This window comes from Lactiplantibacillus sp. ME-2 (assembly GCF_022549155.1).
GTDB lineage: Bacteria > Bacillota > Bacilli > Lactobacillales > Lactobacillaceae > Lactiplantibacillus > Lactiplantibacillus plantarum.
In genome coordinates this window covers 1-92909 of the sequence record NZ_JAKZEQ010000009.1, presented here as the reverse complement: position 1 = coordinate 92909, position 92909 = coordinate 1, and the positions used below count along the sequence as shown (strand labels likewise).

The window sequence follows — 92909 nt, the reverse complement described above, 5'->3', positions numbered from 1 at the left end:
CAAAATTCGAGGTGATGGCTCAATTAATTTTGCCGGTCTGTTATTGGGTGCTTACATTAAAGCGGACCTAGTGACTTGTAATCGTCGCCGGGTTCGCCTTTTATTAACGGGTATGAAATTGCGGGTGCAACATTCGGGGATGACCATGGTCAGTACCCTTGTACTGCAATAGCCAATAAGCGTTTTGCGGTAAAGCGCTACGGGCAATGACGTGAGCAACCGTGTAGCGAATTGTGTCAGCATTAGCGTCAGTCCATAAGCGCCAAGTTGGTAACTTAGCTGCTTGAACCGGTTCCCAATCGCCCAATTCTTGCTCACTAATAGTTAGTGTGGTGAGTAAATCAGGCCGTTCGGAACCAGTCAGTTCAATGTAGTAGCAATACGCGTGCGAATGCAGGCTGTTGGGCTGGCTCATGATGAGATTGCTCCTTTGGATGGCTTTAACAAGTTATCGTTGACTTAAATAACCTTATCATCAATTATAGTACAACCGTTTGACTAAATTGACTAGCTTTTTCACTTACTGTTATTAAAATGTAATATTTAAACTTGCAATTAAAAATAATTAAGTGTCGTCCTTTGACCTGGAACGCGTTTCAGCACGTATATTAAGTGGTGAAAATAATGAGGGGGTGCAGCACGAATGGAAACGGGAATTTTAAAACAGATTGATTTAACAACGACAACGGAACGGTATTTCTTCGTGCAAGTACAACGACTGGCCGACTATGTCTGGATTCGCTCAGTACAAAACTTTAAGCCTTTAGAATTAACGGTTCGGGTGAGTGATTTACAGGTGAACAAGCACCAGGCCGTTGCTGACCGGGGGAATATCAAATATGAGTTCAACGACGATACCGGGGGACTGGTGACGCAACTTGCTGGCTGGGTGCACTAAGACGGTGACAGACAAGCAGTAACTGTGATACTTTAGGCAATCAGCAACCAATAATACTAATGGCAGCAATCAATTTTAACTAGGCTAGGACTAAATCAGGCGCGCCACTGAAGGCTATAATGCTTCAGTGGCACGCCTGATTATCATTAAAAGATCACTTGGTATTATCACTGTAAGTGATTTTATCTAAACCTTGGGTGTCATAATTGAGATTGGTTTTGCCGTCATACACGGTATTCTTGGCATTTAGCTTGGTTTCCATATTGGTAAGGGTCTCAGTACTGAGCCCCAGTTGGGTCCGAAGGCGGTCCGACGTTTGTTGCAAGGTCTTCGTACTTAAAATCTGATAGGAACTCGTATTAATCCAAGCGGGTGAGCCAATGACTTGAGTCGACTGGATGTGTTTCATATTGGCACGATCATGCGTCGCTAACCCAACAAGGTCGTTAAAGCTAAGGTCAGTTTGTAAATTACCCTTCAGTGAAGTGAGTAATTGATTGTAGCGACTATAGGTCTTAGTCTCGGCGAGTTTGGCGAGAACCGCCCGCATGACTTGTTGTTGCCGTAATTGACGGCCGTAGTCGCCCCGGGGGTCCTGATAACGCATCCGTGTATAAGATAGCGCCTGTTTACCATTGAGATGGTGTTTGCCCTTGGTTACTGTGATGTGGTCGAATGAAACGTTGAGTGGACTAGTGATCGTCACGCCTCCAACGGCATCCACGATTTGTTTGAGACCGCCCATATTGATAGTTGCATAGTAATCGATAGGCACGTTGAATAGCTTGCTAACACTAGCCTTGGCCATCTTGGAGCCACCAATATTGTAAGCGGCATTGAGTTTTTGAACATTTGTGTCCTGATCACCGACCATTTCTGCTAATGAATCGCGTGGAATGCTGGTAATGAGCGTTTTCTTGGTCTGCGGATTGATCGTAACGACCATAATGGTGTCAGAATTTCCCTTATCAATACGACCGTCTGCCCCGGTGTCAACACCTAGTAGTAAGATGCTGAGTGGCTTAGTCGTATCGATTTTAGTACTGCTGTTTCCCGTATAGATCGTCGACTGGTAGCGCGCCTGTGCCTGGCGAATAATTAAGCCAATCGCCACGAATGCGATAACGATAATGATGCCGACCGCAATTAACACTGGCCGTAATTTTGAAGATGCTGAATGCCGCATGTTCAAATCCTCCCTTAATTAAAGGCGTTAAGATGGTTCCCCGGATAACGTCTTTGTCTTGAAATCACTGTTTCTAGCATACCCGGTCAGTACGATCCCGGAAAATACTTATTTTGAGTGTACTTAATTTAAAAAATAGATACCACCTAAAAGAATTAGATTGGAAACTGAGCAAATTAGGAGCGGTCACTTACGGACAGTATTACGGCAGAAAACGGATTCTTGGCTTATACTGACAGTGAACTTAAATATATGAAGTGAGGTTTGGTAATTTGACAGTCTTTCGCGCATTTTCTAACCAAGAAGTTTTAGATTATTTAGCAACGCAAGTCACTGACGGGCAGGTCTTCACTGAGGAGGAGACGCTGAAAAAATACTCTTTCAGTCCGCGGTTGACCGATGACGATAGTGGCCTTGCCTTAGCCTATGTTGAAGCACATACGACCAAGGACATTCAAGGAACGTTGAAAACGGCCCGTAAATACCACATCGCAGTGATTCCCCAAGACCAAACAACGAGCACTGTTATCGGTGCGGACGGGTTAACGGACAGTCTGATTCTTTCAACCGCCAAGATGAACCGAATCATCGAAATTAGCAAGGCTGATTCCATCGCCGTGGTTGAACCCGGCGTCGTTAACGGTGATCTGGATAAAGAAGCACGCAAGCAGGGTATGTTCTACGCGCCGGACCCTGGTTCTAAGCCCATCTCTGGGATTGGCGGTAATGTGGCGACAAACGCTGGCGGGATGAGTACGGTCAAGTATGGGGCTACTAAGGACAATGTCTTAGGCGTTAAGGTCGTTTTAGCCGATGGTCGCGAAGTTAAGTTAGGCGGTCGGACGCTAAAGCAGGCCTTTGGTTATGATTTAACGCAATTGATGATTGGTTCGGAAGGCACGTTAGGAATCATTACCGAAGTAATCGTTAAACTGTTGCCGATTCCGCTAGGGACCCCCGTGATGGGCGTCGCCTTTTTCGATAATATGACGGCCTTGGCTAAAGCAGTCACGGCGATTCGAATCTCCGGTGTTTATCCAACGATGCTAGAGGCATTGGATGGCAATACGGTTGCGGCACTCGATCGATACGAGAAGACGCACTATGCTAAGAATAGTGCGGCGATGTTGATTTTTAAGCTTGATAATGGTGGTCAGGATAGCATGGCAGTCGTTAAGAAGATACTGGCCGAACAGCAAGCCAACGATGTTAAAATTACGACCGAGCCTAAGGAACAGGCAGCGCTAGAACAATTACGGCGCGACATGCTGCCGGCAGTTTTTGCTGGTCAGAATCATATTATGGAAGATATGGCCGTGCCATTATCGCAATTAGCCCCATTAATGGACTATATTCAAGAACTATCCAAGCGGTTAGACGTCGAAATCTATACGGCTGGACATGCTGGCGATGGCAATGTGCACCCGACCTTAGTGTGGCCAACGTCGGTAACCGAAGTGCCTGAAAAAATTATTATTGCGCTACAAGAAATGTTTAAGAAGACGCTAGCACTTGGTGGGACGATTTCGGGTGAACACGCAGTCGGAATGTTGAAAAACCAATGGAACAATGCCGAATTAGGCGAAGATGTTGATATGTTGCAACATCAGATCAAAGCACTCTTTGACCCGATGAATATTTTGAACCCGAAACGTAAAATCAATTAACCCAACGATTACAAAGCGCTTAAGTTTTGATAGCAGTTGTTGGTCAGATATTGCGTAACTTGGTCATCGTGTCTTATTATTGAGATAGTCCCAAAAATGAGTTGTTGGTTAATGAGTCACTAAGAATGTGCAGTGTGGATTAACCGATGCGAAGGAGGCCCCAAGTGATATCTAAGAGTGCGCGAATCCGAATTGAATTTGATGCCGAAGTACTCCGCAACGAGATTTTTGATGTGCATGACTTCGCCAGTTTTCAAAGTTTCTGGCAGCGATTTGAGAATTTCTTGGCCGATCGCATGGTCGTTGGTCACCTGAACGTGTTAGAGGGCCGCGGCCTGATTCCTAGTGATTTTGCAGATGTTGACGGACACTTAGCTTACCAAGTTGGTGAAGATGCGCACCAAATTGCGTATGACCAAATTGCGCGTGAGTGGACCATCACGATCCGTTAAGGTAGATTGAGAGAGAATAGAGTCTTATATTGGAGCGATATTGATTGAGCACAACAAATTCCCAAGCAAGTGCAGATAATGATCAGCTTTTGCCAGCACCCCCGGAACTTTTGCAAGCTGTTGATCAGTTGAAAGCTTATTCGTTACGTTATGAAGTTGCGATGAAGCTCGTTTTAGATAAGTTAGATTATATTAGTCGAGAGTATGAGCTTCGTTACGGCTACGCGTTAATTGATAGCAAGCAGTCCCGGATCAAGTCGCCTGAGAGCATTGTTGGTAAGATGCAACGTAAGCATTTACCGTTAACGTTAAATGCGGTGTTTAATAATTTGCATGATATTGCGGGTATCCGGTTGATTGTTCGTTTCCTAAGCGATGTCAAGACAGTCGAGAATTTATTGGCGACTCAGGCTGACATTAAAGTATTACGAGTGAAGGATTATATTCATCATCCTAAAGCTAATGGCTATCAGAGTTTGCATTTAATCCTCGGGGTGCCGGTCTACACTGTTGATGGGCCGAGCATCATTGAGGTCGAACTACAAGTACGGACGATTGCCATGAACTTTTGGGCGTCGTTGGAGCATGAATTAAATTATAAGAAGAACGTTCCGCATCAGGACGCATTGCGAGCGTCATTGACTAAGAAGGCGCAGTTAATTACGGAGCTGGATCAGGAAATGGACGATATCAAGCAACGGATGTATGAACCTAAGACGCCCCCAAAAGAAGTCTAAAAAATGCCCGATTATTAGCAGGTAATTGCTAATAATCGGGCATTTTGGGGTTTTCTTGACGCGAATCAAGTCCATCCATGCACATGACTGGTATCCTATATAGAAGAAAGTAATTAAGAAGTTAGATTGCTTTTGCAATTAAAGGGTTCATGTTACTTTTAATATGCAAGATAATTTCCAAGGCATATTGATAATAATTAATTTAATGGGAATAGCTAGATTAATTAAACTAACAATCGAATAGTGGGGTTAAATTCAGTGTTCAGCCAAATTTTTGACTGGTTTTCCTCGGTACCACCAGTCGTTGATAAAACTGGCCAGTTCTTCCGGTGATTCATGTAGTCCTGTTTTTAACCAATAACGGACAACACCAACGATACCATTGAGATAATACTCAAACATGTACTCTTTTTCGCGATTGCCAATACCAGTGATCTCAGCTTGGTTATGTGCTAAGATCTCACGCTTAGTTGTTGCGATAAAGCTCATCAGAAAATCCTGGTCGGTTGTTAAGATGAAGGAAGTAACGGCGTGGCGTTTCTTAACCACCTCAAAAATTCCCGTCAGAATGGCTTGTAAAGAGTCGGGATTAAGATGTTTATCAATAACAGCTAGCAGTTCTTCCGTGGCATCTTGTTCCATCTTCTGCATGCAATCTTTGACGTCTTCATAATGGGCGTAAAAGGTGCCCCGGTTGATATCTGCGGCCTTGCAGACAGCAGTGACCGTAATCTCATCTAGCGACTGATGTTGGAGTAAGTTGATTAGACTATCTTGAATTAGGCGTTCGGTCATTTGCGAACGACGGTTGTTTTTAGTACCTACCACTGAAGTTCACCTCATTATTTGAACAATATACTATTGTTTGTTTATTTAATGACGATTTTATGAAAATTGTTGGTTGAAATTACACCGGTTTTCATTTAACATGTTGTTATTATTTAAACACATTGTTGATTAAATGTCACGATGTCGTTTTAAGAATCTGAATTAGGGAAGGGATATAACGTGAAAGGGAGCCGTAGACGTTTTACAATCCAAGCGATTGTTTGGCTAGTTGTGATGGTAGCGGCCATCATCTTCCTGCCAAATATCAGCAGTCTGGTACGTGATAAGGGCCAGACCAAGTTGCCAAGTAGTGCTAAGAGTCAAGTCGCACAAGTCATTCAGAATCATTGGGGGCGTAATCAAAATAATACGCGCCAAGTGGTGGTGGTCTTCAATAATGGTGATTCACCGTTAACGAGTGACCAGAAGCAAGCAATCGATGGGACGATTCAACGCTTCAAAGTGCAAAAATCAAAATATCACGTGAAATCAATGACGGCTGCCAGTGATAATGCTGCTGCCAAAAAGCAATTGATTTCAAAAGACAAATCCACCCAATTACTACAATTAATGGTTGGTAAGAACCAGACCGTCGCGAACATGACCAAGAATATTACGGCCGGTGCTAAAACGGCTGGGGTTAAGACGTACGTGACGGGGAGTGACATCTTAAATGATGACTTCACTCAGGAAACGGAAGCAGGGATTCAGAAGACTGAAATTATTACCGTTATTTTCATTTTCATCGTGTTAACGTTAGTCTTCCGTTCGCCGATTACGCCGTTAGTTTCACTGTTGTCAGTTGGGGTGTCGTTCATTATCTCGCTGAGCGTTGTGATGAACCTCGTTAATAAATTTAACTTTCCATTGTCGAACTTTACCCAAGTCTTTATGGTCGTGGTCTTGTTCGGGATTGGGACCGACTACAATATTCTACTGTTCGATCAATTCAAAGAAGAACTCAGTCATGGCGATAGTCCGGTCGCCGCGACTGGGCGCGCGTTAAAGATTGCCGGACGAACGATCCTATACAGTGGATCGTCACTATTGATTGGGTTTAGTGCCCTCGGGTTAGCGAACTTCTCAATTTACAAGTCAGCGGTTGGGGTTGCCATTGCGGTTGCTATCCTATTGCTCGTCTTGTTAACGTTGAACCCATTCTTCATGGCGTTATTAGGACCACGGTTATTCTGGCCAACGAAGAAGTTTGCTGGTGGTAGTACGAGCAAGATGTGGCACGGCATTGCAGCGTCATCAGTTCGTTACCCAATCATCGCCCTGGTCGTTGTTTTAGGGGTTTCATTGCCATTTATCTTAACGTATAACAATGAGTTGAACTATGATACGTTGGCTGAATTAAACGACACGATTCCAGCGAAGAAGGGCTTCCAAGTTGTTCAGGATCACTTCTCCAAAGGGACGGCTGAACCGTCAACGTTATATATCAAGACGGATCATGCCTTAAACAATGAAAAAGATCTAAAAGTCATCGACAGCTTAACGAAACAGTTACAAAAAGTTAAGGGTGTTAAAACCGTGGCGTCTGTCACCCAACCCGGTGGCTCACAAATCGATCAATTATACGTTGGCAACCAATTAGGCACCGTCACTAGTGGAATGAAGACTGCTAGCAAAGGGCTAACTAAGATTGGTAGTGGGTTAGATAGCGCCAATAGTAAATTGAAGAGTGCCAATATGTCGGATAGCGCGAAGTCGGCCAAGAAGTTGGCGGATGGGGCGGATGAAGTTTCATCAGGACTCAATACTTTAAATGGTAAGACTGGAACCCTTTCAAGTGGGGCTAGTCAGTTGGCAAGTGGTTCGAGCTCGTTAGCGAGTGGATTAGTTACTTATACTAATGGTGTCTACACGGTCAATAATGGTTTGAACCAGTTGAACAGTAAGACTGGAACGTTGGCTAGTGGAGTTAATCAGTTGACTACAGGTGCCAATAGTCTGTTTAGTGGGACGAGTACTTTGAGTTCTGGGTTAGATACCCTGAATGGGTACAAAACCAAAATCTCTAGTGGAACTGGAACTTTAACTTCTGGAGTTTCACAATTGCAAACTGGTGCAACTGCACTAACAGCCGGTCTTCAAAAAATGCAGACCAGTGTTAACTCTAGTGTTTCAGATGCGACAAGTACTGCTAATACACAAAAATTAATTGCATTACAAAAGGGTCTGAAGGAATTAAATGAGGCTATGACCCCGCTTCTTTCTTACGATCCTAGCTCACTTCCTGATGTTAGTGGAATAACAACAACCGCTACAACGTTGGAAAAGAATAGTACAGTTGTTCAAAACGATGCAAGTAATTTACAAACGGCGCTAACTAATTTGGAAAAAGTGGCCTCAAGTAATGGAAATGTTAGTTTAAGTGAAGCTGACATTCAGACGGTGGTAAATGCCGTTAATAAGAACGGTGGAACTGCGTTAACTACTCAACAGACTGCTGCATTAACCGCTGCGTTAACTGTCGTCGGGAAACAAATTACTCAAAAGGTTGATAGTGCAAGCTCCTCAATGTCATCAAGTATTAGTTCAACTCAGACAAGCGCACAGCGGCTGAAAGCAGATTTAGCAACAATGAGTGAGACAGGTACTGCCTTAACTGCTGACTTGAAACAACTTTCGACATTGAGTAGTGAATTGAAGCAGCTATCTAACTTGAAACAATTAGCTACAAAATCAATTGAAGCCAATAATGGTTCTTTGGAGGCTATCTCAAAGCTACAATCTGCGATTAGTGGGATGCAACAGATTCAATCTGGTTTAAATGGTACCAATGGATTGGTAGATGGATCTCAACAAATTACTACTGGTTTAAACCAGCTTCAGAGTGGCGCAAGTTCCTTAGCATCACAATTAAATACGTATACCAATGGTGTCTCAACAGCTGCGACTGGTGCAACTAAAGTCAATAGCGGTGCATCACAAGTGTCAACTGGTTTGACAAGCTTACAAGGGCAAATTCCAACGCTAACGAGTGCCATCAGTGCGCTTGATTCTGGGACTAACCAATTAGCTGCCAACTCTTCAACGTTAAATAGTGGTGCTTCACAATTAGCCAGTGGGACTGCAAGCTTAAACTCGCAAGTACCTACCTTAGTAAGTGGTGTCAACAAGCTTAACAGTGGTGCCTCGCAAGTGGCCTCTGGTAATGAACAAATGTACACCAGTATCCAAAGCTTAGTAGGTCAGATGCAGACGCTCCAAGATGGTTTGAAGACTGCCAGCGACGGAACTAAGACGATCAACACTGGTGTTGGCTCAGCTAACAGCTACTTGACTGGCTTAAAGGATTCCGCGGCTGCGAAGACGTATTACGTGCCAAAGAGCACTTTGAAGGGTAAGACTTACAAGTCTGCTTTGAAGGCTTACATGTCTGGTAACAACCACGCAACGAAGTTAACAATCGTCTTGAATGAAAATCCAAGTTCGAAGTCAGCGATGGATAAAGTAACGGCAATTCAAAAGCAAGCAACGAACAGCTTGAAGGGAACTGCGTTAGATGGTGCCACCATTGCGATTGGTGGTCAAACGTCTGAAACGAACGATACCCAAGCAATTGCTTCTAGTGACTTCGTTCGGACCGCTGCAATTATGTTAGTCGGAATCCTGATTGCCTTGATGGTTATCACGCGTTCTGTCTTACAACCGTTCTACATCTTAGGGACTTTGTTATTGGCTTACATTATGTCCTTGAGTATTACACGGATCTTGAGCAACTGGTTCTTGGGTCAAAGCATGTTAACTTGGAACACACCGTTCTTCGGGTTCATCATGTTGATTGCGCTTGGGGTCGACTACAGTATCTTCTTGATGATGAAGTATCGTGAATTTGATAATTCGGCTGCGACACCAAGTACTCGAATTGTCAGAGCTTCCGCCGTCATTGGGGCCGTGGTCTTATCCGCTGCCTTGATCTTGAGTGGGACGTTCGCCGCCTTGATGCCATCCGGTGTCTTGACGTTGATTCAAGTGGCGATGGTTGTGATTATCGGGTTGATTATTCTGGTATTCGCCATCCCAACGATTATTCCAAGTTTGATTCGCTTAACTTATCCGTTGACGGATCGTATGGAAGACGAAACCACTGCTGAAAAGCAGACGAAACGAAATCGTCAATAAAATAAGTCAGTTATGCGATAATAAGTGTAACCAACTGGCGCCGTCTAACGATTCAAGTTGGACGGCGCTTTTTTTAGGGGCTGCACTTAGATTTTAAAAACAGTGTTAGTTTTAGTCTAAGAGTATGCGGCGAGTATGAGATAGCCGGATTGGATAGTGGCGATAAGGAGATGTTTTTAATGCAACGATGTGCATGGGCGGATTCATCACCAGCAATGCAAGCGTATCATGACAACGAATGGGGGCGGCCGCAACATAATCAGCAACGACTTTTTGAACTGTTGTGCTTGGAGACTTATCAAGCAGGACTGAGCTGGCAGACCGTCCTGAATAAGCGGGCGGCTTTTAATGAAGATTTTGCGGATTACGATGTTGACCAGGTGGCCGCTATGACGACTGCCGATGTTGAGCGACTACTAACCGATGCTCGAATTATTCGGCATCGTCAGAAGTTAATGGCAACGATCAACAATGCTCGTGTGATTCGAGATTGGCCGGCCGGGGAAGACTTTGCCACTTGGTTATGGGCGTTTGTTGATAACCAGCCCATACGCCAGGCGTGGGCGTCAATCGATGAGGTTCCAGCAACAAACGACTTGGCGCAACAAGTGTCTAAAGAGATGAAACGCCGCGGCTTCAAGTTTGTCGGACCGACAACCAGTTATTCTTATCTTCAAGCGACTGGTCTCATTAATGATCATGTGGTGGACTGCCCATTTGCTCCAGAAAATTTACCGGCCTAACGCGCTTAATTCCTGGCGCGGTGAGTAAGTGAGCCGTCAATTTAAAACCAGCGCGATGACAACTGTCAGGCGCTGGTTTTTATTAAAATCAATATGTTTTGATATAAGTGCGATTGCTTAAATTTTATGTATAAATAAATACTTATTATAACCATAAAAATAATTGACATGATGTCGCTTAATTTGCTAAGATACGGCGTAAGAATAGCTGCGGAAGGCAAGTGATGGGAGCGACGTTAGGTGAAAGAAGTAAGGTTTTGGGGACTCTTGTTAGGACTGTTTGTCTGTTTAGGGGCAGTGATACCGTTAGTTAGTAAGGCTGACGTACTTGATACGGCACCCGCTGGACTGAATCTGGAAGGCTTATTTGAATCGGGAAAGTTTGACCGTAATTCGGCCACAATGCAGACTGTTTTAAAGAATGGCCATTCGCAGCATGTTATCGAATTAACAAATGACGATAATCAAGTTGGGGCAATGTGGTCGACCCCTGTTAATCGCTTTAACATGCGGGTCGATAACCAAGTCTCAATGTGGGTGAACTTTGGGGACAAAGCCGTGAGTGAAGGACTGGCCGTTGTTTTACAGAATGATCCCCGCAAAATGAGTGCGATTAGTCGGTATGGAAAGAAAAGCATTATTGGTGAGAACTTGGGTGTTTATGGGACGGATACCTATACACGGCGAACGGCGCCGGCCACGATTGCTAAGACGGCGATTCAAAAAAGTTGGGCGTTGGAGCTGGATACCAAAGTGAATGACGGTGGTTTTTGGGGATTGTATCCCCGGGGGAATTCTTTCGATGAAAAGCCTAAAAAAATGCATATGGCCGCGAGCTACCCTGCAAGTCCGGATACTTATACGCAACGGGGTGGTTTAACGTCCTCTTATCGTTTTGAACAGAACCATGGGAGTATCGCTGATAAATTACCACTCGCGGACGGTAACTGGCACCATCTTGTATTGAAGTGGGTCGCCAGTAAACAAATCATGAGTTATACCCTGGATCAGGGACCAACACGAATGACCACAATTGATACAACAGTCTTTGGAAAGGATATCCGGAATGTTACTTGGGGATTAACTAGTACGGCGACAACCGCTAATGCCAGAACACTGGTCGTCTTTGACCGGTTGCCACAACCGATTGAAATCGAGTCAGATTTAAACGTAACCAATCTGACTCAAGAGCGAACTGTCCATGAAGGAGACTGGGTTCATGGTGGGGATGAGTTGGAATATGAGTACGTTCTGAGCTATCTCAATGGTGACAATGAATGGCAACAGGTTAAGGCCAGCCTACCATTACCCGAACAAGTTCACTTTAGTCACGCGAAGATCCGCTATGCGGATGGTACCGAGGAAGAGATCAATTTACCAGCGGACGATAACGAATCGTCGGTGGCCCGCTTACAACACGATTTGCAGCGGACACTATCAATGAAAAATCCGCACGCTTATATTACGCTGATTGGTGAGGCTGCCAAGGTCGATCGGGATACTTTTGTTGATGATGACATGAGTTACTTTGAGGGTCACGAGATGAAGACCGCAACGGCCACACCGCACTTCACCATTACGACCAATAAGACCGTTAACCTGACGATTGAACCGTTGACACAAGTGAAGAAAGGCGAGCCCGTCATCATTAAGGGCCAAATTAAGCTAAATGATGGGTTAGACTTTGACAATGATGGCATGCGTATCGAGTACCGGGTCAATGGTGAAGCGGGAGAAGACTATCAGTTGAGCATGGACGATCCGGTTGGTTATGTCGAATTTGAAGTGGATGCCGAAGAACTACAAATCGGTGAAAATCAGATTACGTTACGGGCTCATAGCAAAGATAACGCCTACTCAGAACCAGTGACAGTAACGGTCACGGTCATTGGTGGGGAGTTACAGCTGAAAAAAGTCAGTACTGAAAGTGTGTTTGCACCAATCAAGTTGACGGGAACGGCTCAAGTCAGTCGGCCCGAGGGACTTGAAGTAGTTGTCAATGATGATACGGGCTCGAAAGCCGCTTGGCGCTTAGAGGCGACCGCGACCCCTCTCGTGACTAATCAGGGCCGCACACTAGCGGGAAACTTGTATTATCAGGATGGGGCCAAGCTGACAATGTTGGGAAAGGATGCCGTGGAAATCGCGCGCCAAAAGACGGCCCCGGGGATCGACTATGACGTGACCGCCCACTGGTCATCGCAACAAGGTTTGGTGCTCAAAACAACGCCCGCCGCTGTTCCTGGAAGTTATCAGGGTACGATCACGTGGCACTTAAGTACCGTACCGGAAGCGTGAGTTTACGATTGTGTAAGTAACTCATTTAATCAATAAGTTCAGTAGTCGCGACAAGAATTAATTGTTAATTCTTGTCGCGACTATTTGGCGTTCAGCGAAAGTGCTGACTAACGCATTTAAACGGGCCTCCGATACGGTGCAATGCTAGTAGTAGCAAGCACAACCAGCCTTTCAGGGGCTTAGCTAGCAAATTGAAAAATCTTCGGTTTCAGACCCATAAATAAACCCAGCAAGTTCACAAATTAGTCAGATTTCCCGTGTAGGTTAAAAGCAGTGCAAAGCAATTGTCATACCAATACTTTATCTGAAGGAGGGTTTAAGCGTGAATTTTTTTAAACGCGCATGGCTCAATCTAACGGCAAAAAAAGGCCGTTCAATTCTATTAGTGCTTGTTACATCAGCAATCATGCTGTTTGTATTGGCCGGGTTATTGATTAGGAATGCTGCCGATACGGCAACTAGTAATGCCAAGAAAAGTGTCGGGGCGACCGTCACTTTATCTGCTAACCGGGAGGCGGCTTTTAAGAAGATGCGCAGCGCCACGTCGACGAGTAAAAGTAGTCGGCCTAAGTTGACGACATCGCCCGTTAAACTGAGTGATGCAAAGAAAATCGCCAAGCTTAGCAACGTTTCAAGTTACAATGCGACCGTCTCAACTTCCGCTAATGCGAAGGGCTTTGATACGATTTCAACATCAGGTAGTAGTACCGGTGGTGGGATGAAAGGTATGGGTGGCTCAAGTAGCAGTGGTACTGGTGATATCTCGATTACTGGGGTCACTAATACGAACAGCGTCTCAACCTTTGAAAGTAGCTCAAGTAAAATTACGAAGGGCCGCGGTATTACAGCTAGTGATGAAGGCACTAACAACGTTGTCATCGAAAGTGAATTGGCTAAGGAAGATAGCCTGAGCGTCGGTGATACGATTAAGTTAAAAGCAACGACCGGTGATAAGAAGACTTACACGATGAAGATCGTTGGGATCTATAAAGCGTCATCTAGTGCAAGTACGCAACAAGGTCCTGGTAGTACCGATGTCAGCAACAGTGTTTACACGTCATACACGTTCGCTAACACGGTCAAGGGTTCTAAGTACAAGAACACAGCTGATTCTGTGACTTTTGCAATCTCAGACCCCGCTAAAGTTAGCAGCGTCAAAACGTCTGGTAAACAGTTGATCAATACGTCGAAGTATTCGTTGTCAACGGATGATAGCAGTTACCAAACGGTTAAGAGTTCGATGAATAACGTTAAATCATTTGCGGATAAGATTGTCTGGCTCGTTGCGATTGCTGGAACGATTATCTTAGCTTTAATCGTTATCTTGATGATTCGTGAACGCCGCTATGAAATTGGTGTCTTGTTATCATTAGGTGAGAGCCGTTGGAAGATTGTCGCTCAATTCTTTGCTGAAATGGTGATGGTCTTGATCGTCTCAGTTGTCTTAGCCGGATTCGGTGGTAAGTTTGTTGGTAATAAGCTGGGTGACCAGTTAGTTTCACAACAAACGACGACTGCAACGACTACGACGAGTTCAACTAGTCAGCAGGGTCAGCCTGGTGGCGGTGGCGGCGCCCCTAGTGGTAACACTGGTGGTAGCAAGCCAAGCGGCAATATGCCTAGTGGTGGCGGTCAGACTGGTAATGCCAGTGCCACGACCGACACGAACTTAGATATTAATGTCACGGTAATGGATTTAGTTGAACTCGGCGGCTTTGGCTTAGCCATCATGTTCCTGTCGATTATGCTGGCTTCTGGTGGCATACTACGACTACAGCCGAAGAAAGTTTTAATTGATTAGGAGGGGCGGCAATGTTAAAAGTAAATGATCTTGGTTACTGGTATGACCGCCAAGAAAATAGTCTATTTGAGAATGTAAACCTTGAATTTAAGTCGGGGACTTCGTATGCCATTGTTGGTCAAAGTGGTTCCGGTAAGACGACCTTCCTCTCACTGCTGGCGGGTCTAGATAAACCGCGGGCTGGGCAAATTGAACTCAATGGTGAACCAATCAATAAGATTGGTCTGACGAACTATCGGAAGTCCAAAGTGGCAATCGTTTTTCAATCATATAATTTGTTGACGTATATGTCACCATTGAATAATCTGATGACTGCCATGGCAATTACGAACTCGGAACACCGTGGTGACAAGGATTATGCGATGAAGATGTTACGACGGTTAGGTATTACAGATGATCAGATGAAGAAGAATGTTCAACGCTTATCTGGTGGTCAGCAGCAACGGGTGGCGATTGCACGGACCATGGTGTGCGATGCTAAACTAGTGGTTGCGGATGAACCAACCGGTAATTTGGATGAAGAAAATACGAAATATGTGATTGACCAATTTCAAAAAATTGCGCATGAACAAAAGAAGTGCGTCATTATTGTCACGCATGAACCGGATGTTGCGGACGTTTGTGACCACTCCTACCGATTAGAAAAGCACAAATTTGTGGCGGAAACCTAGGGTGATCTTACGATTGAATCAGACGTGAGTTGACGCGTACAATCGCATTTTTGTCAAGATAAGTCACTAAAAATGAGTTCTCAGAATGATTTGATTCTGGGGACTCATTTTTTGATTACTGTGAATTGCTAACGAGACAACAATCGTTTTTGAGGGCGAACTTGCCAGCGAACGATAAAGGCGATGATGATAAACAAGACGAGATAGAGCCCCGAGATGCCAATCGCGTAAGCAACCGGAATACTCAACTTGGCCGCAGTGTGGGTATGCGTGGCCAAACTAACGACGACGGATACGTCCGATAAGGCGTGCAAGAAAATCGGCCAGACTAAGTTATTGGTTCGTAGATAAAGGCCGCAAAAAATCAGGCCACCCGCTGCAGCATAAAAGACTTGTGGGATGACGTAGCTGAGGGTCAGCTGGCTGCTGTTAATGAGTAGGTGGGTAAGACCAAATAGTAAACTGTCGATACAAATGGCTAGCATGAGTCGGTGAGGGAAGCATTGTCGTAGTAGTGGCAGGAGCATGCCCCGATAGATATATTCCTCAGTGATCCCGATAACTAGGGCGTAGCCAATATAGAGAATTAACGTTGGGGTCCAAGCAAGATGACATAGCTTGATGAAGTTGCTCGTCATTGGTAGTAATAAAATAATAATTCCCGGGATGAGCTGCAAGCATTGTCGTACGAGTGATTGCGATTGCCACCACTGAATCGATATTTTAAACCAAAAATGATTTAATAGCAGGAAAATAAGTAATACAAGCAAGTCTTGGACCAGCCCACTGTATAAAGTTGGTACTGGTAGCCAGGCAATTAATTTAAAAAGAATTGGTACTAAAATGAAAATACTAATAGCGGCTCCCCAGCCGCGTTTGGTTGATGACATCGAAATCCCCTCCAGAAGTTAATGCTAACTTTAGTATAGGTCACATTGAAGGTGTTGGTTATATTAATTACGGATCGATTAGTTGCCGGTGGTCATTATGACAGCCACTGGTGATTTTGGCGTAGAATCGGCAGTATTAATAGGATAATGACCGCGATTTCGATGATTTGAAAACTAGTCGTCGTTATACCGGGCAAATTGATTGGAGGTTCCATCATGCTAAAGAAGTCATTGACGGTGTGAATCAACAATGGCCATAGTAGCGATGTTGTCTGTGCCGTGATTAAACATAATAGTAGCCCCAGTACGAACGTAAAGCCCAATTGCAATAGGGTTAAACTAAGTGTTTGGTGACCAAGATTGATTAGATGGGTCAAACTGAAGAGGATACTAGTGAAGACTGCAGCTCTACCTACACCCAATGTTGACTGGCTGGCCTGAAACAACATTCCGCGAAAAAAGGTCTCTTCGAACAGGCTGATCAATATGGCAACGAATAACAGGGTCAGGGTGTTTGTCAGTTGTTGGGCGGTTGCTAACGTATATAATCCAATTAGTGCGGCTACGATTAAGGTTGGAATGATGGGCCGGATTTGCCGACGCCAAGTTGCCGATACCCCGAATTTTAAGGTTTGCCGTAGCCAGTCACGATTTAATATGAGTGCAATTGCTAAAAAGAACAGCTCTTCGACCCCAGTTGTTAATGAGGATGGGAGTTGGGTTAAGCGTGGTAGCTGGAAAATCAGGCCAATCAACAACATACTGCCTAACATGCCACCCCATAGTGTGATGACTAATTTGGTTTCGTGGCGCATCTCCTCAGATCCTTCCTCGTATTCTCGCTACTAAGCATACGCCTTTTAAATGAATCTGAGCATAAAAAAACAGCGTAACGACAATTAATGTCATTACGCTGTTCGTTAGTAATCAGTTATTTTATAAAGCCCAAGCAGCCATGCCTTGTGCGTTGTATAAGCTAACGGCAGCGTTAACTTGGTCTTCAACAGAGCCACTGCTGATGTGCATGTTTTGGAATAAACCATAGGCACCAGAAGTACTGTTCTTGACCGTTGAGTTCCAGTTTGATTCACGCGTGATGATCGTGTTCCAAGTTGAAGCTGAAACGCCAGTCCGTGATTGCATTTGGCTTAATACGTAGCTCTTTAAGTTACTACCAGTGTAGCTTGAAGTCGTTGAGGTTGTTGAAGCTGTTGATGATGCAGCTGAGCTAGTAGCACTTGATGAAGCTTGACTAGTGGTTGCAGCAGAACTTGAAGCTTGGCTAGCAGCTGATTGCGTTGAGCTTGCTGAAGAAGCAGCACTCGTTGCAACGCTTGAAGTAGCTTGGCTAGCAGCTGAAGAAGTAGCAGCAGAACTAGTAGCTTGGCTAGCAACTGATTGTGAAGAAGCACTAGTAGCACTGGCACTCGTTGCAGTTGAAGCAGCTGAAGAAGTAGCTTGGCTAGTTGCTGATTGTGGTGCAGCACTTGTAGCAGCAGAAGTCGTGGTTGTAGTAGTAGTACCATTGACTTCAAGCTTATCACCAATGAAGATTAAGTTAACATTAGCTAACTTGTTTGCCTTTTCAATGGCTGAAACTGAAGTGTTGTGAGCTTGGGCAATTGCTGAAACAGTATCGCCGGCCTTAACAGTATAAGTATCAGCGTTGGCAACCGTTGTTGAGATAGCGAATAAAGCTAATGCAGCAGTTGATGATAATACAAGGTTTTTGATCTTCATAATAATTAATACACTCTCCTATAATTTGCGTGTGTTCGATTATTTACATATATTTTCTATTGGTCGAGCAGTTGATGTCTCAACCAATCAACAGTGACTAGTATAACTAGTGAGTGTTGCAGTGCAATAATCAGAACATTACGTTTTTAGGGGTTGCTTGTAATATAAGGCCGTTTTTGTAATGAATTGTAATATTTGAGCCGGATTTCATGTAAAATAGCGCTACCAATCCCGATTAACTAGCTGGAAAATCAATAACGACAATGATTAAGTGGGGAAACTAATGATGAAAATTAGCCGCTTTATCCGATAAAAGTGATCACTTTTGGTCGATTTATGAAAAGTCAACGAGGATTATCGATAATTTTAAGCACTTAACTAGTGAATTTTGACGGGTTAATTTGTCGGGAAGTCGGATTATAGTGACACTTAACTAGTCATTTTATTGCTTGGAGACGTGGCACTGACTAATTATTTTTCGGTAAAGCAGATAATTGATAGAAGTTGCGCATCGTGTAGTCACTTGTGGTCGGTTAACGAAGGCGTCGATTAATTAAGTATTACTATAGTAGGTTTATGCCAAAAGTAGCCCATGACGATCGCTACTAAAACGTTACTAGGTTAGTATTACGCCATAGCTGAATGGTATGTGGTTGTCGTTGTGGACTAGTCGTCAAACTGTCGGGGGTTCGGGACTGTACTTAGTCAGGAAATTAGTTGGATTTTCTCCGTTAAGGTTGGTGAATTGTTAAATAAAAACATGTGGTATTTTGGTTGGGAGAGTGGGTCGTCGATTGGGGGAGACAACTAGCAGGTCTGGATCGTGTCCGTCTTAAAGCGGTTGCTAGAATAAGCATATCGTATATCTAAATAACGGGTTGTCAGCATGCTCTAAGGCCCATTATAAAGTCACTTAGCAACTGAGTAACTTTATAATGGGTATTGGTGGGGGACACACGTGCTTCAGCACGGATTTAATAGTAGAAAAAAAGATTGCGAATCAGAAATGATCCGCAATCTTTGCATTTATTTATTAATTTAAAGTGGCTTTTTAGTACCAGCCATTAGCAAGCCAATGACTCTTGGCGTTGCTCCATGAACCATAACGTGAAGCAACATAACTGTTAGCAACACGTTCTTGGTTGGCAGCGGAGTAGTCACCGTTTAAGTATGAAGCACTTAATTGGTACTTACCGATGTATTGACCGTTACGAGCAGAATATGAACCACCAGATTCTTTACCAGCAATCCAAGCCTTAGCAGCACTATCAGAACCATTGTTGCTATAGTTTGAGGTTGAACTAGACGTTTGAGTCGTCTGAGCAGCAGGTTTGCTAGTTTGTGTTTGACTTGATTGGGTCTGACTAGCTTGGCTCGGTTGAGCTTGAGTTTGACTAGTCTGAGCTGATGATTGTGTCGTGGTCGTTTGTTGAGTCGTCTGTGTTGAAGTTGAAGTCGTGGTAGTGCTATCACCATTTACTTCAAGTTGTTGACCAACTAAGATCAAGTTAACGTCTTTTAAGTGGTTAGCTTGTTGGATCGCATCAATCGTCGTGTTATGATCAGCAGCAATGGCAGAAACCGTGTCACCGGCTTTAACAGTTACCGTAGCAGCTTGAGCGGTAGCACCAATGGCAAAGAGACTAGCAGTAGCGGCAGCAGTTGATAATAAAGCATTCTTAATCTTCATTTGTAATGTACACTCCTATTTTTTAGTCCGAATTTGGCTTGGCCCCGCGAATCTTCCAAGCACTCAATGGTACCTAGTATAACTGGCGATTGTGACAGGAAAATAGCAGGAGTTTTACGAATTACCCTAATTCTTGTAATAAACGGCGTGTTTTGTAATCTTTTGTAATATAACGCGCGGCGCAATTGTTTCTGAGCGGGTCAATCAAGGCTGTTTACAAATGAAGACGGTATCTGTTGGTTAACATAACCAAATGTTGTGATTAAAGTTCGAAGCGTGATATCACTGGGACTGGCAACCGCTGATGTCGTGACTAAGCTTAGTTAAGCCAATTTACGAGTTCTTTTAGTGGAAATGTAAGCGTTTGTTTGAATGTCAGCCAACTTACTTTTGGTAACTCGAAATTAGTCGGCCTTTAATTGGACCAGCCAGTTGTCGGTTTGTTTATTGTTAATGAGCGATTGGGGTGCCGCTTGTAGGTCTTTGTTAAGCTTCTGAACGGTGCCACTAAAGGGTGTTGACACCAGATGCGCCCCTTGATCGTCCGTAATCGTGACGAGCGGATCACCTGCCACGAGGTGCTGGCCCTTAGTTGGTAAATCGAGTTGATGAACGACACCCAGATTGTGTTGTCCTTGGTCACTTAACCCCAGTAGAAGCCGGTCATGTGATTTGGTCTTCAGCCAAACGTCGCCGTATAACATCGGAGCATGTTGCTCTTCGTAATCATGACGATAGAAATGGATCATTTGTTTCCAAGCAGATTCTTGTTTTGCCATCATTTCTCCTCAATTCAGTGCTAGTAGTCGGTGCATCAATTGAAAGTGGTGCATGATTGCTAATTTCTTAATTATTCCTAACCCTGGGAATTTATCACCCTCAGCGTAGGCCAATAGGGTGGCAAGCGCGGGGGTGCGATTGAGTCCCGTCAGGTGTGCGGGTGCCCAGTCGGTGAGCTTTGTTAATGCTTCAAAAAACTTTTGCTTTTGACCACGCATATTGGCATTGCTGTCCGAAACAAAATGATGGATGCGCAGGTCACCGTTAACCGTAACATAAATAAGATGTAATGCAATTGCGCGTGATGGCATACCGTGGTCAAAATAGGGTCGGCCCATGAGTGAGTAATCGCCAAAACCATCAAAGCCAACCGGTGTTTGGTGCCAGTTAGCGGGGGCAAAATAGGCGTCAGTTATTTCTTGATAGTCCGCAACGTGCGCTGGGGTTGCCACGGGATCAGTCAATAAGACCGCGTGTTGTGGTAATAGTTGGTGCAAACGCGCTTCATCAGGGATTAGGACATGACCAGCATGCTGTAAAGTGGTCGTATGCTGATAGGCCTTAAGCAACGGATAGTTAGGCGCGATGAGCAAGCTTGTTTGACCAGGAGTGGTTGTCAGAAAGTCGCGACTAAAATCAGCCGCAAGAATTGCGCCCGGCCGGTAAAATGGGTAGGGACGCAGATCCGGAAGTGGATGGAGCTTAACGGTATTAAGACCATAGACACTCACTTGGGGATTCGCAATAATGCTAAATGGTTGTTGGGCTTCAATAAAAGTCGTGACTATTTGTTGTAATTCTTTGGAGTCACGGACTGGTTCAATTACTGGGATGATGTGTGGGCCAAGTTGGTGTTGCTCGCACAATGTTCTTAAGGCTAACAAATCATACATCCGTCCACGTAGATAGGGGTAGTAAGTGCTCATAACTGGTCACGCAGATCTGGTGCCGTTAGCGCCTGATATTTTAGTTTGAGTGTCTGATATTCGGCATTGCGGGCATCTAATTCTGTTTGTAGCGCAGTCACCGCGTCATTCTGGGTGTCATCGATGAAGCGATCGTACAAGTTTTGTTCAGGATCATAAACGTCGTAGCCGGTGCGGGCCCGTTTGCGTAATTCTTTGAAGAGTTGATCATCAGAGTAGAGCTGTAGTCCTTTCTTCACACGCTTGGCTTTATCGACCTCACGAAAGAGCGATGTGATAAAGTGACTGATAAGGGGCGTTTGCTCGACTTGTAAGTCTTGGCGTTGGGCTTTCTTAGCGACAGTTAGGAAACCAGGCGTTCGCAACGGTTGGGGTGCGAGCTCTAGGGCCCGCTGATCAAAAGCACGGTAGATCAATACACCAATATGGTCTGGAATTTCCGATTGAACTTCTAGGTAAAGTTGTTGCGGCAAGACAAAGTAATTGTAATGACCGATAAATGAAAGTTTGGCCTTTGAATGAAAATCTGCTTTGGTGACTTTCAATTCGTAGCAACGCCATTCAATCTGACCATCGGGGAGTTGTTGATAGCTTAATGTATCAACGATCCCTTTATCAGCGGGTATCGCAACTTCTTCAACCACGTAGGCGCCCTGTTCTAGACAGTACTGATAGAGAGTACTTTCAAGTTGTTTAGTTAATTTAGTCTTCATTAATGAGTCACCTCCATTTGGTGCCAAAAGTTGGCAATCGTTGCTTCGAGCTGCGGGACTGATTGGATCGTCTGATAGTACTGCCAATGTGCTGGAAATAAATCTGTGTAGCGCCGACTAGCGAAGCGTTGGTCTAACAAGAGAACGATTCCGGTGTCCTTGGCACTGCGGATCAGGCGGCCAGCAGCCTGTAAGACGTTGTTCATGCCTGGCAGTTGGTAAGCGTAGGCGAATCCTAAGCCGTTTTGATGGTCGTAGTAGTCACGAATCAAGTTCGTTTCAGGGTTGATACCCGGCAGACCGACACTGACGATAGCGACTCCAATCAAACGGTCGCCACGTAAGTCAATGCCTTCGGAGAAGATACCACCCAGTACGCAGAAACCGAGTAAGGTTTGCGAGGGTGCTGACTGAAACTGGTTCAAAAAGGTCTGCCGGGCAGTTGCATCCATCGTCGAGGCTTGGGCGGTAGTTGCCACATCAGGGTAGGCGGCTTCAAAGGCAGTTTTGATCTGCAACAGATAGCCATACGACGGAAAGAACACGAGGTAGTTGCCACGTTTAGCCGTCAACATGGCGTGCAAGCTGGCAATAATCCGGGGCACGTTATGTTCGCGTTCGTGATACGTTGTCTGGACGTACTGGGTGACGAGAATGGCCTGATGTTTTGGTGGAAATGGTGATGGAAGCTGGTAGGCCAAACTGTTGGCTTCACCGCCAAGCACCCGCTGGTAGTAAGCCATCGGGGTCAGCGTCGCAGAAAATAGGACAGCACCACTGCCGAGCTCTAATGACCGATTAAGAAAGTCACTGGGATCTAGGCAGAGTTCCTTGATCGTTAAGTGATGACCGTCAAGGACGAAGCGCGTCTGGTAGCTGCCATCATATAGGTCGCCAATTTTAACAAAGGTCAGACAGGCGAAGAAATAGTCATGGACGGCGTCGAGCAGTGGCCCCGGCTTTTGTTGCGCCAACCAGTCAGTCACAAATTCATTAAATGTTCTGAGGGTGCGTAATAATTTGTCCGGGGGATCAGGTAGCACCTGTTCCGTTACTTGGTCATCAATCAAGGTTTTACTGATGCGCGTAAAACTACGCCGGACTTTCTTGAGTTCGCGTTGTAAGTCGTCACTCGGCTGACTTTTATCGGGCTTGGCTAATTTTAACAACGCACTGATTGGCTGGTCACTAACGGCCGCAGAGTACATATCACGGGAGCGACTAACAAGGTTGTGGACTTCATCGACAAGGAAAAAGTTGTCGTCATCACGTTCGCTAAAGAACCGTTGTAAATAGACTAATGGGTCAAAAAGATAGTTGTAGTCACAAATAATCACATCACAGAAGAGCGACGTGTCGAGTGAAAATTCAAACGGATCGACAGTATGCTTGCGAGCATACTGTTCAATCACGGAACGGGTAATCTGGTCTTCATGGGTCAACAGATCCTTGAGTGCTGGTTTAAGTCGGTCGTAGTAGCCAATCATATAAGGATTATCTTCCGGAAGTACATCTTGTTCCTCGGGAAACCGAATCTGATCCTTGGCAGTTAGCGTAATGCTTTTCAGTTTGAGTCCGTCATGACTCATTAGCGTGACCGCTTCTTCAGCAACGTGGCGCGTACTTTGCTTAGCGGTCAGATAAAAGAGGCGCTCAATCACGTCTTCGCCCATTGCTTTGATGGCCGGAAATAGCGTTGAGATCGTTTTCCCCGTCCCAGTTGGTGCTTCGACAAAGAGGCGTTTTTGCAACCGAATCGTCTTATAAACAGCGCCAGCCAATTCATGTTGGCCCGGCCGAAAAGCTGGAAACGGAAATGGCAAGTCTTCAATAGAAGCATTTCGTTGTCGTCGTAAATCGGCTCGTAATGTCAACCAGTATTCATATTCTGTAATTAAGTCGTGGAAGAATGCGTCTAGTTCAGCCCGGTGAAGGATTTGCTGGGTCTTCGTGATTTTTTCATTGATGACTTGAAAGTAGGTCAGTTGCAACGTGACCTGCTCAAGATCGGGATGTTCTTGCAGTAACAGGTAACCGTAGACTTTGATCTGCCCCCAGTAAAGTGTCAACGTGTTGGTACTTAAGTCCTCGAAGACTTGATCGGATGTTTTGATTTCTTCAATCAACGCCCCATCATCATTTAACTGAATCCCGTCTGCCCGACCCGCGATAATGTAATCAGTATCGTTCATCGTCACAATTTTTTTCAGGTAAACTTCGCTATCATAGTCTTCACCACGACTACTCTGGAGCTGACGATGAATCTTAGCACCGTTCAACGCAGTGTTCTGGCTATTCTTTACTTCATTTAAATCGCCTTGTCGCAAGACGAATTCTACCAATTGTCGAATTCCAATCTTAGTTGCCATCGGAGCATCCCTTCTGAATTTAGTCGCTTCCTATTATAAAACATCTGTTCGTGTTTGTCTGCTGTTGATTGATGATGCCGGGCGGGGCTCTGTGATGTGGCCTTAAATGATGGTTAAGCTGCGGCAGACCAATATTTAAGACGCGGGCTTCGGCGGCTTGAATCTGGGCTCGTCGTGTTCCAGCAATTGGCGAAAATGCCTGGGAGTCAATGTAGGACGAACTAGCCAGACGGGTGCATGCTATTCCGAATTTTTTCCAGCGAATTTTAGCTGGTCACTTTTGCCTTTGAAAAACTGATACGGGTTAACAATCTGGATTGAAAGCTAAATAAAAAAGCATCGCGATAAGGGCGCCGATGCCTGTTGCGATGTTTAGATTGACGATTTTGATTTAGAAGAAAATGAATCAGACTAGGAAGTTAATCGTACCAATGGCTGTGGTGTTGGCGAATACTCTTGCGGAGACTAAAACCGTAGCTGATGATGCCGGCTGTGATAATGGTCGCTAAAATCGCAAGCAACCATGAACCGGACGTGCTAAAGTAGGTGGCGTAACCAAGGCTGAGACTGACTAATGTGATGACGGGAATTAGAATTCTCACAGGGGCTGGATGTAAGAAGACGACACCGGCTAGCCACAGAGCCGCTGCTGTGACCATGGCGTCGACACTGATTGGTGAACCAAAGCTAATACCAAGAGTGATGATAGCAAGAATTGTTCCCACGGTCAGGAGGAGGACAGCAAAGCCGTTGCTGACGGACCAAGTAAACGTTTTTTTCATCATGATCGCCTCGCTTTCTATTAACTATATTATAGGCTAATTTCGCCTTATGAAAGAAATAATATGCCGACAATTAAGTTTGCAATGTTATGAAAATTGAAAGTTTGTGAACAAATCCTTGAAAGCGTATCCACTATTAGTTAAACTGGCATTAGGCACACTTGATGATGGATGGAGGAAAAATAGTCATGGCAAAAATTTTAGCAATTAACGCCGGCAGTTCAACTTTAAAATGGAAGCTTTTCAGTGTTCCCGAAGAAACGGTAATCGCATCGGGAATGGTTGATCGGCTGGGATTGCCAGATTCCGTTTTCACAATTAAGAAGGCGGATGGTAGTAAATATTCTGAAACTAAGGACCAAATTGATGCAAAAGAAGCCGCTGCAATGGTCTTAACACGGCTGAAGAGCGATAATATTGTGACTCATCTTAGTGAAATCACTGGGGTTGGTCATCGGGTTGTTGCGGGTGGCGAAGATTTCAAAGACTCTGTCGTTATTACCTCGCAAACCTTGAAAAAAATCAAAGATTTATCTGAGTATGCGCCGCTACATAATCCAACGCAGGCTTATTATATTGAAGTATTCCGTGATTTATTACCAAAAGCGACTCAAGTAGCCGTGTTTGACACTTCGCTGTATGCGGATATGCCTAAAGTTAATTACCTATATAGTATTCCTTACGATTATTATGAGAAATTTGGCGCGCGGAAGTATGGGGCACATGGCACAAGTCATCGTTACGTTGCTAATCGGACGGCCCAACTATTGGGGAAACCATTGGATTCGCTTAAATTAGTGACATTACATTTAGGGTCGGGTGCTTCGATCACGGCTTTTGATCATGGTAAAGCCGTCGACACTTCAATGGGCTTTACGCCGCTAGCTGGGATTACCATGAGTACCCGTTCCGGTGATATTGATGCTTCAATTATTCCATTCTTGATGCGCCATTTAGGGATCTCTGATGTGGAAGACTTTGTTGACATTCTGAATCATAAGTCAGGGTTACTTGGTATTTCAGGTTTGTCACCTGATATGCGTGATCTTGATAAGACGCAAGATACCCGTGAACGGTCAAAATTAGCAATTGATATTTTTGTTAACCGGGTTGTGAAGTATGTCGGCAGCTATATTGCTGAAATGAACGGGATTGATGCCCTTGTCTTCACGGCTGGTGTGGGTGAAAACTCATGGATGATCCGCGAACGTGTCACTAAAGCCTTAGGATACTTTGGCGTGACAGTGGATGATGAAAAGAATCATATGCACGGTAAGGAACAAATTATTAGCAAAGATGACGAACCGGTAACGGTCATGGTTGTCCCAACTAATGAAGAGCTGATGATTGTGCGTGACGTTGAACGGTTATCTAAAGCTGAATAAATGAGTCAATTAAAAACGCGTGATTCGGATTGTGGTCCGAGTCACGCGTTTTGAGTTTTGGATTCTAATCAGCATAGCGCTAAGTCAGCTCTTGTCCCCGCATATGTGCCGATGTGATGTGCTCAGCTATTGGCGTTGTCGCGCAGGTTTAGTCATTTTGATGTGGGGCGTGTGGTTGAATAGAAAAGGGGTACCGCTCGAAGTGAAGCCGAAATGCTGGTAAAATCCTTGTACTGGCACTTGGGCTTCAATTTGAATTGGCAAATCAGCATAGTGTTCCTGTACGACCTGTTCGATATGGGCCATTAAATCAGCGCCCAAGTGTTGTCTGCGTTGGTTTTTGTCCACCACGACCCGGCCGAAGGAGAGATGGTCATCTTCTGTAAAGATTCGTGCGTATGCAACAATATTTTGATTGACGGTTTTAAAGACATGATAAGCTTTTAAATCAGTATCATCGACTTCCTGATAGATGCGCTGTTGTTCAACAACAAACGTTTTGACGCGCAATTCATAAATAGCGTATAATTCAGTTGTTGTTAGTTCTGAGAATGTTTTAATCGACCACATGGTGATGCCTCCTTAGCATAGTGCTAAGTTTATCATCAAATGATTGCATATGCAATAATAAAAAGGAGCTTCTATGATACCAACATTAAGATTGATGGGCACGTTGTCGCGAATCGTCACGAACGAGGGTAATCAACGTTTTGCGAAATACGGCCTCAATAACAATCAGTTTATTTATTTAATTCGAATTTGTGAGCAGCCTGGCCTATTTTTTAGTCAATTGGCTGACCAAATGAAGATGGATCGAACCACGAATTATCGCGCCGTTCAGAACTTAATAAAAAAAGGTTACGTGATTAAGCAGACACATCCAGAGAATAAAAAGGTCCGGTGTTTGTACCCAACGAGCGCTGGGCAAGCGTTGTACCCGGAATTGCATGCTTATGAGCAGTGGTGTGCAGACTTGGTTGGTGAGCAGTTAACGCCGGGCCAACAACAAGTTTTGTTTGAAAGTCTGTCGTTAGTCACGGCTAATGTCACCCAGCATATTGAGTAAGTTTAATCACTAAACTAGATTAATTGTGAACAATTAAAATGGCGTGGCGTTTTAGCTGAATTTTAGGCGTGAAGAGTGTACCATGTAGTTATCAAGTTATAACTGGATTAATGTGATCAACGCAGGTTAGCACAATTGCTGGACAGGCGGCATTAGTCAACAGGAATAATGAAAGGGGTTAATAAATCATGGCAACAACTTTGGTGTTAGGTGGGGGTTACGCAGGGATGCGAGCCGTCAAGTTTTTACAGAAGAGTCTACCAACTGAGGATGAAATCATTCTTGTTGATCAGACACCGACGCATACGGAGAAGACTAATTTACACGAAGTCGCAGCGGGGACGATCGCACCTGATCGAATTACTTATCAGATTCCGGATATTATCGGTAAGCGGGTCCAGTTCGTTCAAGCAACGGTCAAGAGCGTTGATATTGAACAAAAACAAGTGACCTTTGAAGATCATCCTGAAATGACCTATGACTACTTAGTATTAGCATTGGGCTTCCAGTCAGAAACATTTGGGGTAGCTGGCGCCGATGAAAATGCCTTGCCAATGGATGATTTGGCAACTTCACAGGCTGTTTATGAACATTTGGAAGAACGGTTTAAAGCCTACCGTACCAGTAAGGACAAAAATGATTTGAAGATTGCGGTCTGTGGTGCTGGGTTCACTGGAATCGAATTATTAGGTGAACTGACCCAGACGTTACCAAGATTGCAGGCGAAGTATCAAACACCTGCTGCTAAGTTAGTTTGTTTGGAACGGATGCCATCAATTTTACCGATGTTTACGCAGGAATTGCGGGACTACGCTTTGAAGTTTATGGAAAAGAATAATGTCGAAATGCGGTTAGGTGCCGTTATTGAGGCCATCAAACCGGGTGCTGTGGTTTACAGTGACGCGGACAAGAACGAACATGAATTTACGGCTAACACTATTATTTGGACGGTTGGTGTCAGTGGTTCACACGTCATTGCTGATTCCGGTTTTGATCAGCGCCGTAACCGGGTCGTAGTTAAGCCCGACTTATCACTGGAAGGGCATCCCGAAGTATTCATTGTTGGGGATGTCGCTGCAGTGATGGATCCCGAAAGCAATCGGCCATATCCAACCACAGCTCAAATTGCACTGGCAGCTGGCGAACAAGCTGCCAAGAATATTGGCGCTTTGCGTCATAACCAAGCAACGGCGACGTTCCACTATGAATCTAGTGGGACCGTGGCCTCATTGAGCGATCGTGACGGTATTGGTGAAATCTTCAGTAGTAACAAACCGGTTCATGGCTACGCGGCATCAGCATTGAAGAAAATTATTACTGACCGCTCACTTTTGGAAAGTGCGCATTTAGGAACGGTCTTCAGTAAAGGGCGTTTTGACTTATATCATTAATCATTAAATTAATTCCAGTAGTATGATAAATAGCCACCACAGAAATCGAATTTCTGTGGTGGCTGTTTTGGACTAGTTAACCGTCGAATGGCTCAGCTGGTTGCTGATTCGGGCAATTAAGTAACCAGCTGTTGGGACTAACGATACTTTACGGGCACCCCTTACAATTAAGGCATGATAAGGGGGCGGTCAAAATGACGACTAAATCAATACGAACACCAATTCAACCGTGGTTTACCCTAGTGGTAGCGGGTAGCTTACTGATAACCTTGTTTTCTAACGCACTTTGGTGGTTGGCTAGCAGTGCGTTTTGCGCGCTACTCATTTTAAACTTACAATTTATCGTCTTTCCAACCACCGCGGATCGTTATTGGCTAAATCGGCTCAGTTTAGGATTGGTACTAGTGCTAGTAGTGCTCGCGAATATTAAATTTTTAATTATTAGTGGCTTGACATGGCAGTAAGCGCCTAGACATTAAAGGACCTGACTTGAAGCACTCTGTTTCAAGTCAGGTCCTTTTGTCTAATGATGCCAGTCATTTGAATCAAGTAGGCTGATCCGATTAGTGATGCATCTTAAATTCCAAATAACGGTCATTATACAAGCCGACTTTGGCTGGTGATAAATCTTGATAGATTTGAAGATGCTTGATTGTGTTATTGTCTGGGTAAAATTGGCGATCGTTGCGAATGGCCTTAGGTAATAGCGCCTTGGCTTTCCGATTAGGTGTTGCGTAACCGATATATTCCGCATTTTGGGCGGCGTTCTTGGGTTCACTCATAAAGTTCAAGAAGGCGTAAATCGCCTTAAAGTGTTTGGCCGTTTTAGGAATGACCAAGTTATCAAACCACAAGTTACTCCCTTCGGATGGGACAACGTAATGCAAGTGTGAATTGCCAGCCAACATTTCACTAGCCTCACCGGACCAATCGACCGCGATAGCGGCTTCGTTTTGGATCATGTACATTTTAATTTCATCCGCCACGACGGCCTTGACGTTTGGTGATAGCCGGTTAAGCTTGTTTCGCGCAGCCAATAGAGTGGCTGGATCGGTCGTGTTCATAGACTGATTCATTGATGCGAGGGCGAACCCCATTACGTCGCGGGCGCTATCAATCAGCATGATTTTGTTATGGTATTTTCGTTGCCACAAATCATTCCAGTGTTGAATACTGCCCGGCTGAACGTACTTGTCGTTATAAATGATACCAAGCGTTCCCCAGAAATATGGGACTGAGTAACGATTGTGTTGATCAAAGGCCAAGTTCATGAAGCGCGGATCGTAATTCTTCATTCCAGTCAGTTTACTTTTATCGAGCGGTAAGAGTAAGTGCGCTTTTTTCATTTTTTCAATCATGTAATCACTAGGTACGGTCAGATCGTAACTGGTGCCGCCTTGCTTGATTTTCGTATACATAGCTTCGTTGCTATCGAAAGTTTCGACGTTAACGTGATAGCCAGTCTGCTTTTGAAACTTAGTGAGCAGGCTGGGGTCGATGTAGTCACCCCAAGTATATAGGTTCAAAACCTTTTTGCCAGTACTACCAGAGCTCGTCTGCAAGCGTTGCGCGCCAAAGGCCAGTAAGCCACAGACGACTAGTAAGCTAACAATGATGCTTAATAATTTTTTCACTTTCGCCGCCCCCTAACTGCTGGCCGCCGGTGCCGACTACTGTATTGGTTAATGAAGTAGTAGCCAATCACTAACACCAGTGCCATCAGGAACATTAGACCGGACAGGGCGTTGATTTCCAGGTTGATGCCTTGACGGGCCCGTGAGTAGATTTCAACCGACAGCGTGCTAAAGCCGTTTCCAGTCACGAAGAAAGTGACGGCGAAGTCATCGAGTGAGTAGGTCAGGGCCATGAAGAAGCCAGAAAAGATCCCGGGCATGATGTAGGGCACGATGACTTGGCTGAGTAATTGCCAATTGTTGGCACCTAAGTCAGCCGCGGCATCCAGTAAACTGGTGCTCATTTCTTGAATTTTTGGTAGCACCATCAAGACCACGATTGGAATTGAAAAAGCAATATGGCTTAACAAGACTGAGCCAAAACCGAGCGGAATTTTAAGGGCAGTAAAGAAAATCAAGAAACTGGCCCCGATGATGACGTCGGGTGAAACCATCAAGATATTGTTCAACGATAACAAAGTGTTGCGGGTAATCGGTTTGGTCATACTATTGATTCCGAGTGCCCCCAGCGTGCCAATGACAGTTGCTAATAATGATGATAAGAGCGCAATCAAAATGGTGTCGAGAAAAATGGCAATTAAACGGCTATCCGCGAATAAGTCTTGGTAATGTTGCCAGGTAAAACCATGAAAGTTGTTCATAGTCGTACCTTGGCTGAAGGAGTAAACGACCAGAAAAATAATTGGCGCATACAGCACGATGAAAACAAGCCACAGGTATAAGTTGCGCCACTTGAAGTTACGTAAGGTCATTATTTCGTCAACCCCTTTCGCGCGCGCTTTTTACTGCTGCCAGTTAGCCACATGATGATGACCATCGCAATAATCAGGACGACCCCGATCGTCGAACCCATGCCCCAGTTCATTGTCGTCAAGAAGTGTTCCTCAATCGCAGTCCCGAGTGTAATCACCTTATTGCCGCCAATTAAGCGGGTCAACATGAAGAGTGACAGTGAGGGAATGAAGACGGCTTGAATGCCAGCCTTCACACCGGGGAGTGTCAGTGGGAAAATTACCCGATTGAAGGTCTGCCAATTTGTGGCACCGAGATCCCGACTAGCATTGACGTAAGATGGGTTCAGTTCGCTAATTGAGTTGTAAATGGGCAGGACCATGAACGGAATCTGAATATAGGCCGCGACAAAGATGAAGCTGAAATTAGTAAAGAGCAATTGCTTGGGCCCGATTCCGATGAAACTTAAAAACTGGTTGGCGATGCCGGCTTGACTAAAAATGCCGATGAAAGCGTACGCCTTAAGTAATAAGTTGATCCATGTTGGCATAATGATTAAGAGCAGCCACAGCTGCGGATGCTTCGTTTCGTTGAGTAAATAAGCCGTCGGATAACTGATCAATAATGTTGCGAGTGTGATCAAGAAGGCGTACCAGACAGAGTTGAGCGTCATCATTAAGTAGGTATTTGATGAAAAATACGTTTGGTAGTTGCCCAGTGTAAATTGCCCGTTAATGTTGAAGAATGATTGATAGATCAACAATAGGACTGGGGCAATGACGAAGAGGATGATCCACAACATGTACGGGATAAAGTAGGCGGTGTTACGACTTAATCGTTGTTTTGGTTGCATGTTGACACCTCCTAATCATCTTCGTATTGTTCAAGACGAGCATCAAAAGCAGCTTCGCTCTCGTTTAACCGCATGACGTGAATGTCTTGTGGGTCAAAGGTCAGGCCGATCGGTTCGCCTTCTGCGGCAGGGTTAGTTGAATGAACGAGCCATTCGTTATGATCGGTATCGTAAGCGACGATTTCGAAATAATTGCCTCGAAATAGTTGGGAGTCGACAGTGACGACTAATTTGCCTTGATTCGCGGCCACAATGTCGAGATCTTCAGGCCGAAGAACGACTTCGACAGCTTCATTAGGCTGCATTCCCGCATCGGCGCATTCGAATTGTTTGCCGACAAATTCTACTTCAAAATCTTTGAGCATTTTACCCGGAATAATGTTACTTTCACCGATGAAGTTCGCCACGAAATGGTTGATCGGTTCATCGTAAATATCAACTGGGGACCCACCTTGTAAAATCTCGCCAGCGTTCATGACAAAGATTTCATCACTCATGGCCAAGGCTTCTTCCTGATCGTGGGTGACAAAGAGAAAAGTGATGCCCAGGCGTTGTTGAAGGTCCCGCAACTCATATTGCATATCCTTACGCAGTTTGGCATCGAGAGCCGATAACGGTTCGTCGAGTAAGAGGACCTTAGGCTGCATAACAAGTGCCCGGGCAATGGCAACTCGTTGTTGTTGTCCACCAGAGATCTCACTGATTTCACGTTCCCCAAGATCGGCTAGTTGGACCATTGCGAGTGCTTTTTGGACCCGCGTCTCGATTTCATCCTTGGGAACTTTGTGTAATTTCAAGCCAAATGCCACGTTTTCCGCGACATTCATGTGTGGAAAAAGGGCGTAATCTTGAAAGACTGTGTTGACTTGCCGCTGATTGGCCGGCAGGGTGTTGATGACCTGACCGTCAAAGTAAACTTGACCGGAAGTGGCATCCGTAAACCCCGCAATGGTACGCAGAATGGTTGTTTTACCACACCCAGACGGACCGAGTAACGTATAGAATTTGCCCGCTTCAAGATCTAAGTTGATGTTTTTTAAAACTTGATGTTCCCCGTAACTTTTAGTGACATTTGTCAATCGAATGATTGGTTGTGTATTAACCGCCAAAGTAAAGACCTCCTTAAAACGTGTACCAAGCTAGTGTAACCTAATACCAGCTCGATTGGTTGTGACATGATTATAAGTAGGACGCGGTCGTAACCAAGGTGAACGTGCAGGACGTGGTGCCAAGATTACGAATCTGATGCGTCTTAGTCGCATGGAAGTACAGCGTATCTCCCGCCGTGGCAGTATATTGCTGAGCTCCGAGCTGTAAGCTTAAAGTGCCGGTTTGAACCATAATAAAGGTCTCTGCCGGCGACGGCTCAAAAGATTTGAAGCGACCACTAGGTGCCAGTGTGACGGTGACCGGTTCTAACTGATTTTCGTTAGACGCGGGTACGAGCCATTTCACACGGTATCCTAAGGCTTCATCGTCATACGTGGTCTGATCTGCTGGATGGTAGACCACTTTGTGAGTGGGCTGCTCAGCCGCAAAAAAATCAGCGGGGGCACAACCGAGTACTTCAAGAATCGCGAAGAACGTCTCCATTGAAGGCGATGACTGATTGTGCTCTAACTGTGATATGTACCCCTTGCTAAGGTCAGTTCGTTCGCCTAATTCTTCTTGCGTGAGTTGCTTTTGAATCCGTAAGTTGCGGATGCGTTGACCAATGTCCATGACATTCACCTCGAATCGGTAGTTTTGTTAAACTAAACAATAAGTTTAGTATGAGCTTTAATTATAATGAAAAATGACGTGGTGACAAGCATTTTTTACAATTGGCAGCTTCTTTTTTTAAGTCTGCCAGCTTGTCTGGTCAAATCGCCCAGAAACAGTGGTGTTGAGGGGTTGGAACTGTCGTTTGGTTAGTGAATAAATTAGGTGCGTTGTGGACGGACTTTTCGTGGAGTGCCGCTGAAGCCTGCGCTTGCTACGCCAACGAATCAATGCAAAAATCGCATTAATCCGCTGGCTAGGCAATGCTCAGCTTCAACCCGCGGCCCCTCACACTCTAATAAAAAAGCCCAAGACATCCGTCTTAGGCCGTTAGCGTTGTTGATTAATCCGCGCGGTAAACGACTTCAAAAACTTCACTGACCATCGGTGTGTCCGATGAGAGGTTTTTGCCGTGTTCTTCTAACGTCGGGGTGAATTCTGCCGTCTTACGCTTGCGCCAATCACCAATTGTGCGATCACCATCGCCTTCATGGTAAGCGTGTTCCGCCGAGATGCGATAAAACGGAATGAGTTCAGACACCACCGTTTTCAGAATCGCGACCGGTTTCATGTCACCATTTAGCAAGACGTTGTAGTCGCCAACTTGTGGAATGGCAATTTGTTCCGCGGTATAACTGTCCAGCGGCGTGGTTGTCGCTGTCTTCGTCCCAGCCAGAATTGCGTCGGCTAAAGCAGTCACTTCGGCAGGGTTATTTTGTTGACCGAACCAACGTGTTTGATAAGAAGCCCCGTTTGTGTCGGTGCTTTCGTTATAAGCATGCCATAATTGTTCTGCTGATTGAGCGGGCATAAAGGTCACCTAATTTCGATTAGAATTATTGAATTCGGATGTATGTAACCGAATTCACAATTCAAGTATAGCATGACATTTCTGAAAACGACACGTTCGACACTGGTTTTTCGGGGGAAAATTAAGTTAGTCAACTATTGACCGACATTTGCTATAATATACGTACGAATTGGAGGGCGAAAATCAATGGAAATTACACCTGTTAAAATGCTGGATTTACCACAAATCATGGCGATCGAAAAATCTGGTTTTTCAGAAGCAGAGGCTGGCAGCGAGGCTGCTTATCGCGAACGCATTGAGAAATTAGCGGATACTTTTCTGGTCGCCCGCGATGGTGCAGTCGTACTTGGCTTTATCGTGGGACCAGCTGTCGGTGCCCGCTATATTGAAGATGAGATGTTTGTAGAGACACCGACTAACTTGCCACGTGGCGGCCATCAGCTGGTTTTCACGTTGGCAGTTTCGCCACTAGCACGTCACCAACAGATCGGTAGTCAATTATTGACCGCGCTAGCTGAGAAGGCTCAAGCAGACGGGCGGACAAGCATGGCGTTGACTTGTTTGGAACGACTAATTCCGTTTTATGAACGTAATGGTTTTATTAATCAAGGTGTGGCGAACTCCGAACATGCTGGTGAAACTTGGTATAATTTAGAGAAAGTCTGGGATTAAATCATGAAATTAGCAACATTACAAGCACAATTACCGGATTTTGAGATCCGATTACTAACTTTAGCTGACCAGGAAGCATTGCTAAAGCTGGAACAAAGTAATCCGCGCTATCACCAATATTTCTCACCGGAACCACTAACGATGACTGAGGTACAACATGATTTGACGGCCCACCCGGACGAGCTAGCGGCGGCACAAAAACAGGTTTTTGGTTTTTACTTAGCACACCGTTTAGTAGCCGTTTTAGATGTACTCAATCAGTATCCACAAGAACAATTTTTATTCGTTGGATTACTCATGGTCAATAAGGCTTACCAACGTAAATCAGTGGGCCGAGTTATTGTAACCGGACTGATGCAAGCGGCACTTCAAGCGAATATAACGGCGATCCAACTAACGCGCGTTACTGCTGATGAAGGGGTCGCAAGATTCTGGCAGAAACTCGGGTTTGAAGATGGTAACCAGTTGTTCTTACCTTTAAAAGCCGGTGGCCGGTTAGCGGTGACGACGATGACACGGCTACTCCAATAGAATTCTCATGGAACTCTTAGCAATAAGGCCTAGTAAGCGATATCAGACATGTTAAACTCGTGATGACTAATAAATAGAAATGAGGTTAACACGATGATTAAGCATTGGGGAAAAGCCGAAACTGGCATGTTGATTGCAGCCGTATTGTTATTAATGGTAATTTTTACCTTCTTTGAAATTACGGCTAGTTTAACAGTTAGTGTCATTGCTTTTCCGATTAGTTTGATTGTGTTGATGGCGATTATGGAATTCGCCGCAACGGAATTACGGCGCAAGTAAGTGACTCGCAATAGATCGTAACCTAATATCGTGCTTGTTTAGCAGGAGCACGTATATATAGAAGCCCGTATTTACCACGATTGGCAGATACGGGCTTTTTTCGTGACGGCTGAGGACTATTCCTACTAGGTCTAAAGGACACTGTTTGGACTGTACAAGTGGCCTGATTTTAACGTTTTCTTAGCTTGTTTATAACTGTACTATACTGTACTATTTAACGTAAGCGAAGTAACGACTGTGTATTAAATGGAGGTGGGCCATGCAAATTGATCATGGAAGCCGACAACCGTATTACGCTCAGATAGTAACCGGTATTGAACAAGATATTGCTCATGGTGTGTTACAAAGTGGTGAACAACTGCCGTCGGTGCGTGAAATGGCTCGTCAACACTTGCTGAATCCGAATACGGTCAGTAAAGCCTATAAGCGACTGGAGACACAGCAAATTATCGAGACGGTTCCGGGAAAAGGCACGTACGTTAAAGTGGTGGATTCAACGCTGTTCCGACAAGAATTACGGGAACAGTTTACACAAATTGTCAGGCTAGCGGGTCAAAGAGGCGTCAGTATTGCTGAATTGCATGGCTGGCTTGATCAAATGGGGGAAAATAATGAGTTTAGTGATTAATCAGTTAAGTAAGCGCATTGACCATCACCAGACGTTAGATGGCATTAGTTTTGAGATTGGACTTGGTCAAGGTCAAATTGTCGGTGTTGTTGGCCGTAACGGGGTTGGGAAAACAACCCTTTTTCGGACAATCAATGGGCAGTACCTCACGGATCATGGTCAGGTCCTGGTTGATGGGCAAGAGGTTGTTGATCAACCGGAAATGCGGACGCAACTGTGTTTTATTGATCCACTGGCAAATTTTTTTAAAGGCGCGACGATTGCGCAAATCCAGTGGTATTATCAAGCTGCTTACCCGGACTTTGATAATGCCAAATTTGCGCAATTGTTAGACCGTTATCATCTGACGTCCAAACAAAAATTACGCCATTTCTCTAAGGGAATGTTTGGTTTGTTTACAATCATTCTCAGTGTTGCGACGCAAGCGCCGTATCTCTTTTTGGATGAGCCGCTAGATGGTTTGGATGTCCTAATTCGAAAAAACATTCTTGGTATTCTAATTGATGAAGTGGCTACGGGAAACCGTTCAATCGTGATTGCGTCACATAATTTGGCTGAATTAGAGGGGGTTATTGACCGCGCGTTGATGCTTAAACACGGTCGCATTGTCAATGACTATCAATTAGAAGCCATGCGACGAAGTGCACGAAAAGTTCAATTAGTGTATCGTGACAAGCAGATTCCAGCCGTTGTTAAACAATTAGGCCATATTGTACACGTTTCTGGTCGGGTTATCGTGGTAGTGTTTGAAGATTATAATGCTGAGGTCCAGGCGCAATTAGCGACAACTAACCCGGTATTTCAAGAAGATTTACCACTCTCATTAGCAGACTTGTTTATGGCTAATCTGACGGATGAAGCTGACTTTGAATTATTATCTTAGGGGGACGATAAAATGACGAAACGAAAGTTATGGCAGTTGTTATGGCGCCACTATCGCACGTTGTTATTAACGGCGGGCGGTGTCTTACTACTAGTAGGCATAAAGGAAGGCTACAGTATTGCCCATAATCCGTCACGGTATGTTGCACAAAATGTCAGTAGTTTTGCGTTGATGGAAGCCACTCATCTTCGGATGGAAACGGTGGTCGCCATCATCGTTAGTCTGGTGCTAGGAGTCGCACTATTCTTAAGCGATAATTTCACGAATTTTAATCAATATTTATTTAGTTTGCCGGTCGCTCGAAAGCAAATTTATCGGCGTAAGATCGGGTTACTTATTGGGATGTTGGTCAGCGCATACATGTTGGCGGAAGCTGTTTTTGGACTGATTGCTTGGCGCGTGTTGGCTAAACAGCAGGTGCGGATTGATTGGCTTACGACATTGTATGAAGAACTTGGAATCCTGGCAGTAATGTTAGTGTTTGGATTATTAGCCGCTACGTTCGGGTTATGGGTTGGCCATATCTTTGCGAGTGCGCTTGCGACATTTGTCTTCGTTTGTAGCTTGCCCTTTGCATATGATGGCTTGATCAATCTTGCTGCAGGATTAACGAAGCTTAAATATGAGCAGGTGGATGTTTTAGGTCAGCTGCCGAGCTGGAAACCCGGGGGCTTACTAACCACTTGGGTGATTTGTGGTGTTATCGGTGGCGGCCTGTATTTGCTTAACCGCTGGGCGTTTGAGCATTTATCTTTGGAAAATAGTGGGGATTTTTTCCGCTTTCCGCAGTGGCGCGGAGCCGTCCTGGGCTTTTCAATTATTTATCTAATTGTTGCAATTTGCTGTTCACAATTTGGTAACGGTGTTTTAGGGTTGCTAACGGATAACTATCATGCGCATATGCCATTATCGACTGGGATTATAATGGCGCTGGTCGTTGCCTATCTAACTTGGAGTTTGGGGCGGTGGTTTCTGTACCGACCGGATCGTTTTCGCGATGCGTGGACGGTTAAGAAGTTGGCTTAACTTGGTCATAAATCTAAAATGCGCCCGTTGAAGTTAAGCAGACTGACTTCAGCGGGCGCATTTGTTAGCGGCAATTTTAAATTTATTATCCTGATTGATGAAACTTTAGCGAATCTTAGTTAAGCGTTTTGCAACGGTCTTAATATTTAGTAGATCCCAATCTTCCAAGTTGTGTGAAATCGAGTTATGCCCCCATGTTCCACAACCGAGTGTTAAGGATGGTGCGACGTTATCATATTTATAACCAATGGCACCTTGTGAAGACGGCACGTTGATCAATGCTCGACAAGCAGTCATTTCTAAGGCAAACTTGTTCATAACAGCTTCGTCGGTCGTATGCAAGGCGGCCGTATGTCCCAGTCCGCCAAGTGCTAGGCTGCGTTTCATCAGGTTGAAGCCGGCCTCAGTATCCTTGGCATGAACGACGGCGAGGACTGGTGATAACTTTTCTCGTGATAAGACTTGGTCACCACCGATGCTAGGCAACTCAACTGCTAATACTTTGGTATCGGATGGGACATCAAAGCCAGCCCACTGAGCGATTTGCCATGGCGTTTGCCCAGCTACTTTCGGGTCAACAGCCTGTTTATCCAGGTTCATGACAGTTGCTTCTAAGGCCTTGAAGTTCTCGGTACCGACAAAGTACACACCGTTGTGACTTAATTCACGTTTAACTTGATCATAGATCTGATCAGCAACGATTAAGTTTGATTCGGAAGCACAGATCATGCCGTTGTCGAATGACTTGGAAGTGACGACATCACTGACTGCCTGTTGAATGTCTGCGGTTTGCTCGATGAAGCATGGCACGTTACCAGGGCCAACACCGAGTGCCGGTTTACCAGTTGAATACGCGGTCTTGACCATGCCGGCACCGCCAGTTGCAATAATGGTAGCGACGCCCGGATGGTTCATCAAGGTGTTGGTTGCTTCAAGGCTAGGCGTCTTGATCCACTGAATCCAATCCTTAGGAGCGCCAGCGGCAATAGCAGCATCGCGGATGATTCGGCCAGTTTCAACACAAGATTTTTGTGCAAAGGGATGGAAACCAAAAATAATGGGATTGCGAGTCTTTAATGCTAACATGGCATTGAAAATGACGGTTGATGTTGGGTTGGTAACTGGGGTGACCCCCGCAATAATTCCAACTGGTTCAGCAACTTTCATCACGCCACTGACTGGATCGTCATTAATGATACCGACCGTCTTGTCATCCTTGATGTAGTTATAAACGTTTTTGGCTGCAAAGTCGTTCTTCGCAACTTTATCACGATAATTTCCGCGACCCGTTTCTTCGACGGCCATAGCGGCCAGCATGCCACGAGCAGCGTGGGCAGCGCGGGCCATGGCAGCGACAGCCTGATCAACTTGACTTTGGTCCATGACTTCAAGACGGTTGGCAGCTAACGAAGCATTTAAGACTAACCGATCGATTGAACGTGATACGGTTGTTTCTTCCATTTCTTTCAGCATTCACGGTTCCTCCTATGCAAAATCAACTTGTTTCTTATTTCACAATCACTATTATAAATACTTTTTCACAAATGTAAATAGCTAATATTTAATTTCATAAATTGCTTTTAAAACACTATAATTATTGATTTAATAGCGTATATAAATGTAAATAAACTGTTCGCTTACATTTTCACCGAACGGATTGCTGTTATAATATTCACAATTAATTATTGATTAAATTCGAAGCAACTTTTGGCTTGATCTGTAACTGATTTTATATAAATGGAAGGGCTTACAAACGGGCGGTTGTCAAATAAGCAAGAATTGACGGGAAATCGTTGGTTAATAAATATGACAAATCGGTTATCACTCCTATGTAAAATGTGCTAAAATGAATGTGATTCAAAAATCGTATCTCTTAATTAACCTAGGAGGGTTATTTTATGTCATTTGTAAATGCTGTTGATATGACACAAGACGCATACAAGAACCATTATGCTATTGGTGCGTTCAACACAAACAACCTTGAATGGACTCGTTGCATCTTGAAGGGTGCTCAAGACACTAACACCCCAGTTATTATCCAAGTTTCAATGGGTGCTGCTAAGTACATGGGTGGCTACAAGCTCGTTATGGACTTAGTTGCTGATGAAATGGAAAGCATGAACATCACTGTTCCTGTTGTTATGCACTTAGACCACGGTAACTACGAAGCTGCCAAGGAATGTATCGAAGTTGGTTACTCATCAGTTATGTTTGATGGTCATGACCTACCATTTGCCGAAAACTTAGAAAAGACTAAGGAAATCGTCAAATTAGCTCATGCTAAGGGCATCTCTGTTGAAGCCGAAGTTGGTTCAATTGGTGGTGAAGAAGACGGTATCATCGGTGAAGGTGAATTAGCTGATGTTGAAGAAGCTAAGACTTTAGCTGCTACTGGTATCGACATCTTAGCCGCTGGGATTGGTAACATCCACGGCAAGTACCCAGAAAACTGGACTGGCTTACACTTCGATCGTCTTCAAGAAATCTCAGAAGCCGTTAAGATGCCATTGGTACTTCACGGTGGTTCTGGTATTCCTAAGGACCAAATCGTTAAGGCTGTTGAATTGGGTATTAGCAAGGTTAACGTTAACACCGAAAACCAAGTTGCTTTTGCCAATGCAACTCGTGCTTACATCGAATCTGGCGCAGACCAAATCGGTAAGGGCTACGACCCTCGTAAGTTATTGGCACCTGGTAAGAAGGCCATCGTTGATGTTGTTACATCACGGATTGGCTGGTTCAAGACTCCAGCTGTTAAATAATTTGATTTTTGATTCAGAAAAAGTCGACTCCTCGGGGTCGGCTTTTTTCCTGCGCTTTTTTGGGGAACTTGGTACTGACTTACCACCTGGGAGTGCCAGTGTGCCCTTTTCTGGTTGCTATTATAAATTAGTGCTTTGTCTTTCTAATTGGTATTGTGATCTTTATAGTCTTGATTCGGAAACGGTATTACGCGATATTATTTAGTGGAAACTATACAAAAGCATAATATATTGTTATACTAACGTTGTAAACAAAACCTTACTTTTTGTAAAGATGGTGTTACTTTGATTTGCAATAAAATTAAAATGTTACGAGCTGAGCGAAATTGGACGCAAGCCGAACTTGCCCAGCGGCTTGGAATTTCACGGCAAGCGGTTATTTCGATTGAAAAATCTAGATATTATCCATCATTGGATCTAGCTTTCAAAATCGCAACAGTTTTTGACTGTATGATTGAGGATGTCTTTTATCGGGGGTAAAATGATGATTGAACGAGTTGGATTGATAGTAATCATATTGATTTCCATAGGGAGTTATTTGTACGCTACCCGTCGAATGGCAAAGTTACAAAAAGATTATCATAATGATGAGCGCTGGCAATATCTTAAATTAAGAGCAGGTGCCGTTACTAAAACGTACTATGAAGTGTTGATTATAATCATTGCTATTCTGATGATACTGTCATTGTGGACTCCAACGCCAATGTTGGTGCCACTGGATCGTATGCTTGGTATTGGTGCGTTAGTTATTATTGGAGGACCAATTATAGAGTTTTGTGCAATCACACGGTTTGATAGAACGATGTAGATTTGTTTAAATGCTTTGGGATTACTCTTTTTGCTTGTGGATTTATTAGTGATTCTTATATCTGATTCATTCGTAAAAAACATGATAAAAAATATGAGATTAGGTATCCAACTGTTGTTCTGGGATAGCTAACCTCATATTTTTATATAATTAACTAAACATTAATCGCGTCTTGCAATTGCTGCTCATTGTAAAAAATTAATACGATAAACATCACCACGTAAAGTAATAATGGTAACCACGCATAGTTCAGGGTAATCATATGCTGAGTGGCGATATTTTGCGCATGATTGGCCGTGTAGCCGCTTAGATGAAAGAGTCCGGCGGTGACTAGGCCACCAAGTCCTAAGCCGACATTAACGCCGAAGTCATCAGTAGAGGCTAAAATACCTTCTGCTTGAATGCCAAGCGCCGTGCCATAACGGATCGTATCAGCAATCATAATTGAGACCAAACCAATGATGAGACCGTTACCGACAGCATTGATCAACGTGCCACCGAAGACGAAGGCCAGTTGATTGATGGCTGTCCCGAGACCGAGGATCAGTTGCCCCACAGCGGCGATTGCGATACCCGCCAACATGGTATTCTTTTTCCCGTGGTGGTTGGCTAGCCGGACAATTAAAATGACCCCGATCAGTGACGCAAACGTAAAGCCGTTAACGACTGGAACTAAGTCTTCGCGTTGAATCAAGTATTTAAAGTAGTAGATGGTCGTTTGATTCTTGATGGCAGTTGTTAACCAATACAGTAAAATCACGCTGGATAAAATAAACCACGGCTGGTTTTGCTTGAGCATGCCCCACACCGCACTGAGTGATTGGTGCGGGCGCTCAGGTTGACTAAAGCGTTCCTTGACTTGGAAGAAGGTGTTGAGGATCAGTACCAACGAAATAATGCCAAATATAACGATCGTCAGTAAAAACCCCCGTTGCTGATCACCCTGACCAAATAAGGCAACTAGTGGCAAGGTGAAGACAGCGACGATAATTTGAACGCTACTACCGAAGAATTGACGAATCACGCCTAGTAAGGTTAATTCACGTTCATTCTGGGAGAGTGCTGGTAAGATCGATGTGATTGGTAGGTTGACGGCGGTATAGAAGAATCCTAATCCTAAATAGGTCACGTAAGCCCAGACGAGTTTACCGGTTGCCCCGAAGTTCGGGGTCACAAAGGTCAAAACGGCGAACAAGACATAGGGTAACGCGTACCATAAGAAAAACGGGCGGCTCTTACCGAAGCGCGAATGGGTGTGGTCAATCATGACGCCGATAATCAGACTTTCAACGACATCGGCTAAGCGCGCAACGACAAATAAAATCGCCGCTGCGCTCGTGGATAAGCCGTAAATATCGGTATAGAAGAATAATAAGTATGTGGTCATCATCTGAAAGACTAAGTTATCCGCGGCATCACTGAGCCCGTAACTAATTCGTTCCGGCCAAGCTGTTTGCCAAGGTTGTTTCAATATTAACACCTCTAAGTATGGTTTTGCACAACCTAATTCTAACCTAGTTGCACGCTTAAACCTAACGGAAAGGTTTACAAAATTGATTAGGTATTAGATTGCCCAGAAAAAAAGCCTGCAGGTGGCGTTCGTCAACCTGCAGGCTTTGCATTGTTTGTCCTGATTAAAAGCTACTTAGTTGTTAATTTGCTGACCTTGGTGAGTGCTGGGATTAAGCCCAAGCTGTCTAACGTTTGGTTTGGTAAAACAACGGTGTTGGCATTGCCGTCCGCTAAGGCTTTGACAGCTTCCGTGTTTTGGAAGATAAAGTAGTTTTCGGATGATTGTGACAAGGCTTCGTTTAAGATCCGCGTCCGGTAAGCATCAGCATCTGCTTCAGTTTGAACGGCTGTTGCTTTCGCCTTTGCACTATTCACTAACGCTTCGTTTTGGGCTTTGTTGGTGGCTAATAAGGCCCGGTTATTGGCTTCATTTTCCAGTGTGATTGACTTACTCTTACCTTCAGCAGTTGCGATGGTGGCATCCCGTTCCCGCGTAGCTTGCAGGAGTTTATTCATGGAAGCCTGAATATCTGCCGAAGGGTTAACGGAATCAATATTGACCCGGTCAACATTTAAACCGTAGCCCGCCGTAACGGAGGAGATCTCCTTGAAGAGAGCGGCATTGATTTCTTGCGTCCCATTCAGGACTTCATTTAATTCTTTGTTCCCAATGATACCACGCAGTGCCGCGCGGGTATCTTGAATCATACTACGAACGGAGTCTTCGTTTTTAAAAACGAAGTCTTCAATATTAGTGACGTGGTACTTAAGCGAAATCTTAACTGAGATTTCAGCGTTATCTTTGGTGATAACGACTTGTTGGTTAAGATCAACGGGTGTCTGAGCCGTGTTAACGGTGATGACACGTGAGATGAACGGTTTAATAAAGTGAAAGCCGGAACTAATGACGCGCTCGAACTTTCCAAATGTTAAGACGACACCTTGGTTCGGTTGGGTGATGATGCGGATGGAAGCGATTAGGACTAAAACGACCAGTAGAATGACAATAATTGCAACGATGATGCCTACCATAATAATTTCCCCCTATTGTTGTGGTGCGATAATCGTTACCGTTAGACCATGAGCACTGACGGCCGTGATTTCAACGGTATCGCCGGTGTGCAGCGGTGTTGCGGCGTGCAAATGGTACAAGATGCCATAGAATGCGACGCCGTCAGTTAGATCGGTCGGTTTGATAATGAAGCGCTGACCGATTAAGCGCTGATCTAAGTATCCCTCTTGCATAGATGACCCACCTTTAATGTGATAATAATTAAATTATATGCTGTTTTTGGTTAGATTGATAGGTCCGTTATAAAATAGTGGGTGAGTTTTGGATTGTTGATAAAGTATGGCGATAAATGGTGAATTCATGCTGCATATCGCCCAGTAACTATTTGGATAAGCTCGTTTTAGAGGGCGGTTCAGTAATACGGGATTGGTGAGTTAAAGGGGCGCTTGAAGTATTTAAGCCGACAAAAAAACCTTCGTACGGGAATACGAAGGTCAAAAGGAGTAGGTCAGCATATGACGGGGAATCATATGCTGATAACTTGATGAGCGTTTATTCATATAAGCGGGGGGACGTTCACATGCCGCTCATCAAGCTGTCAAAGTTGTTACGCTTTGACGGATTTCATTACTTTGGAGGAGTAAATGAAAAGAATGTTAATTATTATAGTAGCAATCTTGGAGGGGGATCCTTAATTGCTATAGATATATCTTAACAACGAATTGTGAAGAAAATGTGACGATGATTTTTCAAATTTAAGAATTATTGATTAGATTACGAAAAGATTTATGACTATTGATAAATTTATCGGCAATTAAAATTGCGTAAGAATTATCTGTCAGCGCTTTCGCAATGGTGGCTTTTTAAATTAGAGCGTGTATCATTAATAATGATCACGGAAATTAAAGACAGGAGATGCTTGCATGTACGAACAAGCTTGTACCACAATTTTAGTTGGGAAGAAGGCGACCGTTGATGGTTCAACGATGATTGCCCGCAATGATGATACGTTTATGCCGATTACACCGCAAAAATTTATCGTCCATCCCGCTGTTCATGGTCGCAACGAAACGTTAACTTCTGGGAAGAATGGCTTTACCGCACCACTTCCAGCAGATGGATACCGTTACCAAGCTGTCCCGAACATTGAAGTCGCCGAAAAGGGTGTTTTTGAAGAGAATGGCTTTAACGAAAAAAACGTTGGTGTTTCTTCAACTGAAAGTGTTTATGGTAATGAACATACGCTGACTTTTGATCCCTTCGTGCCGAATGGTCTTGCAGAAGATTCATTGCCAACCATGCTCACGCCGTTCATTGATTCTGCCCGTGGTGGGGTTGAATACTTGGGCCAGTTGATCGCTAAATATGGTTCGCCAGAAGGTAACGGTGTTTTGTTCAATGATAAAGATGATGTGTGGTACATGGAGATCGTCACTGGTCACCACTGGGTTGCACAACGGATTCCGGATGATGCTTACGCGGTGGCTGCCAACCAAGTTGCGATTCAATGGGTTGATTTTGATGATCCCGATAACTTTATGTGGTCTGATGGTATTCAAGAATTTGTTGCGGAACACCATTTGAACCCTGACAAGGAAGGTTTTAACTTCCGTCATATCTTCGGTACTGATAATGAAAAAGACCGGCATTATAATACTCCCCGGGTCTGGTACGGCCAACGTTATTTCAATCCAGAGATCGAACAAGATCCACAGTCGAGTGAGCTACCGTTCATTTGTCACGCAGCCAAGAAGATTTCAGTTGCCGACGTTGAATTTGTACTGGGTTCTCATTATAACGAAACGAAGTACGATCCCTTCTTGAATACACCAGAAGCTAAAAAGTTTCGGCCAATTTCAATGAATCGGACGCAGAATTCACACGTTATGCAAGTGCGGAATGACGTACCAGCAGAACAAAGCGCGATTATGTGGATGACGTTTGGGGTACCAGCTTTTGCGCCATACCTTCCATTCCATGCGAATGTTTCTGAAACTGATCCTAGTTTTGCGAACACACCGCTAAAACATGATATGAATAGTGCTTACTGGCTCTACCGGACACTATCAATGATTGTTGAATCACACTATGCTGATTTCGTTCAGGATGATATTGATTATTTGAAAGAATGTCGAATCGAACTGGGTCAATTTGTGGCTGCGACCGATGAACAAGCGGCGAAGTTATCTGGTGACGAGTTAACGGCTTTCTTGACTGAACAAGATAAAGTGATGGTCGCAAAGATGCGTGATAAAGCCCAAGCTTTGATTGGTCAATTAGTCACCAAAGGTTTAACGCTCTCGAAACTAACCTATAATGTTGATATCAATCTTTAAACTTTCGTTATGACGGTATCAGCGTGTATAATTAAGTTATTAAGAGGACAAGGAGCTGATGGCAAATGGATGAAAATGTCTTATTTAATCCTGGTGACGCAATTTCAGAATCGCATGACTACAATGAAGCGCTCCGTAGTGCGGATATTTATAATGCGCGTCACGGACGTAAGCGCGGACTCATGATTGCGCGGCCGCTAGAACAGGATCACGGTTATTCGGTTTTTTACGCGGATGATTTACTGACAGCCGATACGCCAAGACCAGAAGCACGTCAATATCACGTTGAAAAGCGTATTCCAAAAGAATAGTGCAGTCATCCCATGATCAGTAAAAAGGATCATGGGATTTTTTATTCGCTAAACAGTAACCCAGCTAGTTGATATTGGGTTACTGTTGTTTTATAATAGCGTTTAAATTGATTAACAGGGGTGCGATGATGACGAATCGACAGACGATTAAACACCTGACCCAGACGGCGATGGTGACTGCTTTGATTATTGTATTAGGTTTCTTTCCGGGAATTCCAGTGGGCTTTATTCCCGTCCCGATTGTGTTGCAGAATATGGGCATCTTTTTAGCTGCCGAGTTACTTGGCCGCAAATATGGGACGATCGCAGTTGGGTTGTTCTTAGGATTAGTGGCACTGGGACTACCCCTATTATCTGGGGGGCGTGGTGGTGCTGCGATTTTTCTCGGGCCAACGGGTGGCTATCTCGTTGCTTGGTTGCTGGCACCAATGTTGATTGGAACGTTGATCAAAATAACCCGGGCGATGACAAGTGGTTACTGGTGGCTAGAAGTTGGCATTGTCTGGTTGGCTGGTATCTTATTTGTTGATGTAATCGGTGCTGGTTGGCTAGCTGTTCAGTCACATATGACTTTGACTGCCGCCTTGCTGTCAAACGTGGCCTTTCTTCCTGGTGACATCATTAAAGGGACTTTGGCCGTATTTATTGCCCGACGTGTGCGGGCCATCGTTGATTTTGGATTGCCAGCTTAGTAAATAGCTAATGTGATTGGCAGGTCAGGAGGTCATAATGACAACTAAAGAACAGGTCTTAACAATTTTATTGCGTCATCATGGTGAGTGGCAATCGGGGGACCAGCTTGCCCAATCAGTTGGCTGTAGTCGTGAGAGCATCTGGAAGGCGATCAATGCCTTGAGAAAGCAAGGACACCAGATTGAGAGTCGTAAAAACCGGGGCTACTGCTATCTGGAAAGTCGTAATTTGGATGCCAAAGCCATTCAAATCTATGGGCAACGTCAATTTACGGGGCCACTTGAAGTGGTCGCCCAGACGCCGTCCACTCAGATTCTAGCTAAGACCTTTTTAAGTCATCATCAGCCACAGTTTGCTGCCTTCTTCGCGGATGAACAGACAGCTGGCTATGGCCGTTTGGGCCGGGACTTCTATTCACCGGCCAAAACTGGACTGTATTTTAGCTTGGTTGTTCCTAATCCCACGAATGCATTGGTCAATGTGGGCTTACTGACAACTGGTGTCGCAGTGAGTGTCCTGAATGTTTTACAGCAATTTTATCCTAATAAGAACTTTGGGTTGAAATGGGTCAATGATATTTATCTTGATCAGCATAAGGTCGGGGGCATTATCACGGAAGCAAGTTTGGAATTAGAATCGACTTCCGCAACGGCCTTTATTGTCGGTGTGGGTCTCAATTTAACGACCACCGATTTTCCGCGGGAATTGCAAGCCCGTGCCCAGGCGGTCGACCCGAGCATACCAGTGGATCGCAATCGGTTAGCGGCCGCCTTATTATCAGCGCTAGTAGCGCTATCGAAACGCTACGCAACGGCCGATTTTTTGCCAGCATATCGGGCCAAATCACTAGTGTTGGGTCAACAAGTGACACTTCAAGTGGGCGATTCCGTGGTGAATGGGGTGGCTGAAGATATCGATGAACATGGTGGCTTAGTGGTCCGCATGTTGACCGGGGAGCGGCGAACATTTACGAGTGGTGAAGTGATCAGGGTAGGGTTACCAGTATGACTGAGTGGGTACCAGTGATTTACGGCATCGGTTTAGACGCTGCCGGTCGGTGCCAACATTATCACCTTGAAACTGATATTGCGGCATTGTGGTGTCGGCGGTGTCAACGCTATTACGCGTGTTACCGGTGCCATGATACGTTGTGCCAGCATACTTTTGTGGCCAGCGCTCCGACGGATTTAGCCGTGATGTGTGGTGCTTGTCGTTATCGAATGACGGTTGATCGGTATTATGAGGGGCAATGCCCGCACTGTCACCGGCCATTTAACCCGCGGTGTCGGTTGCATGACCAGGTTTACTTTCTAATCGATGAGAGAGAAGTACAGTCCAAGTGAGGATGGTGCTAGTTTATTCAGTCTAATTTAATTTTAATAAAATCCTTGACATAATCTAACTGAAAACTCATAATGTGAAATGTCATGAGAGATGAGTATCAATGGTGAGCTGGTAACAGAGAGTTGTCAAGTGCTGAAAGATGACCCAGCAAGCGTTGAGAAGATGGTCTTTCCTAATGAACGATCGGTGAGCAGTGATGTTAAGTGGTCGCGGTTAATGCCCGTTAGCGCAGCAGTTAGTTCTGCATGAGTTGGTGTCCAAATGGGTGCTATTAAGGTGGTACCGCGGCGAAAGTCGTCCTTGTTATAAGTTATAACAGGGACGACTTTTTGTCATGTAAAAAAGTGAGAAACGGGGTATGGAAGATGAGAAGAAATACAAAGTGGTTGTTAGCTTTAGGTGGCATTATTGTTGTTTTGGTGGCTATCGTGGGGTTCAGCCGTGCCAGTAGTTCACAAGCAAGTCAGGGTAAGTTGACAACGGTCAAGATTGGGGTTGCTCCGGGGCCTTATGGTGATATGGCGACTAAAGTTATCGGCCCACTACTTGAGAAAAAGGGGTATAAAGTTGTTACAAAGGAATTCAACGACTACGTTCAACCGAATAAGGCACTGAATTCTGGGGAAATTGATGCTAATTTATTTCAACATACGTTGTATCTGAAGACCTTCGCTAAAGCCAATCACTTGAAGTTATCGGCCATTGGCGAGACGCCCACGCTGGGGATGGGGATTTACTCGAAGAAGATCACGGCACTATCAGATTTGAAGTCCGGTGATACAGTCTCGCTACCGAATGATCCGTCCAACTTAGCTCGAGCACTACAACTCTTAGCGGCGCAAAAACTAATTACTTTGAAGAAAAATATCAACGTCGCAACGGCTAGTACGGCGGATATTGTGACTAATCCGCACCAGTTGAAGATCAAGACCTTGGATGCAGCCCAGTTACCACAGTCGATGAGTAACGTGACGATTGCTTTGATTCCCGGTAATTATTCCTGGAATGCTAAGTTGAAACCATCGAAAGCGCTGGCACTTGAAAAGCTCAAGGAAGATTACAAAGAAGTCTTTGTTGTCAAGACGAGTCAACGCAATTCTAAGTTCGGCAAAGCTGTCAAAGCGGTTCTCAAAAGTGCTGCTTTTAAGCAGGCGATTGCAAAGTCGGAATTTAAGGATTTCGATAAACCAGCTTCATGGCAATAGGAGGTCAAGGGCATGAGTCAGATTGAATTAAAACATGTTGATGTGACGTTTCAGCAGAAGAAGCGGACGGTGCACGCTGTTAAGGATGTCTCACTAACCATCGAGAAAGGTGAAATCTTTGGAATCGTGGGGTTGTCGGGGGCGGGTAAGTCAACTTTAGTCCGAACAATCAATTATTTGCAGGCACCGAGTCAGGGACAAGTGATCGTAGATGGTCATGATTTGACCAAAGCTAATGCGCGTCAGATTGCGTCCGTGCGGCGTAAAATTGGCTTCATCTTTCAAAATTTCAACCTGATCGGTAATCGAACGGTTGCACAGAACCTGGCGTTTGCCCTGACAGCGGGCGGCTATCCTGAAAAAGCGCAGCCTGCGCGTATTCAAGATTTGCTAACGTTAGTGGGACTTGCAGATCGTCAAGACAATTACCCGGCACAGTTGTCTGGCGGTCAAAAACAACGCGTTGGTATTGCACGGGCGCTCGCCAATGATCCGGATGTCTTATTGTGTGATGAAGCGACCAGTGCGTTAGATGTTGAAACAGCCGAAGAAATCATTCAGATTCTGAAAGATATCAACCAGCGACTTCATATTACGATCGTCTTTATTACCCATCAATTGGAAGTGGCCAGAAGCTTGTTTGACCGGGTCGCTGTCATGGAGGCGGGCCAATTAGTGGAGCAATCGAGCACGTATGACCTGTTCGCAGCGCCCCAGTCCGATATGGGGCAACGGCTTGTCAACCGGTTCCTAGATACACAACTGCCGACAAGAGTCGCTGCACAGCTCGCACGCGCAGATGGTCAGTTATTAGCATTACGTTATCGTGGTAGTGATTCACTAACCCCGATTATTACTGAAATCGCCAAGGCAACGGATATTGATATTAACATTATTCAGGGACGAATCGAGTTTATTCAAGAACGGGCCATTGGGGTATTAGCCGTTTATTTGACGGGTACCACTCAGGCCGTTAAGCAAGCGATTGCGCTATTTCAACGACGCGTCGATTATGTGGAGGAGGTGCAAGTAAATGAATGAAACTTGGACTATATTACAGCAAAATCTTGGAACAGCATTGTGGGACACGGCTAAAATGGTCTTTATCTCAGGCTTTATCGGAATCGTCTTTGGTACTATTATTGGATTAGGACTGTATTACTATTCTAATCCGCTATTTGCCCCGCACCCGCTTATCAACAGTGTGGCCGGTTTTATTATTAACGCGATCCGCTCGCTGCCATTTTTGATTTTAATGGTTGTCTTGATTCCGTTCGCCAAATTAGTGGCTGGTGATCCCTATACACCACTTGGTGGCGCAGTATCATTGTCGGTAGCCGCTATTCCATTCTTTGCCCGGCTAGCCGAAGGGGCCTTTGCCGAAATCGATGCGGGCGTTGTTGAAGCAGCACGCTCAACTGGTGCGAGCTTCTGGCTGACTTTTCAGGAAGTCCTATTTCCCGAAGCATTGCCGGCACTCATCCGTGGCGTTGTTTTGACCTTGATCAGTTTGCTAGGCTATTCGGCCATGGTCGGAACGATTGGTGCTGGTGGAATTGGGGACTTAGCGATTCAATACGGCTATAACCGTTATAATACCGGTGTATTAGTCAGTGTGATTGTCATTTTAATTGTGATTGTGCAAATTGTTCAGTGGTGCGGTGATCGACTTGCGGATCATTACACGCGTTCATAGTCAGGAAAGGAAGCATAAACATGAAGTATACGGTATTGGGTGCGGGAGCCATGGGATTACGTTATGGTGTTTTATTACAAGCAGCTGGCTATCAAGTTGATTTTGTCGATACACTTGGGATCAGCAGGTCCAAACAATTCAACAGCAGGGTGGTGTCTATGTTGCTCGTGATGGTCAAAACCGCCACTTGGTTCCGATTCGAATCAGCACTCCTGAGAATTACCATGGTCAACCGGATGTTCTGATTATTTTCACCAAACAAATGGGGTTGGCAGAGATTTTGTCACGATCAGCACACTTCTTCAATGACCAGCAATACGTGGTTACCGCTATGAATGGTATGGGCCACATTGAAAAAATCAATCAATACTTCAAGCCTGAGAAGGTGTTGGGCGGGACGGCCTTGATTGGGACGGTCTTAAAGCAAGCTGGTGATGTCGACTTTATCGGGGCGGCAAACGCTGGTTCAATGAATATTGCAAATCAAACGGAACAACCTGACGAAATGACCCATCAAATCGTTGCCGAATTTACTAAAGCACACCTGAATCCGACTTTGACGACGAACTTTTTAGGTACCTTATTGGCAAAGGTGATTTTTAATTCCGTTATCAACACGTTGTGCACGATGTTCCAGATTCAAATGGGCGAGTTTATTCAGTCGCCAGTAGCTCAAAAGTTAGGCCGGCAACTGATTGGTGAAGCGTTTGACGTTTGTGAACGGGCCGGGATCACGTTAATGAATACTCGAGAAGAAGAGTGGCAGACGATTGAATACGTTAGTCGAGAGACGAATCCGTTGCACTTTCCGTCAATGTATCAAGATATAACAAAACACCGACCCACTGAAGTTGATTATATCAATGGTTATCTCTATGATTTAGGGGTGCAATACCACTATGAAGCTAAGACCCATGATTTTTATTTTTTGCGGAATCTCGTTCACTTAGCCGAATTTGCTGGGACGTTTGATATTACCAGCCTGAAACCATTGACAGAAGGGAAGCACTAATTTTGAAATTTGAAGAGTCCAAAATTTTGCAGCAATTACCAAAACAGTTTTTTGCGAATCTGGTCAAAAAGGTCAATGCCAAAGCGGCGGCCGGTGCGGATGTGATTAATTTAGGTCAAGGCAATCCTGACCAACCCACCCCTGAGTTTGTTGTTAAAGCAATGCAGACTGCAACTGCCAATCCCGCGGATCACAAGTATTCGTTGTTTCGAGGTTTGCCGCGATTCAAACAAGCCGCGGCTGATTTTTACGAACGCGAGTACGGTGTGAAATTAGACCCGGAGACTGAGATTGCCGTTTTGGGTGGCAGTAAGATTGGGTTGGTCGAGTTACCCTTTGCCTTACTAAATCCGGGCGATACAATGATCTTACCTGACCCCGGTTACCCAGACTATTTATCTGGTATTACGTTGGCACAGGTGAAGTTGGCTTTGCTACGGTTAACAGCGGCCAATCATTTCTTACCGGATTATCAGCAGGTTGATCCACAAGTGGCTGCGGCGGCCAAGCTGTTGTACCTGAATTACCCGAATAATCCCACTGGTGCTGTCGCAACGTCGCAGTTTTTTCAAGACACGGTGGATTTTGCAAATGAACATCAGATTGGTATCGTTCATGACTTTGCTTATGGTGCAATTGGGTTCGATGGTCAGCGACCGGTAAGCTTCCTACAGACACCGGGGGCTAAAGACGTAGGAATTGAGATGTACACGCTATCTAAGTCCTTTAACATGGCAGGCTGGCGCGTCGGTTTTGCCGCTGGTAATGCTGACATGATTGAAGCCTTAAATTTGATTCAGGATCATCTGTTTGTCAGCGTCTTTCCAGCCATTCAGGATGCAGCGATTGCAGCCTTGAACAGTGACCAACAGACGGTCCACGAACTGGTTGGGCTGTATGAACGACGCCGTAATCAGTTCTTTACGGCAGCCCGCAAGATTGGGTGGGAACCCTACCCATCAGGGGGCTCATTTTACGCTTGGATGCCAGTCCCTAAAGGGTATACCAGTGAAGCATTTGCCGATTTATTGCTGGATAAAGCGGCGGTTGCGGTTGCGCCAGGTAACGGTTTTGGCGCGGGTGGCGAAGGCTATGTGCGTGTTGGACTCTTGATTGATGAACCCCGCTTCACGGAAGCTTGTCAGCGAATTGCAAAACTGCACTTATTCGATCGTTAGGATGGCCTCTTAGCATTAATGATGACAGCCAATCACTTACTTAGCATAATTCATGCAACGGGGGCGCAACTCGTTCTTGATTACTCGGAAATATTGAGCTGTAATAACGGTATCAAAATAACGCAACTGGCGTGTGAATGCCAGTTGCGTTATTTTGATTCGAGGTATTGAAATTATTATAAATTACCGGTGCTCTTTAACCGCTTCTCTAACAGGTACGCGTCTATATACCCAAAGGATAATTCAACGACCTGATCGAGTTCGATCATCGTGCCAACATGATTAATTTGATTATCATCATCCACGTTATAGAAGATGAAGTGCCCGTTCATTAACGTTCCCGGATAGCCAGTCATTGCTGGCAACATGGGGTTTTCTGTCGTGATGTGAACGAGGTTATTGAAAGTTGCGGCTTGTCGCAAAATTGAATCAAAAAGATCAGTTGTGGCGTCAAATAACCGTTCGTCGTTTAAGACGGGTTGAACATTTAACTCATACTGGCGATTTAATTCAATAAAGCCACGCATCGTCTGTAAATAGTCGGACTGGGTTGTCACCGATTCAATTAGTGAACGGCGGCAAAGGGTGTAGCCCCCAAATTGGCCCGTCATATCAATCAGATTGAGCAGGACACTGTCAGCGTTCAATGCGTTAATGAAGCCAACAAAGAACATGTCAGACCCGTCCGCTGACCGAATTGCAATCAGTTGGTGCTCATTTAAGGCGTTGTTTAAAGTCTGATCAACGTCGTCAAACTCGCTGACTTTGACGGTCGTTTGATGCGTATGGATGGTCTTGACAAAGGCACTTTCCAATAAGAGCTCGTTGCCGCAAAACTCCAAAATCTGAATAGCAGCCAATGGAATTTCCTGTTGCACATTGTTTTTAAAGTTGAATTTGTCAAAAGTTTTAAAGGTAATCGTTTGATCAGTGACTTGTTGGATCTGACCTTCTAAATAGTTTTCGTTGTCTTCTAGGACTAGTAGCACAACTTGATGATCAGTTTGGGATTGGGTGACTAACTGTGTTAGGACTGGCCGTTGATCGTCTAAAGCTACGGTTGGCTGTGGTACACTGTTTAAACCTTCAGTAGTTGCATTTTCAAGGCGAAAGGCCATGTTATCAAGGTCTTCACTCATCATTTCAACTTCATCAATGACGTCGTAGCGCATGAAGACGGCGCCGTCCTGGAGCCCAGCATCATCGTAAGTATTCACGATAACGCCATCAGGTGCCAGACGGTCGATGTAGCCGGTGTAAACCACTTCGCTATTGGCTTGATATAGGTTGATGAGGTGAACCTGTTGTGCGGCTAATTGTAAACTCTCAATAATTGAACTCATCGTGTCTAACCCCCTTAGTTAATGTTCCCTCATCATAGCACTTTTTGAGGTGAAGACGCCATTATAAGTCATTATTCAGCTGGTTTGGTAAGTGTGTTATGACTAGGTAAGTAAACAGATGCTCACGTGCTATTCAGGTCGATCGTGTCATTAGAAAGGCCTTGTTCTGCAAATTTAAAACCGTTTTCGCTTGCACCCGGACGCGGTCACCGGCATTGAGTGCGGCTGTTTGGTATGTGTGCAACACAACACGGTGCTGGTCATTGCTACGTAAAAAATAGTTTTCCGATGATGCGTTCACAGTTAGTGATCTTAAAGTGCAATTCGATATTCAAATGATGATTGCCAAAATAAACGCATACGTTTTTTTAAAACACAACATATGTAAGAGCTTTCTTTGCTTGCAAAATAGGAGTATCGGTCAATAAGTATCCATTGATAATAGGTAAATATTTAATAAAAAATGTTATTTTCGGTGCTATTAACGAGGTTTATCGTTATAATGTAGTCTGCGGTTTATCTTGACCGTAAATCTGTCATGACCTTTCAAGAGGCGCTTGATCGTGTTGCGACATACATTTAAGGAGTGCACTATGTTTACGATGTTTAAGACGATTGGCGATCAGTTCGCCAATTTCAAGATTATTCGGCGAATGGCGAAGTATGATGATCGGGCTACATACCAAAGCCATTACCTTGGGTTAGCGTGGGAATTTCTAAACCCACTGATTCAAATCGGAATCTATTACTTAGTATTCGGGGTCGCGTTAAAACGTGGCAATCCGATGCCAGGAATCCCGTATTTACCATGGATGGTTGTCGGGATTGCACCATGGTTATACATGAACAAAACGACGCTGGACGCGTCTTCTAGCATTTATCGTCAGGTTGGGTTAGTTTCAAAGATGAAATTTCCAGTCAACGTATTACCGTCAATTAAAATTTATGGTAATCTATATAGTTTTTGGACGATGATTGCTTTTGGGATCTTCCTGATGTTCATTAATGGTATTTGGCCCTCAGTTTCTTGGATTCAATTTATCTACTACTTTGGTTGCATGATCGTATTAATGTATTCACTTGGGATTTTCAATGCCACGGTCAGTGTTTTGATTCGTGACTGGCATATCACGCTTCAATCCGTATTACGGATGCTGTTCTATATGAGTGGGGTGCTATTTAACTTTACAACGTCCAACTTCCCCGCAGTTTTTGTACGCCTACTAGAACTAAATCCGTTCTACTACGTGCTCAACGGAATGCGAGAATCGTTGCTTAATCGTGGTTGGATCTGGCAACAGCCTAATATTACGTTGACAATTGTCTTTTGGCTCTTCAATCTCGTTGTTATTCTGACTGGAACGTATCTCTATAACAAGTTCCGTTCGAACTTTGTGGATTTGATTTAGGAGGCGGAACTGATGGAAAATCAATATAAGGTTGAATTGCATAATGTCACTAAAGAATATGATTTATATCGTAGTAACAACGATAAGTTAAAACACTTTTTTAACATTGGTAATGTTGATGTCCCGCGGTTTTGGTCGCTAAAAGGGGTCAGCTTAAACGTTAAACCAGGTGAAGCGTTGGGGATTATCGGAATCAACGGTTCTGGTAAGTCAACGATTTCGAATATCATTTCGGGAATCATTCCTCAAACGACTGGGACAGTGGATGTGCACGGTGATACGTCCATTATTTCAATCGGAGCCGGCTTAAAGTGGAATTTAACCGGTGATGAAAACATTCGGTTGAAAGGACTCATGCAAGGGTTGAGTATTAAAGAGATCCAAGCGGTTCGTGATGATATTGTTGATTTCGCGGATATTGGTGATTTTATTGGTCAACCAGTTAAGGACTATTCGACCGGGATGCGGTCACGATTGGGATTTGCGATTGCGGTGCATATCAATCCCGACATCATGATTATTGATGAAGCACTCTCGGTTGGTGATGACACCTTCTATCAAAAATGTGTGGATAAGATTATGGAATTCAAGAAGCAAGGGAAGACCATTATCTTTGTCAGCCATAATTTACGGCAAGTGGAATTACTTTGTGACCGGGTCGCTTGGATGCACTTTGGGGATCTTTTAGAAGTCGGCGAGACCAAGGAAACTGTTGATCATTACCGGAAATTTTCTAAGGATTTCAAAGCGCAAACGGCGGCTTATCGTAAGAAGTATCAGGTCGGTAAGAAGAAGGAACAAGCGGACTTTGACATTGTCGCTTATGAACGACAATTAGTCGAAGAAAAGGCTAAGGATAGCGATAAGAGTAAGCAGGCGGTTAGCCGTCAAGTTCATCGGACGCTATACAAGCAAATCTTGCCAGAAAAGATGACGATTGCTACCAAGCTCGTCATGTTAGTGGCAATTGTCCTGTTCGTCTTCTTTGCGTTAGTGAATGTTTCAGGTCACTCGGTTACTTCGGCGATTGAGAATCCGACAGTACTGTTACATCCAGTCAATCATTATATTAAAAGTCAGTCGGTCTTATTCAATAGTAAGTGACGGCGGCTGGTTAGTGGTTGCATTAAGTTAACATACTAATATCGATGGGTGATTGCGATGGCAATCACCCATTTTTTGCGTGAATTCAAGCCGGCTTTGGTTGGAATAAAGTACAATACAACGTCGCGCATTATTCGGACTGGGGGCCGCTGATGCTTTAATTCGAGGGGATAAGCTTGGGCTGACCGTACTACCAATTTGAAAGGAAAATGTCTAAACTTCAATTCACAATTTATGAGTTGGTTTCGGGTTAAATTAAGCTTGATTTTTTGTAATGCTTCAGCAATCTAGTTATATTCGTTATAAGCATTAGATTATTTTCCGCCTGGAATACCATTTGGTGGGTTATCTTAATACTAGAGCATAAAGGGGGTCATATCATGGATACGCCACTATTCTTAAATGTTGTCGCCTATGTGCTATTAATATTGGTATTACAATATATCAAATTCAAATTTCCAGACAGTACCTTTATCCGTTTCTTTCAAAAATACGGGTGGTGGTTAATTGGGCTATGTTTTGTCGCAATATTGGTGATTTTGGCCGGACCGCAATTTCAGAACCCCTTTAATGCGTTAGATGTACTGGCTATTGGGGTCATGTTAGTATTCGGGTACTTCTTTATTAAGGATAAAAAATCGAAACATAAGTGATGATTAAATGAGATAGCACCTCGAACGATGATGTCGTCCTGAGAGGTGCTATTTTTTTGCCTAAAAATCGATTTGAGAAGCACTGATGTTTAGCCGTTTTAATCTAGCATTAAACGTGAACTGGGTTATTCGGTAACGGAGGGGCATAATTAAAAAATCAGTTTGGAACCTTGCAATATATCTAAAAGATATATATACTTAACAGCGCGAAGGATTGGTGAATTTAATGTATGAATTGTTTATTTTAGGACAGTTGATGGATCATCCGATGACGGGCTACCAGTTGCGTAAAGCGCTGGTAAACGTAGTTGGTTCAGAATTAACCATTAGTTTTGGTGCGTTGTACCCGTTGCTAGATAAGTTAGCCGCGGCTGAAGAATTAACACTGGCGTTTAAGCGGACCACTAATAAACGGCCACAAAAGTTAGCCACGATAACAGCGGCTGGTCGCACGCAATTTTGGCAGTTAGTTATGACGCCAGTCGCGCTCAATAAGCAAACGCAGTTAACGTTTCAAATAAAGCTGAATTTTTTACATTTATTAAGTTGTGATCAGCAGCAAGTAATCTTGTTGGATTTTCAGCAATTTGCACAGGGACAGGTCGCACGCTTAACGGCGCAGCACAAACGGGTGATGACGAATACCCACATGCTTGCCGCTGATATTCAAGATGCGTTGATGGTCAATGAGTTACAACGGGTACGAGCCCAAGCACAATTAGACTGGCTTGACCGCCAGTTGCGCAATGGAGGGGAAGTTAAGGGATGAAAACAATGTCGTTTGCGACTGATCCACAAATTCAAAAGCATCGCTGGTGGATATTGGTTGCGGTATGTTTATTTACGTTCATGTCAACGTTAGATGGGAGTATTGTGAACATTGCCTTGCCAGTAATGAGTAAGGATTTAGCGATTCCAATGAATCAGGCAGAATGGGTCGTCTCAATTTATTTGATTGTGATTTGTGCGTTATTGTTATTATTTGGTAAATTAGGTGATATTTACGGTAAGATTCGGGTGTTTAAAATCGGGTCCTTACTATTCATTATTGGCTCGTTATTGTCAGGATTCAGTGTGGGGTTGCCATTTCTACTCATTGCACGCAGTATTCAAGCAGTCGGAGCGGCAATGACGATGAGTACGAACAACGGGATTATTACCGAAGTTTTCCCGTTTAAGGAACGGGGCCGGGCGCTAGGTATGATTGGCTCATTCGTTGCATTGGGGAGTATTGCTGGCCCCGGTATCGGTGGTTTGATCCTAGCTCATTTGAGCTGGGGCTATATTTTCTGGATCAATGTTCCGGTGGGAATCTTGGCGATGATTTTAGGCGCAATGATTTTGCCAAAAGACGTCACGACGACGCAACAACCATTGGATAAGACCGGGGCGGGGTTATTTGCCGTACTCATGGTTGCACTATTTGCAGGTGTGTTTATCGGGCAACAGATTGGGTTCTTGCAGCCGGTTATCTTAGCCTTGTTTGCAGTGGCAATTGTGACGCTGATTATTTTTGTTCGCGTCGAGTTACGTCATGAAAATCCGCTGCTAGCGCTACAATTATTTAAGAATGCCCGTTTTAGCATTAGTATCTTATGTGCGTTATTAATTTTTATTGCGAACTTTTTCTTTAACGTGATTGCCCCGTTTTATTTAGAAAATGCTCGGGGGCTAGCGGCAAACTATGCGGGCTACGCCTTGATGGTATTCCCAATCGTACAAGTGGTGGTCGCCCCGATTGCTGGGACGATTTCTGACAAGATCGGACCAGAATTGTTAACGTTCGTGGGATTGGTCCTGATTTCAATCAGTCAAGTGGGTTACATGGTTGTGGGGCTAGCAACGCCACTTTGGTTCTTCTTATTATTCGTCGGATTAGTTGGATTTGGCAATGGTATCTTCATGGCACCCAATAATTCGATCGTGATGAGTTCAGTGGCGGTCAAAGACTTGGGCGTTGCTGGCGGGATTAACGCGTTGGCACGTGAATTAGGCATGATTGTTGGAATTTCAGTTGCCACGACCGTACTATATTCGGCAATGAGTCAATCAGCGGGGTATAAGGTTACGTCATACCTGCCAGCTCACCCGGAGATCTTTATTGATGGTATGCACATTGCGTTCGTGGTCTCGTTAGGGATTTGTTTAGTTGCGACGGTCATTACTGGCGGGCGGTTACTAAAACATCGACGCACGGCACCTGCCAAGTAAACATTAGCAAATCAAAAAACGTGTTGCGAGAAATCTGAGATGATTTCTTGCGACACGTTTTTATATTCTTGCATCCTTGATGTTGGTGAAAGGGGGTCTGGTTAAATCAGGCTTGTTTTAAAGATCCAGGGCATAAGCTCACTGAAAAAAAACTCGGATTAGCGCCGGTATGACGCCAAACTCGTCGTTTAATTCCCTAGTTAGGCTAATCCTCAGTCTTCTCCCGTCTGATTTATGCCCGCTTGTGATACTGAGCATTGATAGAAATGTGCCATGCGACTGATTTCTCGAACGCACTGAAACCTGTGCATATTACGCCCATGATTCCGATTATCGGAATCGTTGTTGCTTATCTAGCAGTTGCGCTAACTGACCACGAAATTCATCGCTATGGTGTTGAATGTTCGTCAAGTCGTGACTCATTTGAACGGTGTAGTCAGCGACTTCGCCGTGTTCGCCTTGATCGAGTCCGAGTTCTTCCTCTTGTTCGTCAACGCGCATTCTGATGACTCGTTTCAATAGTACGATAATGACGATGCAAACGATGGTAGTAAAGCCAATGGTAAAGATCGTTGCTAATAGCTGTAATCCGAATAATTTAAAGCCGCCACCATAGAAAAGACCGTTTAGAGAAATTGTGTTATTAACGGCTTTGCTAGCGAATAGCCCAGTCATGATACTGCCGACCATGCCGGAAACACCGTGGCATCCAAAGGCATCGAGTGCATCATCGATACCTAAGCGTGGTTTGATGAACGTAATGAAGCCGTAACTAGTTAATGTGGCGATAAGGCCAATCCAAAAGGCACCAGAAATGGTGACGTAGCCACAAGCAGGTGTAATCGCAACGAGACCACAAAGGGTACCGGTGCAGACACCGACTAGGGTTGGTTTGCCTTTGGTTAGCATATCAACGACCATCCACGTCATCATGGAAGTGGCGGTGGCAACGGTCGTGGTTAAGAAGGCTTGGATGGCGATGTCGTTCATGGCAAGCGCCGAACCGGCATTGAAACCGTACCAGCCGATCCATAAAATAGCGGTCCCCAGCAATACCCATAAGATGTTATAGTGCTGGGTCATATCCTTGCCATACTTGTGGCGGGCACCTAAGAATGCTGATAAGACTAAAGCGGTGATACCGGCATTGATGTGGACGACGGTACCACCAGCGAAATCGATGACGCCAAGTTTAGCTAATAAACCGTTATCCCAAACCATATGAACCATTGGATAGTAGATGAGGAGTGACCAGAAGATGATGAAGGTTAATAAGAATTTAAAACGGATACGGCCGACCACCGCGCCAACAAATAGTGCTGGCGTGATAATGGCAAACATCATTTGAAAGATGAGATATAAACCGTTGGGAATCTTTGTCGCGGTAAGCGCGGTCAAGTCCACACCATGCAACCAAGTGGCTTTGAGATTACCGACAAAGCCACCTAAATCACCGGAAAAAGATAGTGAATAACCGAATGCGAGCCATAACAAGATTGCTAAGCCACAAATCATGAAGACGGATAACATGGTGTTAACGACATTCCGTTTGGAAACTAAGCCACCGTAGAAAAATGCTAATCCGGGCGTCATGAATAATACCAATATACTAGATAACACTAAAAACGTTGAATTTGCAGCGTTCATACTTCCAACCCCTATCCATACCATTTGATGTTAGAAATTATAACATTGATTATTGAGCGACGCACTCTTTTTTTGTGTTTAGGTTAAATATTAAACTTACAAACGGGCTTTGGTGTCATTATGGAACTGTTTATGTCAGATTTTGTGACGCGAAACTATTGAAAACATGAGTGGACTCCTTGTAAATTCTTAGCAAAAGCCGGTCAAGGTTGCTTATTGGCAGAAATGTAGGAAGTGACTTCCAAGAGTGGTCGCGATTAGTTCGGTAATGAAAATAATTAGGCAATGGGGGGCAAGTGATTAATTATCTTAAACTAATTAGGGGAATTGGTAACTATAGTGCGTGCTATTGCTTAAGAAAATGATGATATGAAAGGTGAGGCGCTTTCAGCAATTGACCATTACTAACTAGAGCAGTAAGGTTATCACCACATAAATTAAAAGACGATGAGATTATTACATAACGTCTTAATAATTAAAACGGGGGTTTCAGCTTATGCGAAAATATGCGATTATTGGGGTCGGCCACGTTGGGGCGACCATTGCTTATACATTAGTTTGTAAAGGAATTTCGGATGAATTAGTCTTGATTGATACTAATGCGGCTAAAGCTCGCGCAGAGCAATTAGATTTACAAGACGCTCAAGCCCGTTTAGATAGTCGAACGATTATTAAAATCAATGACTATCATGAATTAGACGACACGGATATTTTATTTGTTACTAGCGGCAACATTCACGCGTTAGACCATGCTTCCGGTAACCGATGGGCTGAATTTGAATATACGAAGCAAATCGTTCAAGATATCGCTCCGAAAGTTAAAGCAACCAAATTTAATGGCGTGGTCATCGATACAATGAATCCGTGCGACGCAATTACTCACTATTTCCAACGCGCAACGGGATTATCACGCCAACAGGTCTTTGGGACTGGGACTTTCTTGGATACGGCGCGCATGCAAAAGGTTGTCGCAGAAGCCTTCGACTGTGATCCAAAAAACATTAGCGGGTATGTTTACGGTGAACACGGCGAATCACAATTCAGCGCGTGGTCAACGGTTCAGGTTAATGGTATTCCAATTACATCCTTGGTTGATAAGTATCATTTGGACTTAGATGCACTTGAGGCAGCTGCACGCCATGGTGGCTGGGCGGTTCATTCTGGTAAGGGTTATACCAGTTTTGCCATTGCCACTTGCGCGGTTAAATTAAGTGAAGCAGTCTTTGCAAATGCTCGCTTAGCATGCCCGGTCTCTGCGTATAGTGAGACCTTTGGGACGTATGTTGGTCAGCCAGCAATCATTGGCAAAGATGGGGTCGAGAGTGTGACGACGCTTGCTCTGACTGCTGATGAACAAGCTAAGTTCCGTAATTCAGCGGACACAATTATCGAGAAATTCCACGCCTTTGATGACGTCTTAAGCGATCAATCAGTAAAAAAACGTCAACAAGCCTAAAAAGTGACGGTTGTTAATTGTCTTGTTTGGCAAACTTCTACCAAAATGTTAAAATTTTACTAAGCAGAACGTTGACTGCATTAACTATATGGTGGGATGAATATGCGCCGACAATTAACAAACCGGCAACGGTGGTTCGTGATTGTAATCGCGACGATTCTGGGAGTAGGCTGTGCCTTGCTTGGTCAATGGGGCCAGTTCTTCGGAGTCATCGCAGCAACGTTTGCGCTAATGTTGTTAACCAGTGGCTGTTTGACTTTTTGTCATCGCCGCGGGTGGCAACCTGGAAGCGGCATGTTGCTAGCATTAGTCACGGCTACAGGGTATGTACTAGTTATTTTAGGAAGCTATGGTTATTTACTGCACAGCTAAGCGCAGCACTTTGATACGAGGAATCGACCGTATCAAAGTGCTTTTTGTCTGCAATCATTTTTAGCGTGCTAATTAAGTTATGTTTCAACAATGATTACGGCCATCGGTGCTCATAAAAAAGGTCGCGACTCATCATCGCGGCCTTCCTGGGTGCGGTATTGATTGTAAACATCAAAGTGGGGTCACCGCACCCAAGGTATTAATGGCAGACCTAGTTGGATAGCTTTACCTAAAGCCTGCCAACAGGTAAGCGGTAACGCAGACGCACCGCCGCGCTATCGGCTGCACTAATACCGTTATAGCGATTATCAGCTAACATGACACTGTGGTGATCACGGCTGTGTTCCAAACCAATAGTATGTCCTAACTCGTGTTCAGCCACGTGGACTTGATCCGTATAAGAATAGTGGTAGCGTACAAAATTACGTGTTAACAAGTACACTTGCGCTTTTGTGTAATAACCATTGGTATAACCGGTCGAAAAAGTAATACCAGCTAAGCGATAATACTGCCCACTGGTGGCATTACTGGTCCCCAAAGTAATTTGATGATGAGCAGTGGTTCCCGGCACGAATTTAAAGTGACCAGTCGCATTCCAGGCTTGGATGGCCGCTTGATAGACGTGCCGCTCGTATGATGATGCTTGAATGACGTAGGTCACTTGAGCGTGTGGCCAACGACTCCGTGAATATGGTGTCGCAATCGATTTTGCGTTGGCAATTGGTGTCAGCCCAAGACCAAAAATCACGGTTAATGTGGTTAAACCTAACTTAGCACTGTACTTATTCTTCATTGTTGTAACCCTCTTTCCCCCAAAAACGAAGGTCGCCATCAATAATTGTATTTTAAAACGTTATTGAGATAGGAGCCCCATCCTAGACTCAAATTTGACCTAGAATCGCATGGTTTGATCGCGATTAAAGTTAGTTAAATAGGTTATCGCGTGCTATGATGAGAATATCTTATGATGATGGAAGGAAATTGATATGACGATTAAACAGGCAATTGTTCAACAAGCCTTGACGTTAATAAAACCGCAAATGGTTGTTGGTTTTGGGGGTGGCTCGACGGTTGGTGAACTGGTCAAGGAGGCAGCCAATCATGTGAATGATATTACGGTCGTCACCCCATCACCGACGACCCGCCAACTTGCGACCGTTCTCGGGTATACCGTTGTAGATACTGCATATTGTGACCGCATCGATATTGCTTTTGACGGCTGCGATCAGTTAGATCATCACGGTAACGCGCTCAAAAGTGGCGGTGGAATCCATGCTAATGAGAAGATTATTGCCAGCTTGGCGGATGAATATTGGCTGTTAACGATGCAGGACCGGTTAGTCGATCAATTTGATATCAAGACGCCACTAGTCTTAGAAGTACTGCCAGCGGCCTTATCGTTAGTCATGCGGACGGTGAGTGATCTTGGTGGTCAGGCAACCATTCGAACTGCTAATAATCGGGATGGCTTCACGTTAACCGATAGCGGCAATTTATTGATCGATTGTCATTTTCCAACGTATGCCAAACTTACGGACCTGAATGTTGAATTAGCAACTTTGGCTGGCGTTGTTGAAACGAGCTATTTTGATCATTTGGTGACGAATGCTTGGTTGGGTGATGCGACCACGAATACAGTCAAAGCGCTATTTTAAGTGTCATCAGGGACGACCTTAGTAACCAGTAAACGAATGCTGAAATTCGTTTGACACTTTTTTAAAATAATTCTAAACTGAAGGTGACGTATAAAAGCGCCACCATTCTTTGAATCTAAGTTATTTTAAATATCTAAGGGGATGTCAACATGGCAAAAAAAGTCTATACTGATTATTTTTTTGATGAACCTGCTTACAACACACATGACGGTGGCTATATTCCACTAGTTACACCGAAAGTCGAGCCACAACCGTTAGCGATTCCGCCGTTATTGAAGCCGGACCGCCAGACGGATACGGATGATTACTATACCGTCACGGCGCAAGAAAGCGAAACTCAGTTTTTACCTGGTAAGAAGACTAAAACGTGGGGCTATAATGCGGGCTTCCTAGGCCAAACTATCGTCTTTCGTAATGGTAAGCAGACCCATATTGACTTGGAAAATAAACTCCCAGAATTGACGACTTTCCATTGGCACGGCTTGAATGTCCCAGGGCCCATTACCGATGGTGGCTGCCACGCACCGGTCTATCCCGGTGAAACGAATCACATTGACTTTAAAGTACATCAACCAGCTGCGACTACGTGGTTACATGCTCATCCGTGCCCATCGACTGCGACGCAGGTCTGGAAAGGCCTAGCAACGATGGTGATTATTAAGGATGACGTTGAAGATCAGTTACCGTTACCACGTAATTATGGTGTGGATGATATTCCGTTGGTATTACAAGACCGTGAATTTCACGATGATAACCAATTTGATTACCGGGCGGACTATGATCCAGATGGTGTTCAAGGGCATACGGCGTTAGTTAACGGGACGGTCAACCCATATTTTGATGTGACGACGCAGCGGGTGCGGCTACGAATCTTGGATGGGTCGAACCGGCGCGAATGGCGTCTGCACTTCAATGACGATTTGGAATTTGCACAAGTCGCTTCCGATGGTGGCATTTTGCCGGCACCGGTTTATATGACTAAAGTGATGATGACCTGTGCGGAACGGGACGAAATTGTCGTTGATTTCGGTCAGTATCAGCCGGGCGATGAAGTCACGCTGATGACGGATGATACGCCGCTATGTCGTTTCCGAATCAAGTCGTTCGTACCGGATGACACCAAACTACCAGAACATTTAGTTGATATTCCTGATGAAACCCCAACACCTGACTTACCTGTTCGCACAATCACGATGGATGGGATGGATGATGAAGTCGCGCTGGATGGTAAGAAATTCGATATGAGTCGCATCGACGCTCGGCAGAAAGTTGGGGATGTCGCCATTTGGGAAATCCGCAACACCAACAGTACTGAAAACGGCATGGTTCATCCATTCCACGTTCATGGGACTCAGTTTAGAGTTTTGGCACGGAATGATGGTCCAGTTTATCCTAATGAACATGGGCTGAAGGATACGGTCGGTGTCAACCCTGGTGAAACGGTGCGGATCAAGGTCAAATTTGAGCTGACAGGAGTTTACATGTATCACTGCCATATCATCGAACATGAAGATGGTGGTATGATGGCCCAAATTGAATCATATGATCCCCAACACCCACAAACTTATCATTTAATGGATATGGACACCTTACGGAATGCTTTTGCGAAGGAACAAGGCATCAAGCCCGAAGATGTTGGGATGCCCGGTATGTAAGTGTAGATTAAGCTAATTTAGTGATGAGATGTGAATAAAGCCCGGTTGCAACTAGCAAGTTATCTGCTTGGTCGTAGCCGGGCTTTATCATTTAAAAGCACCTCGGGGTCAAAACGGTGGCGGTTTTGACCCCGGATTTACCATGTTTTAATCATGATTTGTGACGAATTAGCTCGTATAAAGACAAGTAAGTCTGTATTTCTACAGTTTAGGCGCAGTAACTGGTACAATTCAAGTAAGGACCGAAAAAAGGAGGGGATTAGGATGCACGTTGCAGCAATGATTATGGCGATCTTGGTTGCCGTTGAACATTTATTTATTTTGTGGCTGGAAATGTTTAATGCGGATAGTGAAATGGCCGCAAAAGCGTTTGGAATTCCACGGCAAACGCTACAGTCGCCGTCAGTGCAATTATTGTTTAAAAATCAAGGGTTATATAACGGTTTCTTGGCCGTCGGTATTTTATACAGCTTGTTTGTGATTCCGGCCGTCGCGAGCGTCGGGGCAACCCTGTTTTTCTTAGCCTGTGTGATGGTTGCCGCGGTTTATGGTAGTATTACTGTCAGTCGCGCGATCGTCGTGATTCAGGGGCTACCGGCATTAATTGCGTTTATTCTGATGTATTTTGCTTAGCCGGTTCTTTGAAGTAATGCAATTATATTAGTGTTAATAAAAAACGTTGCTACGTGATTCTGTAGCAACGTTTTTGGTTGTCTAAGCTATCCATATTATATGGCAGATTGGATTACACTTTGCCAATGACCGTCGTTTTAGCAGTTGCTAGCACGTGACCGGCAATGGCATCATGAAATTCGTTGAGCCAGTATCCAGGTTGGAGGTCTAACTCAGTATCAAGTGCAAATAGTTTAAATGAATAACGATGATCCTTGTCAGGCGGATACGGGCCGACGTAGTGTTGGCTAACTTTCGGATCAGTCTCGTGAACATAGGCGCCCGCTGTGGAATTATTACCTTGGACCATCGGAATAGCACCGGTCTGACTGGCATTTTCAGGGATGTGGGTCGTGGTTGCCGGTAAATTGGCGGCAATCCAATGAATCCAGGTGAAGCCACCTACCGGAATTGCATCGTGGTCAACGAAAGTGAACGCCAGTGAATGGGTGCCAGCTGGCACATCACTAATGTCAACGGGAAACGAGATGATGGGGTGGCCCTTATACGTTTGGGCAACGGCCGCTTGTTTGGAATAGGTGGCTGCAAGGGTGCCATTGATGGTCGGAATTGATAGTTGCATTGCAAATCCCTCCTCGTGTAATTAGTCTTATTATAACGCTAATAGTCGCTGGCGTAGTGCTGGGTCAACCGCATAAATATAAAGCCCATAACGACCACGTTTCATCAAGACGTTGATTGAGTTAAAGATAATCTGCTGTTTAAGGGGACGCAGATCGCCTAAGTCTGTCCGGTTTTTGAACGCTTCTTCATCTTCATAGCGTTCAGGGCGAACGACAATCCGATCATGGTCTTCATCATAGCCCACAGAAGGGCCAAGAATGACCCCCGCATAATTCAAATCAAACCCTTGAATGGTATAAATAGAACCAACTTCATTCAGTGTCTCAGGTCGTAAGGCCCAAGGATCATCAGTTAAGTTGACTTTATCCCACGGAAGCTTCAATTGTCCGGCCGTCACGTACCAAGTGCCATGATTAACGACGTACGGGAAGTCAGCGGTTGCCACCATCCGAGCGAGTCCATACTGCTGGTCGCGTTGTTTGATCAGGTCGTATAAGGGTTGCCCGTCATCAAAAAAGCGTAGATCAAAGTTATCGCTAACGGGTTTTGGTTGTAATTGCCCGCGGGTAAAACCATCGATCCAGTCGACAACATCGGTGCCGCCAGTGACCCGAAATTGCTCGTCTAAGTTGTAGCTCGCGTGCGGGTACTGGTCTAAAAATGGCTTGAGATCGTTGCTGTGCCAGTAGCTCTTTAACTTCAAGACTTGACGGGTGTCGAAGACGAGGACAACGACGCGACTATGATTGATCAGTTCCGTTAACTGGTTGTGACCTGTAAAGCGGTTATAGCGGTCTGGTTGCGTGAGTAATAGGTGCGCTTCGTCGATAAAAACAACGTCTGCTTGCCGGTGGTCTTTTGCCAACCGGTTGATCAACGGAGTGGGCTTTTGGAAGTCTTTTTTGCGCAAGACAGGATCTTCACCAGCTAAGCGCTTATAAATTTTGAGCATTTCATTGTGATTGACGACGAGATAGTTGTCAGTGGCCTGCAAATCGTTTGGTGTCAAGCTACGATTGAGGGCTTGTAGCCGAGCAAACGCGGCGGCTAATACGGCACTCTTGCCAGTTCCTGCATCACCATGAATAACAAAGAGGCTGGGCTGTTTTTGCTGGCGATGGGTACGGATAAAAGTTAATAGTTGGTGCTCTAATGATTGTTGTGCCGGTGACAACGCAGCTTGATCATTTAGCTTGAACGTTGCGGCACTGATTGTAGATGACATATTTTTTCACTCCCAAACACATTATACCTGCATATTGGGGCTAATTGAAATGAGAGTCATTACAGTTGGTGGTAGAATAGAATTATGACAAAGTGTGGGAGGAAGTAACATGAAACTTGATTTTTCGGTGGCGGTGCATAGTATCCTGTACCTTGATGCACACCGTGATAGTAAGGTCGCTAGTCGGGAACTCGCGCAGTCACTGCATCTTAACCCGGTGATGATTCGCAATATTTTATCAGTTCTACATAAGCATGGATATTTAACGGGGACGGTTGGTAAAAATGGGGGCTACCAATTAGACTTGGCGTTGGCCGATATGAACCTCGGCGATCTATATGATTTGACCATCCCCCCAACAATTAGCTATGCGCGCTTCATTACGGGACCATCCAAAACGGATGAACAGGCTGATCAATCCCCAATTGCGGCCAATATTAGTGAAACGTTGACGGATTTATTTACAGTAGCTGACCGTCAATATCGGGCTTACTATCATCAGTTTACAATGGCTGATTTACAAGCCGACCTGAACCACCACGGCACGTTTTTACGACACGAACAAGATTCATAATCTTAAGTAAAAAGCGTCACTTGATTGAAAAATAAGGCGATTTTCGTTAATAACCTTAATTTGAAACGGGTTTGCCATTCAGGATTGTCAGGGCTAATTATCGGTGCTATCTTAGATGTCATTATGAAAGTGGCATTGAGATTGAAAGGGGCCTTGGCAATGACAGCACGGTTAGTGTTAATTCATGAAGTTGGTCGTTATCGAGAATTATCGGAACAACGGTACTGGTTAGAATCCGCCGATTTTTGGGGTGTCGATGGGCGTGGCGCGACGGTCAATGAGGCCGTCGGTAACTTTTTGACCAACCTCGTGCAATATTGCCGCGACTATTACCAACGCGGCTTGTGGCAACTTGATGATCGGTTGTTACAGCTAGACCACGTTGATACAGTGTTAGCGTACGCGCAGGCAGGTAAGTCACCAGCACCATTATTTTTGTTTAAATTAGTTCCGGCGGATCATGAGTTGGCGTCTGCTTAAACGAAATATTGACGAATTCTTAAAGAAGCGTTCATACTTCCACCACACTCCTGCGCTAAACTATGCGTTATAATCAAAGCGTAAATTAATTGGAGGGTGTTGTATGGAATTAGATAAGATTTATCAGTTAATGGACAAGTTTGAACAAAGCAGTTTAACTAGTTTTGAGTATCGGGACCAAGATTTTGAAATTCAAATGGGTAAGAAGGGACACGGCAAGACGACGGTGACCCCGCAGCCGGCGCCACTTCCCAATCAGCCGGTGATTGACCCAACGCCGGTCACACCGACACCGGTCTCAACAGTTAGTACCCCAGTTGTTGCGGAGGCGGAACCAACCCCAGTGGCGACCAGTACGGCTAGCAATCCGACGAGCGTTGTAACACCTGATCCTGAACCAGAACCAGCGCCGATTGATCCTAAGGAATGCGTGACGGCACCGGTCGTAGGAATCTATTACCCAGCGCATTCTTCAGAAGAAGCGCCATACGTTAAGTTAGGCGACCACGTTAGCGTTGGTCAACAAGTCGGCCTCATTCAAGCGATGCAGATGATGCGGCCAGTGGTTGCTAAGCAAGCGGGGACGGTCAAAGCCTTCCTAGTGAAGAATGGTGAAGAAGTCAACTTCGGTCAACCATTGATTCAATTAGTCCCAGATACGCCGGATGACATTTAATCAGGTACGGTCAGTGGTTGCTGAGCGTATTAAGCACTTTGAGTAGCACTACGTTTTGATAAAAGCGTGACGCAAACTAAAAATGAACCACTTCAAGCGCACATGATAATTATGCAAGCTGAAGTGGTTCATTTTTTAGCTTAATTAATGACGATTGGTAGTGGTTTATTTAGGTTGGTCAATGGCTGCCACGGTTTCTAGGAACCACTTGTTGAAAGCAGCCGCATCAATATCGACACAAACGGTCGCGTTGGTTTTGCCGTCATGGTAAGCACCACGAATATCGCCAACGGTCTCGCCATTAGCGGGGCCCTCCGTCTGGACATCAATCCACATCTTTTCAGTCGTGAAGGCTTCTGGATGTAGTAAGTAGAAGAGCGTATTGACATCATGCATCGCAACGCCAGTCTGGTTGCGGTCGTTGTAATGACCAAAGAGGGCGTGGAGCATTTCGCCAGTTTTACCGAGGGTCGGTAACTGTTCAATCGATTCGCGCGTTAAAAGGGCCTTCATCGTCACGTCTAAGCCGACCATGGTAATTGGAACGCCGGATTGGTACATGATTTCAGCCGCGTGCGGGTCGGTAAAGACGTTGAACTCTGCGGCGCTGGTCATATTACCTTTGCCTAAGGCCCCACCCATCGCAACGATTTCTTTAATGTGTGGCATTACTTCGGGGTAGGTCTTAAATAAGAGCGCAATGTTGGTATAGGCTCCCGTTGGCACTAACGTAATCGGTTGTTCAGCAGCCATGATGTAGTCACGGAGCGCTTCAACGGCTGTTTCTGGTAATGGTTCCGCAAGGTCAGTCGGGAAGTCGTAACCCGGCATTCCTGAAACACCGTGAATTCGGACGGCATCTTCAAACGGTTTGATCAGCGGTTGGGCAGCCCCACCCGCTACGGGAACGTCACTGTTAAAGAAGCGCGTTAGTTTGAGCGCATTCAGCGTCGTTTTGTCGACCGTCACATTGCCGGCGACCGTTGTAATTAATTGTAAGTCCAAGTCAGGATGATTTAACGCAAAGGTAATTGCGGCGGCATCATCAATACCAGGGTCAGTGTCCATGATAATCTTTGTTGACATGTTCATTCCTCCAATTAAATTGACGTGCTTGAAATTAGTTCTATTTTAGCATACTACGGGCAATGAATTCGATTGCAATTGTGAAGGGTTTGACGTAGCATGACAGTAAATACAGTTAACGATGGAGGAACGGATTATGAGTCAACCACGGGTCATCTTAATTACGGGCGCATCTTCGGGGATCGGTAAAGCAACTGCTTTGAAGTTACAAGCTCAGGGGAACATTGTGTACGGAGCCGCACGGCGGATTGAAAAAATGACGGATTTAGCAGCGGCTGGAGTGCACGTTTTAAAAGTCGACGTGACGGATGAAGCGACGTTAATCGCGGCTGTCAAGACGATTCAGGTCGAACAGGGGCGCATTGATGTCCTAATCAACAATGCGGGGTATGGCTCATACGGTTCCTTGGAAGACGTTCCGGTCGCAGAAGGCGAGTACCAATTCAAGGTCAATGTCTTTGGTGTGATGCGGTTGACACAATTAGTTTTACCGTTGATGCGGGCACAACATCGTGGTCGGATCATTAATGTTTCTTCAATTGGGGGTAAGATCTATCAGCCTTTAAGTGCTTGGTATATGGGGACCAAACACGCAATTGAAGGGATGAGCGATTCGTTACGGATGGAAGTCGCACCATTTGGTATAGATGTTGTCATCGTTGAACCTGGTGGAATCAAGACTGAATGGGCTGGAATTGCGGAAAAAAAGTTGTTGGCAGTTTCCGGTGAGACAGCCTATCATGAACAAGCCGTTAAGGTCGGTGCGATGCTGTCATTGTTCGATCAGTTTGCTTCCAATCCGGGAGTGATTGCTAAACTGATGGTTCGCGCTGTCAATGATGTGAAGCCTAAGACTCGCTATCACGCAGGTATGGGCGCGGGGGTCTCATTAACGGCTCGTCAGTGGTTGAGTGATCGTCAGTTTGACCGCATGATGAACTCAGCCGTCAATGGTGCGGCTAAGCTGTCAAAAGTCACGCGGCGTAAGGACCGGCGAACCGGGAGTCGGCATTATCGGCATGGAAAAATAGGATAGAATAATGTTGGTATTGACTCGTTATAGGTATTAAAACCTTATGGAAAGTTGAATAAAGTGAGTACGCCCGTATTTTTGACGAGTTATTAAATGGTTACTTCAAAAACTAATTTATAATTTTTGAAGTAGCCATTTTATGTTGTTTTAGTTTATTCGAATTATTAATTCGATGTGACTCTTGATGCTATGCTAAGTATGACTGCTATTACCGTTTAATTAGTAGCCATGTATCGTTGAAAGAGGATAGTGAAATTACTTTATTTGTAAATAATGAAGCTGTGTTATGATGAGGTGCCGTTTTATAGAGCTAACATGGACACTGAAAAAATTAACGGGTGTAAATTATAAATAGAAGTAAAAAAGTGCCGTGTTTTCATGGTAGCAGTAAAGTGCGGTTTGTTGATCTATAAGGTTTGATGATATTGAAAGGGGATAGATAGTGGTGATTGTAGGAGGTTTGGTAAGCATCTTAACTGTTGGAATCAGTTACTGTTGTTACCTCGTCAAACACGCAGGCGTTACTAATTTGTTGACAATCATACTGTCCCTCGGTTGTGTAATGGCAACGTTAGGGTTAACCATAATGATGCCTGATTTGCCGGAAAAAATTGGTGTTATTGGCGTCGTTATTTTGGCTGCAACGATGAATTATTTAATGTTCTGGCACGAAAAACGGACTGCTCGAGAAGATGATACTCAATTTGACTGGATTGATAGTGGCAACCAACACATGGGTTTTCAACATATTATTCAAAATCATGGTGAAGCATTTGCAGCCCAAGGAGTTTCACAAACTGCTATTCCTAAACTGGTTGCGAAAGCTGTTAATAGCTATTATCGATCTGGGGGGCACTCTGACAAGTGGCAACCATATCATCGTGTACTATTGACTATTCACTATCGGTATCGAAAGCATCTTTTAGCAGTGACGTTGTCGCGAGACCAGTACATTATTAGTGCTTATCCGGCGCCGTTGTTGGATAAATATCCACGGGTGAAGAAAATTCGAATTATGTTGGAATATGGTTGTTATCCGATTTGGTTGTATGATGAGAAGGGTAACCTAATTAGTAATGATTTGCCGCAAGTATTGCGAAAGGACGCAACGCTTAATAAAAAACTATTGGTGTTGCAAAAGCAATACGATAGTTTGTTTACTAATAATCAGCATGATTTTAGCTACAATGGTTTTGCAACTGCGGCAGATGAACAGCAGTTTTTACGTGCATTCATGGTTATTCACAAGGATTTGAAGCGGCGACTAGGGGGGAAGTACGCGGTCTTAAACAAAATTACGGGGAAAGTAGACAAGGTATTTCCAACAGCAACGACGGTAGCATCGTCGCAAGCTATACCGAGTGAGGCTGAATTAAACAGTGCTATCGTTAATAAACCTAAACCTGTAGTGGATAAAAAAGCAAAGACTCATGTGCGGACGTATCCAGGATTAAAAGCTGATCTGTTGAAGGTTTATCAGAATTTTGATATAGAAAATTTAGGCCCTACGTATGACGCTTTAGTCGATATAACTAAGCTTTATCGTAGAAGATTTACAAAATATACCGGTCAAGTTACGTTGAAAACAGTTCAACAATCTACTGCGAAAGATTATATTCTTGGTCATACGGACAAGAACTTATCTGAGATTGTTGCTAATAATAAAGATATGGTGGCGAAAAATATTGGTAATGCGGCAATGTGTCGGCAAGTAATGCAATTGATAGATATTATGAGTCGGTATACATTGGACGAACTATGTTTTAAATGTAATCTGGCTCGACTTCAATTGAGTACGACTAATGCCCATAAGCGATTATTGAAAACATGCCCTGATTGTGGTGCTGTCTTTGTAAATAATAAGTTAACCAATATTACGATAACTGGTTTACCTGCCAATAAATTACAAGTTAAGATGTATTTAAGGAAAACAGGCGTTGTATCGATGGCCGCAGCAACTGAGTCAATAGACACTACTATGCCAAAACGTAAAATAAGACTATTTATGGAATGGGGTTCTTCCTTTATTTGGGTATATAACGAGGATAATGAATTGATTAAAAATGGACTCCCGGATGAGCTATATCCTGATTCAGGACTAGTGGCGAAGGTAAACGTTTTAAATCGTCAGTATAGCGAGCTGTTTACCAATAATGGTTATGAATTTAGATATAATGGATTTAAAACGCATGAAGATGAGAATGCATTCGAACGTGACTTTAATGCGATTTATGAAGAAATCGCTGAAAGAACTAGAGGGAAGTATCGAGTTATCAATGAATATTATTTCACATCTAATACTGAAGATGTGCGGGACCTGTAGTTGTTGGTCAATCATTGTGGATGAATTCAATTGGAAATAAGCTATATGTAGAATTTGTTGCGAGATTGTAACAGTAGTTATGAAGAAATTAATTCAACTAAATAAGCCGACCGTCAAGTATACGATCGGCTTATTTATGTCCAAAATGACTGACAGGAAATGAGTTCGATTTTATAGCTTCGTCATCACCGCCGTTAGCGTAGTCGTTGCGGTGGTCATCGCGGGATCGTCCACGGGGTGGTAGGTGATGGTGAGGTTGGGAAATTCTTCGATAATGGGAATCAGCGTTTGCCATTGGGGTAGGTCTGGTTGGTCGGCTTCGGGAACGTCCCAGTTGTTTTGCTGCCAGCTTAAATAACGTTGTTCGCTAATAACCGCCGCCACTTGTTCAGTTGTGGTGTGAATATGAACGGGTAAATCATGACGTTTCAACGTGGCGAGTGCGGTGGTCAGAGCACTCAAGGCCAGTGAAGTTTCGGTATGTCCGTAGCCACCGTCGTTTAGTGCCTTTTGATGGTCAGCATATCGCAGAATGACGACCCAGGCAGCGGGGGTCGTTGCGGTGATGTTGGTCGATTGGTGGTTGGTACTTGCAAGGTAAAGATGAATCGTAGCCATTGTTGGGGCCTCCTTAGTTGTAATGATAATCCATTGAGTGGTTCATCTAATAGTTTCGTAAAAACTAGCCAGTTTCATTTTAAATTAATGAATAACTTTAACATGAAACTACAATAGTTACAAAATTTAGTGAATTGTCAGTGCGTATTACTATGATTTTTGGCGGATTATGCTACGATTAAATACATGGATAATTAAGAAGTTATTAAGCAATAAAGGTGAGCACTGGAGGTTAGCATGCAGACATTAATACAGACGTTTATAGATCGACGCGGGGATTTGCTGACTGCGCTATGGCAACACTTGGGGATTTCATTAGCATCATTAGTCATCGCAATGGTAATTGCGATTCCGTTGGCTATTTGGGTCGTTCGACGACCACGGTGGGCCGAGGGATTATTACAGCTCACGAGTGTCTTACAGACGATTCCGTCTTTGGCACTGTTAGGGTTATTGATTCCGTTAGTTGGGATTGGAACGGTGCCAGCAGTAATTGCGCTGGTGATCTATGCTTTACTGCCAATTTTTCAAAATACTTATTTGGGTATCTCAGAAATTGACGCCTCAATTGAAGAGGCCGCCGATGCCTTTGGGATGTCACGAATGCGTAAGTTGTTTAAAGTTGAACTACCCATTGCCCTACCACAGATCATTGCTGGGATTCGGACCGCGCTCGTCTTAATTATTGGGACGGCTACTTTGGCCGCTTTGATTGGTGCTGGGGGTCTCGGGACCTTTATCATGCTCGGTATTGACCGTAATGATACCTCGTTATTATTGATTGGGGCTATCTCATCAGCATTGTTAGCAATTCTGCTGAGTGCGCTCGTTCGGTGGTTTCAAACGGCTAAACCACGCCACGCCTTAATCGTCTTTGTCGGTATTTTAGCTTTACTAGGTGGTGGCGGGGCTTATAGTGTTTATGCCAATCGAGTTGAAACAATTACGATTGCAGGTAAACTCGGTTCCGAACCAGAAATCTTGATTAATATGTATAAGCAGCTGATTGAAGCTGAAGATGAGCATGTTCATGTGACGCTCAAGCCTAACTTTGGCAAGACCACGTTCTTATTCAGCGCGTTAAAGAATAATCAGGTTGATATTTATCCTGAATTTACTGGCTCGGTGCTGGAGACCTTAGTTAAGGGAAATAACCCAGCTGGTCAAACAGCTAATCAGACCTATCAGCTCGCCAAACAGCGCCTCGCTAAACAGGAACAAATGACTTACTTGAAGCCGATGCAGTATAACAATACGTACGCATTGGCAGTGACTAAGAAATTTCAACAAGAACATCATTTGAAGACAATCAGCGACTTAACGCAAGTTGAATCGATTCTGAAACCCGGAATGACCCTAGAGTTTATTGATCGTAATGATGGCTTAAAAGGAATCAAGAAGACTTATGGGTTAGACGTGACTGCCAAGTCGATGGAGCCGGCGCTACGCTATGAAGCCATCAGTAAGGGGAAAATCAACTTGGTAGATGCCTATGCGACGGATAGTGAATTACGGCAGTATCACTTGGCCTTATTGAAGGATAACAAGCACTTCTTCCCAACGTATCAAGGGGCACCGTTGATGAAGACGAACTTTGCCAACAAACATCCTAAGGTCGTTAAAGCGTTGAATAAGTTAGCAGGAAAGATTTCAGAAACTGATATGCAAGAAATGAACTATGAAGTCAATGTTAAGAAGCAGTCCGCTTCGACGGTTGCAAATCGCTATCTTGTGAAGCACGGCTTATTGAAGGAGGGACGTTAAATGACAACGGCAATTGAATTTCAACACGTCCAGAAAGACTTTAATGGGCAGACCGTGATTCCCGACCTTAATTTAACGATTGACCAGGGTGAGCTATTTGTTTTGGTAGGGACTTCTGGGAGTGGCAAAACGACGTCACTTAAAATGATCAACTGCTTAGAGCCACTGACGGCTGGTAAAATCCTAGTTAATGGTACTGATACAACCACGATACCAGTCCGAAGTCTACGGTGGCAAATGGGGTATGTCTTACAGCAAATTGCCTTGTTCCCAACGATGACGGTGGCGCAAAATATCGCCGTGATTCCAGAAATGAAAGGGACAGCTAAGAAGGAAATTAATCAAACGATTGATGAGCTATTGGCGGAAGTTGGCCTCGATCCAAAGGAATACCGTGACCGGATGCCGTCAGAATTATCCGGTGGTGAGCAGCAACGCATCGGTATCTTACGGGCGATTGCGGCGCAACCAGATATTGTTTTGATGGATGAACCATTTAGTGCGTTAGACCCCATCTCGCGGCAACAATTGCAAGACTTGGTCTTACGGCTACACGCCCGCTATCACAACACGATCGTCTTCGTGACGCATGATATGAATGAGGCGTTGAAGTTGGGTGATCGGATCGGTGTCATGCAACACGGTCAGTTAATACAAGTCGATACGCCGGCTGCTCTGGCTCAGCATCCAGTGAACGACTTTGTGCGGAACTTCTTTGGCGCGAGCCGAGCTAAAAATGTCTATGATGTCTACGTTGGGCGTGTAGGGCTTATTCAGGGTTATCTCACAGAAGAACCCAGTGTTGCGAGTGGTCGGATTCAATCGTTAGACGTTCAAGCCACGTTACGCACCGCCTTTACGGCATTGACAGATCACGATTATGTGGCGGTCACGGAAGAAAATCGGGTTGTTGGCTATTTGGATCGCCAACGAATCGTGGCTTACTTGAGTCAACATGAAGAAGTATCTTAATCGTCAATTAAGGATGAATCAGTTACACTAGGTTGTGATAATTGATGGTCGCTAATGAATTTAAGGAGGAATTTCGAATGGCGGAACAGTACGATGTTGTTGTGATTGGTGGCGGACCAGCCGGCAATGCCATGGCTAGCGGATTAAAGGCCCAGGGCAAGACAGTGTTGATCGTTGAAGCGGATCTGTGGGGCGGCACTTGTCCTAACCGCGGTTGTGACCCTAAGAAAATCCTGTTAAGCGCCGTCGAAGCGCGACAAGCGGCGCAACATTTACAAGGGCAGGGCCTGATTGGCGCGCCCAAAATTGATTGGCCAGCACTGATGGCGCATAAACGAGGCTATACGGATGGCATCAACGATGGGACGTTGAACGGACTAACGGGGCAAGATATTGCGACGTTACATGGCCAAGCACACTTTCAATCCGACAATCAGTTAGCGGTCGGGGATCGAGTAGTCAGTGCGACTGATTACGTGATTGCCACTGGTCAGCGTCCGGCGATTCTACCGATTACCGGGCACGAATACTTTAAGACGAGCACTGACTTCTTAGATTTGGACCAGATGCCTAAACGCGTGACATTTGTAGGTGGTGGCTACGTAGGCTTTGAATTGGCGACGATTGCGAATGCCGCTGGCGCTGATGTGCACGTGATTCATCATAATGACCGCCCGTTAAAAGCTTTTGATGCAGATTTGGTTAAGGATTTGATGGCCGCAATGACGGCTGATGGAATCACGTTTGACTTGAATACGGATGTCCAAGCAATTACTAAAACGGCGACCGGTCTACAATTGACAGCTGATAATTTCGAGCTGACAACGGATCTGGTCATCAGCTCAGCGGGACGGATTCCGAACGCGGACCAGTTAGGTCTAGCCAACGTGGGCGTTACCTTTGATCGGCATGGGATTCAAGTCAACGATCATTTGCAGACGGCCAACCCGCACATTTATGCCATTGGGGATGTCAGCGATACACCGGTACCGAAGTTAACGCCAGTTGCAGGTTTTGAAGCGCGTTATCTGGTCGGTGAGTTGACGCATCCCGGCGCAGCCATAAAGTATCCCGTTGTGCCAACGCAGGTTTTTGCAGCGCCCAAGTTAGCGCAAGTCGGGATCAGCGCGGCCGTGGCGACTGAGCATCCAGATGAGTATCGTGTCAATACACTTGATATGACGAAGTGGTTCACTTATTACCGCTTTGGCGCACAACAAGCCCAAGCTAAAGTAGTGGTTGCTAAAGCGAGTGGGCAGGTTGTGGGTGCTACCCTTCTAAGTGATGTTGCCGACGAGATGATTAACTACTTCACGTTGTTAATTGAAAAACACGTGACTTTACCAGATTTACAACGGTTGGTATTGGCTTACCCAACGCCGGCTAGTGACTTACAATATTTGTATTAATGTGTGGTTGAATTAAATCAAAGTCCAGCTATTCAGCTTAACTGAATATGTCAGCACTAACGGAGTGACCAGGAATGACCGGCCACTCTTTTTTTGTTTGACCGGCGTTTGGAGTGGAATACGAAGGCCAAATGATGTCGCAAACAGACGGTCGTCATTTTCGTTGTGCGACTATCTTGGCGTGTAAGTACTGTGAAAAAATGTCAAAATTGTAGCTCGTCGCGGTGGCACTAATGTTAGTAAATTAATTATTTTATAGAACTAGAAGCGATCGCTTAAATGCTACGATGCTTGCTATGGCAGTATCGAACTGTGACATAGTACAAACTAGTTTTAAAGTAAATTCAATTGTGCAAAATTTAATTTATGCAAATCTATTCACAAAACGGTCGCGACATGGTATGATTCAATCATCAATTATGATAGCGTTTTCATAAAACTGTTATGACTAAGGAGTGACACACCATGACCGACAAGTACATTATGGCAATTGACGAAGGGACAACCAGTACCCGCGCCATTATCTTTGACCATGCGGGCCATAAAGTGGCCGACTCACAACGGGAATTTCCACAATATTTCCCGCAGCCGGGCTGGGTCGAACATAATGCCAATGAAATCTGGAATGCTGTCTTGTCTACTATTGCGAATGCCTTCATTGAATCGGGAATCAAACCCGCTCAAATTAGTGGTATTGGAATTACGAATCAACGGGAAACAACCATCGTTTGGGACAAGCAAACTGGCTTGCCAATCTATAACGCAATCGTGTGGCAATCACGGCAAACCGCGCCGATTGCTGAGAAGCTGGTTAAAGATGGCTATGGTGATTTGATTCATCAACATACGGGACTCGTCACAGACGCTTACTTCTCGGCAACTAAAATTCGCTGGATCTTAGACCACGTGAAGGGGGCCCAAGAACGAGCTGAAAAGGGTGAATTACTCTTTGGAACGATCGATACGTGGCTCCTATGGAAACTTACCGGTGGGGCCACCCACGTGACGGATTATTCCAATGCCAGTCGGACGATGCTCTTCAATATTCATGATTTGAAGTGGGACGACCAGATTTTGCAATTATTAAATATTCCAGCGGCGATGTTGCCAGAAGTTCGCACTAATTCTGAAGTTTATGGCAAGACCAAGGACTACCATTTCTTTGGGTCGGAAGTTCCAATTAGTGGGATGGCTGGTGATCAACAAGCGGCCTTGTTTGGTCAACTGGCGTTTGAACCGGGAACCGTGAAGAATACTTACGGGACTGGGGCTTTTATCGTGATGAACACCGGTGAAAAACCCCAATTATCCGATAATAACCTATTGACCACGATCGGTTACGGCATCAACGGTAAAGTGTACTACGCCTTGGAAGGGTCAATTTTCGTTGCCGGTTCAGCGATTCAGTGGTTGCGTGATGGGATTCGCCTGGTTGAAAGCGCTCCTGATTCTGAACGGGCGGCGCGCGAATCGCATAATGAAAATGAAGTCTATGTGGTTCCGGCCTTTACTGGTTTAGGGGCACCATATTGGGACTCTGAAGCACGTGGCTCAGTCTTTGGCTTGACGCGTGGCACGACTCGTGAAGATTTTATTAAAGCAACCTTGCAAGCATTGGCTTACCAAACGCGGGACGTGGTTGAAACAATGAAGAAAGATTCCGGTATTGAGATTCCAGTATTAAAAGTTGACGGTGGCGCTGCTCGTAATGACTGGTTGATGCAATTTCAGGCGGATATCTTGGATACGCAAATTATGCGGGCTGCTAATCTGGAAACGACAGCGCTTGGTGCTGCCTTCTTAGCCGGGCTTAGCGTTGGTTATTGGCAGGATTTGGAAGAATTAAAAGCGTCGTATAAGCCCGGCACGAGTTTTGACCCTGAGATGGGGCCAGCTGAACGGACGAACTTATACGAGGGATGGCAGGCAGCGGTCAAAGCGACCCAAGTCTTTAAGCACACCCCATACCACGCAGGAAAATAGAGGAGGACAACAACATGGCATTTTCAGCAACGACGCGTCAACAAAATATTGAACGCTTACAAAATGAAACGTTAGATTTACTCGTTATCGGTGGTGGGATTACCGGTGCCGGTGTCGCCATTCAATCAACTGCAATGAACATGAAGACCGGGTTGATCGATATGCAAGACTTTGCAGAAGGGACTTCATCACGGTCGACGAAACTGGTCCATGGGGGCATTCGCTACTTAAAGACGTTTGACGTGGGGGTAGTTGCCGATACCGTTAAAGAACGGGCGGTTGTCCAGGGGATTGCGCCACACATTCCTAAGCCCGACCCAATGTTATTGCCGATTTATGATGAGACGGGAGCGACCTTCGACCTCTTTTCTGTCAAAGTGGCGATGGATCTGTATGATAAGCTCGCCGAAGTTAAAGATCCTAAATTCACCAATTATACCCTTTCACGCGAGGAAGTCTTACAACGGGAACCACAGCTGAACCCTAAACATTTAGTTGGTGGCGGTGTTTACCTTGATTTTCGGAATAATGATGCGCGCCTAGTGATTGAAAACATTAAGAAGGCTCACGAAAATGGTGGGATTATGGCAAGTCATGTGAAGGCGACCGGCCTCTTACATGATGATGATGGCCGGATCAATGGTATCACCGCTGAAGACTTATTGACTGGTGCATCGTTCGAGATTCATGCCCGAATCGTCATCAATACGACCGGTCCATGGTCAGACACGATTCGTAAGATGGACCATACTGAAAAGTATCAATCCCAGATGCGGCCAACCAAGGGTGTACATTTAGTCGTTGACGCTGAGAAACTCCCAGTGCCACAACCAACCTATTTTGATTCTGGTGATCAAGATGGCCGGATGATCTTCGTGGTGCCACGTGAAAACAAGACGTATTTCGGAACGACTGATACGGATTATCATGGTGATCTGAAACACCCGACCGTTACGCAAGAAGATGTTGACTACTTGTTGGAAATCGTCAACCGTCGCTTTCCAACTGCTAAAATCACCTTAGATGATATTGAGGCTAGTTGGGCCGGATTGCGGCCACTGATTGCCGCTAACGGTAGTTCCGATTATAACGGTGGTAATTCAGGGAAAATCAGTGATAAGAGCTTCAAGGAAGTTATCAAGGTTGTTGATCAGTTTGAAAGTCAGGAAGCCAGTCGTGAAGATGTCGAAAGTGTCCTGAATGACTTGGAAACTTCCTTGGCAGAGGACAAACTCAGTCCGTCAGCGGTGTCACGCGGTAGTTCGTTGACTAGTAGTCCAGACGGGCTGTTGACCCTTGCTGGTGGGAAGATTACTGATTACCGTAAAATGGCTGCGGGTGCCATGGCGCTGATTGCCAAGATTTTAGCAGATAAGTATGATGCCCACTTTAATGAAATCAATTCGAAGAACCTCCCCGTTTCTGGTGGCGATATTGATCCGCACAACGTGGATGCAACGATTGCATTTTATGCTAAACAAGGGACGGATAATGGTTTGACGAATGATGAAGCGTTGCGGATTGCAAATATGTACGGTTCCAATGCTGCGCGGGTCTTTAGTTTGATTGGTAAAGTTGAACCGACGCATGGTCTGAGTTTAGCCGAAACGATTAGCTTACGTTATGCTTTGGATGAAGAAATGACCCTGACGCCAGTCGACTACTTGCTGCGGCGCACTAATCACTTGTTATTCATGCGAGATACGCTGGATGGCTTAAAGGATGGCGTCATAGCGACAATGGCCGATTACCTTGGTTGGGATGCTGCAACGGTCAAAGCACAAACCGAATTATTGAATCAGACGATTGCTGAATCGGACTTAACAGCACTGAAGCAGGGCTAAGGAATGGGGTGGTCATGATGAAAGATCCATTAGCACTACAATTGTTGGGGGAATTTCTCGGGACCTTTATCTTGATTCTGTTAGGTGATGGGGTTGTAGCTGGGGTAACGCTCAATAAATCCAAAGCGCAAAATGCGGGCTGGGTCGCGATTACCTTAGGTTGGGGATTTGCAGTCACGATGGGCGTCTATGCGTCCAGCTTTATGAGCCCCGCACATCTTAATCCAGCGGTCTCACTAGGAATGGCAGTGGCCGGTAAGTTCCCATGGGCCTACGTGATTCCATATAGTGCGGCTCAGATTGCTGGTGGGGTGATTGGTGGCCTCGTGGTTTGGTTGCACTACTACCCACACTGGCAAGCAACTAAGGATGCTGGCGCGATTCTCGGCATTTTTGCAACCGGTCCTGGTATCCGGCGATATTTCTGGAACTTTATCAGTGAAGTGATTGGAACGTTCGTCCTAGTCTTTGGCTTGTTAGCCTTCACGAAAGGCCAATTTACGGCGGGATTGAACCCGATTGTTGTCGGAATTCTGATTATCGCTATCGGGCTGTCTCTGGGTGGAACGACCGGGTATGCAATTAACCCGGCCCGGGATTTAGGTCCCCGCATTGCGCACGCGGTATTGCCCATCGCCAATAAAGGAACTTCTGATTGGGCCTACAGTTGGGTGCCAATCGCTGGACCATTGGTTGGTGGCGCGTTAGGCGCACTGTTGTTTAATGTATTGCCATAATTTTATGACTGATTTGATATAAACCGTGAGGACTGTTGGAATTGACAACGGTCCTCACGGTTTTATTTGTGAGTAATGGTTGAAATTCATGCTTTCATTAACTGAGTAAAACGGCAATAGATAAGCAGACTAAGACGTCGAATACCGTCACCAATACCATTGACAATCAAGCGACCATCACGGTACATCATTACATGACCGATTCTACTGATAAAGTTGCTCCTGATGAAACAGTCAAAGTTGGTTACGGGAAAGCTTATGATGTTACTAAGCAGGTCAAAACGATAACTGGATATAAGCGTAATGCCACATTGGATGAACATACCCGTGGCACTGCTAGTAAGACTACCAAAGAAGCCGTGATGTATTATGATCCGTTGCCATACAACATTCATGTCAATTACTTGTTAACGGATGGGCAGAAGCTGGACGAATTGGATGTCACTGGTCTATATGGTGATACTTACACGACCGAGGCAACTGATTTCGAAGATTTGTACACAGTTGATACTGATCGCTTACCGACGAATGCCCAGGGAACGGTAACGGAAAAGCCAACAACGGTCAATTATTATTACCAACCAACTACTGGGCAGTGGGTTGACGTTGGTAATCAAAGTAGTGTTTTAGTACGACAAGATACGAAGCATAATGTCCGTTCTGTCTCGCAGATTTATGCCAACGATAGTGGTTTTACGGTCAAATATAATCAGGATGCGGCTCAAGTTGCGATTGCGGCTAGTGATACGAACGGTACCCAAGATAACAGCTTAGTCTTTGATTATAATTCGAAGTATACGTTTGAATTATCTAAGAATGAGACTGTCACTTTTAAGGTTGATGATCAAGGCCAAGTGACTGCGACTAGAGTGTTAGGCGCAGAGCAAACGGTCACGACTTTTGATAAAAGTGGTCAGCTCAAGACAGTGACCACGGTGACTAACGCGAATGGCACTAAGAGCCAGCAGACCAACACGGTTGACGGGTTGAAATCAATGGTGACTGGCGAACAATACGACTTAGGATTATTGAATGGGTTGAAAGTTACCGCACAAAAAGAAATTAATCCGAGTCAAGCAGCAACGACTGAGTCCAAGACAACGACTGATACTAGTCAGTCTGGTAGTAATCAGTCGACAAGTACGACAGCGACTGACCAAACTGGGACTAATGAATCAACTGCTGGTAGTTCGACCAACGCAACGAACGCGTCCAGTAGTGTCGATGCAAGTTCAGCGAATAGTCAAGGTGACACTGAGGCTACAAGCCAGTCGGGTACTAGTGCAAGTGCTGATTCAAAGACGGATAGTAGTGTGGCATCAAGCACTAGTCAAACTACTGACGGTGAAACAACCAATACCGGTGATACGACCACTGGAACAACTACTGGCAGTGGGCTGGGTTTCAAGTCACCATTTACTGAGGATCAAAACACAAGTAGTGCACTAGGCAGCGCTCAAACTTCGAGCAGTCTCAATAGTGATACGAGTGCAGCAGTACAAGCATTGATTGCAGAACCCAATTCGACGCCAGTTGTCTTGGGTGAGGATGCTTCTTTTGAGGAAGGCGTGCCAGTCAATGATCCGGTATTCAGTAATGATGAAGGTGTTTCGCCGAACAATAATCCAAGCAGCGCGGCGACGCCCCTTGCGCAAGCCACGAATACCCGGGCGCGTCTGACTCAAAATGGCAAACTATTATATGAAGGAACGCTGAAGGCTGATCAAGGGGAACAAAATCTCTATGTGTCGCCAGATACAACTGTAGAAGTTGATGGTGGGGCCGATGGTGACGGTTTTTACCTAGATACTTATGATGGTGATAAAGGAATGGCCTATACATTGGGTTCAGGTTATGCGTGGGCAGCTGAAAACAATGATGTGACTGCGGCACCAGCAAGTAGTGCGACGACCAGCTCTGAGAGTGCTGCTAGTGAATCGAACACTAATAGTAGTGATAGTAGCCGTACAGCATCAAGTGCAGTCGACCATTCGACTAGTTCGGCAAGTACCAGTGATGCGAGCCAATCAAGTCATTCAACTAGCTCGGGTGAAAGTAGTCATCCAGAAAGTTCATCAGGCTCAAGTACGACCAGTGATTCGGCTGACGCGGATAAACAGGCCGCAGCTCGTTCCAGCCAAACTCAGTCGAACAGTGTTAATGGTAGCAGTCAAGCAGTAAGCTCTAGCACGGTCACTAGTCAATCGTCAGTACCAACTAAAGCTAATACGAAGCAGGCTTCATCCACGCCAACGACCAAGGCTAACCGAGCAACTGTCGCAGCCGCTACCAGTTCTACAGCGCCACGGCAGTCGCGGGCTACGACGGCAAGTGCGTCAGTTCCAAGTGTAACCTCAGCAAGTGCTGTAGCGGCAAGTCGTGATAAGCAACAATCGGCGTTCAAGAAGCAACATCCAATCTTGAACCAAATTTTGCCTAAAACGAACTCCGCGGTCGCAACCTGGTTGGTCTGGCTAGGAGTGGGTTTGTTGCTACTCACTGTAGCGATTACGATGGTTATTAAGAAACGAGGGCGTGACTAATATGATAAAATTACGCCAGGTTCTTAAAAAAATCCTCATTGGCCTAATGGTGTTTGTTCTAGTTTTCACGGCTTTTTCCAGCTCGGTCGACACAGTCTCCGCACATCGCCGTGGTGTGACCCACACTCGGAAGCATAAGGTGCGACATAGCGCTAGTGGTCACGCCAAGAAGTCTCATCGTGCACATCGCAAAGCTAAGCGCAGAGTCGTCCACCGTAAAGCACCGCATCGGCGGAAAGTTGCGGTAAGGCATAAGAAAAAAACGCCAAAGCGTCATAAAAAGGCGCATAAGAAGAAGGCCGCTAAGAAACATAAGAAGTCGCACAAGAAGTCACACAAGAAGTCACACAAGAAGAAAGCGGCCAAGAAACATAAGAAGCCGCACAAGAAGAAGTCTTCTAAGAAGCATGGCAAGTCGCACAAGAAAAAATCTTCGAAGAAGCACGGCAAGTCCAATAAGAAGAAGTCTTCGAAGAAGCACGGCAAGTCCAATAAGAAAAAGTCTTCCAAGAAACACGGCAAGTCGCACAAGAAGAAGTCTTCTAAGAAGCACGGCAAGTCCAATAAGAAAAAGTCTTCCAAGAAACATGGCAAGTCGCACAAGAAGAAATCTTCCAAGAAGCACGGCAAGTCCAATAAGAAGAAATCTTCCAAGAAGCATGGTAAATCCAGTAAGAAGAAATCATCTAAGAAGCACGGCAAGTCTAACAAGAAAAAATCTTCGAAAAAGCATGCATCCAAAGGTAGTGCTGTAATTGCCACGCTTAGTCGTAAGACCGGTATCAGTAAAGGCATCATTTCGCTTTTGACGGATCTAGTTGGGTATAATGATATTTATACCATGATTACGGGAAAAGATGCCGCTACCGGTAAGAAGCGCTCGCGGTTGGTAGGAGCGGCTTGGACAGCCTTGAACTTTGTGCCTGTCTCGAAAGTCGCTAAGTTAGCAAAGGCCGCGAAGGTTCTGGCAACTGCTAAGAAGGCCGAGAAAGTTGCGAAGAATGGTGGCCGGATCAAACGGGCCGCCCGAGCAACTAAACTGGCGACAAAGCGAGCGGCCGAGAAACTAGCTAAACGAAAGCCCGCCAAAAAGACTGCGAAAAAGGCAGCTGAGAAGGCTCGTAAAGCTAAAAAGGTCAAGACTGCCAAAAAAGCTAAGCATCAACAGGCAAAGCCCAAAAAGACTTCCCATGGCACGAAGCATAAAACGACCAAGAAGCAGCAGAAGCGATATAACAAGAAAAAAGCTGCGGGCAAGGCTAGGAAAGCTTCGTATGCACGGAAAAAGGGCGGTACTAAAAAGAAGCCGGGCAAGCGTAAGGGTGCTAAAGCTAAGACTGCAAAACGAAGGGCTAAGAATAAGGTAAAAAAGGACCATAAGGCTAAGAAAGCCAGTGGGGCTAAAGGGTTTAATATTGACGAAATTCATCCCAAATTAAAAACAGAGCCAGATACTGCATTCTTTTGGTCTGGTAGAACAGATGGCGTTGGTGGAGCTGACATAGCGGCTGATGTAGCTAAAAGTAAAGGTGGCGTTACTTTAGAATCAACAATAGGAAATAAAAATATTAAAATGCCAGAATGGGACTTTAATAAACCTGAGTCAATGAAAGCTTGGGATTTGGCTTCTGGTTCGTATGCAGAACAAGTTTCTGGTGAAGTTCGTGCGGTAGTTGGTTCAGAGTTGAGAAAAGGGAATATTTGGGAAAACGTTGAGCTACCTAGATTAAAAAATAATCCTAAAGTAACGAAAATAACAACGATTGATCCTAAAACAGGAATTGAAAAAATAATTTTTGAGAGGAAGTAAGTTAAATGAAAATTACAGGTAGTAGTTCACATGTGAAATTTGATTTGGAGAATGAGTATGCGGTGAAGGCAGAGGGAGAAATGTTAGTGGGAGGTCAATTTGTTGTATTCAAAGATTCTATGAAGAATTGGGAACCGCCACATGAAGATGAAAAGCTTTCCGAAGCTGAAGTACAAGAAATTATTCAACAGGTAAAACAGAATACAAATGAAAACACAGTACAAATTTCATTTGAATAAAAAAGTATTAGAATTAGAGTAATCGGTTAATTCTGTGAGGTAAAACAACTTTTAACGAAGGAATTAGGTTTTTAATACGCTATTTTGCTAGATTTTGAGGGCGAAGTAGAAAAGATTTTAAAGAACAGATTCAAATGCTAAAGCAAACGATAGGCATGTTATGCTGAAAAGGCTCGAGGAACAAGTTAAAGTGCTAGCTATTTAGTGAGTTCCTCGGGCACCAACAAACTGACTTTCTTTATAGTGTTTTATGGATTAGAAGAGTCATTTTTCTCATTTTCTTCCGCTTCTTGTAGAAGCAGAAGCAAACAAAATAGTTCGGTTGAAGATCCAGAACGTTGATGAAATTACGCGTTCTGGACTTTTAGACTGTTACCAGTATTAATCAAGGTATCATTTCATGTCTAACGGATCTAGTTAGGTATAATGATATTTATACCATGATCACGGGGAAAGATGCCGCTACCGGTTACAACTTGGTCACGGGGACACGATGATACTTTGCTTAGGGTCCGCGATGGTAAAATAACTGATGGTGGTATTAATAGTCGACCAGTTCCTGTTATGAAAGATGGAATGCATAAAGTTTCTTGGTATATCAAGAATGGAGTGAAGTTACCTTGACAAAAAGATTAAGTGAAAAGGAAAACTACTTCTCAATGTCTGAGTTTTTAGAGTCCTACTATTGGGCAAGTAAAGATGATAGTCTCGGAAGTTTATTGGGGAGCGTCACGTTATGGAGCGACGATGGTGAATTGTTTGATCAAGCAATTGCGGAAGACTGGCACGCGTTCTTTAGCGACGTGAGCAACGAAGATCACACTATGTTTGAGAGTTTTCAAGCAGTCAAGCAGTTTGTGAATGAATATTTACCGGATGTTGCAGAAACGACACCATTATCTCGAAATTTGACGTATAATATCCGAATGATTTGCGAGATGACAGAAGCCCAACGAAATCAAGAGCCCGTATGGAAAAATTGGGTTGCGGCAGTTAATTGGATTACGAATCCTAATGTTGTTCCAGTTAATGAATCGCCCTTTCTTGAAAAGGGGCAGTCCTTGCCTAATCCGGATAACAAGGGCTTTCGGAAAAATCAATTTCCAATCGCTCAGGTTTTGCCAGCGCCACGCCCGGAGATTCCAATGGAAGACTCCCCTGAGATGTTAACTGTTGAACAATCATTTCAGGTACAGCTAGCTTTTATGCGGCATTATTATCAAGTTACTAGTGATAGCGAGTTAGGGAACTATTTACAGCAGTATTCGAAGGTTGACGGATCCAATATAAGATACGAAAAATGGTGTAGAAAATTTTCGGAACGTGCTGAAATCGAGCGTAAGGCTAGTAGCTTGACTGTACTGGTGATGGCAAAAGATTACTATGAAATCTTTTTTTCGGACAATGCTTTGCATGCGCAATCTCTGCGTAAGTTAAGCTATGAAATCTGGAAGACAGTTTATCTGCCACACAGCCAACGTGTTCAGACTGAGGTTTGGCAGAATTGGTTAACGGCAGTTCATCAAGTAATGGAGTAAGTATCAATGTCATTAAAAGACAATCATTTTGGAGGGTAAGTTAGTGCTAGTTATTGTGGTTATTGGATTATTTTTGTTGGCGGTTACCCTAGGTTTGGGATACTGGAGTTATTTACTGGGAAAAAGGAATCAATCTAATTTTGTTGGCACTATCATTCCAATAGCTTACTTTGTCGTTCGGACAGTTTTAGCTGTGACGACACAAAATACGACACATGGGTTAGTATCGTCATTAGTCGGTAGCTTGTTATTCAGTTTGGCTTACTATGGTTTATTTGCTTGGGGGAAGTACCGGACTAATAAGTAATATGGATTAGTCAGATAAAAATAAAATAACCGATATTCGACAAGGTGAGGTGTACCCCAAAAGTTAAAGTAAATATTTGCTTGTCTTTCCTAGGCGGCAC

The 92909-nt window shown here is 44.6% G+C and carries 86 protein-coding genes and 2 pseudogenes; 58 read left to right on the top strand and 30 right to left on the bottom strand.

Going from position 1 to position 92909, the window contains the following annotated elements; all coding sequences use genetic code 11:
* Positions 1–103: 103 nt before the first annotated feature.
* Positions 104–415: a hypothetical protein gene (locus tag MMY95_RS05200; RefSeq protein WP_087509674.1), complete on the bottom strand. Its 312-nt coding sequence runs from the start codon at positions 413–415 to the stop codon at positions 104–106.
* Positions 416–643: 228 nt separating this feature from the next.
* Here MMY95_RS05200 and MMY95_RS05195 point away from each other — a divergent pair, with 228 nt between their 5' ends.
* A complete protein-coding gene (locus MMY95_RS05195) occupies positions 644–898 on the top strand; it encodes a hypothetical protein (RefSeq protein WP_003641863.1) in 255 nt (84 codons plus the stop codon).
* A gap of 154 nt (positions 899–1052) precedes the next feature.
* Here MMY95_RS05195 and MMY95_RS05190 read toward each other — a convergent pair whose 3' ends face one another.
* Positions 1053–2084 (bottom strand): LCP family protein, encoded by a 1032-nt coding sequence (locus MMY95_RS05190; RefSeq protein ID WP_003643716.1) that lies wholly within the window; start codon positions 2082–2084, stop codon positions 1053–1055.
* Between the two features lie 272 nt (positions 2085–2356).
* On the opposite strand from MMY95_RS05190, the gene MMY95_RS05185 reads away from it, so the two are divergent.
* From MMY95_RS05185 to MMY95_RS05175, 3 genes are all read left to right on the top strand, one after another.
* Positions 2357–3751 carry an FAD-linked oxidase C-terminal domain-containing protein gene (locus MMY95_RS05185; RefSeq protein ID WP_087509679.1) on the top strand — a complete coding sequence of 465 codons (1395 nt, stop codon included), beginning with the start codon at positions 2357–2359 and terminating at the stop codon, positions 3749–3751.
* A 146-nt stretch (positions 3752–3897) separates the two neighbouring features.
* Complete coding sequence (locus tag MMY95_RS05180) at positions 3898–4203, top strand: hypothetical protein (RefSeq protein WP_202861236.1); 306 nt, start codon at positions 3898–3900, stop codon at positions 4201–4203.
* Positions 4204–4247: 44 nt separating this feature from the next.
* Complete coding sequence (locus MMY95_RS05175; protein WP_003641867.1) at positions 4248–4940, top strand: GTP pyrophosphokinase; 693 nt, start codon at positions 4248–4250, stop codon at positions 4938–4940.
* A 255-nt stretch (positions 4941–5195) separates the two neighbouring features.
* Here MMY95_RS05175 and MMY95_RS05170 read toward each other — a convergent pair whose 3' ends face one another.
* On the bottom strand, positions 5196–5735 hold the full coding sequence (locus MMY95_RS05170; RefSeq protein WP_015379717.1) for a TetR-like C-terminal domain-containing protein: 540 nt from the start codon (positions 5733–5735) through the stop codon (positions 5196–5198).
* A 213-nt stretch (positions 5736–5948) separates the two neighbouring features.
* Between MMY95_RS05170 and MMY95_RS05165 the strand changes: the two genes are divergently transcribed.
* The 5 genes from MMY95_RS05165 to MMY95_RS05145 all read left to right on the top strand — a co-directional run bounded on the left by MMY95_RS05165 (position 5949) and on the right by MMY95_RS05145 (position 15415).
* On the top strand, positions 5949–9902 hold the full coding sequence (locus MMY95_RS05165; protein ID WP_087509682.1) for an MMPL family transporter: 3954 nt from the start codon (positions 5949–5951) through the stop codon (positions 9900–9902).
* A gap of 179 nt (positions 9903–10081) precedes the next feature.
* Positions 10082–10645 (top strand): DNA-3-methyladenine glycosylase I, encoded by a 564-nt coding sequence (locus MMY95_RS05160; protein ID WP_087509685.1) that lies wholly within the window; start codon positions 10082–10084, stop codon positions 10643–10645.
* Between the two features lie 240 nt (positions 10646–10885).
* Complete coding sequence (locus MMY95_RS05155) at positions 10886–12943, top strand: hypothetical protein (RefSeq protein ID WP_087509688.1); 2058 nt, start codon at positions 10886–10888, stop codon at positions 12941–12943.
* Positions 12944–13265: 322 nt separating this feature from the next.
* Positions 13266–14744 (top strand): ABC transporter permease, encoded by a 1479-nt coding sequence (locus MMY95_RS05150; RefSeq protein ID WP_003643721.1) that lies wholly within the window; start codon positions 13266–13268, stop codon positions 14742–14744.
* 11 nt (positions 14745–14755) lie between these two features.
* On the top strand, positions 14756–15415 hold the full coding sequence (locus MMY95_RS05145) for an ABC transporter ATP-binding protein (protein WP_003641873.1): 660 nt from the start codon (positions 14756–14758) through the stop codon (positions 15413–15415).
* Between the two features lie 128 nt (positions 15416–15543).
* Here the strand turns inward: MMY95_RS05145 and MMY95_RS05140 are convergent, their stop codons facing one another.
* The 9 genes from MMY95_RS05140 to MMY95_RS05100 all read right to left on the bottom strand — a co-directional run bounded on the left by MMY95_RS05140 (position 15544) and on the right by MMY95_RS05100 (position 25305).
* Positions 15544–16305, bottom strand: a complete 762-nt coding sequence (locus tag MMY95_RS05140) for a CPBP family intramembrane glutamic endopeptidase (protein WP_087509691.1) — start codon at positions 16303–16305, stop codon at positions 15544–15546.
* A 95-nt stretch (positions 16306–16400) separates the two neighbouring features.
* On the bottom strand, positions 16401–17120 hold the full coding sequence (locus MMY95_RS05135) for a CPBP family intramembrane glutamic endopeptidase (RefSeq protein ID WP_003646412.1): 720 nt from the start codon (positions 17118–17120) through the stop codon (positions 16401–16403).
* A 121-nt stretch (positions 17121–17241) separates the two neighbouring features.
* Positions 17242–18045: a LysM peptidoglycan-binding domain-containing protein gene (locus MMY95_RS05130; RefSeq protein WP_003641876.1), complete on the bottom strand. Its 804-nt coding sequence runs from the start codon at positions 18043–18045 to the stop codon at positions 17242–17244.
* A 1051-nt stretch (positions 18046–19096) separates the two neighbouring features.
* Positions 19097–19735, bottom strand: a complete 639-nt coding sequence (locus MMY95_RS05125; RefSeq protein WP_003641877.1) for a LysM domain-containing protein — start codon at positions 19733–19735, stop codon at positions 19097–19099.
* Between the two features lie 404 nt (positions 19736–20139).
* Positions 20140–20514, bottom strand: coding sequence for a glycine cleavage system protein H (locus tag MMY95_RS05120; RefSeq protein WP_011100958.1), 375 nt, complete (start codon positions 20512–20514; stop codon positions 20140–20142).
* 9 nt (positions 20515–20523) lie between these two features.
* The gene (locus MMY95_RS05115) at positions 20524–21441 is read right to left on the bottom strand and encodes a sce7725 family protein (RefSeq protein ID WP_015639906.1); all 918 of its coding nucleotides are present in this window, start codon (positions 21439–21441) and stop codon (positions 20524–20526) included.
* Complete coding sequence (locus tag MMY95_RS05110) at positions 21438–22154, bottom strand: hypothetical protein (RefSeq protein WP_104795510.1); 717 nt, start codon at positions 22152–22154, stop codon at positions 21438–21440. The genes MMY95_RS05115 and MMY95_RS05110 overlap by 4 nt, the downstream gene beginning before the upstream one ends.
* A complete protein-coding gene (locus MMY95_RS05105) occupies positions 22154–24523 on the bottom strand; it encodes an ATP-dependent DNA helicase (RefSeq protein ID WP_013355155.1) in 2370 nt (789 codons plus the stop codon). Before MMY95_RS05105 ends, MMY95_RS05110 begins: the two co-directional genes overlap by 1 nt.
* Before the next feature lie 419 nt (positions 24524–24942).
* On the bottom strand, positions 24943–25305 hold the full coding sequence (locus MMY95_RS05100; RefSeq protein WP_003646418.1) for a hypothetical protein: 363 nt from the start codon (positions 25303–25305) through the stop codon (positions 24943–24945).
* A gap of 188 nt (positions 25306–25493) precedes the next feature.
* On the opposite strand from MMY95_RS05100, the gene MMY95_RS05095 reads away from it, so the two are divergent.
* A complete protein-coding gene (locus tag MMY95_RS05095; protein WP_003643729.1) occupies positions 25494–26690 on the top strand; it encodes an acetate kinase in 1197 nt (398 codons plus the stop codon).
* 126 nt (positions 26691–26816) lie between these two features.
* Here MMY95_RS05095 and MMY95_RS05090 read toward each other — a convergent pair whose 3' ends face one another.
* Positions 26817–27260, bottom strand: a complete 444-nt coding sequence (locus MMY95_RS05090; protein ID WP_027821529.1) for a GNAT family N-acetyltransferase — start codon at positions 27258–27260, stop codon at positions 26817–26819.
* A 73-nt stretch (positions 27261–27333) separates the two neighbouring features.
* Here MMY95_RS05090 and MMY95_RS05085 point away from each other — a divergent pair, with 73 nt between their 5' ends.
* The 3 genes from MMY95_RS05085 (at position 27334) to MMY95_RS05075 (ending at position 29611) form a co-directional block, all read left to right on the top strand.
* Positions 27334–27756 (top strand): MarR family winged helix-turn-helix transcriptional regulator, encoded by a 423-nt coding sequence (locus MMY95_RS05085; protein WP_003641885.1) that lies wholly within the window; start codon positions 27334–27336, stop codon positions 27754–27756.
* A 188-nt stretch (positions 27757–27944) separates the two neighbouring features.
* A complete protein-coding gene (locus MMY95_RS05080) occupies positions 27945–29147 on the top strand; it encodes an NAD(P)/FAD-dependent oxidoreductase (RefSeq protein WP_003641886.1) in 1203 nt (400 codons plus the stop codon).
* A gap of 131 nt (positions 29148–29278) precedes the next feature.
* Positions 29279–29611 carry a hypothetical protein gene (locus MMY95_RS05075; RefSeq protein ID WP_072540350.1) on the top strand — a complete coding sequence of 111 codons (333 nt, stop codon included), beginning with the start codon at positions 29279–29281 and terminating at the stop codon, positions 29609–29611.
* 99 nt (positions 29612–29710) lie between these two features.
* Here MMY95_RS05075 and MMY95_RS05070 read toward each other — a convergent pair whose 3' ends face one another.
* From MMY95_RS05070 to MMY95_RS05045, 6 genes are all read right to left on the bottom strand, one after another.
* Entirely contained in the window at positions 29711–30781 is a 1071-nt protein-coding gene (locus MMY95_RS05070; RefSeq protein WP_003641891.1) for an ABC transporter substrate-binding protein, read from the bottom strand.
* The gene (locus tag MMY95_RS05065; RefSeq protein WP_003641892.1) at positions 30778–31593 is read right to left on the bottom strand and encodes an ABC transporter permease; all 816 of its coding nucleotides are present in this window, start codon (positions 31591–31593) and stop codon (positions 30778–30780) included. Before MMY95_RS05065 ends, MMY95_RS05070 begins: the two co-directional genes overlap by 4 nt.
* Entirely contained in the window at positions 31593–32426 is an 834-nt protein-coding gene (locus MMY95_RS05060) for an ABC transporter permease (RefSeq protein ID WP_003643740.1), read from the bottom strand. The genes MMY95_RS05065 and MMY95_RS05060 overlap by 1 nt, the downstream gene beginning before the upstream one ends.
* 11 nt (positions 32427–32437) lie before the next feature.
* Entirely contained in the window at positions 32438–33535 is a 1098-nt protein-coding gene (locus MMY95_RS05055) for an ABC transporter ATP-binding protein (protein ID WP_003646423.1), read from the bottom strand.
* Between the two features lie 70 nt (positions 33536–33605).
* Positions 33606–34148: an XRE family transcriptional regulator gene (locus MMY95_RS05050; RefSeq protein ID WP_003646424.1), complete on the bottom strand. Its 543-nt coding sequence runs from the start codon at positions 34146–34148 to the stop codon at positions 33606–33608.
* Between the two features lie 382 nt (positions 34149–34530).
* Positions 34531–34998 (bottom strand): ASCH domain-containing protein, encoded by a 468-nt coding sequence (locus MMY95_RS05045; protein ID WP_003641896.1) that lies wholly within the window; start codon positions 34996–34998, stop codon positions 34531–34533.
* Positions 34999–35184: 186 nt separating this feature from the next.
* On the opposite strand from MMY95_RS05045, the gene MMY95_RS05040 reads away from it, so the two are divergent.
* The 6 genes from MMY95_RS05040 to MMY95_RS05015 all read left to right on the top strand — a co-directional run bounded on the left by MMY95_RS05040 (position 35185) and on the right by MMY95_RS05015 (position 39017).
* Positions 35185–35670 carry a GNAT family N-acetyltransferase gene (locus MMY95_RS05040; protein WP_003641897.1) on the top strand — a complete coding sequence of 162 codons (486 nt, stop codon included), beginning with the start codon at positions 35185–35187 and terminating at the stop codon, positions 35668–35670.
* Between the two features lie 3 nt (positions 35671–35673).
* Positions 35674–36201, top strand: a complete 528-nt coding sequence (locus MMY95_RS05035) for a GNAT family N-acetyltransferase (RefSeq protein ID WP_003643743.1) — start codon at positions 35674–35676, stop codon at positions 36199–36201.
* Between the two features lie 93 nt (positions 36202–36294).
* A complete protein-coding gene (locus MMY95_RS05030) occupies positions 36295–36480 on the top strand; it encodes a hypothetical protein (RefSeq protein WP_003641899.1) in 186 nt (61 codons plus the stop codon).
* A gap of 259 nt (positions 36481–36739) precedes the next feature.
* On the top strand, positions 36740–37108 hold the full coding sequence (locus MMY95_RS05025) for a GntR family transcriptional regulator (protein WP_060417914.1): 369 nt from the start codon (positions 36740–36742) through the stop codon (positions 37106–37108).
* Entirely contained in the window at positions 37092–37991 is a 900-nt protein-coding gene (locus tag MMY95_RS05020) for an ATP-binding cassette domain-containing protein (RefSeq protein WP_241277529.1), read from the top strand. Before MMY95_RS05025 ends, MMY95_RS05020 begins: the two co-directional genes overlap by 17 nt.
* A 12-nt stretch (positions 37992–38003) precedes the next feature.
* Positions 38004–39017, top strand: coding sequence for an ABC-2 transporter permease (locus MMY95_RS05015; RefSeq protein ID WP_003641902.1), 1014 nt, complete (start codon positions 38004–38006; stop codon positions 39015–39017).
* A gap of 105 nt (positions 39018–39122) precedes the next feature.
* On the opposite strand, the gene MMY95_RS05010 is transcribed toward MMY95_RS05015, so the two are convergent.
* The gene (locus MMY95_RS05010; protein WP_003641903.1) at positions 39123–40490 is read right to left on the bottom strand and encodes an aldehyde dehydrogenase family protein; all 1368 of its coding nucleotides are present in this window, start codon (positions 40488–40490) and stop codon (positions 39123–39125) included.
* A gap of 425 nt (positions 40491–40915) precedes the next feature.
* On the opposite strand from MMY95_RS05010, the gene fba reads away from it, so the two are divergent.
* The 3 genes from fba to MMY95_RS04995 all read left to right on the top strand — a co-directional run bounded on the left by fba (position 40916) and on the right by MMY95_RS04995 (position 42587).
* The gene (gene fba / locus MMY95_RS05005) at positions 40916–41779 is read left to right on the top strand and encodes a class II fructose-1,6-bisphosphate aldolase (RefSeq protein ID WP_003641904.1); all 864 of its coding nucleotides are present in this window, start codon (positions 40916–40918) and stop codon (positions 41777–41779) included.
* Positions 41780–42064: 285 nt separating this feature from the next.
* Positions 42065–42259 carry a helix-turn-helix transcriptional regulator gene (locus MMY95_RS05000; RefSeq protein ID WP_080339024.1) on the top strand — a complete coding sequence of 65 codons (195 nt, stop codon included), beginning with the start codon at positions 42065–42067 and terminating at the stop codon, positions 42257–42259.
* A gap of 76 nt (positions 42260–42335) precedes the next feature.
* The gene (locus MMY95_RS04995; protein ID WP_129361521.1) at positions 42336–42587 is read left to right on the top strand and encodes a hypothetical protein; all 252 of its coding nucleotides are present in this window, start codon (positions 42336–42338) and stop codon (positions 42585–42587) included.
* Between the two features lie 154 nt (positions 42588–42741).
* Here the strand turns inward: MMY95_RS04995 and MMY95_RS04990 are convergent, their stop codons facing one another.
* The 3 genes from MMY95_RS04990 to MMY95_RS04980 form a co-directional block, all read right to left on the bottom strand.
* A complete protein-coding gene (locus tag MMY95_RS04990) occupies positions 42742–44058 on the bottom strand; it encodes an MFS transporter (RefSeq protein WP_087509704.1) in 1317 nt (438 codons plus the stop codon).
* 170 nt (positions 44059–44228) lie between these two features.
* Positions 44229–45131, bottom strand: a complete 903-nt coding sequence (locus MMY95_RS04985; RefSeq protein ID WP_003641906.1) for an SPFH domain-containing protein — start codon at positions 45129–45131, stop codon at positions 44229–44231.
* Positions 45132–45143: 12 nt separating this feature from the next.
* Entirely contained in the window at positions 45144–45344 is a 201-nt protein-coding gene (locus MMY95_RS04980) for a hypothetical protein (protein ID WP_003643747.1), read from the bottom strand.
* Between the two features lie 690 nt (positions 45345–46034).
* On the opposite strand from MMY95_RS04980, the gene MMY95_RS04975 reads away from it, so the two are divergent.
* The 10 genes and pseudogenes from MMY95_RS04975 (at position 46035) to MMY95_RS04930 (ending at position 54886) form a co-directional block, all read left to right on the top strand.
* A complete protein-coding gene (locus MMY95_RS04975) occupies positions 46035–47447 on the top strand; it encodes a C69 family dipeptidase (protein WP_003643748.1) in 1413 nt (470 codons plus the stop codon).
* A gap of 65 nt (positions 47448–47512) precedes the next feature.
* Positions 47513–47758 carry a hypothetical protein gene (locus MMY95_RS04970; RefSeq protein ID WP_003641910.1) on the top strand — a complete coding sequence of 82 codons (246 nt, stop codon included), beginning with the start codon at positions 47513–47515 and terminating at the stop codon, positions 47756–47758.
* Positions 47759–47886: 128 nt separating this feature from the next.
* On the top strand, positions 47887–48450 hold the full coding sequence (locus MMY95_RS04965; protein WP_087509706.1) for a biotin transporter BioY: 564 nt from the start codon (positions 47887–47889) through the stop codon (positions 48448–48450).
* Positions 48451–48487: 37 nt separating this feature from the next.
* Entirely contained in the window at positions 48488–49459 is a 972-nt protein-coding gene (locus MMY95_RS04960; RefSeq protein WP_087509708.1) for a biotin--[acetyl-CoA-carboxylase] ligase, read from the top strand.
* Positions 49456–49794 (top strand): CHY zinc finger protein, encoded by a 339-nt coding sequence (locus MMY95_RS04955; protein ID WP_087509710.1) that lies wholly within the window; start codon positions 49456–49458, stop codon positions 49792–49794. The genes MMY95_RS04960 and MMY95_RS04955 overlap by 4 nt, the downstream gene beginning before the upstream one ends.
* Positions 49795–50160: 366 nt before the next feature.
* Positions 50161–51000, top strand: a complete 840-nt coding sequence (locus MMY95_RS04950; RefSeq protein ID WP_003641914.1) for a MetQ/NlpA family ABC transporter substrate-binding protein — start codon at positions 50161–50163, stop codon at positions 50998–51000.
* Positions 51001–51012: 12 nt separating this feature from the next.
* Positions 51013–52041, top strand: coding sequence for an ATP-binding cassette domain-containing protein (locus MMY95_RS04945; RefSeq protein ID WP_087509712.1), 1029 nt, complete (start codon positions 51013–51015; stop codon positions 52039–52041).
* A complete protein-coding gene (locus tag MMY95_RS04940; protein WP_003643753.1) occupies positions 52034–52696 on the top strand; it encodes a methionine ABC transporter permease in 663 nt (220 codons plus the stop codon). The genes MMY95_RS04945 and MMY95_RS04940 overlap by 8 nt, the downstream gene beginning before the upstream one ends.
* A 20-nt stretch (positions 52697–52716) precedes the next feature.
* Positions 52717–53708 (top strand): annotated as a pseudogene (locus tag MMY95_RS04935) (ketopantoate reductase family protein).
* 2 nt (positions 53709–53710) lie between these two features.
* Positions 53711–54886: a pyridoxal phosphate-dependent aminotransferase gene (locus MMY95_RS04930; protein ID WP_087509714.1), complete on the top strand. Its 1176-nt coding sequence runs from the start codon at positions 53711–53713 to the stop codon at positions 54884–54886.
* 176 nt (positions 54887–55062) lie between these two features.
* Here the strand turns inward: MMY95_RS04930 and MMY95_RS04925 are convergent, their stop codons facing one another.
* Positions 55063–56229: a hypothetical protein gene (locus MMY95_RS04925; RefSeq protein WP_087509716.1), complete on the bottom strand. Its 1167-nt coding sequence runs from the start codon at positions 56227–56229 to the stop codon at positions 55063–55065.
* A 593-nt stretch (positions 56230–56822) separates the two neighbouring features.
* Here MMY95_RS04925 and MMY95_RS04920 point away from each other — a divergent pair.
* From MMY95_RS04920 to MMY95_RS04900, 5 genes are all read left to right on the top strand, one after another.
* Positions 56823–57638 (top strand): ABC transporter permease, encoded by an 816-nt coding sequence (locus MMY95_RS04920; protein WP_087509718.1) that lies wholly within the window; start codon positions 56823–56825, stop codon positions 57636–57638.
* 12 nt (positions 57639–57650) lie between these two features.
* Positions 57651–58742 carry an ABC transporter ATP-binding protein gene (locus MMY95_RS04915; RefSeq protein WP_003641921.1) on the top strand — a complete coding sequence of 364 codons (1092 nt, stop codon included), beginning with the start codon at positions 57651–57653 and terminating at the stop codon, positions 58740–58742.
* A 380-nt stretch (positions 58743–59122) separates the two neighbouring features.
* A complete protein-coding gene (locus MMY95_RS04910; protein WP_087509720.1) occupies positions 59123–59395 on the top strand; it encodes a hypothetical protein in 273 nt (90 codons plus the stop codon).
* 226 nt (positions 59396–59621) lie between these two features.
* On the top strand, positions 59622–60164 hold the full coding sequence (locus tag MMY95_RS04905) for a helix-turn-helix transcriptional regulator (protein WP_011100970.1): 543 nt from the start codon (positions 59622–59624) through the stop codon (positions 60162–60164).
* Positions 60161–61606, top strand: a complete 1446-nt coding sequence (locus MMY95_RS04900) for an MFS transporter (RefSeq protein ID WP_011100971.1) — start codon at positions 60161–60163, stop codon at positions 61604–61606. Before MMY95_RS04905 ends, MMY95_RS04900 begins: the two co-directional genes overlap by 4 nt.
* 330 nt (positions 61607–61936) lie before the next feature.
* Here MMY95_RS04900 and MMY95_RS04895 read toward each other — a convergent pair whose 3' ends face one another.
* A complete protein-coding gene (locus MMY95_RS04895) occupies positions 61937–63253 on the bottom strand; it encodes an ammonium transporter (protein ID WP_003643760.1) in 1317 nt (438 codons plus the stop codon).
* 496 nt (positions 63254–63749) lie between these two features.
* Here MMY95_RS04895 and MMY95_RS04890 point away from each other — a divergent pair, with 496 nt between their 5' ends.
* Positions 63750–64709, top strand: coding sequence for an L-lactate dehydrogenase (locus tag MMY95_RS04890; RefSeq protein ID WP_087509724.1), 960 nt, complete (start codon positions 63750–63752; stop codon positions 64707–64709).
* Positions 64710–64811: 102 nt separating this feature from the next.
* Positions 64812–65081: a hypothetical protein gene (locus MMY95_RS04885; protein ID WP_003641927.1), complete on the top strand. Its 270-nt coding sequence runs from the start codon at positions 64812–64814 to the stop codon at positions 65079–65081.
* Positions 65082–65310: 229 nt separating this feature from the next.
* Here MMY95_RS04885 and MMY95_RS04880 read toward each other — a convergent pair whose 3' ends face one another.
* A complete protein-coding gene (locus MMY95_RS04880; RefSeq protein WP_087509726.1) occupies positions 65311–65874 on the bottom strand; it encodes a M57 family metalloprotease in 564 nt (187 codons plus the stop codon).
* A gap of 193 nt (positions 65875–66067) precedes the next feature.
* Here MMY95_RS04880 and rpiA point away from each other — a divergent pair, with 193 nt between their 5' ends.
* The 3 genes from rpiA to MMY95_RS04865 all read left to right on the top strand — a co-directional run bounded on the left by rpiA (position 66068) and on the right by MMY95_RS04865 (position 69024).
* Positions 66068–66736, top strand: coding sequence for a ribose 5-phosphate isomerase A (gene rpiA, locus MMY95_RS04875; protein WP_057136819.1), 669 nt, complete (start codon positions 66068–66070; stop codon positions 66734–66736).
* A 149-nt stretch (positions 66737–66885) separates the two neighbouring features.
* Complete coding sequence (locus MMY95_RS04870) at positions 66886–68391, top strand: multicopper oxidase domain-containing protein (protein ID WP_241277528.1); 1506 nt, start codon at positions 66886–66888, stop codon at positions 68389–68391.
* 264 nt (positions 68392–68655) lie between these two features.
* The gene (locus tag MMY95_RS04865; RefSeq protein ID WP_013355173.1) at positions 68656–69024 is read left to right on the top strand and encodes a DUF1304 domain-containing protein; all 369 of its coding nucleotides are present in this window, start codon (positions 68656–68658) and stop codon (positions 69022–69024) included.
* A gap of 112 nt (positions 69025–69136) precedes the next feature.
* On the opposite strand, the gene MMY95_RS04860 is transcribed toward MMY95_RS04865, so the two are convergent.
* Entirely contained in the window at positions 69137–69646 is a 510-nt protein-coding gene (locus MMY95_RS04860) for a YbhB/YbcL family Raf kinase inhibitor-like protein (RefSeq protein WP_087509728.1), read from the bottom strand.
* Positions 69647–69676: 30 nt separating this feature from the next.
* Positions 69677–70873 carry a DUF2075 domain-containing protein gene (locus tag MMY95_RS04855; protein WP_087509730.1) on the bottom strand — a complete coding sequence of 399 codons (1197 nt, stop codon included), beginning with the start codon at positions 70871–70873 and terminating at the stop codon, positions 69677–69679.
* A gap of 109 nt (positions 70874–70982) precedes the next feature.
* Here MMY95_RS04855 and MMY95_RS04850 point away from each other — a divergent pair, with 109 nt between their 5' ends.
* The 3 genes from MMY95_RS04850 (at position 70983) to MMY95_RS04840 (ending at position 72603) form a co-directional block, all read left to right on the top strand.
* Complete coding sequence (locus tag MMY95_RS04850) at positions 70983–71447, top strand: Rrf2 family transcriptional regulator (protein WP_063964008.1); 465 nt, start codon at positions 70983–70985, stop codon at positions 71445–71447.
* Positions 71448–71471: 24 nt separating this feature from the next.
* Positions 71472–71927 carry a hypothetical protein gene (locus tag MMY95_RS04845; RefSeq protein ID WP_003641935.1) on the top strand — a complete coding sequence of 152 codons (456 nt, stop codon included), beginning with the start codon at positions 71472–71474 and terminating at the stop codon, positions 71925–71927.
* A gap of 103 nt (positions 71928–72030) precedes the next feature.
* Positions 72031–72603: an acetyl-CoA carboxylase biotin carboxyl carrier protein subunit gene (locus tag MMY95_RS04840; protein WP_003643766.1), complete on the top strand. Its 573-nt coding sequence runs from the start codon at positions 72031–72033 to the stop codon at positions 72601–72603.
* A gap of 165 nt (positions 72604–72768) precedes the next feature.
* Here MMY95_RS04840 and rihC read toward each other — a convergent pair whose 3' ends face one another.
* On the bottom strand, positions 72769–73689 hold the full coding sequence (gene rihC, locus MMY95_RS04835) for a ribonucleoside hydrolase RihC (RefSeq protein WP_003646441.1): 921 nt from the start codon (positions 73687–73689) through the stop codon (positions 72769–72771).
* Positions 73690–73825: 136 nt separating this feature from the next.
* Here rihC and MMY95_RS04830 point away from each other — a divergent pair, with 136 nt between their 5' ends.
* Positions 73826–74725: an oxidoreductase gene (locus MMY95_RS04830; RefSeq protein WP_015825107.1), complete on the top strand. Its 900-nt coding sequence runs from the start codon at positions 73826–73828 to the stop codon at positions 74723–74725.
* 559 nt (positions 74726–75284) lie between these two features.
* Positions 75285–77045 carry a hypothetical protein gene (locus MMY95_RS04825; RefSeq protein ID WP_241277527.1) on the top strand — a complete coding sequence of 587 codons (1761 nt, stop codon included), beginning with the start codon at positions 75285–75287 and terminating at the stop codon, positions 77043–77045.
* A gap of 171 nt (positions 77046–77216) precedes the next feature.
* On the opposite strand, the gene MMY95_RS04820 is transcribed toward MMY95_RS04825, so the two are convergent.
* Positions 77217–77663, bottom strand: a complete 447-nt coding sequence (locus tag MMY95_RS04820; RefSeq protein WP_011679766.1) for a ribonuclease H — start codon at positions 77661–77663, stop codon at positions 77217–77219.
* 237 nt (positions 77664–77900) lie between these two features.
* On the opposite strand from MMY95_RS04820, the gene MMY95_RS04815 reads away from it, so the two are divergent.
* From MMY95_RS04815 to MMY95_RS04765, 11 genes and pseudogenes are all read left to right on the top strand, one after another.
* On the top strand, positions 77901–79427 hold the full coding sequence (locus MMY95_RS04815) for an ABC transporter permease/substrate-binding protein (protein WP_241277526.1): 1527 nt from the start codon (positions 77901–77903) through the stop codon (positions 79425–79427).
* A complete protein-coding gene (locus MMY95_RS04810; RefSeq protein WP_003641941.1) occupies positions 79428–80399 on the top strand; it encodes an ABC transporter ATP-binding protein in 972 nt (323 codons plus the stop codon).
* 77 nt (positions 80400–80476) lie between these two features.
* Positions 80477–81808, top strand: coding sequence for an NAD(P)/FAD-dependent oxidoreductase (locus MMY95_RS04805; RefSeq protein WP_003646444.1), 1332 nt, complete (start codon positions 80477–80479; stop codon positions 81806–81808).
* Positions 81809–82273: 465 nt separating this feature from the next.
* Positions 82274–83791, top strand: coding sequence for a glycerol kinase GlpK (glpK, locus tag MMY95_RS04800; RefSeq protein ID WP_003643773.1), 1518 nt, complete (start codon positions 82274–82276; stop codon positions 83789–83791).
* A 14-nt stretch (positions 83792–83805) separates the two neighbouring features.
* Positions 83806–85635, top strand: a complete 1830-nt coding sequence (gene glpO / locus MMY95_RS04795; RefSeq protein ID WP_003643774.1) for a type 1 glycerol-3-phosphate oxidase — start codon at positions 83806–83808, stop codon at positions 85633–85635.
* 14 nt (positions 85636–85649) lie between these two features.
* Positions 85650–86372 carry an MIP/aquaporin family protein gene (locus tag MMY95_RS04790; protein WP_003641945.1) on the top strand — a complete coding sequence of 241 codons (723 nt, stop codon included), beginning with the start codon at positions 85650–85652 and terminating at the stop codon, positions 86370–86372.
* A 107-nt stretch (positions 86373–86479) separates the two neighbouring features.
* Positions 86480–88915 (top strand): annotated as a pseudogene (locus MMY95_RS04785) (MucBP domain-containing protein); the annotation flags it as partial.
* 1 nt (position 88916) lies between these two features.
* Positions 88917–90725 (top strand): pre-toxin TG domain-containing protein, encoded by a 1809-nt coding sequence (locus tag MMY95_RS04780; RefSeq protein WP_241277525.1) that lies wholly within the window; start codon positions 88917–88919, stop codon positions 90723–90725.
* Between the two features lie 5 nt (positions 90726–90730).
* Positions 90731–90964 (top strand): Imm74 family immunity protein, encoded by a 234-nt coding sequence (locus MMY95_RS04775; RefSeq protein WP_003646448.1) that lies wholly within the window; start codon positions 90731–90733, stop codon positions 90962–90964.
* Between the two features lie 620 nt (positions 90965–91584).
* Entirely contained in the window at positions 91585–92502 is a 918-nt protein-coding gene (locus tag MMY95_RS04770; protein ID WP_053267427.1) for a hypothetical protein, read from the top strand.
* 43 nt (positions 92503–92545) lie between these two features.
* The gene (locus MMY95_RS04765; RefSeq protein ID WP_053267428.1) at positions 92546–92809 is read left to right on the top strand and encodes a hypothetical protein; all 264 of its coding nucleotides are present in this window, start codon (positions 92546–92548) and stop codon (positions 92807–92809) included.
* Positions 92810–92909: the final 100 nt, after the last annotated feature.

Bases quoted from the DNA above. Each gene is read 5' to 3' on its own strand.
- MMY95_RS05200 (WP_087509674.1), bottom strand. From the start codon at position 415: ATGAGCCAGCCCAACAGCCTGCATTCGCACGCGTATTGCTACTACATT.
- MMY95_RS05195 (WP_003641863.1), top strand. From the start codon at position 644: ATGGAAACGGGAATTTTAAAACAGATTGATTTAACAACGACAACGGAA.
- MMY95_RS05190 (WP_003643716.1), bottom strand. From the start codon at position 2,084: ATGCGGCATTCAGCATCTTCAAAATTACGGCCAGTGTTAATTGCGGTC.
- MMY95_RS05180 (WP_202861236.1), top strand. From the start codon at position 3,898: ATGCGAAGGAGGCCCCAAGTGATATCTAAGAGTGCGCGAATCCGAATT.
- MMY95_RS05170 (WP_015379717.1), bottom strand. From the start codon at position 5,735: ATGACCGAACGCCTAATTCAAGATAGTCTAATCAACTTACTCCAACAT.
- MMY95_RS05160 (WP_087509685.1), top strand. From the start codon at position 10,082: ATGCAACGATGTGCATGGGCGGATTCATCACCAGCAATGCAAGCGTAT.
- MMY95_RS05145 (WP_003641873.1), top strand. From the start codon at position 14,756: ATGTTAAAAGTAAATGATCTTGGTTACTGGTATGACCGCCAAGAAAAT.
- MMY95_RS05140 (WP_087509691.1), bottom strand. From the start codon at position 16,305: ATGTCATCAACCAAACGCGGCTGGGGAGCCGCTATTAGTATTTTCATT.
- MMY95_RS05135 (WP_003646412.1), bottom strand. From the start codon at position 17,120: ATGCGCCACGAAACCAAATTAGTCATCACACTATGGGGTGGCATGTTA.
- MMY95_RS05130 (WP_003641876.1), bottom strand. From the start codon at position 18,045: ATGAAGATCAAAAACCTTGTATTATCATCAACTGCTGCATTAGCTTTA.
- MMY95_RS05125 (WP_003641877.1), bottom strand. From the start codon at position 19,735: ATGAAGATTAAGAATGCTTTATTATCAACTGCTGCCGCTACTGCTAGT.
- MMY95_RS05120 (WP_011100958.1), bottom strand. From the start codon at position 20,514: ATGGCAAAACAAGAATCTGCTTGGAAACAAATGATCCATTTCTATCGT.
- MMY95_RS05115 (WP_015639906.1), bottom strand. From the start codon at position 21,441: ATGAGCACTTACTACCCCTATCTACGTGGACGGATGTATGATTTGTTA.
- MMY95_RS05110 (WP_104795510.1), bottom strand. From the start codon at position 22,154: ATGAAGACTAAATTAACTAAACAACTTGAAAGTACTCTCTATCAGTAC.
- MMY95_RS05105 (WP_013355155.1), bottom strand. From the start codon at position 24,523: ATGGCAACTAAGATTGGAATTCGACAATTGGTAGAATTCGTCTTGCGA.
- MMY95_RS05100 (WP_003646418.1), bottom strand. From the start codon at position 25,305: ATGAAAAAAACGTTTACTTGGTCCGTCAGCAACGGCTTTGCTGTCCTC.
- MMY95_RS05095 (WP_003643729.1), top strand. From the start codon at position 25,494: ATGGCAAAAATTTTAGCAATTAACGCCGGCAGTTCAACTTTAAAATGG.
- MMY95_RS05090 (WP_027821529.1), bottom strand. From the start codon at position 27,260: ATGTGGTCGATTAAAACATTCTCAGAACTAACAACAACTGAATTATAC.
- MMY95_RS05085 (WP_003641885.1), top strand. From the start codon at position 27,334: ATGATACCAACATTAAGATTGATGGGCACGTTGTCGCGAATCGTCACG.
- MMY95_RS05080 (WP_003641886.1), top strand. From the start codon at position 27,945: ATGGCAACAACTTTGGTGTTAGGTGGGGGTTACGCAGGGATGCGAGCC.
- MMY95_RS05065 (WP_003641892.1), bottom strand. From the start codon at position 31,593: ATGACCTTACGTAACTTCAAGTGGCGCAACTTATACCTGTGGCTTGTT.
- MMY95_RS05060 (WP_003643740.1), bottom strand. From the start codon at position 32,426: ATGCAACCAAAACAACGATTAAGTCGTAACACCGCCTACTTTATCCCG.
- MMY95_RS05050 (WP_003646424.1), bottom strand. From the start codon at position 34,148: ATGGACATTGGTCAACGCATCCGCAACTTACGGATTCAAAAGCAACTC.
- MMY95_RS05045 (WP_003641896.1), bottom strand. From the start codon at position 34,998: ATGCCCGCTCAATCAGCAGAACAATTATGGCATGCTTATAACGAAAGC.
- MMY95_RS05040 (WP_003641897.1), top strand. From the start codon at position 35,185: ATGGAAATTACACCTGTTAAAATGCTGGATTTACCACAAATCATGGCG.
- MMY95_RS05035 (WP_003643743.1), top strand. From the start codon at position 35,674: ATGAAATTAGCAACATTACAAGCACAATTACCGGATTTTGAGATCCGA.
- MMY95_RS05030 (WP_003641899.1), top strand. From the start codon at position 36,295: ATGATTAAGCATTGGGGAAAAGCCGAAACTGGCATGTTGATTGCAGCC.
- MMY95_RS05025 (WP_060417914.1), top strand. From the start codon at position 36,740: ATGCAAATTGATCATGGAAGCCGACAACCGTATTACGCTCAGATAGTA.
- MMY95_RS05020 (WP_241277529.1), top strand. From the start codon at position 37,092: ATGAGTTTAGTGATTAATCAGTTAAGTAAGCGCATTGACCATCACCAG.
- MMY95_RS05015 (WP_003641902.1), top strand. From the start codon at position 38,004: ATGACGAAACGAAAGTTATGGCAGTTGTTATGGCGCCACTATCGCACG.
- MMY95_RS05010 (WP_003641903.1), bottom strand. From the start codon at position 40,490: ATGCTGAAAGAAATGGAAGAAACAACCGTATCACGTTCAATCGATCGG.
- fba (WP_003641904.1), top strand. From the start codon at position 40,916: ATGTCATTTGTAAATGCTGTTGATATGACACAAGACGCATACAAGAAC.
- MMY95_RS04995 (WP_129361521.1), top strand. From the start codon at position 42,336: ATGGCAAAGTTACAAAAAGATTATCATAATGATGAGCGCTGGCAATAT.
- MMY95_RS04985 (WP_003641906.1), bottom strand. From the start codon at position 45,131: ATGGTAGGCATCATCGTTGCAATTATTGTCATTCTACTGGTCGTTTTA.
- MMY95_RS04980 (WP_003643747.1), bottom strand. From the start codon at position 45,344: ATGCAAGAGGGATACTTAGATCAGCGCTTAATCGGTCAGCGCTTCATT.
- MMY95_RS04975 (WP_003643748.1), top strand. From the start codon at position 46,035: ATGTACGAACAAGCTTGTACCACAATTTTAGTTGGGAAGAAGGCGACC.
- MMY95_RS04970 (WP_003641910.1), top strand. From the start codon at position 47,513: ATGGATGAAAATGTCTTATTTAATCCTGGTGACGCAATTTCAGAATCG.
- MMY95_RS04965 (WP_087509706.1), top strand. From the start codon at position 47,887: ATGACGAATCGACAGACGATTAAACACCTGACCCAGACGGCGATGGTG.
- MMY95_RS04960 (WP_087509708.1), top strand. From the start codon at position 48,488: ATGACAACTAAAGAACAGGTCTTAACAATTTTATTGCGTCATCATGGT.
- MMY95_RS04955 (WP_087509710.1), top strand. From the start codon at position 49,456: ATGACTGAGTGGGTACCAGTGATTTACGGCATCGGTTTAGACGCTGCC.
- MMY95_RS04950 (WP_003641914.1), top strand. From the start codon at position 50,161: ATGAGAAGAAATACAAAGTGGTTGTTAGCTTTAGGTGGCATTATTGTT.
- MMY95_RS04945 (WP_087509712.1), top strand. From the start codon at position 51,013: ATGAGTCAGATTGAATTAAAACATGTTGATGTGACGTTTCAGCAGAAG.
- MMY95_RS04940 (WP_003643753.1), top strand. From the start codon at position 52,034: ATGAATGAAACTTGGACTATATTACAGCAAAATCTTGGAACAGCATTG.
- MMY95_RS04925 (WP_087509716.1), bottom strand. From the start codon at position 56,229: ATGAGTTCAATTATTGAGAGTTTACAATTAGCCGCACAACAGGTTCAC.
- MMY95_RS04920 (WP_087509718.1), top strand. From the start codon at position 56,823: ATGTTTACGATGTTTAAGACGATTGGCGATCAGTTCGCCAATTTCAAG.
- MMY95_RS04915 (WP_003641921.1), top strand. From the start codon at position 57,651: ATGGAAAATCAATATAAGGTTGAATTGCATAATGTCACTAAAGAATAT.
- MMY95_RS04910 (WP_087509720.1), top strand. From the start codon at position 59,123: ATGGATACGCCACTATTCTTAAATGTTGTCGCCTATGTGCTATTAATA.
- MMY95_RS04905 (WP_011100970.1), top strand. From the start codon at position 59,622: ATGTATGAATTGTTTATTTTAGGACAGTTGATGGATCATCCGATGACG.
- MMY95_RS04900 (WP_011100971.1), top strand. From the start codon at position 60,161: ATGAAAACAATGTCGTTTGCGACTGATCCACAAATTCAAAAGCATCGC.
- MMY95_RS04895 (WP_003643760.1), bottom strand. From the start codon at position 63,253: ATGAACGCTGCAAATTCAACGTTTTTAGTGTTATCTAGTATATTGGTA.
- MMY95_RS04890 (WP_087509724.1), top strand. From the start codon at position 63,750: ATGCGAAAATATGCGATTATTGGGGTCGGCCACGTTGGGGCGACCATT.
- MMY95_RS04885 (WP_003641927.1), top strand. From the start codon at position 64,812: ATGCGCCGACAATTAACAAACCGGCAACGGTGGTTCGTGATTGTAATC.
- MMY95_RS04880 (WP_087509726.1), bottom strand. From the start codon at position 65,874: ATGAAGAATAAGTACAGTGCTAAGTTAGGTTTAACCACATTAACCGTG.
- rpiA (WP_057136819.1), top strand. From the start codon at position 66,068: ATGACGATTAAACAGGCAATTGTTCAACAAGCCTTGACGTTAATAAAA.
- MMY95_RS04870 (WP_241277528.1), top strand. From the start codon at position 66,886: ATGGCAAAAAAAGTCTATACTGATTATTTTTTTGATGAACCTGCTTAC.
- MMY95_RS04865 (WP_013355173.1), top strand. From the start codon at position 68,656: ATGCACGTTGCAGCAATGATTATGGCGATCTTGGTTGCCGTTGAACAT.
- MMY95_RS04860 (WP_087509728.1), bottom strand. From the start codon at position 69,646: ATGCAACTATCAATTCCGACCATCAATGGCACCCTTGCAGCCACCTAT.
- MMY95_RS04855 (WP_087509730.1), bottom strand. From the start codon at position 70,873: ATGTCATCTACAATCAGTGCCGCAACGTTCAAGCTAAATGATCAAGCT.
- MMY95_RS04850 (WP_063964008.1), top strand. From the start codon at position 70,983: ATGAAACTTGATTTTTCGGTGGCGGTGCATAGTATCCTGTACCTTGAT.
- MMY95_RS04840 (WP_003643766.1), top strand. From the start codon at position 72,031: ATGGAATTAGATAAGATTTATCAGTTAATGGACAAGTTTGAACAAAGC.
- rihC (WP_003646441.1), bottom strand. From the start codon at position 73,689: ATGTCAACAAAGATTATCATGGACACTGACCCTGGTATTGATGATGCC.
- MMY95_RS04830 (WP_015825107.1), top strand. From the start codon at position 73,826: ATGAGTCAACCACGGGTCATCTTAATTACGGGCGCATCTTCGGGGATC.
- MMY95_RS04825 (WP_241277527.1), top strand. From the start codon at position 75,285: ATGGCAACGTTAGGGTTAACCATAATGATGCCTGATTTGCCGGAAAAA.
- MMY95_RS04820 (WP_011679766.1), bottom strand. From the start codon at position 77,663: ATGGCTACGATTCATCTTTACCTTGCAAGTACCAACCACCAATCGACC.
- MMY95_RS04815 (WP_241277526.1), top strand. From the start codon at position 77,901: ATGCAGACATTAATACAGACGTTTATAGATCGACGCGGGGATTTGCTG.
- MMY95_RS04810 (WP_003641941.1), top strand. From the start codon at position 79,428: ATGACAACGGCAATTGAATTTCAACACGTCCAGAAAGACTTTAATGGG.
- MMY95_RS04805 (WP_003646444.1), top strand. From the start codon at position 80,477: ATGGCGGAACAGTACGATGTTGTTGTGATTGGTGGCGGACCAGCCGGC.
- glpK (WP_003643773.1), top strand. From the start codon at position 82,274: ATGACCGACAAGTACATTATGGCAATTGACGAAGGGACAACCAGTACC.
- glpO (WP_003643774.1), top strand. From the start codon at position 83,806: ATGGCATTTTCAGCAACGACGCGTCAACAAAATATTGAACGCTTACAA.
- MMY95_RS04790 (WP_003641945.1), top strand. From the start codon at position 85,650: ATGATGAAAGATCCATTAGCACTACAATTGTTGGGGGAATTTCTCGGG.
- MMY95_RS04780 (WP_241277525.1), top strand. From the start codon at position 88,917: ATGATAAAATTACGCCAGGTTCTTAAAAAAATCCTCATTGGCCTAATG.
- MMY95_RS04775 (WP_003646448.1), top strand. From the start codon at position 90,731: ATGAAAATTACAGGTAGTAGTTCACATGTGAAATTTGATTTGGAGAAT.